The following is a 115,343-nucleotide window of genomic DNA, read 5'->3' on the forward strand; positions in this document are numbered from 1 at the left end:
CTTTCGTCAATCGATAAGCTTTAAAATCTGTCATCATCTACATTCCTTCCAACAATTTAATCTTCATGGTTTTGAGTTTAGACCCGGTGTTTCAGCTTGCTGAAACCAAGATGTTTCAGCTTGCTGAAACCAAGTTCGCTTAAGAAACACGTAGTGCACCAAGCGGCGCATCACGTGTTTACCACAAAATCAACATTTTCGTGCTCATAAATTTTCTTAAAATCCTTATTATCCTTTAAATTTGTATATAAATCTTCTGGTGAGAACCATAAATAATCATTTTCCAACTTATAGTCTGCCCCTTTATAATAAGACAACCAGACCAGTTTTGAACAGTAAATATACTCCCACGGATCCTCGAGTGACTGTGAAAGGGTATAGGAGAATACAGGTTTTTTCTCCCCCTTTTCAACCCTAGCTTTATATTCCTGTAAATATTCTTCAGCATACTGTGCAGCAGCTTTTCCTAACTTCGCTGATTTTGGACGAAATTGTGCATGCCTTGGGTGTTTTTCTAAAAACTGTTGAATGGAAGCCTTTCTGATTGCCGGGTCACCTCCTGGCGATTCAATTAACTGGTCATCAGAGACAACAATGGCAGAGTGGCCAATATAACCGGTTAAGGATTCGTTGACGTTGTCAGACGCAACTAAAATATCGCCCGATTTAAAATTGCGAGCCCTGCTGTGGGTTTGAACGAAAAACTGTTCAGCAATCGGTATAACATGCCCATACTGAAATAGGTGACCGACCACAACGATGTGATGAACCGGATAGTTTATTTGTAAATGAAAGCTATCTCCCTCATAATAAGTTGCCACTAACCGATGATCAAGGTAAACGGCACAGGAATGAAAAGCAAAGTTGGATATTCGCTTAATTTTTATCCAATCACTATTCTTTGTTACTTTAAAATGTTGCGACATTATATCACCGCCCAACACCAATGTATGCAACGAGATTAAACAGTGTTACATAACGGGGAACGGCACATGCTATAAAATTCTATTATCTACACATTTTCATTAAATTTATAGCCAGCTCCTCTAACGGTAACAATATAAGGAAACGTCGGATTCTTTTGGTGCAGCTTCTTTCGAAGGTTACTTATATGAACCATGACTGTACCCGTATCAACAAAGGTTTTTGTTCCCCAAACATGTTCATATAATTCATCCATCCTAAAGATTCTTCCTGGGAACCTGGCGAGCTGTGTTAAGAGCTTGAATTCTCGTGCGGATAAAATGACCAATTCGTCATTGATGTTAACTAGTTGCGAGGAAAGATCTATTACGAGGTCACCATGTTTAATTTGCTGACATAGTTGGTGGTGTTTTTGCCTCATGAGGTTACTTCGTCTTATGTGAGCATTAACCCGGGCTACTAATTCAATCGGGTTAAATGGTTTAGCTATATAGTCATCACTTCCTGCATTTAAGCCGATTACTTTATCTTCTGTATCTGATTTCGCACTAACAATAATAATTGGTATGTCTGTGTAATTTCTTAGTTGTTTGCATAGCTCTATTCCATCTATTTCAGGTAGGAGTACATCAGTAATTATTAAGTCAGGATTCTCTTCCAACACATGACCAACCGCACCACACCCCCCTTTTAAGCACTTTATTCGATAACCTTCCATTTCCAAATGATACCGAATCGATGCTCGTTCTTCCTCCTCTTGGTCCAAAATAACAACCTTAGGTGATAACAACCTAATACCCCTCCTTTTTAAGAAAAGCGCAGAGCGACTGCTCAGCCCCGACAGGCATAAGACAAGACCTGACGTGGCGCTCTTTGCCACAAAAGGAATTGACTTATGACCCGAGGGGCTAGGCGCTGAAGCTAGACAAATAGAAAAGCGCAGAGCGACTGCTCAGAAAAACCATATATTACCTCCATAGTAGCATAGACAGCTGGTAAATCAACCCAATTTATTTAATTTTCAGTTATTAAGAAATAGTAACAAAAAAGGCGTGTAAACTGATCATCGTTTACACGCCTTTTTATGAAAGTAAATCCGAGATACCCGCTTCCATCTCCGTTTATGCTTGACCTAATTGCTGCCCGTTAACCTTCTCTTTCTTCGCTAGCTTTACTAGTAGATAAGCAATTGGAGTGTCAATGATCGCAATCATAAATTTAACAACATATTGGGTGACAATCATACTAATCAAAACCGGTGTAGGTACCGTACCTGCGAAAGCGATAGCTATAAAAATAGTAGTATCTAACAACTGGCTAAGCATGGTAGATAGGTTGTTTCGTAGCCAAAGCTTTTTCTCCCCATGCTTTTCTTTTAGTCGATGAAAGATGATGACATCCACGTTTTGACTAACAAGATAGGCTAATAAACTAGCGAGCATTACTCGGAAACTACCACCTAGTATAGTAGCAAATGCCTCTTGATTTGCAAATATTGGTGCAGCCGGTAGCTCAATTGCTAGGTAAATAAATACAAGACCAATTACTTGGGTCAAGAATCCTGCCTGCACTGTTTTCCGTGCAGCATCTTTTCCATAAACCTCACCAATCACATCGGTAATCAAATAAGTAACTACATATGCAATTACAGCTGCAGGTAAAATAAAGTTACCAACACTAATAAGCTTTACCCCTAATATATTGGACAATATTAATAAGCCCACAAACAATGAATGAAGATAAATATACATATGTTACCCCTCCCTTTATTTTAATGTCCAAATGGGAGGTACTTCAGCAAACCCTCAATTAGCGATTATCAATCTTTTCAGGATACATATCGTGATTCATCATACGGTGATCTGCCATTTGTTCATATTTCGTTCCTGGTTTCCCATAATTACAATATGGATCGATGGAAATACCACCTCTTGGTGTGAATTTCCCCCACACTTCAATATAGCGAGGATTCATCAAATCGATAAGGTCATTCATAATGATATTCATGCTGTCCTCATGGAAATCACCATGGTTACGAAAACTAAACAAATAAAGCTTCAGAGATTTACTTTCTACCATTCTTTCATCCGGAATATATCTAATATAAACCGTCCCAAAATCGGGCTGACCTGTTTTAGGACACAGCGTTGTAAATTCCGGACAATTGAATTTTACAAAATAATCTCTGTTTGGATGTTGATTGTCAAACGTTTCTAACACTTCTGGTGTATAGTCAAAAGAATATTTCGTGTTTTGGTTACCTAATAACGTTATATTTTGTAAGTCTCCATCTTTTCTGCCTGCCATGGTAAAACTCCTTTCTTGTATAAAAATAAAAGCCACGCCCCTAAGGGACATGGCTGATCACGTCATATGTCCTTAGTTTTTTATAGAGGGTTATTGCTAAGAACCTCTCCCGCTCGGAAACGGAATCTATCCATTTACTCGCCTAATTATATAGACGGCTACATCGATTGTCAATCTAACCTTTTTCCATACGGTTCTTTTCTCAAAGTTTCCGCTTCAATCAGTTTAGCTTAAAATACAATCGTTTTATTTTCGTGGACAATAATTCTATCTTGCAGGTGCCATTTAACCGCACGCGCCAACACGCTTCGTTCAATTGATTGACCGATTTTTCGCATATCCTCCGCATTATCACGATGGTTAACCCTGCTAATATCCTGTTCAATAATTGGCCCTTCATCTAAGTCATTGGTGACATAATGGGAAGTTGCACCAATCAATTTGACTCCACGTCGATATGCTCTTTCGTATGGATTTGCGCCAACAAAAGCAGGTAAAAACGAATGGTGGATATTAATAATTTTATTTTTAAATGTTTCAACGAAATGAGGCGTAAGGATTTGCATGTACCTTGCAAGTACAATTAAATCAATATCATGTGCTTTTAACAACTCAATTTGCTTCTGCTCGACTTCTTTACGAATATCTTTATTTGCCGGGATATAATGGAACGCGATGCCTAACGATTCAACCATCTCTCTTGACGTTTCATGGTTACTTACTACCATTGCAATATCTGCCATTAAGTCGCCACTTTGCCATTCCCATAACAGCTCTAAAAGTGCATGCGGCTCTTTGGAAACAAAGATAGCCATTTTCTTTATGTTATAAACATACATTAGTTTCCAATCCATCGAAAACTCGTTTGCAATCGCCTCAAAATCTTGTTCAATCTCATCAGCCTTTTGCTTCAAATCAGGGCATTCGAATTCGATTCGGATAAAAAACTCGCCACCCTCGGGATCTTGTGAATACTGACTCGAATCAATGATGTTCGCTCCATGTTCGAATAAAAATTGGGAGACTGATGCCACTATTCCTGGCCGGTCTGGACATTTTATTAATAGCCTAGCTTTATTTTCATTTTGCTGCTTATAGACATCTATCTTTTCTTGTATATAACTTTTCATGTTTATCCCTCTTATTCACAAATAGTTTCCGTACATCTTTCTCGCCTGTACGTGGAATAACCACCCCTATCTTCAACATAAGGATGGTCCCCAAGCCCAGCTAAGAAAAGCGCAAGTCGCCCCGAGCTAGACAGAAAGAATTAGCCGTTATTTTATTACTGTACTCAATTTAACGTACAGAATCAAGTTTGATACGGAAAAAAGATGTTATTAAGCGCTAAACACTTGATCCATGATCACTAAGAAATGGTCAACTTCCTCTTTCGTCGTTGTTAGTGGTGGTAAAATTCTAACAACATTCGGCCCTGCCACAACAATCAGTATCTGTTTTTCCCTTGCAGCGTGGATATAATCGATGGCATTCCCCTTAACAACCATACCGATCATCAATCCTTTGCCACGAACAGCCTCAATATCATCGTATTTTTCTACAAGCTTAGCTAAGCCTCCCATTAAGTAGGAGGACATCTCTTTTGCATTGTCTAAGACCGTTGATTCAACTAAATGGGTTAGCGTTGCTAAACCAGCAGTTGCAGCAACTGGATTACCACCAAAGGTACTACCGTGGGTACCTGGACTAAACGATTTTGCCACATACTCTTTAGCAAGCATTGCACCAATTGGAACACCTGAACCTAATCCTTTGGCAACGGTTATGATATCTGGCTCAATCTCATACTGTTGGTAGGCAAATAAAGCACCCGTTCGCCCCATTCCGGTTTGAATTTCATCAACGATTATCAAAATATCGTTAGCCTGACAAATACTAACTAGCTGGTTCAACCATTCTTTATCGGCAGGCACAACACCACCCTCACCTTGGACAAGCTCTAGCATGACAGCACACGTAGTCGGCTGAACAAGTTTTAATGCCTCGACGTCGTTGTAGGCTAAATAGCGAAAGCCTTCAAGTAACGGGGTAAATCCGTGTTGAATTTTCGCCTGTCCCGTTGCCGATAATGTCGCAAGGGTACGACCATGGAACGAATTAGTAAATGTGATAATTTCTTTCTTATGCTCCCCGTGATGGTCTGCTGCATATTTCCGCGCTAATTTGATTGCCGCTTCATTTGCTTCTGCACCGCTATTACAGAAAAAAACTTGGTCCCCGCAGCTATTTTCTACGAGCTTTTCGGCTAATTTTTCCTGGGCCGGGATGTGATATAGGTTTGAACAATGCCAAAGGTTGTTTAACTGGCTTTTTACTTGTTCATATACGACATCCGGAACGTGTCCCAAGTTACATGTCGCAAGCCCTGAGGTATAGTCTAAATATTTTACTTCATGATCATCCCATACATAGCTTCCTTTTCCTTTTGATAAGGTAATCGGAAACCGACTATAGGTTGACATGACAGGATCTACTTTTGTTGTTTGATTAGACATATGGCATCTCCTTCTCTAGCGAAATTCTCGTTCCAATTGTTTCGCCATTCATAAACTGAATCAGCCCATTTACTTCTAGGCCATTAACAATGGATACCTCAGGGACTCCTTGGACGAGCGCCTTTAAAGCAGATTCAACCTTTGGAATCATTCCACCGTAAATTACTTTATCTTCAATTAATTGCTCAATTTTTTCCTTGCCAACGTGGTGAAAAATGAGCTTCTCCCCATTTTGCTCCGTATAAATTCCAGGAATGTCACTGATAAAGCAAAGCTTTGCTGATAGTGCTTGGGCAATTGCTGAGGCAGCCATATCTGCATTAATATTAAACCGTTGTCCTTCTTCATCAATACCTACTGGTGAAATGACAGGGATGTAGCCTTGGTTAACAATTTCTTCGATAATTGGTGTTTTTACTTGTTTAACTTCTCCAACAAAGCCTAACTCACTTACTTTTGCTGGTGTGGCATGAAGCAAGCCACCATCAACACCACTAATACCATATGCCTTACCAGAAGCTTGTGTTAGATTACGGACAATTTGCTTATTCATTAAGCCACTAAGCGCCATTTCTACTACATCAAGCACTTCGTTGGTCGTGACACGAAGGCCATTGACGAACGACGTTTCCACACCCATGTTGTCTAATAGAGAAGAAATTAATGGACCACCACCGTGAACAATAATTGGCTTCCATTCACCACTCTCATGAATGTTGACAATATTTTGATAAAACGACTCTGGTAGTGCATCGAATACACTGCCACCACATTTAATTACGACATAATTCATCCCAAATCACCCTCCACTTAAGTACGATAGGAAGCATTAATTCTTACATAATCATAGGATAAGTCACAGCCCCACGCTGTTGCCTTTCCATTGCCATCACCGAGCGTGGCATAAATCACAATGGTATCTTTGAGTAAATATGCTTTTGCATCTTCTTCACTAAACGGAACGGGCATCCCATTTTCAACGACTGGGATCGTCCCAAGACCGATACTTACCTTGGTCGGGTCTAACTGTTGGCCACTATAGCCGATCGCTGTAATAATTCTTCCCCAGTTTGCATCTGCACCGTGAACCGCAGTTTTCACCAAGTTAGAAGAAATAATTGACTTACTAATCGCGCTTGCTGCCTCGTCCGTTACAGCACCACTCACTTGTACCTCAACAAGTTTACTAGCACCTTCCCCGTCACGGGCAATTTCTTTAGCAAGCATTTCACATACAAGTCCTAACCCTTCGATAAACACTTGCCACTCTGGGTGGCTCTCATTCAATGGTTGATTTTCCGCTTGGCCATTAGCCATTACTAATACCATATCATTGGTACTTGTATCACCATCAACCGTTATCATGTTAAATGACTTATTCGTGATTGTTTTTAGAGCTGTATGCAAAGACTGTGACTCAACTGCTGCGTCGGTTGTAATAAAGCTAAGCATCGTAGCCATATTTGGATGAATCATTCCAGATCCTTTTGCTGCTCCACCAATCGATACTGTTTTTCCATCGATCTCAAACTGGATAGCCATTCCCTTTTCCTTCGTGTCCGTAGTCAATATAGCTGTTTCAAACCGGGCCGGCCCTGCATTCTCTTCATCGTTAATGCTTGCAATTCCTTGGTTGATTTTTTCCATTGGTAACAACTCGCCAATTAGTCCTGTTGATGCAACAGCAGCATAATGTTCCTCAATCCCTAACACATTGGCAAAGTTTTGTCTCATCTCGTATGCGTCCTTAAGCCCTTGTTCACCGGTACATGCATTTGCAATACCCGAATTACAAACAATCGCTTGTAATTTGTTTTCTTTGGCAATACTTTCTTGGGTGACTTTTAGCGGAGCCGCTTGAAATAAGTTGGTTGTATAGACACCAGCTGCACTAGCTGGAACTTCTGAATAAACCCAGCCTAGGTCTAATTTACTTTTGCGAATACCACAATGCAGACCACCTGCCGTATAACCTTTTGGTGTCGTAATATTACCATTTGGTAATAGATATATTTTTTCTTGTAATGCTAGTTGATTCGATTCCATTGTTGCACTCTCCTTATGGATAAATAGGTAAATGGTCGATGCCTGTTTGCACGTCCCAACCGTATAGTAGATTCATATTTTGAATTGCCTGACCCGAGGCGCCTTTTACTAGATTATCAATTACAGAAATAACCGTAAGCTTTCCCGTTCTCTCGTCTGCGTAAATACCAATGTCACAGTAATTACTTCCATATACTTCTCGAGTTGATGGGATACTCCCGTCCGTCCTCACCCGTACAAATGGATGATTTTGATAAAAAGAATGATAGAAAGCGATGATTTCGTCTGTCTTTTTGAATTCGGTTAAATCTGCGTAAATCGTACTCATAATTCCCCTTGTCATTGGTACAAGGTGTGTCATAAATGTTATGGTTAAATCTTCACCTGATTCATTGCTTAAGATTTGCTCAATCTCTGGAATATGTTTATGTTGTCCTAGTTTATAGGCTTTAAGATTTTCATTCATCTCTGAATAATGGACATTGAGAGATAGACCTCTCCCTGCCCCTGACACCCCTGACTTTGCATCAATTAAAATCGACTTTGGATCAATCACTTGCTGTTTAAGTGCAGGTATTAACCCTAATAGTGTCGCAGTCGGGTAACAGCCAGGATTGGCAATTAAATTTGCTTGCTTTATTTGGTCTCCGTAAATCTCACTTAAGCCGTACACTGCTTTATCCACATATGCTTGCGGGGCAGGTGATGATTGATACCACCGCTCATAACTTTCGGGTGACTTTAGTCTAAAATCTCCTGAAAGATCTATACATTTAACACCTTTTTCAATTAACGATGGAATATATTCTTTACTCACGTTAGAAGGTGTGGCAAAAAACACTAAATCAATTGTTTTGCTAAGTTCCTCTACATCTAATGCTTCCATTGTCATTTCGATAACATCGGTTAAATGTGGGTACACGGCTGACAGCTTCGTCCCATTTTGAGAATGCGAGATTACTTTTGTTAACTCCACTTTGGGATGATTTTTTAAAAATCTAATTAATTCAATCGCACCATATCCAGTGCCACCGATAACTGCTATTTTCACGTTCTATTCACTCCTAAAGTTCTGGATCGATTGATTTATTATTATACTTGATTATGTATTTTTATACAACATCATTTTCAAAATTTTATAAAAAAATATCGATGAGATCAAAACGCGCCACTATCTATTGGACAAAGATATTCTTAACGTCACAAACTGCTATTTTCTGTTCATTAATCCTGAATAATAAATGCATAACATTGAATAATTATCCATAAGAAAAGCGCAAGTCGTGCCTTTGAAACAAGATATCGCGGCAACCTTGTTTAAAATTGTAAAAGAAAAAGCTTGTAAAGAAACAACGTTCTCTACAAGCCTGGTATTTTTCATCTTATTTTTTCGCAATGACTTTATTTTCTAATGTACCAATTCCTGCAATCTCTAATGTTACAACATCACCTTCTTCAAGAAATTGCGGCGATTCCATTCCAGCCGCTACCCCACCAGGAGTGCCTGTTAAAATGATATCACCTGGTTCGAGAGTAATTAGCTCTGAGATAAACTCAATTAGGAATGGGACATCAAAGATTAAGTGCTTTGTATTCGAGTTTTGTCGTACTTCACCATTTACAGAAGCTTTCACATCAATAGTAGACGGGTCGGGAATTTCCTTCGTTGTGACAATCCACGGCCCAATCGGTGTACTCCGGTCAAGTGACTTTCCTTGAAGCCATTGCGGTGTTCTTTTTTGTAAGTCACGCGCGGAAATATCGTTACCAATCGTATATCCAGCAACATAGTCAAGCGCCTCATCTCGCTTCACACCAGAAGCTTTTTTACCAATAACGACCGCAAACTCCACTTCGTAATCGAGTTTACTTGTTTTTGGTGATTTTTCAATTGCATCTTCTGGACCAATTAATGCATTGTTAAACTTCGAAAAGAGTACAGGGAAATCGGGAATCTCACTTTTCATTTCTAACACATGGTCCTTGTAGTTTGTCCCGATACAAATGATTTTTGACGGATTTGGAACAGGCGGTCCTAGCACAATATCTCTACGATTAAAGCTGGTAAGGCTTTCATTTTCTAACGCATAAGCATAGGCTTCTTCTGCACGATTGAGCGACAATTTTCCTAACGCAAAAAAATCATTAGGATTATCCGGTAATAAACCTAAGGCGGCATGCGCGCTATCTTCTTCATCTTTTGCAAGCAGCATTTGCTTATACACAGCTTGCAAGTCAAACACTTTATCATCTAGGACAAATCCAATTCGATATGGGCTAAATTCATTCCCCTTCGTTTTGTAACTAACAATTTTCAATGTAAAACAATCCCCTCTCCTATGTAATACTTGTATTGTACCACCTATCTGTTCACTTGGTCAGATAATTCACACAGTTTGGTGATTATTGTGTTTTAAGTTTGGTACTAAATCGGATGAGGGAGGGGCGGCAGACCGTTAGTCTAAGACTTAAGGTAAGAGTTTACTTGCAAGGGAGGCCAACTGTCCGCCTAGGTGAGCAAAGTATTTCCAGTACGTTAAAAACTCGGGGGAATTTGTCCTTTTCTTTTAAAACTTTATTTTACCGAAACATCAACTGTCGCACCGCGCTCAATTGTGTTTCCTACTGTACATGCTCGTTTCGCCAATTTAACTAATTTCTGTTTCACCTTGTCATCAACACTGCCGATGACGTCTACTTCAATTGTAAACTTTTCAATTCTGGACGGGCTATCCTCAGCCTTTTGCGGTTTGACTGAAATAGTGTACCTGTCAACGTCTAACTCATCTCTATTAATGAGTGCATCAAGTGAAAGAGCCATACATAAGCTTAGCGAGCTAGAGATTAGTTGAAACGGCGTTAAACCATTTTCGCTATCCTGTGATGTTACCCCATTAATGGTAAAACCTGCTTCATTTGATAGTTGAAAGTTACCCTGCTGTTCTCTAGTTAACGTTATCATCAAAAATTCGCCTCCTTGAGACATGACTACATTTACTTTTCCCGTTCCTAGCAGAAGTTACTCATCTTTTTTGGATCGCGTATGAAATCTAAAAGTTGCCACCTGCGCGTTTTTTATATAATCTCAACTGCTATGTTGATTTGCGCTCGGGGCAATCCAGTCTGAATTAGGCTTGGATTCGGACTCTGGTGACTGTTTTCCGCCTTTTCTTGTCCGAATTAAGCATGGATTCGGACTCTGGTGACTGTGTTTCGCCTTTTCCTGTCCGAATTAAGCATGGATTCGGACTCTGGTGACTGTTTTTCGCCTTTTCCTGTCCGAATTAGGCTTGCATTCGGACTCTGGTGACTGTTTTCCGCCTTTTCCTGTCCGAATTAGGCTTGCATTCGGACTCTGGTGACTGTGTTTCGCCTTTTCCTGTCCGAATTAAACATGCATTCGGATGCGGTTAAAGTAATTTTTCCTTATCCAATAGGTTTGAGCTCCAGGCATCTCATAAAAAAAGCAGAAGTCGCGCCTTGCGCTAGACAGCTCTTAGATTTTTTATACTCTCTTATCCTGCAAAAAAAAGAAGAGGGAACCCTCTCCTTGAGAAAAATTATAATACCTTACTTAAAAATGCCTTTGTCCGTTCATTTTGTGGATTATTGAATAATTGATTAGGCTCATTCTCTTCAACGATATAGCCCTCATCCATAAAGACAACACGGTCGCCAACCTCTCGAGCAAAGCCCATTTCATGCGTAACAACAACCATTGTCATTCCTTCTTTGGCCAGTTGCTTCATAACTTCAAGTACTTCTCCAACCATCTCTGGATCTAACGCTGACGTTGGTTCATCAAACAACATGATCTTCGGCTCCATCCCAAGCGCGCGCGCAATTGCAACCCGTTGCTTCTGTCCCCCCGATAACGAGTCAGGATAAACTTTAGCCTTTTCCGATAATCCAACCTTCTTTAACAGAGCATGTGCTTTTGCTTCGGCATCCGCCTTTTTCCATTTTCGCACAGTAATCATCGGTAAGGTTATATTATCCAAGACCGTTTTATGTGGAAATAAATTAAATTGTTGAAATACCATGCCAACTTCCGTGCGAATTTCATTGATATTAACCTTTTTATCCGTGATATCGACACCTTCTATTAACACATGGCCATCAGTAATTGATTCAATCCGGTTTAAACAACGTAAAAAAGTAGATTTCCCAGAACCAGATGGCCCAATCACAACAACAACTTCTTTAGGGTCAATTTCTACACTAATATCTTTAAGGACTTCAACATCCCCAAACGATTTCTTTAAATTTTTTACGGAAATCACTTTGTCGCCAACCTTCTTTCTAAGTAATTTAGTAAGTACGTTAGGCTCAACGTTAAGATAAAATAAATAAGTGCAACAGTTAAATAAGGTTCCCAAACACGATAATATTGACCCGTTGCTGCTCTACCCCAATATAATAGTTCTGGCGCAGCAATAATAGCTCCTAGTGATGAATCTTTTAACAGAACAATAAATTCATTTCCTAACGGCGGAATCATTCGCTTAAATGCTTGTGGTAAGATGATATACCACATTACCTGTAACTTATTCATCCCCAAGGAGTGGGCAGCTTCAGCCTGACCTTTGTCAATCGATTGAATTCCGGCACGAAATATTTCCGCAACGTAAGCTGCAGAATTTAGCGACAATGTCACGATGACAGAAGCAATAGGATTTACCGGAGACATAATCAAGGGCATAACAGCAAAATGGATTAAAAACAATTGAACGAGCAGTGGTGTTCCTCTAAAGAAATTAATATACCAAACAAACGGTAAACGTAGGATAAATAATGGCGACATCTTTCCAAGTGCAATAAATAAACCTAGGATACACCCGATCAATACACCCGCAAGCGACATTCCAATTGTCTTTAACATCCCCTGCATAAAGAAAGGAAAGTATTCTATTACTATTTTCATTCGAAAGTCAATACCGATATCTGCAAGCCTTTCTTGGATAAACATAAGAAAATCAATCATAAATTTACTCCTTTAAAGCATAGTCAAAAAGTTAACCATGGACTTCCTACTAATATTCTTAATCTACACTTTTTAGTCAGGATAATACCTACTTACGGAAAAAGAGCGTAACGGTAATCGTTACGCAACTTTTTTTTATTCTGTAGCATTTGTTAACGCATCAAGATTAGGTTCTTCACCAAACCATTCTTGATAAATTTCTGTGTATGTTCCGTTTTCAATCACAGTAGCTAATGCTGAACTAATCTCATCTACAATTTCACTATCTTTTGGAAACATAATGCCATAAAATTCTGATTCAAAGTTGTCTTCATCTGTTACTGTTTCAACTTTTGCATCTGGATTATTTTTCTTATATTCCGCTGCTACAACATTATCTGTAACAACCGCTTCGACGTCCCCATTTTGAAGTGCCATGAAGGCAAGCGCTGTTGTTTCATACTTGGAAATATTTTTGTTATTTTGTCCAACAATCTTTTCTGCAGCATCCGCGCCAGTTGTTCCTGTTTGAACACCGATTCTTTTGCCTTCTAAATCATTGGCATTCGTAATCCCTACGCCTTCATTGAAAACAATCATGTGTGTGGACTGGAAATATGGTACTGAGAAATCGTATGTTTCTTTTCGATCATCATTGATTGTAATACCAGAAATACCTAAGTCAACACTACCACTTCTTACTGATTCAAGCATAGGGTCCCAACCGAGATTTTTCAATTCATAGTCGTATCCAGCTTCTTCCATAACTGCCGCTAATAAATCAACGTCAAATCCAACAATTTCACCAGTTTCCATAAATTCAAATGGAGCAAAGGCAGCATCTGTACCAACTTGCAAAACTTTTTTCTCTTCATCGGCCTGCTCTGTAGCCTGACCGTCCGTTCCTTGTTCTGTTTCTGAAGAACCATTTGTATCTGACTCTGTCTCGTCAGTACTAGTCCCACATCCAGCTAGCGCAAGGATTCCTATTAGCAACAAGCTAACATATAAAAAGGGTAATTTTCTCATAAATATTCACTCCTGATTTTTTTTGAAAAATTCACAGCAATAAAATAATAACCTCTCAGCATTTAATTATCAACACTTTTAATTCAAAACTACTATTTAACCTTTGTTTTTAAAAAGTGAATGATTATACAGGCACAGCATGATTTTTCCTACTTTAACTAATCTTAATCTTAAAGTTAAATCAACAAATTGTCAAAAATTCGACAAAAGATTTGCCTGATACCCCTCTAGTAATTAATCACTAGTTGACATTAACGTCTTGTGAATCCATATTGCAGCTTGCATACCATCGCCCATCGCTATTGTAACCTGTTCAGAATGCGCAACAACGTCACCAGCTGCCCATACATTTTCGACACTGGTCATTTGGGTTCTAGGATTAACTAAAATATGTTTATTCCTATGAAGCTCCACCCCTAAGCTAGCAGCGAGCTCGGACTTAACTTCATTTCCACCAAATGCGATAAAGCTGTGATTGGCGTGTAGCTGTGAACCATCGTCCAATATCACACCATGAAACTGACCTTGATCAGCTAAGATATCTTTGATGTTTGCCTCATAATAGCTAATATTATGTTGTTTTAGTTTTGCTTGATGATTTGGTTCAAGTTTTTCTTCCCCATGATTTACGTAGAGAAGGTCATTACTAAAGTAGGTTAGCGTCAGTGCCATTCCTACCCCTGCCTTCCCTGATCCCATTACTATCGTCTTTTTCCCTTTGATTTCATGGCCATCACAATCCGGACAAATATAGACACTTTTGCCAAGGCAAGGATATAGCTTTGGAAAATGGGGGATATTGTCTTTGACACCTGTAGAAAAAAGCAATCGTTTTGCCTGATATATATTTCCATTATCGTCGCTAATTCGAAACTGATTCGCTTCCTTTTCCACCGTTTTTACGGATGCGTCATGAAATGCAACTCCTAAACTCTTTGCTTGGTCGGTACCAATATCCCTTAGATTTTGGCCACTTACCCCTTCTTTCCAACCTAACATGTTATGATAACACTGACATAGATTTGATCTCCCGTTTGATTTGGCATCGATGACAATGACATCATGGTTATATCTTCCAAGTTGAATAGCAGCTTGCAATCCAGCAATTCCACCACCAACAATTGCACAATCATAAATCAAAACAATCACTCCAACATAGATATACAGTACGTATCTATTGTTAGTTAATTATTCGTATTTATGTATCTAGAAATAAGAAAAGCGGAAGCGCCTTGCTAGACAGACATGCATAAGACAAGCCCTGACGTGGCAGTCTTTGCCACAGAATGGCTTGTCTTATAACCTCAGGCGGGCTAGGAAGCGGAGTAGACAATGAGAAAAGCGCAAGTCGCGCCTTGCCCAGCCTAACAGATTTGGGTTCCGTTTCAGTCATTCTGTCGATGATGATGCCCTTTATCGACAGATTTGGGTTCCGTTTCGGTCATTCTGTCGATGATGATGCCCTTTATCGACAGATTTGGGTTCTGTTTCGGTCATTCTGTCGATGATGACGCCCTTTATCGACAGATTTGGGTTCCGTTTCAGTCATTCTGTCGATGGTGACGCCCTTTATCGACAGATTTGGGTTCCGTTTCGGTTCGGGGACAGGCGCCCGTGGCTAGACAGCTCTTGGATCTTTTTAAACTTTCTTATCCTTAAAAAAAGACTACTCTCATTGAGATTAGTCTCTTTACAATTTATTTAGTATTTGGCATCCATATTTTAAAGTTTCCGCTTAGTGCTAACAAAGTAAAGAAGTATAAACAGTTGTCATAGTAGCGTCTATCACCAGTACGTACAGGTGTATTCCAAAATATATCGACACACTTTTTTGAAATTTCTCCTGTTGTTGCCAATGACGCCATGGCATTAGATGCAACTAGACCTACCGGATGGAGTGATTTTTCTTCAAACGGCTCACCTGAAATTTTATAGCGACGGTAATCTGCAGGATTTTTATCAACAAAAAAGCGTTGAATTTTTTCAGCAATTTCCACAGGACACTCTTCATCTCTAAACCATTCATAATCAAGTCCAATGTTACACGTTACTCGGTATGAATCACTAAAGAAATGGCCGTAACCTTTTTCATCATTTGGCGTTCCATCATAGTAGGCATATTCCGGCGCTAACCCTGTTTCAGGATGACAGGCAATTTTCAAATATTGCCTACTTGCACCTGCCGCTTCTTTCCAAAACTGTCTATCTTCTGGAACAGACCATAACGCAAATAGTTCATAGAAGTGTGGCAAATGGTAGGATGGATCTGAAAATTCAACATTAGGAACAAACTTAATCAACTTATTATCTCGATTCCACATTGGGTACCCATCACCGTTTTCTCCTTTGTGGATACATGTATGTAACAGCTCACGGGCATGTTCACTGTAATCAAACAGACCTTCACCATCACCCCAACGATGCGCAGCAAAAAATAATGCTAAAGCAAAATATTCTTCCCCGTCAGGTGCTGGTCCATAAGAACGTTTGGAACCATCTGTGTTACATGACCACGCAAAATAACCTGCATTTTCACCTTCTGTCATATACATATTCTTCATCGTCCATTTCCATAGGCGGTCAAATACATCTTTGTTATTCATTTGCACAGCCATCATCATCCCGTAGGACATTCCTTCTGTCCGAACATCTATATTACCGGTATCTAGCATATAGGCTTCATCTGTTCCTACCTCAAAATAGATTTGCGTTTCAGGATGTTTATCTGTGAATAATTGCTCCCATGCTTCTGCCAATCTTCTATTTATTTCTGTTTCGTCATAACCATACTCGTTTAACAAATTTCGATATTGTTTACTGTGCATTGCAGCTTCCACTTTGCTCATAATTAATGCCTCCTTTATAATCTCTAAAGTTTGGTTTTGCTTGAATTAAAGATTTGTTACCGTTCAAACCGGAACCAACTAAAATCAAAGTTACTTCCAGGTAAGAATACAAAGGTAACCTTTTGCATACCTGTTACTTTTTCTAAATCAAAAACTCTTTCTTCTATTTCATCGGAATAGTTAAATTCTACTATTTGTGTACTTTCGCCATCTTCATTTGCAAACTTGACATGAATCGTATTTTTATCAATCGGTGATTTACCATTAACAACTAGCTTTGTTGCTCCTTGATCGGTGAAGTCCATGTTTTCATATTCTAAGGAAACGTTATTTCCGATACCATTGACACTGTTTTCAGCTATTTCAAACGTATCGCCATAAATATAATCATTTTCGGTAGCCATGTTTTGCTCAAATGCCCTGTTTTTCTTTGCAAACGAGAACCCTTTGATATGAACCTTCTTGTTAAGCACAAAGCAAAGCGACGTGATGCCGTTAAGTCGTTTGTTCAATGGATAGGTTTCTTCTTGATAGACATTCCATTTGGACGGTTTTTGATAGATAACATCTGCGACAAGCTGACTGCCTTCTTCCGCAGGCATACCTTCCCAAATTTGAATTGGGTATTCTTCGCTTGATAAAGCAAAAACTGGTACAGTAATCGTGTCAGAGCCATAGTGGCCAAAATCAATGTCGCGGAATCCTACTTGTGTTTCCCCGTCTCTACTTGTCGCAACGCCTCTTTCATTTCCGTTTGTAACCTCACCCTTGCTATAGTCATAGAGTCCGGCAGAGATAAAACCGTATGGATCTTTATAAGCTGTTCCTAGACCTTCAGCCTTAAATTCCAACTCAGAAATAAGCTTAATTTTATCTGTGCCATTTTCACTCGTACAACGGACGCGGAAATCTCCGTCACCTAGTGCTGTTACCTTAGCTTCTAAGCCATTCGGTTCTATTTTCGAAATATTTGATTCAATCCCACCGTCAAGGACAACACTCCACTCCACATCATGGTAGGAAGCATCTTCCGGTAATAGTTTTGCCTGAACAACGATCTCTTTTAGTTCAGGGGTAAACACCTGCCCAGATTCACTGCTAATATCAACTCTACGAACGGGAACCTCATCTTCTGCTCCCATTACAATTGGCATGTCCTTACTTTTTGTATTCGTAGCAATTCCTGCTAAATTCTGATCCTCTGCCGGAAGCGATTCAAATTCTAACGTTTCACTTTCCAATCCTTTTGATGTGACCTCAATCTTTACCTGTCCTGGCTCTAACGTTGCACCAATAATCGCCATTAGCTTACCACTAAACAACCTTCTACTTTTTCCTTTGTACTGGTCGTAGTCGGTGCTATCTCCATTATCTAATCCAAGCAGACGTCCAGCACCAGTTACCTCAACATCGACGCGGTTTGTGGCATTTTCAACTGGGTTACCATCTTCGTCATCTACTGTAATTTCCACAAAAATTAAGTCTGTTCCATTGGCAGTAATTTTATCTCGGTCTGCATTCAACCTAACCTTTGTTGCATCACCAAAAGATTTTCTCACATCTGTTGCAATCACATTACCCGCTTCATCATAGGCGATTGCTTTCAGTTCTCCAGGTTGATACGGAACTTTCCACCAACCAACAAGGTCTTCGCCATGCTCATGATCAATATCAAAGGTTCCTACTGTTTCACCATTAAGCTGCAGCTCTATTTTAGGTGCATTTGACGCAACACGCACATCAATTATTTGTCCTTCGTTAAAATTCCAATACGGGAAAAGGTGAACCATTGGTTTTTCCTTATAATCCGTCCAACCTGCTTGGTAAATATAGTAAGAATCCTTTGGAAATGTTGCTGTATCAATCTGCCCGAGGTAAGCATTTTTCGTATGATATGGTGTCGGTTCACCAATATAGTCAAAACCAGTCCACAGGAATTGCCCCAAGGAAAACGGCGTGTCACGCTCAGCTATAATACAAGCTTCTGCCGACTTAGCGCCCCAACTTGTCGAACTATTTCCAAGCGCAGAACACTGTTCATCATCGTCAGCTAAAATTGATTTTTCAAACGGGAAATGATAGATTCCTCTACTTTGTACAACGGAAGCTGTTTCACTACCATAAATAATCCAGTCCGGATGCTCTTCGTGGTGCTTTTGGTAGTATTTTTCCGCATAATTGTAGCCAGCGACCTTTACAATGTCGGCACACTTTTGTGCATTTTCCCATGGCATGAAATTGGATCCAATCGTAATTCTCGCATTTTCCTTTGGATCATATTTTTGCACTTCTTCCATTAGTATTCTTGTTAACTCTTGGCCACGCTCATCGGCATGTGTATCATAGATTTCATTGCCAATGCTCCATAACAGTAAGCTCGGATGGTTTCTATCCCGTTTAACCCAGCTTTTCACATCAACAAGTGCCCAGTCTTTAAAAAACCTCGCATAATCATATGGTGTTTTTGACCTTTCCCACATATCAAACGCTTCCGTAACAACGAGCAGCCCCATCTCATCTGCCAAGTACATCAACTCTTTAGCTGGCATATTATGGGCCGTTCTGATTGCGTTAACTCCCATATCTTTTAAAATTTCAAATCGCCGTCTTAACGCATTTATATTAAAGGCAGCCCCCAATGCGCCGAGGTCATGGTGTTCACATACACCATTTAGTTTCATTCTTTTTCCATTTAAATGAAAGCCTTGATTCGGGTCGAGGTGAATCGTTCTAAAACCTATATTTTGAGTTACTGCTTCCATTACATGTTTATCCTGACCAACTAATAATTCGGTTTTTAGTTGATAAAGGTGTGGTTCGTCAACATCCCATAATAGTGGGTTCTCAACTAGTAACGTTTGTGCATTTTTTATTACAGCATTTGTCCCAGCATCGATTTGCTCTGCTGTTGATGACACTTCTTGCCCTTTATACAAAATGGTGTGTGAAAGCTGAACATCTTCCTCCATATTCAATTCTGTATCGATTTCCACCAGCCAGGCCTTATCTAATTGTTTCGTTGATACGTAAATTCCATCGGATACGATGTGATTTTTCGCTCTTGTTTTTAGCCATACATTACGATAAATCCCTGCACCTGAATACCACCTGCTATTTGGTGCTTGATGAACGACTTTAACAACAATTTCATTTTCTCCTTTGACAACGGCATCAGTAATATCATGTTCAAAGGAGGAATAACCGTTTTTCCATTCACCGATCAACTGAGCATTCACATATAATGTTGAGTCCATATAGACACCATCAAAAAAAAGGAGAATATGGTCAACTTCTTCCTCGCATGTAAATGTTTTACGATACCAGCCGATACTATTTTCATATAATTCTAATGTATTGTAGATTAACCAATCGTGTGGCAAGTCTACGGCTTCAAATGATAATTTCGTACTATCTGATGCTTCCAAGTCACTTTTAGCAAATTCCCATCGATCATTAAAAAGTATTTTCTTATTCACGTTGAAAAACTCACTTTCTCTGTTTTTTAGACTTTTACCGTAAACGTTGTCTTGACTTTTTCAAAGACGGGGCATATCTCAAAATAAAACTTATGGGCAGTTTACTTCCCTGTCCCTTCACTCATGAACTTAGGAGTAAACTACCCATACAAGAAGTTTGCTAGAAACACATCACATTAGGTCACTCTACCTCAATGTAATTTGCAATATTATGATAGGAAATATCTTTAACCATCCGACCTAACCTTTCGATGTTAGCTGGATATTCTCCGTTTTCCACCCACTTACCAATGATGTTACAAAGAATTCTTCTAAAGTACTCATGTCTCGTATATGAAAGAAGACTACGAGAATCTGTTAACATACCGACAAACCTAGATAATACACCAACATTTGCTAGTGTTTTGATTTGATCTTCCATCCCATCACGATGATCGTTAAACCACCAAGCAGTTCCGAACTGCATCTTCCCTGGAACTTCACCATCTTGGAAATTGCCAGCCAATGTTGCTAACATATAATTGTCACGTGGATTTAAGTTGTATAACACTGTTTTTGGAAGGCTATTTGACTTTTCTAATTCGTTAAGTAATTTTGAAAAATCATCTGCATACGTGAAGTCAGCAATCGAATCAAACCCTGTATTAGGTCCAATCTGATCGACCATTCTTGTGTTAGTACTTCTTAATCCACCAATATGAAACTGCATTGCCCAACCTTTTTCTGCATACAACTTTCCAAGATGAAGGAATACCGCTGTCTTAAATTGAACAGTTTCTTCATCAGAGATCTCCTCTTGCCTTAATGCTTTCTGAAAAATAGCTTCACACGTTTCTTCCCCAGCAAGTTGGAAAAAGGACGCATCAAGTCCGTGGTCTGAAAGCCTACAGCCAACTTCATGAAAATAATCAACTCGCTCTGACAGACCCTCTAAAAACTCCACAAACGTTGTAACATCTTTATCAGTAGCCGCCTCTAACTTTTCAATCCAATCTGGAAACGTAGCAACGTTAACGTTTAATGCACCATCCGGGCGGAAAGTCGGCAATACTTTTACGTCGAATGTATCATCTTCTTTTAACTGTAAATGGTATTCCATTGAATCAACAGGATCGTCTGTTGTACATAGTGCTCTTACATCAAATTGCTTAATAATCCCTCTAGCTGAAAAACCCGCTTGTTTTATTTTTTCATTCGTTTTATTCCAGATTGCTTCAGCTGTTTCTGGCGCCAGCTCTTCTTCAATTCCGAAACAACGCTTTAGCTCTAGGTGTGTCCAATGATAAAGTGGATTACCGATTAGCTCTGGTACAGTTTCTGCCCATTTCAAAAATTTCTCTTTTTCACTTTTTGAACCAGTCACGTATTCCTCTGCCACGCCGTTCGCTCTTAACACACGCCACTTATAATGATCTTCGCCTAACCATGCTTCCGTTATGGAGGAAAACCGTCTATCTTCAGCAATTTCTTTTGCTGTTAAATGACAGTGATAATCAAAAATTGGCATATCCTTTGCATAATCGTGATAGAGTTTTTTAGCAGTTTCTGTTTCTAATAGAAAATCATCATTTAAAAAGGCTTTCATATTATCCCTCTAGTCTCTAGAATGTTTAGTAGAATTGGATTGATCCTACATTGAACAATTAGTTGACATGCTTTATTATTTTTTTAAATCCTCTTGGTCAACATTAAATTCAATCAAATTGCCATCGGGATCGGCACAAAATAGTTGCGCAAATCCACTTTGACTATTTGGCTTTTCTACTATGTCAACATTCATCTTTTTCAGATAGTCTAACGTTTCGTAGTAATCTTTTACCCGAACTGCCATGTGGCCATCTTTCGTTTGAATTTCTTGACTGTTACGAAGTGTTTCAGACTCTTCAAAAACAATCAGGTGTAGCTGTTGGTCACCAACTTGATACCATGCTCCAGGGAAATCAAAATCTGGACGCTCAATTTCCGGAAATCCAAGTATCTCACCGTAAAAGTGCTTTGCTTTGGCTAGGTCCTTGATCGAAAGACTAACATGATGAAAACGCTCTAAATTAATCACATGACCACTCCTTAGTTTGAAGTTGTAACAGACGCATCCGCTGGCTCAACGTTGATCGCTTGGTTCTGTGCCTCAATACATAGTTCCGCTGCCCGAAACGCATGTTCTTGTGTCATTGCATTTTCGGTACCATTTAGGCAATCTAAAATAAATTGACCAAAGAACGGGTATCCAACATCCCCGGATATCTTATAGTGTTTTTCACCTTCCTGGTTAACTAAGTAGACATGGTTGGCTGAATTTTCACGAGCAATGTCAATGTACTTTCTAACCTCAATATAGCCTTCTGTACCAAGGATTGTTACCCGGCCATCTCCCCAAGTTCCAAGACCGTCTGGTGTAAACCAATCGACACGGAAGAAGAAGGTTGCGCCATTATCTGCGACAAGTGTTGCATCCCCGTAATCCTCAAATTTCGGATATTGTTTGTAATCATAGTTAGCTACTTTACTATGCAATACCTTGGCATCTTTTGCTCCTGCATAATATAAAAATTGTTCAATTTGGTGACTGCCGATATCACACAGAATTCCGCCGTAATATTCTGGGTCAAAAAACCAATCCGGACGGTTCTTTGCGTTGGCACGGTGGGGCCCAGTTCCCATGACTTGAACAACTCGACCAATCGCACCTTGTTCGACTAGTTGTCCTGCAAACACGGCACCTTCATTGTGAAGTCGCTCCCCGTAGTAGATTCCCCATTTCAGTCCGGTTTCCTCAACTTTTTCACGTGCTGCTTTTACTTGTTCTAACTTTGTAAAAGCTGGCTTATCTGCAAAATAATGTTTGCCACTATCTAATACACGAAGCCCTAAAGGCCCACGGTCACGAGGAATACTTGCACTAGCAACTAGGTTGATAGACGGGTCTTGTAAAATTCCCTCTTCAGAAGCAGCGATTGGAATACCATTATATTTGTCGCTAAATCCTTTCGCTTTTTCAGGATCAGGATCAAACACTGCCACTAGTTGGCCACCAGCTTCGATTAGTCCATTACACATTCCATAAATATGCCCATGATCAAGTCCAATTGCAGCAAACTTAAATTCCCCCTCGCTTACCACTTTGTTTGGCTTGCCTTCGGGAGCATAGTTCATCCCATCATTTCTACCCGCCATTAACGTTCATCCTCTCGATTAATTAATATTTAAGGCTTAATTATCAATATTTGTTGAAGTTAATTTTTTAGTTCGGTACTGCCCAACAGTATAAAAATCTTTATATGCCCATTTACTATTCGTTTGCTTCACTTTGGTAACGTACAAAAGTTTATGTGCTTAATAAGAAAAGGGATCAGGATTGTTTGGTAACGTATATGCATTTACGTTACCGAAACAAAGGAAAAAATAGATAAACGGTAATATATGTCAATTTATGTCACTGTTACTAAAAGAGGATGTTCAAAAAGTCCGGTAAAAAAGACACTTCTTTTCCGTTGCTCACGTATTAACTACATACGTTCCGCTACTCAAAGCTTCGCTGCCTTGAACTTCTCGGTCCTTTTTATCCTCCTTTTTGAACACGCACTAAAACGTAATTTTTTTATGTTCCCCGTATAAACTCCATCCATATCTAGTTGGTAAGATAAAATTTTTTGCGTGCCCAAAATAGACTAAATCCTTCTAATATAGACACGAAACATCTAAAGCTCCGTCAAGTTCCTCCGACGTTAATTTCCACCACTCGTTATTTCGCCACTTCCAAAGTTATCGATCGATGTTGTCTTTTCGTAGAAGTGTGTTGCATTTTTCAGAACGCCTTCTCGGGTATAAAAAGGACTTTCTTCTGTTAATGGAAGTTTTACAGTTTTGCCTAGACTAGAAGATTGATAGATTGCGGTAATTAACTCTAACGTTTTACGCCCCTGGATTCCGTCGATTAACACGTTACCATTGGTCTCAATCGCCGTTAAAACGTTATCAATTTGACCTGAATGCCCTTGGTACTTTAAGTCTTCCAACTGATCATAATAATGTTGAAGTTTATCCTCTAAATCTTTATCTTCTTTTGGAAAACCATTTTCCTGTGATTTGGAGGCCTTCAGCTTCCATGGTGCTGATACGCGTGCATTCTTCCCTTGAAAAATCAGTTGCTGTTCTTCGCCATGATGGACGACAGAGCTTGTTATTTGCGCTAGACTTCCATTGTCGTATTTCGCTATCGCAATTGAAATATCTTCAACCTCTGCATTGTCATGTGACGTGTTGCTTGATACCGCTGTTATCTCAGAAGGCATACCGTTCATCCATTGGAAAATGTCAATGTGATGTACTGCGTGATTTAATGTACAACCTCCACCTTCTTTTTCCCATGTACCGCGCCACCATAGGTCATAATAACTATGGCCACGCCACCAATAAGAGTCTACTTGTGTGTGAACGATTGGCCCCATTAGCTTCGTATCTAAAACTTGTTTCAGTTTCATCATTGGTGTGGTAAAACGGTTTTGAGCTACAACAGACAAGATTTTATTATTTTTCTTAGCCGCTGCATTCATCGCATCACATTCAGCTAGGGAGGAAGCCATTGGTTTTTCCACTAGTACGTTTGAACCTGCATGTAAAAAGTCGATGGATATTTCTGCATGGGTGTATGGTGGAGTACAAACAGAAACAAGGTCAATATCATTTCTGTTAAGTATGTCTTTGTGGTTATCATAGATGTCTGCTGTTAAATGAAATTGCTCCCTTAGTTTTTCCGCCTTTTCTGGAAAACCGTCACACATTGCGACAATTTGACATCTGTCTTGGAATTCTAAGTAGGATTTTATGTGTGCAGGAGCAATTGCACCAGCACCAATAATTGCGATTTTTAACATTTTAACTCTCCCCTTTATTGATTTAGTTCGGATGGACATCATACCCACCTACAAGTTCTTCGGATGTAACGTTACATACAGGCAACAAAATCACACGTTATTTATCTTGATCCTCATCGGGTTTATTTTCTTGTTTAACAAAGTTTTCTTTAATGTCCTCGAGAATAGCCCGGGAATTAAGCACAAGAAAGTAGCCTACTACGCTTGCGACAAAAAGGATCATGAAGTCGGAGATAATAAACATAAAAAACAACGTCATAACAATGATCCCGATATTTCCTGTTGTTATCTTTATTCTTGTAAAGCTATAGTACATCGACAGACGATAAATATCTCTTACACGAAATTTAAAATTAGCACTAATTAAAAATACATAATTTAAAATCGTAGCGAGTAGGATTAATACCACTAAAAAGATCCCGGCAAGCACTTGGTTCCTTGTTGTTGGCTCGACATTAAAATACTGAATGTCAACTACAAGAATAAAAATGACTAACAGCATCGGTAACCAAACTTTTAAACTATCACGGAAATTTAATCTGTATCCATAAAAAAAGTCTTTTGTTGGAGAAACTTCCTTTTCTCTTATTAGTTTTCCTAAAGTGTAGAATAGAGCTGCTACAGCTGGACCTGTTGGAATCAATGCTAAAAAGTAGATAACTGTATTGGAAAAACTTGGTATTAGAGTAAGAAAGAAAAATAAAAACAAAATATTACAAGCAACGAAGTAAACGTTTATTAGCGCAAGCCAATATATATTATTGGAAATAACACTTAATATTCCTTCTCCAAACTGTTTTCCGTTATCCATGATAATCCCATCCTTTTCAAATTATGTAAGTAGGTTTAAGCTATTACAATGATTTTATCATGAACAAATACAATAACAAGAAACTTATTGAAACCGATTACCAACCTTAATATTAATGCTGTCTATTACCATAGTAAAAAAGGTAAAGCTGCCTGCGATACACTGTTACAATGTATTATGCAGGCAGATTACCTCACCCTTTATGCTTTACTTATTTTTTATCCTGATATACTTTGTTTGCAAGATCAACAAATTTTTGCATACCTTTTTGTTCCAATTCCGCTACATAATCATCCCACTCAGATAGATCACGTTGACCTAAGATGAACTTAAGTGTATTTTGCTTAACATAGTCAACTAAAGGTGTACTCAATAATGTTGATTGCTCTAATTCCATTGCGTTAAACTTAATTGGCGGATCTGGAAGCAACGTTTCTTTTGTTTCCATCATGCCTTTTTGGAACTCAAGTTCTTCTTCACTCATCATAGACTGTAATAATTCAGTTGAGCCACCGTAAGAGAATACTCCACCAGAGAAACCATAATCTACGTTAAGTGCCTTCGTTCCATCTGGGTTTAGGCCAACATAATTTACGTCGTCAGCAAGCTGTCTTTTACCATTTTCGTCTTTCGTATAAGTTACGCCTTCTACACCCCATTTAGCAAACTCTTTACCTTCTGGGCTATACCATAACCAGTCGATGAATTGCATCATTGCTTCAAAGTTTGGATCATCTTTTGCTTTTGCAGAAATCATAATACCATTTTCAAGCTTTGATCCAGCCATAACTTGACCTGCAGGACCCCCTGGCATAAGGATTTTCTTCATCTTAGCTTCGCCTTCACCTAATTTTTCATCAAGGCCTTTTTGATAATCAATAACTGTTTGAGAGTTTGTATTGATTACAAATGATTGTTCTTTAAGAAGTTTTTGTACTGCTTGATCATCTTCTTGTGTCATACTTTCAGGATCAAGTAATCCTTTTTCAACAAGACCATTAAAGTATGTTACCATTTGTTTGTAACCATCTGTTGCTGGTGCAAAATAAAACTCATCTTTATCAAAATCAAATTTCAAACCGTTACCAAGTCCCCATCCAGCTCTAGTACCGAATGCAGTTGCAGCAATGTTTAGCGTACTATTGAACTCAAAACGATCTGAGAAAGGTGTACTATCTGGATAGGCTTCTTTCATTTTCTCTAAAACAACCTCTACTTCTTCCCAAGTAGTTGGTGCGTCAAGTCCTAGTTCTTCCAAAATATCTGTTCTCATTGCAAGTGTATAGTCTGGCCATACGTTCTCATGCATACCAGGTAGTAAATAGTATTTTCCGTCTTCTTGTCTTAATCCTTCTAAATAAGGCTCCATGTTATAGTCTTCGATTGTCTTTTTAAAGTTAGGCATAAGATCAATATAGTCACTTACAGGTAGGATAGCGCCTGATGACACGAATGGACCTTCTTGCCCTGGATATGTCTTAGGGATAATGTATGGTGCATCCCCAGTACTGATTAATAAGCTTCTCTTTTCTTCATAATCACTCATAGGAACTGAAGTAATATCAAAAGTAACGTTCGTTCTTTTTTCAATTTCTTCCAATAGTAACCAGTCATCTTTTAAAGGATAATTTGGGTGGTCACTGAAAAGCATTGAAAACTGAACTGGTTCTTTTGCTTTAAATTGTACACCTACATCATAATCTTCCATTGCTGCACCTGTTGCCTCTTCAGAATTAGAATCTGATCCTTTATTAGCCGAATCACTATCAGAGCCTGTTTCAGAATCACTACATGCAGCTAATACACCGAACATCATTAATAACGACATTACCATCAATAACTTTTTAAAGGATTTATTCACTTTTATTTCCCCCTCATATTTGTACTTAAGAAAAATTGTCCTTTGATTATCTCCGCCCGAGGATGAACCACCTCCTTAAAATCAACCTTGATGTGAAACGCTTACATTTACCTTTTAAATATTTGGCTTTCACCTGTGGTGAGAGCCTGAAATATTTAATTGTGTTTAACCTTTAACAGAGCCCAACATGACACCTGATACAAAGTATTTTTGGATGTAAGGGTATACACAAAGAATCGGTAATACGGTTAATACCATTGTTACAGATTTAATATTGGATGAAATCTGGTTTAGGTTATCTGCACTCGTAGCACCTGATGTTAATGAAGATTCTGCACCCTTAATCAAGTTTCTCAAATAAATGGATACCGGAAATAACTCTTTATCACTAAAGTAAAGGAATGCAGGAAACCACGAATTCCAATGTGTAACTGCATAAAATAATGTCATTGTTGCTAGAATTGGCTTAGATAACGGCAACACGATCTTCATCAGAATTCCGAATGTGTTTGAGCCATCCATAACAGCCGCTTCCTCTAGCTCATCTGGGATATTTTCGAAGAAGGTTTTCATAATTAATAAATTAAATACGCTGATTGCTGTCGGGATAACAATTGCCCACATGGTATTACCAAACCCTAATTTGTTGATTAACACGTAATTCGGTATTAACCCACCGTTAAAGAACATAGTGAATACAACAAACATTAATAAAAAGTTACGACCCTTCAAGCGTTTCTTCGCTAAAGGATACGCCATCAACGTTGATAGCACTAACGAAATAGCTGTACCTACAACCGTGTAAACGACTGTGTTTTTATAGTTAATCCAGAAAATACTATCAGACATAATTACCTTATATGTTTCAACATTGAACCCTTTTGGTATAAGACTTACTTCACCCGCTTTGATATACACTTCAGAACTAAATGATTGTGCTACAATACTTAAAAATGGGAAAAGTGTAAAATAGACAATCAGCAATAAAACAACAACGTTAAAAACTTTAAATAGTTTATACTGTGCAGATTCTTTCATCTCGCATCCTCCTTACCACAGACTGTTGTCGGTGATTCTTCTCGACATGTAATTCGCACCAAACACTAAGATTAGTCCAATGATGGATTCGAATAATCCAATCGCTGTACCGTAACTGAAGCTTGCTGACTGAATACCGATTCGGTACACATAGGTCGCAATGACATCTGCAGTTTCATAGGTTAATGGATTATATAGTAATAGAATCTTTTCAAATCCAACTTGCAAGAAGTTGCCGATATTTAAAATTAATAACACAACAATTGTTGGTAGAATTCCTGGTATCGTAATATGAAGTGTTTGCTTCCATCTGTTCGCACCGTCAATTCTCGCCGCTTCATAAAGTTCTTCATTAATTCCGGTTAAAGCAGCTAGGTAAAGAATAGCTCCCCAGCCTGTTGTCTGCCATAAATCAGACGTAATGAAAATTGTTCTAAACCACTCTGGCAGTTGAATAAAGGCATACCTTTCGCCAGTAAACATTTCAACAATGTTATTAATAGGACCATTAACTGCAACAACCTGCATAACCATACCAGCCACAACTACCATGGAAAAGAAGTGTGGTAAATAAGACACCGTTTGCACTAATCGTTTAAAACCTTTTCGCTTTACTTCGTTTAGTAATAACGCAAAAATAATTGGTGCTGGGAAAGTCAGTACTAATAACAAGAGTGCTAGAACCAACGTATTTTTCAGCACAAGATAAAACGTAGGGTCTTGCAAGAACATTTTGAAATAATAAAGCCCGACCCATTCTTCTCCTAGTATGCTTCCACCTGGTATGAACCTTCTAAAAGCGATGATGTTACCGAACATCGGTCCGTATTTAAAGATAAGAAAATAGAGAATTGGAATGACTAAGAGTGAATATAATTGCCAATCTTTCTTTATTAACTTCTTCGCCCTAACCCATCTAGTGTTGGGCTGAGGTACTTGGGTTTTCACATTTTTAGCTACTTGTTGTTCCACACTACGTTCCCCCTTTTAATACCAATGCCAAGACATTTTAATATTTTTGCTTGTCCATTTGAAAATTACACCTAAAATGAATCTCTAACTTTGATAACCTAATAGGCAAGCAATTCCCTACTGGCACCCAACCAGAAAAACGCTTTCAATTTTAAAATAAAACAAAGTACATCTCACATTAAGGCTTACCCAATAAAACTTATCGATGCAAGATGCCACTCATCGGAAAACGCTTTCAAATAGTGTAAAAATAATAAGTGATCCAGAGATTTCAAGTCCACCACTTTCTTTACGCCATTTTCATCCAGTTGAATAACCCATCTGTTTTAACACTCTAATCTAACTAGTATGTTAGTATAGTAATATGATAACCATGGTTGTAAAAAATGTCAACCGCATTCCTCAATTTAATTTCCAATTTATCTAGTTTTTTCTGTAACAAAAACGCGTATACGGCGCAAATCAATTACTATTAGAGATTCTATCCACCTATATTATTTTAATTTTTTAGATAATAATAGGTGAGAGAACCTAACATTCTCTCACCCGATTAGCAGTAGAAACATTTACACACCTGAGTACGCCATAAAACCGCCATCAACCGGTACACAAACGCCGGTAACGAATCCACTAGCTTCCGCGTCTACTAACCACAATAACGTTCCTAATAAGTCGTCTGGACTACCCAGCCGGTTCATAGGCGTTTGTGACAATATCTTTTCCGTCCTAGGTGTAGGTGAGCCGTCTTCTTTTGTGAGTAGAGAACGATTTTGATCTGTTAGGAAAAAGCCTGGAGCTATCGCATTAACTCTTAGTCCAGCATCCGCCATATGCACAGCCATCCACTGGGTAAAGTTGTTAATGGCTGCTTTAGCGGCACTATAGGCAGGCACCTTTGTCATTGGACTTGCTGCACTCATTGATGAAATGTTAATAATTGAACCTTTGGCGTCGAGCATTCGTTTAGCGAAAACTTGTGTCGGAATCAATGTTCCAATAAAATTAAGGTTGAAAACTGATTCGAAGCCCTCCGTTGTTAAATCAAAAAAAGACGTTACATCTGCATTATCCACATCTACTAGATTAAATGTTTCATTTGTCGTACTTCCCTTTGGATGATTACCGCCAGCTCCATTGATCAGTACATCTACGCGTCCATACGTATGAAATACTTCTTCTTCTGCCTTTATCACACTAGCACGATCTAATACATCACATTGGACAGGTAAAGCAGAACCACCGTCTGCCTTTATTTCTTCCGCAACACGAACAGCCTTCTCATATGTTCGGTTTAGTATTGCCACCTTCATCCCTTGTCTTGCTAATTCTTTCGCCATCGCACCACAAAGCACGCCACCACCACCTGTGACAACAGCTACTTTTTCGTTTAACCTAGCATTTAACGGTAACATATATTCACACCTTCCCCTTTCGTTCACAACCATTTACGTTTTTAATAAAGTACCTCATTAACCATTTCTTGTTCCCTTTGAATGTTTGCTCTTTCTAATGCATCCCATAATCCCCATAAATACATGATTCCTAAACCTCTGTCGTATAATCCATATCCTGGTCTACACACTTCATCCCAAATATGTCGACCATGGTCAGGACGAACGTAGCCGGTAAAGCCGATGTCATGGTAGGCTTTTACAATCTCGTATATGTCTAGTGAACCATCTTTGGTAAGATGGGATGTTTCAATGAAATCACCATTCTCGTAGCGTTTTAAGTTTCGAATATGCGCAAATGGAATACGATCAGCAAACTCTCGGATCATTGCAGCAATGTCATTTGCTTCATTCGCCCCAAGTGAACCGCTACATAACGTTACACCGTTATAAGGACTCTCAACTAACTGAAGCAGTCTCCTAATATTGTCTTGAGATGTAATTAAGCGTGGTAATCCAAAAATCGACCATGGTGGATCGTCCGGATGAATGGCCATCTTTATATCATTAACCTCTGCAACAGGGATAATCTGTTCTAAAAAGTATTGTAAATTGCCCCATAGATCCCGCGTTGAAACATCGCTATACGCTTCAAACAAATTCGTTAGTGATTTCAATCGTTCTGGCTCCCAACCAGGAATCGTAAAATCAGGATTGTTGGAAATTTCACTTACTAATTCTGCTGGTTCCAAATTCTCAACCTTTGCCTTCTCGTAAAACATTGCTGTCGAACCATCTTCCATTTCCTTAAATAAGTCAGTCCTAATCCAATCAAAGACAGGCATAAAGTTATAACAAATGACCTTTACGCCAACTTTTGAAAGGTTTTCTATTGTCTTTTTATAATTTTCAATATATTTATCCCTTGTCGGTAAACCTAGTTTAATGTCTTCGTGGACATTAACACTTTCAACGACATCAATTTGAAACCCGTATTCGTCTGCTTGTTTTTTTATTTCTAGAATTCTATCCAATGGCCATACTTCACCAACAGGAATATCATGCAGAGCCCAAACGATTCCTTCTACACCAGGGATTTGTTTGATATGTTGTAAACTTACATTGTCATTCCCATTACCAAACCACCGAAACACCATTCTCACTTTCATCCCACCCCCTATAGACTCACCCTAATAAATGGTTCTATTTTTTTCATCTGCAATACCTGACTTTCGGTAAAAGTAGGTATTCACTTGGTCCCGCCATTCTTTTGCATTAGCTAATTGCATCTTCAATCGATCTAGTACATTGTTAAAGCGAAACTCATCTATTTTATCCTCTAGCATCGTCCATTTCACGATTAGATTTTCCACCTGTTCTACCCCTTTAAAGTGGGTATTATAATAGTGCTGAATGACCGTTTCACCAGACTTTAATTTGTGCGTATACGGCACATGATGGAAGAACAGGAGCAACTCATCTGGACATTCTTCCAATGAGTTATACACTTTTTTATTTGGTGAAAAATATTGACCAGCATAGCCTGTTCCTGTTTCGATTGTTCGGTCGACACCAATTCCATTACGATCAGCAAAATGGTACGTTCCCCATCTCGAATATTCATATCCATCGACATTTGGCCCATAATGATGGTTCGGATTAACCATCCATCCAATTCCTAAAGGAGTCGTGTAATTTTCATAGATTTCCCGAGAATCTAACAACATCGATGTAATATTTTCTAACACCGTTGAATCAGATCCAAACGTGGCCAAAACCCATTCCCCGGCAATTTCTTCAGCCGTTAAATTAGGATTCCAAATGAGACGACCATACCCGTAAAGGTTAGCCTGTGCTAGCGTATTACCAGTCCAATTAATATCGTTTCCAATATTAGATACAGCTGCGATACCACTAAACTTGTAATCATATAATGACCCATCAACAATTGCTGTTACTGTCGATCCTTCCCCTTTTGCATACGTATCAAAATCTAACACTTCTTTCCACATCGGAATTAAGAAGGCTAAATCCTTTTGCTGCCCTAAATACTCCTGGGCAATTTGGAATTCAAGGATTTGATTCGTGTTCTCCATTGCACCAATCATTGGAGAAATGGGTTCTCTAACTTGGAAATCCATTGGTCCATTTTTCACTTGCAAAATAACATTATCGTGAAACTTTCCATCTAATGGCTTAAAGTGGTCATAAGCAGCGCGAGCACGATCTGTTGAACGGTCACGCCAATCTTGCATACAGTTATATACAAAACATCGCCAAACAACAATGCCATCAAAAGGTTGAAGCGCTTCTGCAAGCATGTTAGAACCATCAGCATGGTCTCTGTCATATGAGAATGGTCCAGGGCGATGTTCAGAATCCGCTTTCACAACAAACCCACCAAAGTCAGGAATATGAGCATATATTTCCTTCACTTTATCTTTCCACCACTTCTTCACATCCTGATCAAGCGGGTCAGCAGTTGTTAAATCACCTAATTCGATTGGACTTGCAAAGTTAATACTCAAAAAGGTTTTAATCCCGTAGCGACGGAAAGTATCAGCGATGTTAGCAACTTCAGGTAAAAGCTTGCTCGTAATTAGATTGGTTTCAACCTGCCATACATTTACGTTATTAATCGAAATAGCATTAATACCAACGGAGGATAGCAATCTTGCATAATCTTTGATTCGTTCTAGGTCGGTAGTAATTTGATTATTATCGAAAAATATCGAGTTTCCGGAGTATCCACGCTCCACACTGCCATCCATGTTATCCCACTGATTTAACATTCTAATTTGATTTCTTGGTGACTCGACAATAGTCAAATCGTTAATTGCTTCTCCAGTTTGGATCAGACGTAATAAATGGTGGGTTGCATAAAGTGTGCCTTTATCCGATTTCCCAACGAGTAAAAGGCAATCTCTTTTTCCATTGTTCACCGTTTGTAACAAGTAACCTTCTTCGTTTAATCGATCCATTATACTAGCATCCACACCGTAATCTGTTAAATTTATATCTTGATAAGTTCCTAATATAATAGAAGAATCTGGATCAGCATAGTTGGTAATCAGCGGTTCTTTGTCAAACATCGACGTAACCGCTTGAATTAGCTCTTGCAAAGCTGAATTCAGGATAACTGAGTCTCCAACGACAGCCAAATTTAAGCAAATTGAAGCGTATTCGTCATATTGTCGTCCGTCTTCGATTTTCTTATATTGGAGCCAGCATTGATAGGCTTCTTTCGCATTTAGTATCTCTAACACTTTACTACTCATTGCTTTAATCCCTCCATGATTAGTTACTACTGGCGCTCTCTTTGTTAGCGGTTACAATTAGTGCAATTTATAGAGTAGATCTAGATGCTACTCTATAAATTAACAGCACAGATGGAACCTATTTAAAGTATCCTGGGTAACGTAACTTGAGTTCGTCTTTTTCATAATTAACTAGATCAAGATGATCACTAATTTCTTTTGCTGCTGCATCGACATCTTTTAATTCTAAATACTCAAAAATTTTCTTGTGCTGGGATACAACACCATCCCAGTGTGTATTGGAAGCAAGTCTAAGTACCCGTAACCGGTCAAAATGGCTGTTCATTTGACGGATCATTTTCCATGTCCGAACTTTCTTACAACTTTCGAACATAATCCGGTGAAACTCTTCATCTAATTCAAACAAACGATGATGGGAGCCTTTTTCTAAGCAAAGCTCTTGCATGGCCAGATTACTTTCTAATAGAAATAATTGTTCTTGAGTACTATTTGCACAAAACTCTTCTACAATTGCTCTTTCAATTTTTTGTCTAACAAATCGACCTTCTTCAACTAATGCTAAGTCAATTTGCGAAACAATCGTTCCACTTTGCGGGAAAACACCGAGTAATTCCTCTTGTGCAAGTTTCAAAAACGCTTCACGCACCGGCGTTCTACTTACTTGTAACTGACTAGCTATTTCTTTCTCGGAGATTTTCGTACCAGGCTCTAAATCCCAATTTATTATCTTTTCTTTGATCGTTTCGTAAACAAAGTCTCTAGTTGAGCCGTTAATTCTTTTCGTTTCCGATGCAGAAATCTCCTCCACCTCGCCCTCTGTCAAAATACATACTAATCTTACACTTTAATTATACTAGTATGGTAGTTGTATATCTATTATATGGCCATTCCATGTACATTTCAATCATTAAGTTTAAGTTTTTAGGAGAAATTCCATTATCTTTTGATTTTTAGAAAAGCGCAAGTCGCACCTTGCCAACTTAAGACCTCGAGGGGGTAGGCGCCCGGAGCTAGACAGCTCTTGCATTTTTTATACTTTCTTATCTTTTTAGAAAAACTTGCCAGAATTTGCGCTTAATTTTACAATGAAACTAGGAAAACTACGACATAAAAATGGAGCGTTTAGTTAAATGGATATTCAAGAAGCGTATCAACAATTTGGGGTAACAGAAGATGCCACAGACGAAGCTATTGAACAACAGTATGAAAAATGGATCAAACGGCACCAAGCTAGTCAGTTGGACCAAAATCGAGATAGTCAGGTAGACATGGACGTCATCAACAAAGCGTATCAAACAATCAAACATAACCGTCAATTTGGGGATGAAACAAAGCCCAACTCTTCACCGTTCAAGGAAAAGCTTGAGCATTTTTTTACTTATTACAAGCTTCATACAATTGGTATTATCGTACTTATCGCCATTGTCATCGGAATTGTTCAAACCTTAGTGGATAATCAACAGCAGAAACAGGAATTAGCAAGCTTACCCCCTGCTAGTGTTAAGGTTATGTTCTTCGGTTCGTTTGTAACAGCCGACTTAACGAAACTTGATCAGACGGAAAAGCAACTAGCAGAAAATATTTTGGATAAGTTTCCTAATTGGCAACGAGTAGAAACAATTCTGAATTATTCACCTGTTGGGGTTAACAGTGAAACTGATATTGGAATGAAACAAAAAAGTGCCGCCGTTATAGCAACGGAAAAACCTGACATGTATATCATGGACCTTGAATACTTTAAGACCTATGTTACTAGTGGGATGTTTTACGCTTTAGATGACCTAAGCAATTCCATTAAAGACGACCAGCTATACGCTACTAAGGCAGAACTAGATGACGCTGAACATATTTATGGGGTTGAAATAACTGATGCGTCTGTATTTAACAAAATCCCTTACCGAGAAGAAACGAAGAAGATTGCAGCAATAAGAAAAGATGCAGCAAACAAAGAAAATGCCATGGAATTAATTTTAAAACTTTCAAGTACAGCGAAATAAGAAGATGTATTTCAGGGAAAAGCAGCGTACCAACCCAAGCAAATAGGGTTAGTGCGCTGCTTTTGTTAGAGTTCATGTGAAAATTATGCTGTATCATCTACCGAATGAATGTGTATGAAGTGGGCATAAAAGCATTGTTAACGGAGGATGTCTTCTCCTGTTTTTTCCGGGTTTACTTGTTGCCAGAATGGATAACCTTCCACATCCCCTTTTACCCCAAGGGCATAAGCACCGATTCGATTTCCAAACTGTACTGCTTTTTTGTAATCCCACTCTCTTATTAAACCTGACAAAAAGCCGGCAGCAAATCCATCACCTGCGCCAACCGTATCGATAATTGATTTCACTTCATATCCAGGTACATAGGCACTTTCATCCTTTGTTGCAAAATAAGCACCCTTCGCTCCAAGCTTAACAACGACTGCTTGAACCTTCCCCTTTAACAGTGCAGCTGCAATTTTTTCAGGTTCCGTTTCACCAGTTATTAATTCACCTTCTTCAATTCCAGGTAAAACAATATCTGATTGGAGTGCAATATCAAGTAACGTTTCCTTTGCCTCTTGTTTCGACCATAGCTTCAATCGAACATTAGGATCAAAGACAATCTTTGCTTCGCTTTGTCTTGCAAGCTTGATTGCGTGATAAATCGTTTCCTTACAACTCGCACTTAATGCTGGCGTTATCCCAGTTAAGTGGACAAACTTCGCCTGTTTAAAATAGGCTTGGTCAATATCCAAAGGCTTCATCTCACTTGCAGCTGAATGCTTTCGGTAATAATAAACTTTAGGATCTTGTCCTGGTTGACTTTCCTTAAAATAAACAGCAGTTGATGCTAGTTTAGCAAATGTTACCTGGGATGTATCGACACCTTCACCTCGAATAAAATTACGTATGTATAAACCAAATTCATCATCACCAAGTTTACTAATCCAGCCCACTTGATGCCCTAGCCTTGATAAGGCAATCGCTACATTTGATTCTGCGCCGCCGATTGTTTTATGAAAGCTATTAACAAAACGCAGTGGTCCGTCTGTATCAGGCGTCAACAAAATCATGCTTTCTCCTAACGTAACAACATCCATATTAGCACTCCTTGTATTTATATTTTATAAGAACACATTTTATAAGAACGCTTACAGAAAGATTACCACTTTTCATTATTCTTTTCATTAGTTTACATTTTTTTGATAAAGGCTGCCCGATATAATTCTGGCAGCCTTTTCGAGCAGTTAATTTTTTATAATAATATTGCGATTAAAAGCGGCAGTGTAACTATACTTGATATCGTACTGATCAAGGTTGCACTGGAAACAAATGCCGGCTTGACGTTAAATTGAAGGGCGTACATGGTTGTATTCGCCGCTGTTGGCATTGCCGCCATTAGGATTAATATATCCTTTAGCATGTCATCGACTGGTAAAAATAGCGTGATGACGTATGCCATAACTGGTGCAATTACTAAACGAATCGCAAGTGCACTTGATAATTTGCCAGTTTCTAATTTTCCAAGTTGAATGGATGCAAGCTGCATACCAAGTACAATCATGACTGTTGGAATGGTTGCATCTGAAACCATATTCACAGCTGTCATTATGTCACTAGACAGATTCACTTGGACTAAGTTAAAGATAACACCTAAAAGAGCACCATATACAACAGGGAACTTAACAACTTCTTTTAACGGATTCACTTTTTGATTATGTTCACCCGTACTTCCTTGGGCTGCAACGAAAATCCCAACCGTACACATGATTAACTGTTGTAGCACCATTAAAATAACAGCATAATGAAAGCCAACTTCCCCAAACACCAACAATACTAATGGTGTTCCGTAGTTTCCATTATTCATAAAGGAAGAAGCTAGTATTAAGCCGCTTCTTTCGGAGATATCCCAATGGGTTAGCCTACTAACGATATAGCAAAGTGCAATCGACCCTGCACATAGTAGAAGGAGAAATGCGCCCAAATAGACATATTCCATATTTAAACTGTTTTGATAAAAGGTTCGAAACGCTAAAACAGGGGACATAAGGTAGAGGGCCATTGTCGAAATCGGCTTTACCTCTATGTGTAGTGCCTTTTTGCCAATGTAACCAATAGCAAAAATACCAAAAATAGGAATGAGTACAGTAATAAAGTTCATAAAAATCACCTGTTTTCGATTATACGCCTACCACCCTAATAAATCTATAGGTATTTACTTATTTTTCACCTGATGAGTAAAGTGACTGGCCGCGCTATATACGCTTCCATTTCGATTTTCGAATCATTTGATTAATTACCTCTGAAAAGACTAGTCCAATTGCAATTGCTCCTGAAATTAAAAAAGCTTTTGCGGCATACTGAACAGCAGTACTGTAATCATTTTCAACAAAATTGCGCATCGCATCATAGGCTAGTCCACCTGGCACAAGTGGAATAATTCCTGATACATTAAAAATAATGATTGGCGTCCGGTACATTTTTGCAAAGAGTTGGCTTAATATAGCGATAACAACTGATGCAAGTACTGTTGCAGGCACAGCATCAACACCATAATAAACGAGCATATAGTAGATGATCCAACCTAACATCCCAACAACTCCAGCTTGAATCAGCGTCTTTTTTGGTGCATTAAACAAAACACCAAATCCCGCAGCAGCAAAGAAACTAGTTAACAATTGTTCAATAACCATACAAACCTCCATTTTTTTCTATCTTAGAAAAGTACCAGTGTTTTGATTCGCATTAGATGGATACTGTGCAACAACCTTTGACATAAGATCCAGTGTTAATCAACCGCTCCGGAAATACACTTGCTTTCCATGGGTGGCTGATGAGCCTCATCGAGCTAAAGGGTGCCACTATCGACACTTTTGAGTTCGGATTTGGTAAAAGTGTTGACGATTGACCTGATTGTCGACAGATTTGAGTTCAAATTAATAAAATCTGTCGATGGTGGACCTGGTTATCGACACATTTGAGGTCAAATTAATAAAATGTGTCGATGATGGACCTGGTTATCGACACATTTGAGTTCGGATTAATAAAATGTGTCGATAGTGACCCTGGTTATCGACACATTTGAGGTCGGATTAATAAAATGTGTCGATAGTGACCCTAATTATCGACACATTTGAGGTCAAATTAACAAAATGTGTTGATGAGGCCCTCAATTATCGACACATTTGAGGTCGGATTAACAAAATGTGTCGATAGTGACCCTGGTTATCGACACATTTGAGGTCGGATTAATAAAATGTGTCGATAGTGACCCTAATTATCGACAGATTTGAGGTCAAATTAACAAAATGTGTCGATAGTGACCCTGGTTATCGACACATTTGAGGTCGGATTAATAAAATGTGTCGATAGTGACCCTAATTATCGACACATTTGAGGTCAAATTAACAAAATGTGTTGATGAGGCCCTCAATTATCGACACATTTGAGGTCGGATTAACAAAATGTGTCGATGAGGCCGGCCCCCAATCACTGATAAGCGACTGCCTGGAGCGCAAATCAACCCTAATCAACCCTAACAAGTTAGTGCGCATTATATAATGAATGTGCATCTGTAGAAACTAGACTTTTGTTAAGACATTAGTGAAATGACAACTGCTATACCGGCTCCGATTGCAAATGCGGTTAAGAAGGCTTCTGCACCTTTGGATAAACCAGACACTAAATGACCTGCCATTAAATCTCTGACTGCATTGGTGATTAACAAGCCAGGCACGAGTGGCATGACAGATCCGATAATCATTTTATCCAACTCGATTCCGAAGCCGGTTAGAACGAAAAGATAGGCAAGAAGTCCAATGATAGCAGATGATAAAAATTCGGCGAAGAATCTAATTTCAACAATCCGGTGAAAGTAAACTACCGAGCCGTAGCCTATTCCCCCGGCAAAAACGGATGGAAAGAAATCAAACCATGTTCCATTAAACATGATCGTGAAACAACCACTGGCGACTGAAGCAGCCATAATACGCTTGGAAATAGAGTAGACATGTGTTCCTTGCTTTATTTTCTCAAGACACGCATGTGCCCGGGCCACAGTTAATTCTCCACTACTAATTTTCCGTGAAATGCTATTTACTTGCGTTACTTTATGCAAGTCTGTGGAACGTTCCATGATGCGGATGAAATTACTTGGCTCCGATTCATTAATGGAAAATAAGATTCCGGTTGGAGTTACATAGCTTTGTGCGTTCATCACCCCAAACGAAGAAGCAATCCGTAGCATTGTATCTTCCACCCGGTATGTCTCTGCCCCACTTTCCAACATAATCTTACCCGCGAGCATACAAACTTTAATTAATAATTGTTCGTTATATAGATTGTCTTTAATCATTGTTTGTATCTCCTACCTAAGTTTATTTTCCATATGGTAACAGGTGATAAATGGTAATACAAATACTTCCTAAAAGGGCAAGGATTCCCATCCACATGTACAAGTAGGCTGCACCCATCGTATCAATTAATTCACCGCCAACAAGTGAGCCAATAATTCCAGATATTCCAAAAAAGACTGTCACAAATACGAGGTGCCCGGTAGATTGAAGGATTTTTGGAATTAACCTCGTCACATATTGAAACGCAGTTAAATAAAAGACACCAAACGTTAACCCATGTAAAAATTGAAGGCCAACGATGTAAGCTGGATGGTCAATTGCTGCAAACAAGAACCACCGAATACTGTATAAGAGACCAGCAGCTATGATGAAAATAAGCGGATGGAATTTCCGAAACCAAAGACCTGCAAAGGCAAAGACAAGCGCTTCACTAGCAACACCGACGAACCAAGATATCCCGATTAGTCGCTCACTACCACCTAACTGACTTATATATATACCGATAAAGCTATCATTTGCTCGGTGGGTTATCGTTATCAACATAACGAGCAAGAGAAAGATAGTGAATGGACGATTTTTAAATAACTGGTTGACATCACTTAATTGAAGCTTGTTCGTACTAACTTTCACATCTGTAAGGTTAAAACAGACAATGAGTGCAAGTATGCCTAAGGCAAGGTATGGCCAGAACAGGAAGTCTACCCCGATTGCCGACAAAATCTCCCCGACAACTAAAGACGATGTGGCGAAACCGATTGACCCCCACATTCGAATCGTCCCAAATGAAATACCTAATTCATCTGCTCTTCGTTGCGAAAGACTATCACCTAAAGCACCGATTGGAGCTACAAAAAAATAAAACAGTGCCCCAAATACCAATAGTAAGGGCAATGTACTCATATGTAAGAAAATAGCACTAGTGATAAGTAAGCCAATCACACAAATGATTAAAATCTTCTTAACGGTTTGGTACTTGTCACTCATGTAGCCCCAGGTTGGCTGTGAGATTATTGATGCAAGTGGACCAATTGCAAGCACCCATCCTATTTCCGTACCTGTTAAACCTCTATTCTGTAATAACAATGGTAAAAAACTAACAATAATTGTGTTGGCACCGTGGAAACTAAACAAGAGCATTTTCAACGGCACAATTGATTCGTTGTTTGACACAGAAGCCCTCTCCCCCATTTTTAACTTATCTTCATATTATACGACTTCACATAAAAGAACAAAAAAGAGGAGGCACAGAGTAGACGTCGCTTATTTTACATAATATCCAGAGCAGCCGATCCTTATATCCTTACGGGTAAGCCAAATAAATTGTAAGCCGGACTATTTTATTTATACATCAATTTTTTTTGATTAATAGTTGCCAACCCGTATTCCTTGTAGTACAATTAAATCAAATATTTTTGATGTAAGGATATGATCTATTAATGAAGGAATTTACTATCATTGACCAGACACCAACTACCCCTTCAAAGGCATTTGCCATCTATGAAAAGAAATTTAAAGCTCTAGCTGATAAGAAACGGTTAGAAATTATGAATATTGTTTGTCAACGAGGTTCTGTCTGCGTATGTGATTTAACCGAAATCATTGACATGTCTCAGTCCAAGTTGTCGTATCACTTAAAGATATTATTTGATGCGAAGCTATTGATCAAAGAAAATCGTGGGACATGGAGCTACTACCAGCTGAATGAAAGAGAAGTAAATCATTTATTATCTGAAGAGCTATGTTGTTTATTTCGACCTTCGGGGAGATAACTTCCCACCTTTTGGATTTAACTTACTTAATTAATCAAAATTATTTGATTTAAGGAGGTGACAAAATGTTTAATTTTTTCATAAAGATCGTCAAGAGAGACAATGATTCTGACACTTGCTGCAATAATATCATTAAGGAGGAGTCCGATAAAGAAAGTGTATGCTGTGACGAAAATACACGCTGTTGCTAACACCAATAAAGGTCTATCCAAGCTTTGATCACTGTAAAAAAAGGCTGAGAAAACAAGATATAGTTTGCATGATTCTATAGCGAATCATTTCCACTTCTGTAGAGCCTCCACGGAACGATGAACGCTCGTAGAGGCCCACAGATGCATGCCCATTGAAAAAGCGTGGTTAATTCAATTAATCCATACACACAAGGTTCTCTAAAACACATTTTGTCCACGCCCGGGATTAACAGGCACTTCATCTTTACCCTGTTTTAAAGCAGGGTGACCTGTATCTTGTTCGTTTCCATCCAAAGGCATTGCCAAGACATCCATCATACTTACATATAAAATCATTGGAACGATAAGAAAACTAACGACGAATTTCTTCAACCTAAACCACCTCTTATAAAGGATCCTCTCTTTTACTATGTACGAAAAATGGCAGGTTATTCTCAAGGCTTTGAAACAGTTGTTAATTGGAAAGCAGGCCTAATTTCACCAATTTTCTCTTGACGAGCATTTAGCACTGGAGCGTAGTGATAATCATTAAGTTTGCTTCGTGTGTCCACGTTACCAATCTGAAGCTGTTCGATGATTTCCATAGCAGCTACGTTTGTTGCACGCTCATTTCCATCCTCAACCTTTAATGCAGCACCAATCCCTGTTTCCCGGTCGCCAAAACAATAGATCCCTTCCGCCCCGACTTTAGCAACAATTCTCCCTTTAAATACCTTCATTAAGTCTGTATCAAATCGATCGGTGCCGGCAACCATTTCTGGATAGGTTACCATCGCATCCGCTATGGTGTTTAATGCCTCTTTTCTACCTGAGGAACCTCCGGGCCATGCGGTTGGCTTTGCAAGTCTTGCAAATGCTGTTGCTAAATGACCTAATGGAAGACGATGGACCGGCACACCACATCCATCGACGGACGTTCGAATTTTTGCCCGTTGATAACTACTAACATCGGCAATGACGTCAATAATATGTTGCTGATAAGGATGGTCAACATCCCGGTAGTTGGTTAGTTCATACCCAAACTTTAGTGCGCCTGCCAACATTCCAGAGTGCTTACCAGAGCAATTACTATAAAGGGAAGTTAACTCACCACCGCTCCGAAGTAACTGTTCATAGCTTTTCATATCCCTTGGTATATGTGTCCCACATTGGAGATGTTCCTCCGTTAAGCCTATTTTATTAAGTACCTGTTCAACCATCTCGCGGTGAATCGCTTCCCCATTATGACTCGCACAAAACAGGGCAAGTTCCTTTTTCGTCAATTGATATGCGGCCATTGCCCCTGATTCGATTACTGGAATTGCTTGAAATGGCTTCATCGATGAACGGGCAAATGTTAGACGATTTGAATCTCCATAGTAATGAAGAAGGTCGCCATTCGTATTGCAAACTGCTACGTGAACTTGATGACTACTTTCAAGTAACTCCCCGCGATATACTTCAATACCACTCAAATCAACCTACTCCCCTTTCTTACAAAAATAGCAACATCCCGGTCGTGTCAAATGTTAAGCGTGGTGCAATATCAAGGAAATAAATACGCCGATTGCGGTAATAAACCCAACACTTGGACCACCCTCTTTATATGCTTCTGGCATCATCGTGGATGCAACCATGGAAATAATGGCACCTCCAACAAACGCACTCATCATCGCCTTTACCGTATCTGAAGCTGATTCCAATAATACTCCCATCCAAGAACTTATGCTAGAAAAAAAGACAACTAATACCCAAAGAAAAATAATTTTCTTTTTCGAATAACCATTTTTTTGCATACCTACTGTACTAGATATCCCCTCAGGAATGTTACTAATAAAAATTGAGATAACAAGTGCTAAACTAACCTTTCCACCACCAATTAAACTCATGCCAATCATTGCCGACTCTGGCAAAGTATCCATGATTGTACCAATAAATATTCCTAATCCTGAATTTGACTTCCCTTCTGAAGAGGTTTGTTTCCGATCAGACTCCTTCCGTTGATGGCCCCCACCATTGGAAACAAGGATATCTAATATTGTAAAGACTAGTGCCCCACCCAAAAAGCCAATAGCAATTTGAACGAAACCACTTATCTCAACTGCTTCACCCAACAATTCATACGCAGTCGCACCAATAAGTGCTCCTGTACCAAGCGCCGCAATAAATCCGATGATGCGATTTGGTATAGAAAACAGTAAAACGACTAAAGCACCTGCAAGGGTTGCTGATGCTGCGATTGTACCCCACATGATTGCATTCCACATCGCTCTTAGCTGCCTCCTTATCTAAACGGTTAGTTTTAAGATTCCTCAAAAGGGCAGAATATTATACTGTCAGGTATTACTAATGGGATCTCCCGTCTTGGTTAGCCTAAGCAAGATTAAGTAAAAGGCATGAAATAGTGTGAACTATTTCATGCCTTTTTTCTTTTTGAAAGATAAGAAAGTATAAAAAGATCCAAAAGCTGTCTCGCTCCGGGCGCTTTGCTTATTTAATTGATTTGATCCAAAACAGCTTTTACCAATGGATGATTAGCGGCTAAACCTGATACTTCCTCCAGAGTTGCTTGATAGCCTTGTTCAGCAACCTTTTGCTGTAATAAAACTGCTTCCTCATCAGCTTCATTTTGATAAACTAAAGTAGCAGCTATCGCTTTGACTAACGAACGTGGAGTTTCATTAAACAACTCAACATATAGACTAGCAGGGCGAATGAGTCGGTCATTTGGCCCTAACTTACGGATCGGTCCGCGTCCCACACGTGTCACTTCATCAGAAATATATGGATTTGAAAATCTTGTCACAATTTTATCGATGTATGCTAGATGCTCCTCCTTATTAAACTGATAAAGCTCGATTAACACCTTGCCCGATTCTCGTAATGCACCAGCGACAATCGAAGCAACCTCTTGTTCGTCTATCGCCTCTTTTATCGTGTCATACCCTAAAGCTTTTCCAACATAGGCACAAACAGCATGACCAGTATTAACTGTGAATAATTTGCGCTCGATAAATGGCAACAAATCTGGTACATAGGTGACACCTTCTACCGGTGGCTTTTCACCTTTTATATCTTTTTCTTCCACCACCCATTCAAAATAAGGCTCTACTGATACCGTTAGTAATTCTCGATTTGTTTGGTTAGGTACAATTCGGTCAACAGCTGCATTTGGAAAACTAATTAACGCCAAAAAGGCCTCTTTATCACTCGAACCTATTTTTTCAGCAACCTTTTCTTTCAATAATGATGAGCCACCAATCATATTTTCACATGCAATCACAACTAGTGGTTGTTTGTTCTCTTTTAACCTCTCTGTTAACCCTGCCGCCAATGTCTCTGCGATCATTGGTAAAATTGATGGACCTACGGCAGTTGTAACGATATCTGCTTTGGCAATTTGCTGGATTATTTCTTCACGCTGGGTAGAGCTATTGTAGCCAGAAATATTCTCGACAATTTGTTCAGCTTTTTCTTCAGCAGCTAGAACAACCTTATATTTCTTCTTCTGATTGATTGCGTCAATTACAGTTTGATTCACGTCTACAAAAGCGGTATGATACCCAGATTGATAAAGTAAGGAGCCAATAAACCCACGGCCAATATTTCCCGCTCCGAAATGTACGGCTAACATTTAGTTCACCTCATTAAAAATGGATAAAATCTCATCTTTTGATTGTGCTTGGACGAGCTTCTCAATATTTGCTTCCTCTGAACAAACAATAGCAATTTTAGATAGTATCTCTAAATGTTCATTTCCTTTTCCGGCAATTCCGATCAAAATTTTAACCGTATTGCCATTAAAATCAACACCCTCAGGGGTAATAACAACAGATAACCCGGTTTCCTTTACTGCCTGCTTTGCATCTTCTGTGCCGTGCGGGATTGCGACATTATTACCAATATACGTTGATGTAACTTTTTCTCTTTCTAACATTTTATCTACATAAGTTGGCTCGACGTATCCATTATCAACAAGAATCCCGCCCGTACAACGAATTGCTTCCTCCTTGTTATCTAATGCTGCATGTAAGACGATGTTTTCTTTTGCTAAAATTTGCTTTGTCATAGTTGATCACTCCTAATAGATATCTTTTTATTAATAAATTCATTAAGTTCGCCGGATAAAAACTGACTAATTTTCGTTTCATCCTTTGACCCAAAAATGGTCGTACTTAGTTGATCTTTAATCATCAAACCACTAATGAAGCTTAATATTTCAAGGCTAGCTTCCGACGTTTCAAGTGGTGCAAGCATCAATAAAATTGTTTCCACCTGCATCTCGTTCCCGTCCATCCCAGTGACAGTAAAGGCCTTTGGTAACGTGGCTACGGTAAAACTCACCCGCCGGGCCGTTTCACTACGGGTATGGTATAGAACAAGCGAGGTATTCGGAATACCGACTCCACCAAGCTTTTCCCTTGCCAAAATAGCTTGTATGACAGTTGCTGCCGAATTTAGCGTTTGATCTTTTTCAAGCGCTAAGCACACCTGTTCTAGTGCTTCTGCCATTGATTCTGCTTCCTTTATGACCTGTACTTGAAAATGAAGCAATAACTCCAACGTAACCTTAGAATACTCTTGCATCAGTTGCAGGCGGGAAATAACCGCTTCCTCTCCTACCCGGTTTTCACCGATCGATTTATCGCGTTTATTTTTTTCTGGTCGATGCCTGATTTTCATTAAGCGAAGATGCTTTTTAATTTTCTCTACTTCTGGGTTCGTTAACATTGGCGATGCAAGTACGTACTTCACGTCAACATCCTTTAACGCAACAGTCGAAACGATTAAATCGTAATTAGCTAAATCGATCGTATTCATTTCAAACAAGGACCTATTATCGACATGTTTTATTTCAGGAATCTGTTGCAAAAGCCTTGATGCAAGTATCTTAGAAGTCCCAATTCCACTAGAACATATGACTAATGCTCTGATGTCTGTTTCAGAGTCTTGCCGTAATATGCTTGAGGCAAAATGTAAAACAAGATAACCAATTTCTTCATCTGGAAATTTCGTCTCAGGAAAAACCTTTTTGACTCCATCCTCCACCAACGAAAATAATCCCTGGTAATCTTCTTTTATTTCCTTTAACAGAGGATTTTTGATGCTCATTCCTTGTTGAAGTCTGTAGATGGTAGGCTTTAGATGGGCGACTAAATCGTTCAACAATGCCGGATGGTCATCGAGCTCTTCACTGATATTTGCTCCGACATGACTAATTAATTCTTTTGCCTTATATGCTACATTTAGTGATGACTCTTCAAGCAGATAGTCATGGTCGTAACGAAGCTTCGCCCCCATTAAATGCATCGTAATATAACCTATTTCATCATCCGGGATTTTCATTTGCAACGCTTGTTCTAAGTTATAAATAAGCTCTCGAGCAATGTCATATTCTTTCGTTTCTTGTAAATCATGCAAATAGTTTGGGTCAAATTGAATGTTTTCTCCTTTGTTCAGACGTTCAATTGCAAGTGCGAGATGAACAACTAAACCGATATGGGAGCTATCTGCAAGCTCATACGGCAATTTCTTACTAACTTTCTCAACGCTTTTCTCGATAATGATTAACCTGTTTCGGTCAACAATACCCAAGAGTCTGTTAGAAATTGTGTCGAGCTGTTGTTTTGATTTTTTCTCAATATTTTCTTTTAATAGGTGGATAAAATCGTATTCGTCCATATGTTGGGAGATTAAATAGCTCAATGCTGCACGTTTATTTTTTTCTTTACCAACGACTTTAACACCATAGCCACGTTTTCGAACTAATTCTAAGTCAAATTCAGAAAACTGCTCTTCCATTCTATCTAAATCATTACTTACCGTTGCGATTGTCACTTGCAGTTCGTTGGCAAGCGTAAATAACTTCATTGGCTCATTGCTTTCGAGTAAAGTAGAAACGATGATTGCTTGTCGCTCTTCGGGTGTATAGTCTGTATGTTCTACGGTAAAAAGGGCTAATTCGAGTTGATGCTTTTGTTCCTCATCACCTATTAACTGGATACCAACACCAGATTTTTTGTTTAAACCAAGTTGATATTTCGCCAATATATCCTCGACACTTTTTAAATCACGGTGGACGGTTCTTGTACTTACCTCAAGACTATCAGCAATTTCTTTAATGGTTACCTCTTCCTTACTTTCTAAAAGAAATTCGATAATCTTTCGTTCTCGACCTGATATATACACGTTACACCTCCCAACCGAATCCATGTTAACTTTTTCATTAGTGACAAAATCTATGCTATACCATGATAATAAACCCTTAACCAATAGATAAACAATCGATTCTATTACTAAATCCGTCACAACCATTGTTGCCATCATTTAATAAGTCCGACAAACAGGCATAAGAAAAGCGCAGGGCGCCTTGTCACCCCCGACAAGCATAAGCAGAAAATCTATGTGTCGCTCTTTGACACAAAGATTTTCTGCTTAAGACCTCGAGGGGGTAGGCGCCCGGAGCTAGACAGTTCTTGCATTTTTTATACTTTCTTATCTTTTAAGATAAGACGTGGCGTTCTTTGCCACAGAAGGGATTGATTTATGACCCGAGGGGCTAGGAAGCAAGTAGGTAGTTTTGCCACCCATGCTTTTTGTATATAATGGACGTTAACTTGTTAGGGTTGATTTGCGCTCCAGGCAGTCTCTTTCCGCGGGGTGGGCGGTGAGCCTCCTCGACAAATTTTATTAATTTGAACTCTATTCTGTCGATGATTGGGGACTTCATCGACACTTTTTATTAATCTGAACTCTATTCTGTCGATGATTGGGGGCTTCATCGACAGATTTTATTAATCTGAACTCTATTCTGTCGATGATTGGGGGCTTCATCGACAGATTTTATTAATCTGAACTCTATTCTGTCGATAATCAGGTCAATCATCAACAGATTTTATTAATCTGAACTCTATTCTGCGATAATCAGGTCAATCATCGACAGATTTTATTAATCTGAACTCTATTCTGTCGATAATCAGGTCAATCATCGATACTTTTAGCTCCAGTTGAAGGTTTCGTATTTACGATTTTAAACGATTAACTAATTCTTCGTATTTAGGACTACCCAGGAAATTGTCTACGGAAATATGCTCAGCATTCGGTAACTTTGCTTTCGCACGGTCTGTTAAATCTTTATGTGTAATGACTAAATCCGCATCATTTGGTAGCTGATTGATTGCTGTATTAATTACTTCAATATCAATTCCTGCCTTTTTAAATTTATCCCGTAATAAAGATGCCCCCATCGCGCTTGATCCCATACCAGCATCACAGGCAAACACAACTTTATTTACCTCATCAGCAGGAACTTGATTAACTTCTTCTGTCTTTTTGTTTAAGTTGTCTGAAACAGAACTCTTCTTGCCTTTTAACGATTCCATTTTACTAGTTGCTTCAGACAGATTTTCTTCCTCATCTTGAGATTTTGACGTTTTCAAAATTAAAGATGCAATTAAGAATGAAACAGCTGTTGCCACAAGAACACCTAATAATACGCCAACATAATTACCTTTTGGAGTCATTGCAAGTAAAGCAAAAATACTTCCAGGTGATGGAGTCGCCACTAATCCCGTGTTAAAAATTGAGAAGGTGAATACACCACTCACACCGCCACCAATTGCAGCTAGAATAAGCATTGGCTTCATTAGGATGTAAGGGAAATAAATTTCATGAATACCACCTAAAAAGTGAATAATAGCTGCACCTGGCGCAGAACTCTTTGACATGCCTTTTCCAAATAACATAAATGCTAACAAGATACCAAGTCCTGGTCCAGGGTTAGTTTCAATTAGGAAAAGAATTGACTTACCCGTTTCTGAAGCCTGTTCTACTCCAAGTGGACTGAAGATACCATGATTTATCGCATTGTTTAAAAATAAAACCTTTGCTGGTTCAACGATAATACTTGCTAACGGAAGGAGTCCAGCATTTACAATCGCTTCTACTCCTGATGCTAAAACATTGTTTAAACCCGCAACAATTGGGCCAATAATTTTATATGCAACTAATGCTAAACCACCTGCTAAAATCCCTGCAGAGAAGTTATTGTAAAGCATTTCAAAGCCCTGACGAACACGATGTTGGAATACACCATCCAATTTTTTAATTAAATAACCACCAAGCGGTCCCATCATCATAGCACCTAGGAACATCGGTATGTCGGTTCCTACAATTACACCCATAGTTACAGTTGCACCAACGACACCACCACGGATGTCATACACTAATCGACCCCCGGTAAAACCAATAAGAAGTGGTAATAAATAAGTGATCATTGGGCCAACTAGTTCAGCAAAACCTTCATTCGGGATCCACCCTGTTGGAATAAATAATGCTGTTATCAAACCCCAAGCAATAAAAGCAGCGATGTTTGGCATAATCATGCCACTGAGATAGCTACCGAAATGTTGTATCTTTGCACGTAATCCAGTTTGAGCCATTTGAATTACTCCTTTCAAAAATGTAATTGAAATAATTTATATAATTCCTTGACTACATCATAAAGCGGTTACAGGATTGATTCAATGTTTAGTAAAAGTGCTTTTGTCAATAGTATTAGTGACATGTTTTTATTTTCAATAATTAATTGTCAAAGACTATCCATATTATTACTGTAAAAGGGCGATTTGATTTATACTAGGATGGGCGATAAGTAGGAGGTTAAAAAATGGATAAGTATAAAACAATCATGGACTTACAACAAGCCATGGACAACGAAGAAATAACAGCCAAGGAATTATCAATGTATTATTTACAAAGAATCGCGAACTATGACAAAAGCGGGCCAATCATTAACTCTGTCATAGAAATAAACCCTGAAGCACTTCACATTGCTGAAGCATTAGATATGGAGCGAAAGCGGATTGGCAAACGAGGACCACTTCACGGCATTCCAATATTAATAAAAGATAATATTGATACTGCGGATAAAATGCATACGAGCGCAGGTTCATTGGCGTTAGCAAACCACTATGCAACAAAGGATTCGTTTGTAGTAAAAAAACTACGCGAAGCTGGTGCTGTAATTTTGGGCAAAACGAATTTAACTGAATGGGCAAATTTTATGACAGAAGGGATGCCTAACGGTTATAGCTCGAGAGGTGGACAGGTGTTAAATCCATACGGACCAGGTGTATTCGATGTTGGTGGGTCAAGTTCTGGCTCGTCAGCAGCAGTTGCGTCAGACTTTGCGACTGGGGCAATAGGTACCGAAACAAGTGGTTCTATCCTAAGTCCTGCGAGTAGCAACTCACTGGTCGGGATTAAGCCAACCGTTGGATTAATTAGTAGGACTGGTATTATTCCTATTTCGAATAGTCAAGATACCGCTGGTCCTATTACAACGAATGTTACCGATGCGGCTATCCTGCTCGGGGCTTTAACAGGGGTTGATAACGAAGACTCTGCAACTAACCTTAGCATTGGCACTAGCTTAACCGATTACACGATGTATTTAAATAAACAGCGGCTTTCCGATGTGAGAATCGGAATCGATAAAAGCTATTTTGCAGAGCTTTCGGCTGATGAGCAGCTTGTCGTAAACCAGGCAATTTCTGATTTACAAGCACATGGGGCAACGATTATTGATACGATCACAGTTGGTGAGGAGCCTGCTGATTTTAACGTCCTTTTCCATGAGTTTAAAAGCGGGGTTAACGCCTATCTAGCAGGAGCAAGTGACATCGAGGTCCGGTCTTTACGTGACGTGATTGCCTACAATAAGCTACATCCTGCACAGGCGTTACGATATGGGCAAGTCTTGTTAGAGGAATCCGATCAAAAAAGTGGAACATTAACAGAGCCTGAATACATTTTCGCACGGCTTGAAGACATTAAAAAGTGTCAAGCAGAGGGCATTGACTTCGTAATGAAGCAACATCAGTTAGACGCGTTACTGTTTGCTAACAACTACGGCGCAGGCATTGCTGCAAAAGCCGGCTATCCTTCGATCACAGTGCCCGCTGGTTATACAGAGGCAGGACTTCCTGTTGGTATTACTTTTACAGGAACTGCATTTACGGAACCAATACTTATTGAGCTTGCCTATAGTTATGAGCAAGCAACAAACCATAGGGAAGAACCAAATTTTAAGCAATAAGAATCTACTTAGGTTACTGGTAATCACCTAAAGCAGGAAAACAGTCAGAACCGATCATTGGGTTCCTGACTGTTTTTATATCGAACACTTGTATAGCTTCCCTTTATTTTCTCTCTTATTAGAAATGTATCATATAAATAGAGATAGTCGCCATGACCTTGTTAGATTTTTTACCAAGAATTGTTGTACTTAACTAACCTTTTAACAAGACATAGTTCTCCGTACTAACTTTAATATTATTAACTCGTTTGTTTAAACAATTCTTTTTCACCCCACTTACCAAAACGATAATAGCCAAAAGCGAATGAACTACTAATGACAAAGCTTGTTCCCATTCCTAAGGCAATTCCTTTACTACCGAACCAGTCTGAGAACAAATAAGTGAGCGGATACCTTAGCACCCAAAAAGAAATGATGTTTAACACAAGCACTTGATACATCGCACCGGACGCACGGACTACACCATTTAAGATAAAATTTAGTCCTAAAAATGGGTAAAAGAACGCAACAATCATTAAATACTCCGCACCAAATTGAATAGCCTCTCTATCATCAATGAATAACTGAACACCAAACTCGGCAAAGAAGAAGATAAGTAAAGCTAAGAAAAGCATGACTACAAGATTATAGAGTGCACCGTACCAAGATATTTTCTTCACTCTGTCCCATTTTCCGACCCCGATATTTTGCCCTGCCATACTATTTACTGTAGTTCCAAGCGCTTGAGCCGGAAGCATAAATAAACTGTCAAGACGTTGAGCAGCACTGAACCCAGCCACAACACTTTCTCCATGCGAGGTTACGACACTCATAATCGCAGCAGAACCAACAGAGATGACGGACATCTGCAGCCCCGAAGGAATTCCTAGATAAAGAATCAGTTTCATTTCCTCCCACTCTGGTATGAATGGGGTTGAAAAAGGAATAAGCTGTTTTTTTAAGACGTATATAATTCCATAGATAAACGCTGCTCCTTGTGAAATAATCGTTGAGAATGCAGCACCGTTTACTCCTAGGTTAAAAACGGAAATAAAGACGGGATCTAGAATGACATTTAAAACAACAGCAATTGTTACAATAGTTAATGGCGTCCGACTATCACCAACTGCGCGTAACACGGTTCCGATAAAGTTATATCCTAGCAAAAAGAAAATGCCAGAAGCATTAATTTTTAAATAAGCTTCGGCTGCTGCCATCATCGATGTTGGAGTACCAAGCAATGTTAAGATTGGACCAGCAAGCAAAAAGCCAATAATACCGAGGACCAGTGCCATTACAAACAACGTCACTACGAAGGCATTTAAATAACGGACAAGGCCTGCTTCATCCTTTTGCCCCTTTTTTTGTGATAACACGGTTAACGTTGTGTTATTAATCCCAATAATGAAAGATAAAATAGTGAAGATGACAGTGGAAGAGACAGCAACTGCTCCGAGTGCATTTGCTCCTAACAAATTACCAACCCATAGACTGTCCGTAAATTGGTAGGATACCTGGAGCAATTGGGTCAACAAGATTGGAGTTGAAAAAGCAAAGATTTGCTGCAGTATATTTCCACTCGTAAAATCGTGCTGTTTTTTCATCAACAAAACTCCCTTAACCTAGCATTCCTTTCCCCATTCTATCACTTAAGAGAAAGGCGATATATTAATCCGACTCGGAAGGAAGCTATTTCGGATGAACGAGCGCAATATCTATGATTATTGGAATATATGGCTTATCTGGGCATACTATTTTATAAGATTTGAACGAAAGGAATTGTGAGACATGCCATTAATCAAGTACCGTTTTATTTCCATTATTTTAGGCATTGTTAGTTTATTGTTTATTTCGTTCTTTTTACAGGCACAAATGAACATCCCAATCTACATTGCTATCCCTCTAGTCGCAACCGCCTTCTTTGTTGCAAGTAAAAGAACAACAAACAGACCTGGCGGAGATGCTAGTGGTTTCTCTCATACAAATGGACAGTCCGATGAGGTTGATTCAGAATAGTAGATTACTAACAAAACTAGACAATTTCCGCCATCATTCCCCAAATCCATCACGAATTGCACGATAGACGGAATATTCCCCGATTATTTCCCCGGAAATAATACAGCGAATTTCGATTATTTCCCCGGAAATAATACAGCAAATTTCGACTATTTCCCCTACTAATTTACATCACTTCCCAAGATAAATGGCATTAAATCTATTTGCCATCTCGATGTCTAAGTCCGTTATCCCCTTTGCCCGCCATGAAGATAGTTTTACAGTAACTCTTTTGTATTCAATTGTAATAAAGGGATGGTGATTCATCTCTTCTGCATACTTTGCAATTTCTTGGACAAAATTGACCCCAGTCAAATATTCCTTAAACCGATAGTTTCCTTCTATCCACTTGTTATCGACCCGTTTCCAATTGACTAAGTTAGCTAATTCCTCACTAATTCGTTGATTAGATAATCACTCCAACCCAAGATTCCTCCTTTTTCCTTATCTAATGTTAACACTAAACCGATGTGTCCCGTTTGTCCATTCACAAATTTGTTGAAATTTCATATAATTTATTGTTTGCGCAAGCGAAAAAACGGTAATACTTACAATATCAATTTATGAATAAATCTGTTTAGATATATCTATTTCAATTAAAAAAGGAGGGGTATTTAATGGCCTACTTACGACAAGCGGTTGAGCGTCAAAAGGAATGGTTAATTAACCAATTGATTCAAGACCAAGCCACTTCAAATACTAAGGACGAACTAGGTAATAAAACATTAAACGAGTTACTCGACGAATATGACCAATTTCTCATTACCAACAAACGAAGCAAAAATAACACATTACGATTCACCAGATCGATCAGCATAAATGCGAAAAAAGAAGCCTAAACTACGATTTAGAAAAGCGCAAGTCGCGCCTTCGAAACAAGAAAACCACTTGTTTTTGCGATGTCTATTCTTAGAAGTGTTCCTTGGTGCCCACCCCGACAAGCTTAAGCAGAAAAAAGACGACTTCATTCAACTATTTGAATGAAGTCGTCTTTTTTGTAAGGTAAGAAAGTAAAAAAGTCCAAGCGTGGATGACATCCAGCGACAGCCACGTCCAGCTTCATAAAATCAAAAAATGCGTTGCTGTAACCGGAAGCAGACGACTTTTTCTTCTGTCATTGCCTCGATGGCTGTACGAACACCTTCCCTCCCAAGTCCAGAGCCTTTTACACCACCGAATGGCATGGCGTCAATCCGATAATCACTGCTATCATTAACCATTACACCGCCTACGTGCAAGTGTTGGATGGCAAAATGGGCATAATTAATATTTGAAGTAAAGATCCCAGCTTGCAAGCCATAGTTAACGGCATTTGACTTTTGCACGGCCTCAAATATATCTTCAACTGGATAAAGGAGAACGACAGGGCCAAATACTTCCTCATAGGCAATTTTAGCTGTTGCCGGAACATCTGTTAGCACTGTAGGGGCATAAAACGCGCCATCCCTAGTTCCACCTGCTTGAATAACAGCTCCACTGTCAACAGCTTCATTGACCCAATCATCGATACGTTTTGCTTCCTTAACATCAATTAATGGGCCAACATCCGTTAATTCGTTTAATTTTTCCCCAACTCTTAATTCTTCTGTTCGTTCGACAAACGCTTGTAAAAATTGCTCGTAAATCCCTTTTTGAATATATACCCGCTGTACACCAATACAGTTTTGACCAACAGCTGAGAATGCACCTGACACACAGGCTTTGACCGCATCATGTAAATCCGCATCATCTAACACAATGACTGGGGAATTAGAGCCTAACTCCATATTGATTTTTTTAATACCGGCTTGATCAGCAATTCGCTTTCCGGCATTTAAGCCCCCAGTAAACGAAATCATCTGCACAAGCGGATGGGAAACTAATGGCTCGCCAAGTTCACGTCCTGAGCCAGTTAGAACCGATAATAGGCCTGCTGGTAAGCCAGATTCAACAAATGCTTCTGCTAATAGAAGAGCGGAAAGCGGCGTTACGGAAGCTGGTTTAACAATAATAGCATTACCAGCGGCTATCGCTGGCCCAACTTTATGGGCAACTAAGTTAAGTGGATCATTAAATGGTGTAATTGCACCTACTACACCAACCGGAAAGCGGTAACTATAGCCGACTCGATTCTCACTTCCCTCATTTTGGTCAAAATTAATTGTTTCACCAGTAATCCTTCTTGCTTCCTCGGCACTAATTTGAATCGTTTGAATCGCTCGCTTCACTTCTGCTCGGGCTTCATTAATCGTTTTACTACCTTCTAAAGCAATCGTTTCGGCAAAACGCTCCTTATCCTTTTCGATATAATCGGCTACTCGATTTAAAACACGAATCCGCTCGTGTGTAGACCACGATTTTCCTGAGTGATACGCCTCATTTGCTTTTTCAATTGCAAATAACATATCGCCTTTCGTTGCTTTTGGAACTCTTGCAATTATTTGGTTGTTTTCGGGATTCACTACATCAAATGTTCTTTCTGCATCAATCCATTGACCTGCAAGTAACATTTTTTCATTCTTTACTTGTAGTTGCATCCAATCACGCTCCTTATCTATTCGTTGGGGCGCTTTGTCTTTGATAGTTGATAATATCGATTAGTAGTGAATATCCTGTTTCTATTAGTCCCGCTCCCGCACCGGTTAACATAATCGGTCCTGCTAAGTCACACTCGTAAACGATGGCATTGGTCGCACCGTTAATACTTGCTAACGGGTCATCTGCATCGAGTAATTCTGGCTTCACAGTCGCTTTCACCTGTCCATTTTCTTTCGTAATCCGACCGAGCAACTTCCACTTCTTATTGGCACTTTTGGCTTCTTCTATTTTTTCAACTGTCATATTGGTGATACCCTCACAATAAATGTCGTCTGAGGCTATTTTAGTATCCATTAAATAGTTTGCTAGAATGGCTGTTTTATATCTAGCATCATAGCCTTCCACGTCACTGGTTGGGTCTGCTTCTGCATAGCCTAACTCTTGAGCTTTTTGCAGGGCCTCCTCATATGACTTCCCTTTTTCCATTTCAGTTAGGATATAATTGGTTGTTCCATTTAAAATCCCCTTAATTTCTGTAATATCATTTCCGGCAAGAGATGTTACCGGCATTCTTAAAGCAGGAGTCCCACTCATCACAGTTCCTTCAAAGCCCCAAAACACATTATTTCTTTCTGCTAGACTAGCAAGTTCACGGTAGGAAAGGGCTACAGGTCCCTTATTCGTCGTTACAACACTTTTCCCGTGTTCAAATGCTGTTCGAATATGGTCAATTGCTGGTTGACCTGTTTTCACATCGGTAAAAGTCACTTCGACGATCATGTCTGCATTCGATTGTTTAATCGTCGTTAAACTATCCCACCCTTTCATTAATCCCGCTTGGTCTGGATAATTTTCGACACTTCCTGTTTCCTTAACGACGTTTAACAATTCATTAATGTCTAATCCTTCTGGGTGGTAGACAGCACCTTTCATAACATCTGATACTGCGACAACAATCGGGTCTAACCCATAGTCATCCTTTAGTTTATTTCTTTGTTCTGCAAATAATTTTGCCAGTGCCTGACCTACTCCACCAAAACCGATAAATGCTATTTTCATCAGCAACGTTCACCTCCAAGAGTTTTAACCTTGCTTAAGCAACCGGTGCGTGCTTGCTGTTAAGAGAGACACCCCAATTGGCAATGCATCCTCATTAATTTGAAAGGTTGATGTGTGCAAGCTACCTGATGTATCGCCGTTTGATGCACATCCAAGGAAAAACATCGCCCCTTTGACTTGTTTCGTTATATGGCCAAAATCCTCTCCGCCCATTCCATATGGCTCCTCATAAATCGGCATATTCGGATAAATGGACGTGGCAATTTCGCGAAAAATATCAATAACCTCCTCGTCATTATCTAGTGCAGGCTCTCCGTGTTCAATCGATAGCTGGTATTTTCCTCCCATCGATTCAGTAACTTTAGCGATTGATTCGAGCTCTTCGATTAAGCGACGTCTCATTACGTCAGTATAAGAGCGCATCGTACCTTTGATTGTTACGCTTTTTGGAATCACGTTAGCCGTATGGCCGGCATGAATTTCACCAACACTAATCGTACCAACGTCAAGCGGATTGATTTTTCTACTAATTACACTGTACAAACCTTGTAATACGTATGACGTAATCCAAATTGGGTCTGTACCTTGATGCGGGTAGCCACCGTGTCCCCCAGTACCGATAATTTCCAGCTCGAAATTATCAATATTTGCCATGCTAGGGCCTTTATTAATTTGTAATTCTCCTGTATTACGCCATGGACATACATGCAAAGCGATGGCTGCATCTAAATCATTAATTGCTCCAGAGCGCAGTAAATAGGGTGCGCCAGTGAGCCCGTGTTCGTCAGCAGCCTCTTCGGCAGGCTGAAAAATCAACTTAACCGTACCATTAACCTTGCCTTGTCGATAATCTTCAGCTAATAGCTTTGCGACACCAAGCACCATCGTAATATGGGCGTCATGTCCACAAGCATGCATGACACCAGGATGTTCTGATTGATATTCAACACCTGTTTGTTCTTGGATTGGTAGTGCATCCATATCGGCACGAACGCCAATGACTGGCCCCTCACCACCTGAAAGAGTTGCAACAATCCCATAACCCGCTACACCTGTCTGTATAGCAAAAACTTCTTCTTGCTCTAACACATTGATAATAAATTCACTCGTTTTCCTTTCTTCAAAGCTAAGCTCAGGAAAACGGTGGAGGTGACGGCGCCAATCAATTAATTGGGCCTTAATAAATTCCGCCCGTTTCGTGATTTCCCAATTTCCTGTTTGCACCTTTCTCCCTCCCCTCTAATCGCATCTGCTTTTCTTTGTCTAGCTTCTGCGCCTAACCCCTCGAGGTCTTAAGTGAAGCATCTTTGTGGCAAAGTACACCACATAGATGCTTCACTTAAGCTTTTCGGGGCTTGACAGTCGCCTCCGCTTTTCTTTGTCTAGCTTCTGCGCCTAGCCCATCTGCTTTTCTATCCTTCCAATGATTTAAATGCTTGGTCTAGGTCGGCGATTAAGTCTTCGATGTCTTCGATTCCGGCGCTGTAGCGGATTAAGCCTTCTGGAATTCCCATCGCCGCTCGTTCTTCTGGTGTACATTCAACGTGACTTGTTGTTCGTGATGGACCTACAACGGTTTCGACAGACCCTAAGTTAGCTGCTTTATTTGCATATTGTAGCTTTGGCAATAGATGACGCAGGGTGTCTACCCCACCTTTTACTGCAAAACTGAGCATGCCGCCAAAATTCTTCATTTGTTTTTTCGCAATGTCATGACCGGGATGGTCCTCTAACCCTGGATAGAAAACAGATTCGACAACATCCTGCTTTTGCAGGAATTTAGCAATTTCCATCGCATTCTCTGACTGCTTATCAATTCTAAGCTTTAACGTCTTCATCCCGCGCAATAATAAATATGCTGCCATCGGATCAAGTGTTGCCCCGTTAATTTCACGATAGTGATAAATTTTATCGACAAGCTCTTTACTACCACACACTGAACCGCCAAGCGCATCTGCATGGCCACCTAGAAACTTTGTTGCACTGTGGATAACCAGGTCTGCACCTAATTGTAATGGATTTTGATTAATTGGAGTTGCAAAGGTGTTATCCACAATTACAATGGCACCTGCTTTTTTACCCGCTTTCGCCATTCGTTCGATGTCCGTAATTTTAACAGTCGGATTCGTTGGGCTTTCTAAATAAAGCACTTTACACCCTTTGGCAACTTCCTTTTCAATTGCTTCATGGTCACCTGTATCACAAAGCTCTACATCGATATTTTGCTTCGGTAAAAATTCAGTAAATATTTTATTCGTCCCGCCGTATGTGTCTTTAATGGATACAACTCTATCGCCTGGAAAAAGAAAAGTACCAAGTGTGTTACTAATGGCAGCCATTCCTGTTGAAAAGCTAGTTGCTGCTTCTGCACCTTCTAGTATTCTTATTTTTTCTTCAAACGCTTGAACAGTAGGGTTCGTATTCCGACCATAAATATGTCCTGACCTTTTACCAATAGCGACATCATACCACTCATCCATATCATCATACCCAAATGATACACTGTGAACAACAGGTACCTGTGTAGCACCAAACGCTAGTGAATCTTTCTCGCCTGCCCAAATGGCGCGTGTACTCATCTTCGGTTCTCTCATCCTAATTCCTCCTTCAGTTTTATCGGAAATTAGTTTTACATAAGCTTCTATAATAGGGGAGATCTAGCTAATTATTCCCCCATGTTGGTTACGTTGAAAGGGATCTTTAATAATTAAATCTCTCGGAAAATTAGTAAACGCCTCGCAGCCATTTTCTGTTATGCGGAACGATTCGCTTATTTCGATACCATAGTTATCAAACCATAACGCCGGGATTAAATGAAACGTCATGTTAGGTTGTAGGACGGTTTGGTCTCCCATCCGAATGCTTGCGGTATGCTCACCCCAATCCGGTGGGTAGTTTAATCCAACGGAATAACCTAAACGTGCTTCTTTTTGAATCCCATGCTTTTTCAAACTATTGCGAAAGGCCGCTTCTAGATCATTACAAGTGATACCTGGCCTTGCCGTATCTAACACTTCATTAAGTCCCTCGACAACAATTGGCGTGATCTCTTGCAATTTTCTTGAAGGTTTTCCAATCGATACTGTCCGCGCTAAAGGAACGTGGTACCGTTTATAACAGCCCGCCAATTCTACAATAACCGCTTCACCTTCCTTAAACTTTCTTTCTGACCACGTTAAATGTGGTGCAGACGAATTTTCACCAGAAGGTAACAGTGGAACGATTGCCGGATAATCACCTCCATAATCCGCGGTACCTGTTACCAGTTGATAATAAATCGCTGCAGCAGCATCACATTCTCTCACACCAGCGTGAATTGTTTCTGTTCCTTTATACATCGCTTGTTCTGCAATCTTGGCCGCTCGCTTCATATAGTCAATCTCTTGGTCTGATTTTACGAGTCGAACATAATTGACAAGCAGGTCTGCATCTTTAAATGTCGCATTTGGTAAACTTTGCTTTAATCGTTCAAATGCTTTTGCAGTAAAATAATAGTTATCCATCTCGACACCGATATATCTATTACCTTGACCGATTTGTTTTAAGATTTCCCCAATAAAGTCCATAGGGTGATACACCGATGACTGGACATAATAATCCGGATAAGGAATGATGTTTTCTTCATAGAGCCATGTCGTTTTCTTCGCACCACTGGCATCTTGATACCGCCCCATCCAAATTGGTTGGTCTTCGTCAATAATGATGATTAACATTTGGTGAACGTAAAATGACCAGGCATCGTATCCCGATAAATAGTTCATGTTTGCAGGGTCCGTTACGAGTAAGACATCAATACCACTTTCAGCCATTCGTTGCTTCGTCTTACTAAGACGATTTTGATATTCGATCATATCAAAGGAAAGCATCTGCCTTCCCCCTTTCCACCTTTAACATTTTTTGATCGCTTGTTACTTCTATCCTATTAAATTTTGTATCTATGTGTAATATCAAAAGTGTATGAACTTTTGTGTAATCGCTTTATACACTTTTTTCGCATTTTTAATTAAATTCCGTTATTTAGGCGTAACATGTAGATAAAACACTTGTTTACTACCGTTTAATCGCAAATATGTAACAAGAGGACAGATTCATCAAAATATTTATGTTCTTACAGGGCTTTACCACGTACTAGGGGGTTATTAAACATAGGAGAATAGAAAAGAAGTTATCTTGGACAGAAAGCTTGTCCCGAATTGAAGCGCGATTAGGACTAAAGGCTCCCAAGTCCCATCAGAAAGCAGTGGACAAAAAGTGACATACACAGTTACGTCGTAGTCTAGGTCGACCACGACTAACATGCAGCTGTCCTTTAATGGATATTTTTTAATTGCCAAAGCCGGACGCTAAGCTCGAGCAAAAACCAATCATCTGAATCAACTAATGATAGCTTGGTTAATGATTCAATATTCCTTAATCGGTGTAACAACGACTGGCGGTGCAGATTAAGCGCACGAGCGGCTTGGCTGACATTCCCTTTAAATTTGTTATAAATTAAAAAGGTATAAATTAGATCGGTTTGTCTTTTTCGATCATACTCGATCAGAGGGTCTAATGTATCGTTGACAATCTGGTCAATTTCAGGCTCCTTAGACAACGCCATTAACAAACGATTAACCTTAGTGTTACTAAAAAAGGTGCGTTCGCCACGCCCATTCTGTTGGACCCCGATTTCCAAGGCAGTTTTTGCTTCCTGGTACCCTTCAAAAAAACGATTGTCGTCACTTTTTGGTGTACTTATTCCCCATGACAAAGTTGTTCCGTCTAGTAATTCACTTAGCCGTCTACTGATTGTGTCGAGAAACTGGTTAGCTGTTTCCATATACGGATGATGATCTGCTTCGACGTAGATAATCACTTGCCCATTATCAAAGGTAGTCATCGTTAGACGTTCTAAAAGTTTTCCGGCATACATAATTTCTTTTTGAATGTAGTAATTGTCACTTTGTAAGGATGAATTGCTCGGTTTATCCTCCTTATCCATCGCGCTCGCTTGATCAGAAGTGACATCGCCTACAATACACACATAATCATGCTCGAGGTCATAACCAAGTAATTTAGCTTTTGATAATGACTGATCATTGACCGGAAGCTCTTGTTTTGCTAAAGTCAGCACAAAATTGTCTTTTAACTTTACTTCCGTTAATTCAATTGCGTTTTCTTTTACGAAATACAGCGCACAGGCTGTTAGTGCATGCTCCAATACATTCATCACAAACCACGTTAATTGGTCCTGATTAGCTGGTTGACAGACAAGGTATCCTTGAACTTTATGATTGTTGAAGATGTTTAGCTGATAGAAGGTTTGTTTATTGAGATGGTACGCTTCCATATGATAATAGATTGGATGCTCACTAAATGAAGGATGACTAGTAGATTGCTGCTTTATCGTTTTTTTTTGCGTAGGATACACTTGCAAGTCTTCCGATTTTATTCGTTGATTAGCACGAGTGACACCAGATTCATCGATAATCGCTAATGGAATTTGGATTGTGTGATATAGCACACGTGCAATTTCCTTTAATCCCTTGTCTTGTAACACACAATTAATCAATCTTCTTCTTGCTTCATCTGCGTGTTGTCGCTCTTGTTGTCGGTCTTGAGTAATTTTTTCCATGACTGTTTGAAGAATGTCAGCAAACCTTACTTCCCAAGGGATATCCATAATAATCAAGTGATTTTCCTCTGCAATCTTAAGCACCTGTTCAGGTATACCGAACACATAACGACCAGTTGCTATACCGAGTATGGAAGCTCCTGATTGAACAATATCCCGCACGTAGGCTTCTAATTGCTCATGATCATTTTCACAACCCATTCCAGTTGTTAAAACAAATTCATTTTTACGAACAAAATTTTCAACAGGTAATTCGATCACAGATATCCATTCAACCGACGTGTTTTGTAATAAATATTCCCCTGCTTTAATTTTGGCAGTTTTCAAGATGGACAGGTTGACAATATCAAAAGCATTTAACCCCAAAGACCTCACCTCTTCGCTTAAAACTAGTCACAAACCACATCGCCGCTCGGGTACACATTGTTCTGTTCTGCCGATAAAGCAACTGGTGTCACTTTACTTTCAGATTAGCAAATGACAGCCAAACCTTTAAATCATCCACCAACAACTCTGAACAAGTTGACTTGTTCCATTTAAGAAAATTACCTATACATGATAACCAGTCAGTCACCTAATAAAGGTATAATAAATATCATGATTTCCTTAATGATAGCTATGCGAAGTATGAGGTAATTATACTATTCTTTTTGAATACCAAAGCGCGCATTAATCTCACCACGTAACAGTTCTCGTCGATGCTTCTTCTCGTCTTTTCGTTTATCTTTCAACATCTCTTGTCTTATTTCGTATGTTTGAACGCCTTCTTCTCGTTTATTTGCTATTTCGATAAGCTGCTCAACATCCATAAATGAATATTTTCGATTTCCTTTTGCCGAACGTTCCGGAAAAATGAGTTTTCGCTCTTCATAATATCTGATTTGTCTTTCCGTTAAACCCGTTAGTTCACTTACCACACCTATCGTTATAACCTTTCTTTCTTTATACGAAGGGTTACTAGCCATACGATGATCCTCCCCATTCTTATGCATCCTCTAAGCTCACTATTTTGCTATATTATACATGGAAAAATCAGTTAATTATAGGAGTATGTCAGATTATCTAACAACATAAATTGACCCGAAACAAGAAAACCACTTGTTTCGGCGATGTGGGTTCTTTGGTAGTGTTCCTTAACCCTAGACAGCTCTCGGATTTTTTATATTTTCTTATCTTTTGAAAATATACGTTAACAAACCTTACAAAAAAGGTGAAATCACCTTTCACACCTACTATACTACTGGTTAAAAGGAGTGATACGATGTCTTACCTCAGAAAGGCAGTCGAGCAACAAAAAAGAGTGTTTATCAACCAACTGATAAAAGCTGGTGTTTATCAATCTACTGATAACCAGCTATATACAAAATCAGTTTCGGAACTAATGGCTGAATGCAGAAAAATTCAAGAAGTAAAAGAAAAGCCGGTCCTATAACTATCTCTATCACGCCCACTTCTATTTGATGACGGGAATTTCACCTCGAAAACCAGAAACTTATCACACATCCTTATAAAATCGAATAAGCTGTATCGATTCCTTTTATGAGGTGATACAGCTATGAAACTACCAGAGATTTTATCCGGCCCACTTGTTCGGAGAGTGGAACCTTCCCAAATAAATCTTTGGCTAGCAACTAGCAAGACTTTTAAACTAGAGGCAGAGATTCTTATTGTCGAGGAAGACGAAGACACCTTTCAGTACACTAGCTTCAAAACAAAGACATCGGTGGAGTCGGTCAAACTTGGAGCAAACCTCTACATCCACTTATTAACAATTTACCCGGTTGACGATAAATTTCCTGTAAATCAATTACTTGCATATAATATCTTTTTCATTGGCCAAAAGAAAAAAAGTGATTTAGCAAGCTTTGACCTATTATCCACATCCAATCCACACGCTATTGTTTACCCTGGCTTAGAATATCCAACCTTTTTTATTAACGACCAGGAGGAAACCGAGCTACTTTACGGCTCATGCCGAAAACCACATAGCAGTGGCTATGATGCATTAGCTGGTGCTGATGCAGCGCTTGAGGAAAAATATAGTAATTTACAAAAACGACCAAGCTCCCTATTTTTAGTTGGCGACCAAATTTATGCAGACGATGTTGCCCACCCACTAAGTCTTTTTATATATAAACTTGGTCGAGCCTTAATGGGGAAAAAAGAACCCCTTCACCACTTAGATAGCCGCTTGATGAAAGAACCATTTCGAACGGCCAGGAAACAGATCAATGGTAGACAATTTATGATGAAAAGCTTTGCCAAATTCACTTCAACCAATGCAAGCAACCATTTGATTGAATTCGGCGAGTATGCTGCGATGTATTTACTAACTTTCGGACCCGAGCTTTGGGACTTAGCTGAAAAACACGGTGTCTTTCGTCCGTTTCATGAGGTAATAAAAAGCGATAATTTTTATTTTTACTTCACCGAAGAACAAGAAAAAGAGTATGAAAAAGAAAAAAATAAGCAAGAGGCTATCTATCAAGAACAACTAAAAAACGTTTATACGTTTAAACAAAATCTTTTCCGCGTTCGGCGCTTACTCGCAAATACGCCAACCTATATGATTTTTGATGACCATGACATTACTGATGATTGGAACTTAACAATTGATTGGAAAAAAGACGTAAGAAATTCACCATTAGGTAGGCATGTGATTGCAAACGGCTTAGCTGCCTATTGGGCATTTCAAGGGTTAGGGAACGAACCCGAGATGTTTGATTCTTCATTTAAACAGACAATAACCACTCATTTAACTAGCTTATCTGTGACTAACAAAAGCTATGAGCGCTGGATAGAGATGCTTTGGGAATTTAATGATTGGCAATTTGTTGCTCCAACAAGCCCAATAGCCCTATTTTTAGATACACGGACGATGCGCGCCTATGACCCTGAACCAAAGCCAACAAAAGTAGGAGCAATCATCGAGGAAAATATTCGTCCACCGCAACTAATTAATGCCCACGGCTTTAAAAAAGCAAAGCAGGCACTGATAAAAAGTGGTTGGAAAAAGCATTCGCCCCTGACAATTATTTCAGCGACACCATTATACGGCATTGAATTAATTGAAACGTTCTTACACAACTACATCTATCCACTGAGAATTGTTGGTCTTTCTGTTCAAACAATGCTCGACTTTGAGGCTTGGAAGTACAACAGTAAAGGGGTTCATGCCTTTCACAATTTCTTGTTCGACATAGACCCAAGCGTTTGTTATATCTTATCTGGTGATGTTCATTATGCATCCTCGGTCACATCTGACATCACAAATCAAGCTGGTGAGCAAATAAAGATTTATCAATTTACTAGTAGTCCTTTGCACAACGAAAGCTTTCACGGCATTTGGGGTACACTGATGAAGAAAATCACAAAACTAAACGCTGCCAAACGAAAACAAACTATTCACCGTTATTGTGATTCGAACTGGAAGTTAAAGGTTACTGATTCAACTAATCGTTGTCCAGAAAAATTTTATTGGCGAGAGGAAATTAATTACCAGATCATGAACAACGGGGCAATGGTTAAAACAGATAACAATGTTGGGCAACTTCATCTTGGTGATCAATCTGTCCAAAATGCGCTACTAACCTACTATGGTGTGCATCACCACGTAACCTACTACCCAAAGCTTTCATTATTTAATAAAAAGAAGTGAGCCAAATCAGCGGCTCACTTCTTTCTTTTTATTTACTATTGAACGTGCTTGTGTAGGGATTTTCTGCTTAAGAACTCCTGGTGATTACGCCCCCTCTTAAAAGAAGTCTAAAAACCTTATTACCGCTGGCCCTAACAGAACAATAAAAATACAAGGGAAAATAAACATAATTAACGGAAACAACATTTTGATTGGCGCCTTCATCGCAGCTTCCTCTGCGCGCTGCTTTCTTCGTTGCCTTATTTCATTGGACTGGACGCGCATTACCTGAACCATCCCGATACCGAGTTGCTCCGCCTGAATAATACTCCCAATCAAGGACCTAATATCATCTAGTACTAAGCGATCCTTCACACCTGTAAGTGCTGCTCTTCTCGTTTTCCCTAAGCGCATTTCCTCCAAACAACGCTGAAACTCCTTAGAAAGGACGCCATCTTTTTTAGCGACTACCTTACTCAATGCCCCGTCAAACCCCAGCCCCGCCTCGATACTAACAGTAACAAGGTCTAAAAAATCAGGCAACTCCTTTAATACCTTCCTATTGCGCTCTTTAATCTTCCCATTTAAATAAAAAAGCGGTAAAAAACGCGCAAGGATCATACTAAAAATGACAAAAATGATTGTTAACCCAATTGGAAATTGGCCGATAAATCCTAAACCAAACATCCCGAGCGGTAATACAATAAAAAGCAGTAGCTGGACCATTCGGAATTCGACCGGAGTCATCCCGAGCGGATTACCTGCTTGCAGTAATTTCAACTCGATAGCTGCTTTTTGTTCACTTGACAGGTGCTGTTGGTAATTTTTTCGAATCCTTTTCGATAACGGTTGGATGACCCGCTTTGAAAAGGGTTGCTTTTCCGGTTCTAATTCATTGCTAAGATTTCCCTCTGCTTGGAGAACAGACATAACCCTATTTTGAATTCTTTTGCGCTTTTCTACCGCACCAACAAACAACCCGAAGCAAAATAAAAGTAATGTTAAACTATATAACAAAACAATCATCGCTTTACACCTCAATCTTCGTGATCTTATGAATAAATAGAAACCCAAGTCCACTAGAAATGGATGCAACCACTACCATTACAATACCAACCGGATTTTTGAACAATCCACCAATGTACTCTGGTTCAATTACAAATAACAACAACCCTAAAACGACGGGCAACAAACCTACAACAGCACCAGACAACCGACCTTGTGCCGTGAGTGTACTGATTTGTCCTTGGATTTTAATCCGGTCTCTGATAGTCTCGACAATTTTATCTAAAATCGTTGCTAAATTACCACCCAATTGACGCTGAATAATAATGGCCTGAATCATTAAGTCTAAATCGTCACTCGGCATCCGTTCTTTCCACCTGTTCAGCGCATCCTCTACACTTGCACCATATTGCATTTCCCGTAATACATTTTCAATCTCTTCCTTCATCGGCGAAGCGGCCTCTTCCGCAACAGACTTTAGCCCCTGTTGAAAACTAAACCCGGCACGAAGACCACCAATCAGTGCAGAAATCATTTCTGGAAGGGCATCATTAAACGCGTTTAGTTGGTCCTTTTGCTTCTTGACTAGAAACAATTTTGGAAGGTAGAAACCAATTAGGGAACCAATGAGCGCCATCAATAAATTATCTGTAACTAAAAAAATGACACCAGCAAAAAGCAACGTTGTAATCCACTGGAACATAACATACTCTTCTGGTTTTAACGGAAGCCCTGCCCTACTTAACATTAATTCTAGTTTTGTGTTTTTATCTTTCGTTAATATCTTTTGGCGGATTTGCTTTTTTGCTAGACTAAATTGCAACTTCGATTTTTTCTTTTGCTTTCCCACATGAAGTACATCATCCACATCCTTTAGATACCTATCCACGCGTCGATCAATTGACGACGTCCTTTTTAACAAAAGCATGGTAAACAGCGCATAAAAGAAAAGGAAGACGGACAGAAGAAACAAGATGATGATTAATCCTTTCATTGTCCCCACTCTCCGTCTCTAAAAAATACATTGCCAGGAAGCTCAATCCCTGAGCTTTGCAGTTGTTCATAAAATTTCGGTCGAACACCAGTTGGGACTAATGACCCAATCACTTTACCTTGCTCATCAAGACCATTTTGTTCAAAAGTAAAAATATCCTGTAATACAATAACATCGCCTTCTAGCCCTTGAACCTCGGTTATACTAACAATTTTCCGCGAACCATCTTTGAGCCGAGATTGTTGAATAATTAAGTCGATGGCTCCTGATATTTGTTCTCGTATTGCTTTTACCGGAAGCTCTACCCCAGCAAGCAGAACCATCGTTTCAAGTCTTGCAATCATGTCTCTTGGACTATTCGAGTGACCAGTTGCAAGCGAGCCATCATGACCCGTGTTCATTGCTTGTAACATATCTAGCGCTTCCGCTCCACGGACCTCACCAATTACCACACGGTCAGGTCGCATCCGCAATGAATTTCGGACTAAATCGCGAATCGTTATCGCACCCTTGCCTTCTATGTTAGGTGGCCTTGATTCCAGTGAGACAACGTGCTCTTGGCCTAGCTGTAGCTCGGCTGCATCCTCAATTGTGACAATCCGTTCATCATTTGGAATAAAATTAGATAGTACGTTTAATGTCGTTGTTTTACCAGAGCCAGTTCCACCACTAACAAAAATATTCAGTCTTGCTTTAACACAGGCATCTAAGAAAATTGCCATTTTGTCAGTCAAAGTACCAAACGATACTAAATCACTAATTCCAAATGGATCCTTGGCGAATTTACGTATCGTTATCGTCGGCCCATTTAACGCTAAAGGTGGAATAATTGCATTCACCCGCGATCCATCTGGTAAGCGCGCGTCAACCATCGGACTACTTTCGTCAATCCTTCTGCCAATCGGGGCAACAATCTTTTCAATAACAGCCATCACATGCTCATTATCACGGAATGTGACATCGGTTAAAATAATTTTCCCTTTGCGTTCACAGTAAACATGGGTCGGTCCGTTCACCATCACCTCTGTTACATCCTCATCAAGTAACAACGGATTAATAGGACCGAAGCCCGTCAAATCATTAATCATTTCTTCGACAACTTTTTTCCGGTCCACAGAACGAAACGAGTCATCTTCTTTCATTAACTCCATCGCCATTTGGTCGATGTCTGGAATGAGTTCCTCGACATCTTGCCCCTCTTTAATCTCTTGTAATATGTTTTTATGGAGGAGCTCTTTAAACGCTAGCTGCTTATCATTTCTTTTTTTCGGTACCACAGACTTAGTTACTGTTTCTTGTTTACTAGTTGCTACCTGTTCTTTTTGTTCATGATTATCTTTTGAAGGAGGACCAATGACTGCTTGAACCTGCTCTGTCATTGATTGGTCGGTTTTACTTTTAATTCTACTAAGTAAACTCATGACCCTCTCACCCCTTTTCTTCGTGGCGATAGAAGGCCAGTTAGAATGGAGGTTTTCCCGTTTGAGCTAACCGTTTGTTGCTTCTGTTTACCAATAATTCCCTCAGCCATTTTGAACATAGCTTTAGATAAATCACATTTTGATTGGCTAATAACAAACGGAATCCCTAAATTCAACGATTGCGCGGCAATTTTAAAATTGTTTGGAATGAAAAATGCATCCTCTTCCCCAAGCATCTCCGGGACATCATTAGCCGCAATCAGGCTTTCCATCGTAAATCGGTTCACGACAAGGCGTACTTTATCTTTGATCCCTAATTGCCTGAGTGTTTCCATCATCAGTTTTGTATTTTTCAATGCAGTCATTTCAAGATTAGTAATTAACAAGATTTCATCAGCTTCTTCTAGCAATTCAATCGACTGCTCTTGTATCCCTATACCGTGGTCAATGATGATGTAGTCTTGTCCATTTTTCAATAGATTGATTGTCTTTATTAAAGCTTCACTTGTAACTAAATCGGCATATTCCGGACGCTCTGGCCCAGCAAGAATCTTTACCCCTGTACGATGAGCAGTTAAGTAGTCAGAAATAGCGTGTTGATCAATTTGATTGATTTCCTCCATGACATTCTTAAGCGTGAAAGTAGGCTTCACATCCATTGCAAGTGCAACATCACCAAATTGGAAGTCTCCATCAACGACCACAACATCCAATTTATTTTTGTTAAGGGCAACAGCAAGATTAACAGATAGTAATGTTTTACCAATTCCGCCTTTAGCACTACAGACGGAGATAACCTTTCCTTTCACCCGTTGTTCTTGATTAGTTGCCATGTTGGATCTCCTTTCTTTCACTCATTCTTACGGAATAAGACTCGAGTTTAGTGTTAAGTGTATCGTTCCCTTTTCAGACGCTTCGACTAATTTCCTAGCATCATCTGGGATAAGCTCCAATGTGACCGAGCTATATTCTACATAGGTATCGTCCGGTTGTGGTGTAGTAATTTTCCTACCTACTGCAAGTACTCTTACGTTTGTGAGTATTTGTTTCGTTTTGATTGATTCATCCTTTAGCGTTTCTGTAAAAAGGACGTCGACCGTGTCTTCTGGCTCAATCAAGTTAGTGACTGATTGAACGATATTAACACCAATGGAAACGGCACGGTATCCCTCTTTTATCTTCCGAGAAACGACTTGAGCCTCTTCCTCTTCCGCTTTAAGACGATGAGCTAAGATCACTTCTCCCTGGTCAATCTTGGTAGTAGCAAATTTGCCATCAATCTCTTCTAGTGATGTGACTGTTTTCGGATGAATATCTTCTTTTACCATCTTTTTCACTTCAACCATCTCTCGGGTGATTCGTTGATTTTCTGAAATGACATCCTTGGCAACGATGACATCTGCCATGACAGGCCCCGTTTGACCTTTTACATCAGTTTGCTGCATATAGTTAATCAATAAAAAGGTAGTGATTGTCGCCATCACTAACGATAATAAAAAAACAACTTTAGACCTCACTGTGATCACCTACTCTGTTAACCGAACACTGTACGCGCCGCGGTCTACTCCCGCCGCATCTTCATAGCCCGTACCAGTTCGTTTGATAAACATGCCTGTTATTGCTGTATCTGTAGCACTCATCCGCTCTAAAATATAAAAGTATGCAAAGCCAGTAATCTCCACTTGCATTAACTGATTGACGTCTTGATTGTATGGTTTATAAACTGGTACGAGCAAAATCCGGTCACAATCCCGGGCATTAACATCGCTGCAGCTATCTACTAGCTCATCAATAACACTTCTTGTTTTACCCGCAATATTACCTGTTTGGGTGTCAACGACGTCACCTACTTGTAATTCATTTTGAAATCCACTGCGCAAGTTTTCTTCATACGTTCTAGCACCCGGATCCTCTAAGGCCAGTACACCAAAATTCCCTGTATTAACATCGGAACTATCTACCTTAAGTTGATAAGAAACGCCATATTCTAGTGGCACCGATTGATCAATTCCTAGTGGCGCTGCACCACGCGCACGTCCCATGACACCTAATCGTGCAACCGCCCGTGCCGAAACATCAACCGCATCCAAGCCAAAAACCCGTGAAAATTCAAGTGGTACCGGTTTCGTCAACCCGACCTCGACACGATTATTTAATACAACTTGATCATCGGCAACGACTTGATAATCGTTCGTTAATGATTGCCGTTCATTTTGATAGTCTAGGATATCGTAGACTATGGAGTCGATCAACGTTTTATCGCCACTTGTTAACTCCTGTGCCCCAGATAATGCAGCAGCATTTGCAACCTTTTGCAAATGCGCTTTCGTCATATATAATTTACCTCCGTCAATAATGAAACCAGCCATTGTAAGTAAACTCATGAATGAAATAGAAACTAACACTAACACATTCCCATTTTCTTTTTTTAAAAGTTCCTTTATTTTTTGGTACATCTGTCTCCCTCATTCAATTCGAATCGTAGAATTAACGCTTAACAAGATTTGCTCTGGCAGAACGTTACGAACAACAGGGATGACTGGTATGATAGGATAGGTCAAGGTAATCGTTACATAGTCACCAGAATCGCGCTCCCCCTCAGGTAGTGAAAGAGACACATCCAGTTGTGTTGTGTCTCCAGCGGTAAATTGATTTTTTGCAAATTCGATTATTTCCGCATCACTCTTACCGAAACTACTAATCCGGGCCGTTTCTTGTGCGGTAAAATGTAGGGATGCATAGGAATAAATGATTCGCCCGATGTCGAAGATCCCAACAAGAAGAACTAACAAGATAGGTAAAACTAACGCTAATTCTACCACCGCTTGCCCTTTTTCTTCTTTTACCATAATGGGCTAGCTCCGTTCATATAAAACGAGAATAATGCTGCAAAAGCAATAGCTACACCATAGGGATATGTTCCTTTTAAGCTTTCTTCACTAACTGTCATTTTCATTCCATATTTGATGCCGCATAAGGAGTAGATCATATATTTGATTCGGTTGCATGCACCTTTTCGAAAGGTAATTAAAACAAGACCAATCACCCCACCAATCAGTGCCATATAGATAGCAGTAACTAGGACAAACGACACCCCTTTGATTGCACCAATTAGCGCTAATAGTTTTACATCTCCAGCACCCATACCGCCCATCAAATATGGAATTAAAAGAAGGGCAAACCCTACGACAAAGCCTAACAAACTACTAGTAAGTCCGGAAAGTCCATCTATAATTATATGAAAAAGAAGGGCAAGGATAAATGATGGGAAAATCACTTTATTGTATATTTTTCTAGATTTGAGATCTGTAATCACACAGATAGATAGAATGATAAACAATAGTGTGTTTAGAATCATTTGCCTGCCCCTCCTTTCTCCTGTCAGATATTAAACACCACTTGGGTTTTGTAATTTATCAACTACTGATTGGAACTTAGCAATTATTGTGTCACCAAGCGTAAGCAGAATAGCGACAACTCCTACGGCAATAACCCCTAACACTAACGCATATTCTGTCATACCTTGTCCTTCTTCTTCGATAAATAAAGCTTTTAATTTGTTTACCATAATAAAAATCGCTCCCTTTTTAATTAAATGTAATGGTGTTTCCAACAGTTGTTTCCGTTTGTTTCGTTACCCCAGCAGGAAGTTCAATAACAGAATGAACTGCTTGATAGGCTTTGCCAACCTTATTTGGCTTAATTGCTTCATCGATTGCGACGACTTCTAACCGTTCATTCACGTATAAAATGTCGATGGCATAGTTCATAAAAAACGTGTGTACGGACCGGCAGGGTATAATGTGTAAGCCAGAGCCTGAATCGAACGTTTTCGTAAACATAAGTCCTTTTAATCGTTGAAAAAATGAGTCCGCTACTCTTACATCACTTGCAATAATTTTTCCGTTACTCAGGTTGACTAATTCCAGCAAGCACACCTCCTCCATAAGAAAAGCGCAGGGCGCCCGGAGCTAGACAGCTCTTGGATCTTTTTATCCCATAATAAATACCCCGCCTTCACCGAAAGCGGGGTTACTTTATGCTTATTCTATAAAAAATCAGTATTATGTATAGTCTACGTCTGAAGTCTTTTTTATAGAAAAACATGTCCCTGATCTTTCGGTAACTGGCTAGCATAGTGCGAATTACACTGAAGCCCCTATAGCTTTGCGTCACTGGCTTTCACCAGGTTTGCCTTTATCGAGAATCAGATGATATCCGACTGATCTCTTGGAACAATCATAAGCTAGTTCAAAGGAACCGAACATCCATCGATTCTACTAAAAATTTTGACGAGTCTGGAGGAGTATTGTGAAATTTTAGATAAAACCTTGCTATTTCGCGACTATTTTCCTAGTAAATGGCTGGATTAATTACATTTCATTTCCATTAACTTGAAATAAAACAGCAACATTAGACTAGACATAAAATTAAATGTTTTTCGAATACACAGTTAAACCGATTACTTCTACGCATATTGTAATAAAAACGTATCAAGCATCTAATCCAAAAGGCGCAAATGTTTCCAAATTGAAACAAATCATTTAGTCCTAGTACGGTTATTTCTGATATAGTTACTAAAGAAGGGAGCTGATCTACATGAAAATGACAATAACACAACCTGCAGCAAAATGGTTCGTCGATGAATTATCATTAAACGAGGGAGATTATGTTCGCTTTCTTGTCAGGTATGGTGGCCATGGCGGCATTCACAAAGGTTTCTCCTTAGCTATTTCTAACGATAAACCAAATGATCCCGCCATCCACACAGAAGCACTAGGCATTACCTTTTATGTCGAAAATTCAGATATTTGGTACTTTGATGATAAAGATTTTCATATCAAATATAGTCGTAAATATGACGAAATAGAATATATCGTAGGAAACTAAGAAAAGCGGGAGCGCCTTGGTTACCCCCGACAAGCTTAAGCAGAAAATCTATGTGGCGCTCTTTGCCACAAAGATTTTCTGCTTAAGACCTCGAGGGGGCTAGGCGCCCGGAGCTAGACAAGAAGAAAAGCGGAAGCGCCTTGGTTACCCCCGACAAGCTTAAGCAGAAAATCTATGTGGCGTTCTTTGCCACAAAGATTTTCCGCTTAAGACCTCGAGGGGGCTAGGCGCCCGGAGCTAGACAAGAAGAAAAGCGGAAGCGCCTGGTTAGACTAAGGCAGGCATAAGACAAGACCTGACGTGGCGGGCTTTGCCACAGAAGGGATTGACGACTTATGACCTCAGGCGGGCTAGACTGATCCTGGTTTTTTCTATCTTTCTTATCTAGCAAAAAAAGACCGAATCCAAATGATCCGGTCTTTTTTTGTTATGATATCTGTTTCTGAATTTCTATCCAATTCATTTGCTTATTTCAAGCTAATTATTGCGCTTGCTTTTTTGCTAGTTACGTCTATTGTTTGGCCAGGTATGCCGAAGTATGGTGTGCCATCATTATTCCAGAATAAACGCTGAACACGGGCATGACGGTTATGGTCATATAACGGATTACCTTCAACTTCTTTATATGGACGTGCATGATAGACAAGTAAATCATTACCGTCTTCATCAACAGAAAAACTGTTGTGACCCGGACCATATTCACTTGTCTCTTCACTTGATACAAACACAGGCTCTGGATTTTTCGTCCATGATTCTGGACTTAATAAATCGCTATTTTCATCAGCAAATAACAATCCCATTGCATAACGGTCATCGGTTGCTGCACCAGAGTAAGCAATAAACACCTTGCCATTGCGGTGCAGGAAGGCTGGCCCTTCATTTACATAAAACCCCGCTTGCTCCCATTCGTATTCAGGCGTTGATAGAAAAACCTGCTCCTTAATTGTCCACGGATTTTCCATTTCTGCTATATACATGTTTGAGATCGTGTCATTCTCTACCTTCTGCGCCCAAACAAGATAACGCTTCCCTTTATGCTCAAACGTTGTTGCATCTAAAGAAAAGCTTTGGAATTCAGTATTTATTTGCCCCTTTTCTTCCCACTTTGCCTGTAGTGGATTTTCTCCATCTGCCTCTAACACATATGGACGAATTGCCCATACATCATCCTTATCACCTGCAGCAAAATAGATATACCATTTCCCATCAATAAAATGAAGTTCTGGTGCCCATATATGCTCTGACATTATCCCGCTCCCATGCTTTTCCCACACAACCGTCTCTGGTGCATCGATTAATCCTTCAATTGTTGTTGACCGGCGGAGAACAATTCGGTCATAAAGTGGATAAGATCCAGTGAAATAATAATAGCCATCAGAATGTTTATATAAATAAGGATCTGCCCTTTGTTCAATTAATGGCTTTGGGTATGTCTTATGTTGTAATTCACCTTCAACAGTAATTGTTCCACTAGTAGCAAGCTTTGACTGATCAAGATCATCCCATGCTACGTTAAATGTTGCTACAACCCCATTATCAAGGATTGCCTCCACTTTTTTAGGAAGCTCTGGTTGTTGTCCAACCGATGTCGTTACTTCTACTTGTTTAATATCTTGTACTTTCATCCAAGCCTCTTCCTCTCCGCAAAATCAATTTTTTATGATTTGATTATACCAGAAAATTGTACTTACAAGTAGTTATTATTTCACTCTGTATTAATGAGTTATCCTAACAACTAATTCAATCCACTATACAGCCACCAGGCTAAACACCTTTCTTTTAAAAAAAGGTTAAACAGTTGTCAGATAGACCTGTTAACCTTTTTCACGGGCTATACAAACTATAATTGTTCTTTCCCTTTTCTTTCACTTGATACATCGCTTTGTCTGCATGCTTCATTAACGTGATGCCATTATCAGAATCAATCGGATAAATCGATATTCCAATACTTGGCGAGATATTACACTGTTTGCCTTTAAAGGTAAAAGGCATTTCAAACAATTCTAAAATCTCCTCTCCAAGTGTTGCACTTTCTTCTAAGTTACGAATCTTCGGGACTAAAATAGTAAACTCGTCGCCACCTAATCTTGCAACAGTTGCCCTTTGTGCAAGCGATTGTTTAATTCTGTCCGCTACTGCTACCAATAAGCCATCACCAGCATCATGCCCAAACGTATCATTTATCTCTTTAAATCCATCGAGATCAATAAAATATAAAGCAAGCATATGGTCATGCTTTTCCGCAAGCTTAATGGATTCATTGAGAACTTTATTAAAGTAATGTCTATTTAATAACCCTGTCAACGCATCGTGATAAGCTAAGTATTCAATCCGTTTTTCATTTTGTTTATTTGACGTAATATCTTTCCCTATCGCATATATGCCACTAACCCCATCCTCTGTAATGATTGGAATAAACGTTATATCCATCCAAACCGAATCATCACCATCGTCCGTTGCCATTTCGACTTGGAAATGACTAGGGTCACCGCTGATCACCTTTTCCAAGTGGCTTTGAAATTCATCGATATTCTCATCCTGAAGCAATGTGAAAATAGATGACCCGATCAACTTATCTCTCGGTATCCTTGTCAGTCTGATACAGGCTTCATTGGCAGTGACAAAATTACCATTTAGATCGAATGAGCATACAGCATCCGGATGATATTTAAACAATGATTTGTAGCGATACCTATTCGTTTCATGTTCAATTGCCTTCTCTGATACACGTTTTAGTAGACGATTATTTTCTACAATGACAAGGATTTGTCTAACAATGATTAACACAATCGAAATACTCGAACCTATTAAAATTGCATTCAGTCGGAAACTCTCCGCGAGTTGAAAACCAAGTAAGATTAAAACACTCGTATAAGTGATGATCAATTTACTGTATTTTATTTTTGGGATGTTCCTTACTTTCACACCTCTCGCTTTAATGAGTGCTTGATCTTTAGCTTGTGTGGCAGCTCCATATCCCATTAGTAGAAAAGCAGTAGCATAAATTGGTTCGATATAGCCAACAGGCATAGTGCTTTCGATAAATTGTAAATAACTATAAAGGGAATCGGCAATAACATATAATAATAGACTAACAGTTATAATGATGTAGGTGTTTTTCCGCTTTGGTTGGTCGACACCAAATAATAAACCAATGAAAATTAACAATAGTGAAAGGTCTGCGACTGGATAACCGATAGCATAAAATAAAAACGGCCAGACAAGGTCGCCCCCGCCAAGATAATTCCGAATTAAGTAATACCAACTAAATGTTGTTGCAACAGTCATGACAATAGCTACATTGAACAAATTGCTCCATGCAAATAAAGGGAGCCTTTCTTTGAAAATCAAGAAAAGGGAAGCTGAAAAATAAAAACCAATCTGGAGAATGTAAAATATATCGGGAATCCCAGGGAATGGTGCTTCTTTCTCAAGTAAGCTTTCCTGATACGTTAAAATAACCTCAGCAATAAAATAACTGAAGCTTCCTAATGCCAAAAGGAACCAAAACACTTTATCTAATGCGATGCTTTTCTTGGAACCATAGATAAATAGAATGGTTCCAAGCAGTGGGGCAAGAGTTGATAAAACATGACTTAATGCTAGGCTTCCAGGCCAAAAGATAACGATATAGTAATAAAAAACAATGTATATTCCGACAAAGAAAAGCATTAGTCGTTTGATATGTTGCTCCAACCCAATCCCCCCACTTCTTGCACTCTTGGTATATTTATGATAGATAGTAGTATTTTACCACCAACATAGCTATTTTTACCACATAAAGCGAAGCCTAATACAAGGAAATTAGGTCAATTTTCTAAAAGATTCATATTTTATGCATGTTTTGACATAGTTGGGCTCAGTCTGCCATAGTAGAAGAATTCACGGCTAATCTGATTTAATAGGGTGTTCTGGTCGACGGCAAAAACCTTCAATTATCCTATTCGTTGTTAAAAAGTCTTCGGAAGTAGGCTTTTCGATATTCGGTTGGGGTGACCTTCTCGTACTTTTTAAACAACCGCATAAAGTACTTTTCATCCTTAATTCCTACACGATAAGCAATTTCTTTTATTCCTTCTTCAGAACTAGTAAGAAGGTCCTTGGCCTTTGTCAGCTTAAGCCGATGAATATACTCACGGATATTCATGTTCGTTTTTTCTTTAAAGAAACGGGATAAATAGTCCCGATTATAATTGAAATAGTTTGCAACAGCTGTCACCGTTATGTCCTCTAATGCATGAATCCGGATCCATTCCTCAACCAACGAAATGCGACGGTCGTTCAATGATGATCTGTTCTCCGCTGAAACTGATTCCAATGTTTGCTCAGACAGTTCAATCATCAGTAATGTCATAAAGTAGTCAACAGCACTTTTGTTATAACTATTGGAATAAGCAAAATCCAAAAGCTGGTTGGCGATAATATTGATTCTCTCTATTTTTTTAGGTTTTGAATAATCTGGTACTAACGCGTGTGATTGCTTCGTCCCTGTATAGGAGGTAGTCCGAATTTTCAGTAGGGTTTGATGAAATGCCTTTTCATCCAAAAGCGGACCACCGAGCAGGTCTTTAAAATGAAACCAGTAAAAAGAGATTCCTTTCGCACATTCCTTGTAACCAGATAGTTCCTGGTTCGGTAATAAAAGTAATACCTCCCCTGGCTTTACTTGGTACTTTTGTCCACCTTGTTCAATATACAGAACTTCTTTGACACCAATAATAAGTTCATAGCTATCGTTATTTCTTTCCATGTGGGTCCATCGTTGTTCGGACACAAATTGACCTGCAGAGACAAATTCTACCGGTCTGTTTGTATCCAATAAAAGATAATGATTCACCGTAGACATCCCTTCACAAAATAAGTAAGTTTTGTCCACCTATTATATAATTTAACTACCGACAAGTAAATGTTACCATGCTATGATTTAACTATCTTTTTTAAAATAAATTGTAGAGGTGATTATTATTGAAAACGAATACAAGTAAAAACCTTGCAAACGTTACTGTACAGGATTCGTTTTGGAATCAACAACTAGAAGTCGTTCAACGTGAAGTTATTCCCTACCAGTGGAAAGCATTAAACGATGAGTTACCAGATACAGAACCAAGTCATGCCATCGAAAACTTCCGCATTGCAGCCGGTGAATCTGATGGCGAATATTACGGGATGGTTTTCCAAGATAGTGACGTCGCAAAATGGCTAGAAGCCGTGGCCTATAGCCTGCATGTAACACCAGATGAAACGTTAGAAAAGACTGCAGATGAGCTAATCGATTTGTTAGGAAGGGCACAACAGAATGATGGTTACCTGAACACCTACTATACGATTAAAGAACCAGGCAAACGCTGGACAAATGTCCGTGATAATCATGAATTGTATTGTGCAGGACATTTAATCGAGGCTGCTGTTGCCTATTATGAAGCAACTGGGAAGCGTAAGTTTGTCGATATCATGGCTCGTTATGCAGATTATATCAATACGGTATTTGGTGATGGGCCTGGACAAATTCAAGGCTATCCAGGTCACCAGGAAATCGAACTAGCATTAGTCAAGTTTTATCATGTTACAGGCAAAGAGGACTATTTGAGGCTTAGCAAATATTTTATTGACAAACGTGGAAAACAACCCCACTTTTATGAAATAGAAAAGGAAAGGCGCGGCGACTCGAAGCCATTTTGGTGGAATGATGATCCGGGATACAGTCAAGCACACCTGCCTGTTCGCGAGCAAACAAAAGCTGTCGGTCACTCCGTACGAGCTTTATACATGTACACAGCAATTGCCGATTTAGCAAAAGAAACAGGCGATGATTCTTTAAGAGAAACAAGTGAGACGCTATGGAATAACGTGACCCGAAAGCAAATGTATGTAACTGCTGGACTTGGCTCTGGGGAGTTCGGGGAAGCCTTTACGTTCGACTACGATTTACCAAATGATACATCCTATACGGAAACGTGTGCATCGATTGCCTTAGTTTTCTGGGCAGACCGGATGTTAAAGTTAGCTAAAAAGGGTGAATATGCGGACGTCTTAGAACGAGCGTTATATAACGGAACAATTAGTGGGATGAATTTAGACGGGAAGAAATTTTTCTACGTTAACCCATTGGAAGTTTCCCAGGCTGCAAGCAGAAGACATGACCACAAACATGTTAAACCAGTACGACAAGGCTGGTTTGGTTGTGCGTGCTGTCCACCAAACCTGGCACGGATGATTACTTCGCTAAACCGTTACTTATATACAGAGGATATTGATACATTATATGTCCACCAGTACACCGGTAGTAAAGGTTCGTTCACATTGAACGGGGAAGCTGTCACAGTGCGCCAAGAAACGAATTATCCATGGGAAGGTAATGTAGCGCTTCACGTGAATGTTGACCAACCAACAAATTTCAAGCTTGCCATCCGCGTTCCTGGATGGTGCCAAGATGCAAAAGTTACGATAAACGGGGAAGCTATCTCGATTGTAGATGATATTGTTGATGGTTATGTATACATCGACCGCGAGTGGAAGGACAGTGACCTGGTTAACCTAGTATTTCCGATGGAGGTTCAACGAATTCATGCGAATCCTCATGTTAGGGAAACAGCTGGTCAAGTAGCCTTACAACGTGGTCCTGTTGTGTATTGCTTAGAGCAAGTCGATAACGGGGAAAACCTGCACAACATTTTCCTGCCGAGCGAAGGAAAACTTGAAGCAGCATTTGAACAAGAGTTACTGAATGGTGTCGTTACGATTTCTGGTGAGGCTTTGCGTATTGTTGAAACGACATGGTCAGATGACAGCTTATATGCACCAGTAACTTATCAAAAAACACCTGTCCAAATCAAGGCCGTTCCATATTTTGCTTGGTGTAACCGAGAGCCCGGTGAGATGCGCGTCTGGCTGAATGAAACGAAATAATCTGTGATACTAATTAGGCTGTCAATCGTATTTTGACAGCCTTTTTATAAGCGCTTTTCCACTTTAACATTCGTGTCTACAATCCTTCTTTATTATCCTCGATAATGTTTTATCTTTACATTGCAAATCCTCTTGTAGCTATCTTTTTGATTTTTACATAGAAAACGTAACATTAAGACATGCTAAATGAAGGAATAAAAGTTTAGTTAAGACGCGAACGGGTATTGTTACCTTTAGAAAAGGAGAGATTTAATAAATGAACCAAGGATCAACCGTTTATTACGTTTCACTTGTCATATTGTCTTTGCTTGTTCTTTCTGGTGTGTTTTTACCCGAGGCATTAGAAAGAATCACAGCAAATATTCAATCATTTATTACAACTTCGTTTGGTTGGTATTATTTAATACTTGTTACGTTCATTGTTGTCGTCTGTTTATATTTCCTCTTTAGTCCGTTAGGCAAAATAAAACTTGGAAAACCAGACGACAAGCCAGAATTTTCAAGACCAACTTGGCTTGCGATGTTATTCAGCGCAGGAATGGGGATTGGCTTAGTCTTTTATGGATCTGCTGAGCCGATTAGTCACTATGCAATTAGTTCACCCACTGGGGAAGTTGGTACCAATCAAGGAATTAAAGATGCATTACGGTATACCTTTTTCCATTGGGGTATCCATGCATGGGCAATTTATGGCATTGTTGCTTTAGTTATTGCTTACTTTAACTTCAGACACGATGAACCCGGGCTAATTAGTAGTACACTGCGCCCAATCTTAGGTAATCGTGTTGACGGAGCACTAGGGAAAACAGTCGATGTAATTGCTGTTATCGCAACCGTAATGGGGGTTGCAACTACACTTGGTTTTGGTGCTGTTCAAATCAATGGTGGATTGTCTTACCTATTTGGTCTTCCATCAAACATTTTTATCCAATTTATCATCATAGCAATTGTAACTGTGCTATTTATGATTTCAGCGTGGTCAGGCCTTAGTAAAGGCATTAAATATTTGAGTAATGCGAATATGGGGCTTGCAGCACTGTTGTTTTTGCTAATGTTTATCTTTGGTCCTACACTATTTATTTTAAACTTGTTCACTGATACAATTGGAAGTTATCTACAAAACTTTTTAAAGATGAGCTTCCGAATTGCACCGTTAAATGAAGAAACGCGTGGATGGATTAACGGCTGGACTATTTTTTATTGGGCATGGTGGATTGCCTGGTCCCCGTTTGTCGGTATATTCATTGCTCGTGTATCAAGGGGTAGAACAATTCGAGAGTTTGTCGTTAGCGTTCTTCTTGTCCCATCATTGATTGGGTTCTTATGGTTCTCGACGTTCGGTGGCTCAGCAATCATGCTTGAACACAATAATATCGCCAAAATTTCTGAACTTGCGACAGAAGAATCCTTATTTGGTGTGTTTGCGAATTACCCAATTGGCATGTTCGCTTCACTTGTCGCTATTACCTTGATTGGTACGTTCTTTATCACATCTGCAGATTCGGGTACGTATGTATTAGGGATGATGACAACAAACGGCTCCCATTCTCCAGGTGCAAAGATTAAAATCACTTGGGGTGTCATGCTCGCAGCAATTGCCCTAGTATTACTATATACCGGTGGCCTTCAAGCACTACAAAACACAATGATAATCGCCGCCCTCCCATTCTCGATCATTATGGCGTTGATGAGTATAAGCTTAATAAAATCACTACAAAAAGAAGCAAAACAATTAAATTTAAAAAAAGGAAGGAAGTAAAGAAGAAAAGCGCAGGCGCCTGTTTAGCCCTGACAAGCGTAAGACAAGCCTCGTAATGGCGGTCTTTGCCATGTAGAGGATTGACTTACGACTCGAAGGGCTAGGCGCCGGAGCTAGACAATAAAAAAAAGCGTAGGCGCCTTGGTCAGCCCCGACAAGCATTCCTAAAGAAAAGCTGGCATACCTACTCAGTAGTAGGCATGCCAGCTTTTTCCTTTACCTCTGACACTATTTTAATTTTTCAACAAACTTACTTATCCGCTTCATCGATTCATCTAATTGCTTTAACGACGTTGCGTACGAGCAGCGAATATAGCCTTCCCCACTTTGACCAAACACATTTCCCGGGACGACAGCAACCCGTTCTTTTTGGAGCAGTTGTTCAGCAAACGACTCTGAGGACAATCCCGTCTTTTTTATCGACGGAAACACATAAAATGCTCCACCCGGATTATGACAATCAAGTCCCATTTCATTAAACGCTTTGACAACGAGGTTTCTTCGTTGTTGGTAACTCATTTTCATTTTTTGGACACTATTGCCACCATTTCGCAATGCTTCCAAAGCTCCGTGCTGGGCCATCGTCGGCGCACACATAATCGTATATTGATGAATTTTAGTCATTGCTTGTAAAATTTCAACTGGCCCTGCTGCATACCCTAAACGCCAGCCAGTCATCGCAAACGCCTTAGAAAAACCTGAAATTAATATCGTCCGCTCACTCATTCCAGGAAGCGATGCGATACTTATTGCACGTTCATCATAGGCCAATTCCGCATAAATCTCATCAGATATGACGAGTAAATCATGTTTCTTTATGACAGCTGCGATTTTTTCAAGCTCAGCCTTTGATAAAACGGTACCAGTAGGATTGTTTGGACTACAAAGCATGATAGCTTTTGTTTTATCAGTTATCGCCTGCTCAATTTGCTCTGGTCGCACTTTAAATTCATTGTCAGGGTCCGTATCAATAATTACCGGCGCACCACCAGCTAATGTCACTGACGGCGCGTACGAAACAAAGCTAGGAGTTACGACAATGACTTCTTCACCCGGATTAAGAATTGCTCGTAACGCAAGATCAATAGCCTGACTCGCACCAACGGTAACAATTAATTGATTTTCCGGATTATAGCTAACATTGAAATTTTGCTCTAAATACTTACTGATTTCCACTCTCAGTTCCAATAACCCAGCATTAGCTGTATAAGCGGTGTATCCTTGCTCTAGCGAATGATAGCTAGCTTCAATTACGTTCCATGGTGTGACAAAATCAGGTTCACCGACACCTAATGAGATAACATTGTCCATTTTTGATGCTAAGTCGAAAAAACGACGAATTCCTGATGGCTTAAGACTGTCAACCGTTTTTGCTAAATAAGAGGTTTGCTTCATCATTATGGTGACACCATAATCCGTTTATCATCTTCATCGTCATTAAAAATGATGCCATCGTGTTTATATTTTTTTAAGACAAAATGAGTCGTTGTAGACAATACCATATCTAACGTCGATAGCTTTTCAGAAACAAACCGACTAATTTCCATCATCGTTTTACCTTCAATCGATACAGACAGATCATATGCACCGGACATTAAATAAACAGCCTTTACTTCTGGGAATCGGTAAATTCGCTCTGCTACTTTATCAAAACCAACGCCTCTTGCCGGGGTAACCTTCACATCAATCATCGCTGTTACACCTTCATATTCTAATACCTTCGACCAGTTTACGATTGCTGAATATCCTAAGATAGCATTTTCCTTTTCGAGCTTCTCAATAATTTGCTGTGTTTCAGCAACAGACAAATCAACCATTTTAGCAATCGTTTCAATATCTAAACGCGCATTTTCCTCGAGTAACTGAAGAACTTCTCTTTCTTTCTGTTCCAACACATCCACCTACTTTTCGGTAAAAATAAATATACAGATTTATTTAGACAATTTTTATCTTATGTTACTACAAACGACAGGGAAGATAAAGGGGAACTTCCGCTTGTGGCCGTTAACCGACACACCTTTTTATGCATATGGTAGAAATATATCCAACATGTAAGGAGCTTTTTTATGTCGATAACCTATACGCAATTACTTGCCCGACTTGGAATTAACGGCGCACATCCCGGAAGTTTGGCAATGACAAAGAAAATGTTAGCAGGAATTACAATTCGACCAACAACAAAAATCGTTGATGTTGGTTGTGGTACAGGACAAACCGTTGCCTATCTAGTGCAAACATATCCTTGTCACGTAACTGGCCTTGATTGTAACCAGTCAATGGTCGATAAAGCGAAGAAAAGGATGATAGCCCACAACTTATCCGCCAATATTTTATTAGGTGAGGCAGAAAACCTACCCTTTGATGATCAGTCCCAAGATATTCTTTTATCAGAATCGGTAACATCATTTACTAACATTGATGAAACCTTAAGCGAATATAGCAGGGTTTTAAAGCCGAACGGATTGTTAATTATGAATGAGATGACTAATAGTGGCCATCTCCAGCAAGCAGAAAAAGATGAACTTATCAACTATTATGAAGTTACTGCTATTTTGACGAGAACCCAATGGCAACAGAAGTTGAGCGATCATCATTTTTTAATCAATTATCAAGAAAAAGTCAATCCACATATGGGCTCACCGATTGACCTTACATCAAAGGCATTGCTTGATGAATCTCTCGTTAAAAAGTTAACGGAGCACTATTATTTAACCGAAAAATACGCAAATCGCCTTTCATCCACCTTATTTATTTGTACGAAACAAGGAGGTCCCTTAAATGACCATCATCCCAACAAGTAACTGGCTAAACGATTATTTGACGATGAAAAATACCAGTGACCGGGAACTAATCCCACGCGTCCACGCTGAGTGCTTGTGTGGACCGCTAGAGGCGTATTTTCCAGATGCAACGTTACAGGACATTCATATACATTTAGTCGATCATGGTCTATTTTGGCCACACCCAACGGATGATAAACAAATTGAGACATTTATCGCTCGTAATTATACGTCTATCGTTAGGAAAATATTAGAAAAATTAACACAGCATTGGGATGGACCTGATGTACCTGTGTTTATCTTTCCATCTAACGAAAAGAACCGCTTATTGAGTGAGCACTTTGAAGGGGTATCCGGAGTTAGTCACCCAGGTAAATTATTTTTTTTTCTTCCAAACAATGTTTCATTAAAAAAACTTCACGCGCTCGTCATTCACGAATACAGTCATATTTGTCGGCTTGATAAACTTGGAAAAAAGGAAGAAGACTTAACACTCCTAGATGCGATTGTCTTAGAGGGATTAGCTGAGAATGCGGTACGTACTTTGCTCGGTAATGAATATGTTGGCAGTTGGGCAAAGCATCCTTCCAAACAAGAAGTCGAGCTTTTCTTTAGAAAATGGATAAAACCTTGCCTCGACTTGAAAAAGACAGACCCACTCCATGACCAAATTATGTATGGGGATGGCCATTTCCCAAAATGGCTAGGATATAAAGTCGGATATCAGCTTATCGCTTCCTGCTTAGAGCATCCGGAATTACAATTAAAACAGATGCATTCGCTTTCTTCTTTACAGCTGTTAGATTATTCAATGTTTGCATCGTAGTTATTAGCAAAAAACGAAAATGTGCTAACGTCATTGGACATGTATCCACCACAAATACCCCTCCCTTTCATACGATGGTAATAAGTCCACGATGAAAGGAGATTATTCATGTCAAAATATTACGGTGTATGTCAAAAGCATATTGGACGCCCGGTTCGAATTAGAACAAGAGACGGTAGAGTCCACGCTGGTATCATTAAGCGCGTAAGCCCGTCACACGTATTTCTCGAACCAATTCCTAAAGGTTTAGGTGGACACGGCTACGGCTATCGTCGCCCCTATGGTTATGGTAGTTATGGTGGCTATGGTGGTTATGGTGGCTATGGTGGTTACGGTAATTGGGGCATTGCCCTTGGTACCATCGCAGCATTGGCCTTTCTTCCATTCTTTTTCTGGTAAAACATTAACACGGGATTCCGAGACACTCGGGAATCCCGTTATTTTTTTCCTAACGTAACTAGCAATAGACCACCTGACCACGAGACTAGTGACACAAAAAAATGCAAGGCCTGCCCCCTTTCGCTAATAAGATGCCCTTTTTATTCATCTGAACCGACATATCTTTAGAAAAATAAAATGAAACAACCACTAAAAGAGCAGTGTAGATTTTAAGTGTATATTTTTAAGTTTTATAATATAATGCAAGCAGGTTTCACATTTATAAAAAGATGCCTAACCAACTTGAAAAACGGGTGATACTTTGAATACTTACCTATACTTAACAATGTTTACTAACTTTACGAGGGAACTCTATTATCAAGGCTTGCCATTTTTATTTTTTCTAGGATTGATTCTACTTGGCAGATGGCTTGTTTTAAGTTTTTTTAAACGGATAAGTAACCGGGGGAAATCGTTCTTCTCTGAAAATGAGACACCAATTCGTTATTTTATCAACTGGATTACGACCTACGGAATCCTAGTTTTTATCCTATTCTATTTTTCAAGCTCGACTTGGATGTTCCAGGAAATTACCTCCGTTGGAAAGGTAAAAATATCTGCTTTCCTCATAATTATTGCAATCCTAATTATTTCTTTTGCTAACCGGGCATCGAAAATGATTACCAAGCATTTATTACCTCGCGCTTATCAGCGTTACCAATTAGACCGCGGTGTACAGTTTACCTTTAATCGCATCTTTCACTACACGGTCATGATTGTTGCGTTTGTCGTCAGCTTAACAACTGTCGGAATCGACCTTAGTGCACTAACTGTCTTTGCTGGTGTGATCGGTGTTGGTATTGGTTTCGGTATGCAAAATATTACATCCAATTTTATTTCAGGAATCATTCTGTTGTTTGAACGCCCGATTAAGGTTGGTGACCGAGTGATTGTTAATGGAATCATTGGGGATATTGAAAAGATAAATATGCGGGCGACAATCATTCGGACAATTGATAACGAGCATATTATTGTGCCGAATTCTTACTTTTTAGAAGAACATGTTGTCAACAGGTCCTATAGTGACCCAACGTTACGATTACGTATCCCGATTGGCGTTGCCTATGGGTCAGATGTGGAAAAGGTCAGAGAGCTACTCCTCCAAGTTGCACGTGACGAAATGAAAGCATCAGACGTCGTATTAGCAGACCCTGAGCCCTTTGTGCATTTTAAGGCATTTGGTGCATCATCCTTAGACTTTGAACTTTTCATCTGGATATCTAGTCCAAACCACGTGATTGCCACAAAAAGCAGTATCAATTTCCGCATTAATAAAATATTAAAAGAACATAATATCGAAATCCCATTCCCACAGCTTGACTTACACATAAAAAGCTAGACACAGAGAATGGTTCTTTTCTTCCTTTTTCAATAAAACAAACGGCTTGGATCTGTGTCTCGTATCCAAGCCGTTTGTTTTTTTAATCTAATAGATCTTTTTCAATATGGCCATCGTGTTCTTTTAATATCGACAATGCCTGCATTAAATCCTGCTCATCAACTTCAAATTCTAATACTTGAGTTCGATTATTTTCCCCTGTTGGTTCGTCTAGATCTACTTGTCCATTTATTGCAGCAAACATCCCGTTACTTGCACCTGTCGCATTTCCAGTCGTATTAACGCCAGCAATCGGGACAACAAAGTGCTGTTCATAGCCTTCTGGAATCGCGTCCTTTGTCACATGCTTCACCTTAAGGGTGCGCAGGTCTGCGTTTACAGATTCGACATCATTTTCAGTAGCAAAATATGCTCGTACAGTTTTTGACATGTTAGCACTCCTTTCAATTTTTTCCTATATATAATTTACCCAGACAAGCCAATAGTAAACAGGAGAATATGTTAAAAACGATGATAGGTTACCCCGAGGGGCTAGGCGCTGGAGCTAGACGTGGTAAAATAGAGTTATCTTATTTCTAGGAGGCACGCCGATGAAGGGTTTTTCGAAACAAGAAAGTAGCTGGATGCTGTATGATTGGGCAAATTCTGCTTATACACTCATTATTACAACTGCTGTCTTTCCTTTATACTACAAAGCTGCTGCAACGAATGCTGGTATAAGTGGAGCGGATTCTACGGCTTATTTAGGCTATACAATTGCAATTTTTACCTTTATTTTGGCAATACTTGGACCTGTTTTAGGGACGATTGCAGACTACCAGGGGTTTAAAAAGAAGTTTTTCGCTTTCTTTTTCACACTTGGTGTTAGCGCTACCGTTCTACTTGCTTTTATTCCTGGTGATAACTGGTTGCTCCTGCTTTTTTGCTACACACTTGCTGCATTAGGCGCGACTGGAGCAAACATTTTCTATGATGCCTTTTTAGTCGACATTACCGAAGAGAAGCGGATGAACCGCGTTTCTGCACGTGGCTTTGGATTAGGCTATATCGGAAGTACGATTCCATTTTTGCTTAGTATTGCAATCATTGTCCTTGCCCAACAAGAAATGATTGGTCTTTCCGCAGCTAGTGCCAGTCGGATTGCCTTCCTTATTACAGCAATCTGGTGGGGGATATTTTCTATCCCTATGTTTAAACACGTTCACCAAATTCATTATATCGAACGTGAACCAAAGCCTATTCAAGCTAGTTTTATTCGATTGGCAAAGACGTTTAAAGACATCAGACAATACAAGGCTGTCTTCCTATTTCTCATTGCCTACTTCTTCTACATTGATGGTGTTGGTACTGTTATTTCCATGTCAACGGCTTATGGAACAGACCTTGGGATAAGCTCCACCAATCTGTTAATCATACTATTTGCTACCCAAGTTGTTGCAGCACCATTTGCACTTGTATACGGCAGATTATCAGATCGTTTTACCGGTAAAACGATGCTTTATGTAGGAATTGGAGTTTACATCATTGTGTGCATCTACGCCTTTTTCCTAGAATCAGTGCTAGACTTTTGGATACTAGCAATGCTTGTTGCTACATCACAAGGAGGGATTCAGGCATTAAGTCGATCCTACTTTGCTAAACTTATTCCGAAAAATCACGCCAACGAATTTTTCGGATTTTACAACATTTTCGGAAAATTCGCATCAGTAATGGGGCCTCTTTTACTTGGTGCAACAGCACAGCTCACCGGAAAATCAAATATGGGCGTCTTTAGCCTAGTTATATTATTTCTTATCGGGATGATTGTGTTACGATTCGTACCCATACCAAAAACAGAAGTTCAATAAGAAACACCCATGATTTTATACTCGCTCGGGCGTTTTTATCGTTTTTCACTACCGTTAAAATTAATAAATGCTATCCTTTTTTCATCCTTGATGGTGGCTGCAGAAAGCCGTGGTGGTTTCTTGTCTTTTAAGAAAAGCGAAAGTTCCTTGGTGCTAGACTAAAGCAGGCAGAAGACGTGACGTGGTGTTCTTTAGTGGTTGGGGAAGCCTTCTTTAACTGTATACATTCCTTTCTACCAAGAAAAAACTATTTACATTACTATTTTTAGTTGTATGATAGAGAGTAATGGGGGGATGTGGGTTGATTATAAGGGATGCGTCTAGGCACGACTTAGGTGCTATTTTAGAAATTTATAATCAAGGCATCGAGGACCGGATCGCTACTTTAGAGACCGATCTACAAGATATGGCCTATATGGAAAATTGGTATGCGAACAAGAATGACAGATATACCGTCCTCGTTGCAGAACTTAATAACCAAGTTGTTGGCTGGGCATCAATTAGCCCTTACAATTTAAGAACTGCCTACAATGGGGTTGGTGAAATTTCCATTTACATCCACCGGAATTTCCGCGGCGAAGGTATTGGAAAGCTCTTATTAATCGAATTAGAAAAAAGAGCTAAACAAAACCAGTTCCATAAACTTGTTTTGTTTACGTTTTCGCTCAACTTGCTTGGACAAGGTTTATACCGCGCCATGGGCTACCGAGAAGTCGGAATTTTCATCAATCAAGGCTTTCTTGATGGAGAATTCGTTGACATCATGGCCATGGAGAAATTATTACATGAAAATTTATAAGCTATCCTTAGGAAGTTTTTATCCTAAGGTTTTTCTTTTTTAAAGACATAAAATTGCCCAACATTTATTATATGCATTAATTGTTTTTTAAAATCTAATCCCCCTTTCGGCAAGGGGGATTACTTTATTTTTTTCCTTCCTGTTCCTTCAACGCTCGGTTAAGCCGGCTTAACCTTCGCAAATCAGCTTTTCTAATCGGTAATGGTTCCTTTTTCAATAATTTCACCAAGGCAAACATGAGTAGGATAATCAGTACGGTGAATGGAAGGGCAGCAATAAGCGACGCTGTTTGTAAGGCGTCTAATCCACCTGCATACAATAACACACCCGCAATTGCCGACATCAGTACACCCCACACATATTTCGCAGATCGTGGTGGATGGGTGCTACCCCTTGTCGTCATACTGGATAAAATATAGGTAGCAGAATCAGCAGACGTAACAAGAAAAGTAAATATTAATAAGATGGATAGAATCGACATAATTGGCGTGAACGGTAAATAATTAAACAACTGGAACAAGGCAGATGTTAAATCCTCATTAACTGCTTCAGCAATATTTGTTCCCTTGTTCAAATCACTCCAAAGTGCCGTACCACCAAATGTTGCAATCCACAAGCAGGCAATCAACGGTGGAATTACCATCACACCCATGATAAATTCACGGATTGTTCTTCCTCTTGATACCCGTGCCACAAATGCACCAACAAACGGAGACCACGCAATCGCCCATGCCCAGTAAAAGATCGTCCAATCTCGTACCCACGTTCCACCCTTATATGGTTGGAGCCGCAAGCTATATCCAACGAAATTAACAATATAGTCCCCAATCGATAAGGTGAACGTTTCAAGGATAAAAACAGTTGGGCCTGCAAAAAAGACGTACAGTAACAACCCTAATGCTAAACCAAGATTTAGATTACTTAAGTATTTTATCCCTTTATCTAAACCAGTTGTTGATGATAGCATGTAAGCTATAAAAATAACGACGATAATAATTAACTGAACGGCTATCGAATTTTCTGTTCCCATGACAAAATTTAAGCCACCATTCATTTGTAACACACCGAGTCCTAGCGATGTTGCAATCCCCAACACAGTTGCAATGACAGATAAGGAATCAATTGAATTTTTGACAATTGGATTGTTACCAGTAACAGGTTCAAGTGCTGTTGAGACAAGTCCATTCTTTTTCTTTCTAAATTGAAGAAAACCTATGACAAGACCAACAATGGCAAAAACAGACCATTGACTCACGCCCCAGTGGAAAAAAGCATAGCCCATTGCTACACGAGCTGCTTCCTCTGTTTGGCCTTCCAAATCACCAAATGGCGTAGAGAAGAAGTGACTCATTGGCTCAGCAACACCCCAGAAGACTAGTCCTGCACCAAAGCCCGCGGAAAAAAGCATGCCTATCCAGGTAAAGAAGGAAAACTCTGGCCTTTCATTCTCTCCCCCAAGACGAATAGCTCCATACTTACTAATCGCAAGGAAAACTAAGAAGAGAATTAACGCAAACACAGAAAACAAATAAAACCAACCAAAGTTAACAGTAGTAAAATTAAACAGTCGACCTGCCACTTCGCCGAATCGATTTGGAATAAGCGCACCTACAATAACTAGGAATAAGATAACAAAAGCCGATATAGAAAACACGGGATTTTTCCACACATTTTTATCCATCATCAATCCCCCTCGTTTTAAGTTTATAGTCGCTGTTATTGTTACCATTAACTGAGGAATTATCACGTAATTTGGAATCAGAAAAGGACACTAAAAAACAAAAGCGCTAGTCGCGCCTTGGTAGACTAAGGAAGGCATAAAAAAAACGCTTAGATTAGTCATCTAAAGCGTTTTGTTAGTCAACTTCGGTATTTAAAATGAACCATCATAGAAAACTCTGCTTAGTTTTTTATGATTAGATCCTTTAGTTGGTCACGATTATGAATCATATCTTCAAGCGTATAGGAATCAAGGACAGCTAAATATGCTTGCAATGCTTCATATAGCACACCCTTCAACCGGCAAGCTGGACTAATTTTACAAGTATTATTTTCCTGATCAAAGCATTCGACTAAGTTAATCGGACTTTCCGTATGGCGAACAACATGGCCAACGTTGATCTCTTTTGGTTCCTTTGCTAATCTTATTCCACCGTTACGACCTCTCGTTGTCGTAATCAGACCGGCTTTCCCCAATTCATGAACGACCTTGCTAAGATGATTGTTGGAAATGTTATAAAAATCAGATATTTCCTTAATACTAGACTGCTCACTGTTCGGCCGTATTCCTAGATAGATTAAGGCACGCAACGTGTAGTCAGTATAGGCCGTTAACTGCATAAACTCCCCCCCTATATCGATTTCTTTTACAGCTATTATACCACTTATAGGTCATTTTTCGATAATCATCCAGGCTTGGTCCAAATGTGAACAATTTATTAAAGATGTATTTCAAATATTGCTTTTACCCCTCCAAAACCCTACAATAAAAGATGTATTTTAAATATATATTTAAAGGTTTAAAACGTTTTAAAACTATAAAGGGAGTTGTCTATCTTGAGTACTACTATGTTAGATCAAAAAACGATTGATACGGTGAAGGCTACTGTACCAGTTCTTGAAAAACACGGCGAAGCAATCACAAAACGTTTTTATCAAATGATGTTTGACAACCATCCGGAATTATTAAATATCTTTAACCACGCAAATCAAAAGCAAGGGAAACAACAGCGCGCCCTAGCGAATACGGTCTATGCTGCTGCAAAATATATTGACAACCTAGAGGCAATTTTACCTGTCGTTAAACAAATTGCCCACAAGCACCGGAGCTTACAAATTAAACCAGAACATTACCCAATCGTTGGGGAACATTTGCTTTTAGCAATTAAAGATGTCCTTGGTGATGCTGCAACAGACGATATTATTGAAGCTTGGGGCAATGCTTATCAAGTCATTGCCGATGTGTTCATTCAAGTGGAACATGAGATGTACGAGGAAGCAGCAGCGAAAAAAGGCGGCTGGGATGGTTTCCGCGAGTTCGTTGTTGATAAAAAGGTCAAAGAAAGTGAAGTGATTACTTCCTTTTATTTAAAACCAAAGGATGGCGGCCCCTTGTCTAGTTTCAAAGCAGGACAATATGTGAGCATCCGGGTAAACATTCCTGGTGAAAAAAATACCCACATTCGTCAATATAGTTTATCTGATTCTCCCGGTAAAGACTATTATCGTATTAGTGTAAAACGTGAAGCAACTAATGAATTACCTGATGGAAAGGTGTCTAACTATCTTCATGATACGATTAACCCTGGTGATGCTCTAGAGCTAACCGCACCTGCAGGGGTTTTCGTTTTGGATACGACGACAGAAGAAGCAGTCGTGTTAATTAGTGGTGGTGTTGGGTTAACGCCAATGATCAATATGCTTAACACCGTTGCAGAAAAACAACCTAACCGTAAAGTAACTTTTATTCATGCTGCAATCAACAGTACAACACATGCGATGCATGACCATGTTAAAGAGCTTGCCCAAACGAGCAATACCGTTGATTACTACCTGGTATATGAAAAACCAACTGATGCAGATCGCGCCGCACAACGATTTGATAAAGAAGGCTATATCGATTTACCATGGCTAAAGAGCGTCATAGATGATAACAATGCAGTCTTTTATTTCTGTGGACCTACGCCATTCATGCGTGCCATAAATCAAGCATTAACAGCATGGGGCGTACCCGAAGATAAAATCAACTTTGAATTCTTTGGCCCTGCTGATCAGCTGTAAGAGGTTAATCCCCCGAGGGTTTACGGGGGATTTTTTTACAACTTAGTGGGTAACCCCTGCTGTGGCAAGGCATTGGGGCTTGATTCGGACTCTATTAACCTGATTTGCTCTTCCTCTGTCCGAATTGTGGCTTGATTCGGACTCCATTAACCTGATTTTCTCTTCCTCTGTCCGAACTGTGGCTTGATTCAGACTCTATTAACTGGATTTTTGCTTTCTCTGTCCGAATTGCGGCTTGATTCGGACTCTATTTACCTGATTTTCTCTTTCTCTGTCCAAATTGGGGCTTGATTCGGACTCCATTAACCTGATTTTCTCTTCCTCTGTCCGAATTGACGCACCATTCGGACTCCATTAACCTGATTTTTGCTTTCTCTGTCCGAATTGGGGGTTGATTCGGACTCTATTAACTGGATTTTTGCTTCCTCTGTCCGAATTCCGGCTTTATTCGGACTCCACTAACCTGATTTTCTCTTTCTCTGTCCGAATTGTGGCTTGATTCAGACTCTATTAACTGGATTTTTGCTTTCTCTGTCCGAATTGCGGCTTGATTCGGACTCTATTTACCTGATTTTCTCTTTCTCTGTCCGAATTGGGGCTTGATTCGGACTCTATTAACTGGATTTTTACTTTCTCTGTCCGAATTGACGCACCATTCGGACTCCATTAACCTGATTTTCTCTTCCTCTGTCCGAATTGTGGCTTTATTCGGACTCCACTCACCTGATTTTTGCTTTCTCTGTCCGAATTCCGGCTTGATTCGGACTCTATTAACCTGATTTTCTCTTCCTCTGTCCGAACTGACGCACCATTCGGACTCCATTAACCTGATTCTCACTTTCCCTGTCCGAATAAGGCCAAATTCAATTCAAACGACGAAACCAATGAGACTAATGTTCTACTATTACTGCTCTATTACCAAGCTAATGAATAGACCTCTCCTCCCCCTTGTAGTACATTAAATAGGAATCTATCACTGGAGGGGTTTTGAAATGGAGTATCGTCGTCTTGGTAATACTGGACTCAAGGTTAGTGAAATTAGTCTTGGTAGTTGGCTCACTTACGGTGGGTATGTTGAGGAACAAAAAGCTGTTGCATCAATTGATAAAGCATACGAATTAGGGATTAATTTTTTCGATACCGCAAACGTTTACATGAGAGGCGAAGCAGAGAAAGTTGTTGGAAAAACGTTACGCAAGTATCCAAGAAGCTCTTATGTATTAGCGACAAAAGTTTTTGGTAAAATGGGAGACGGCCCAAATGATCAAGGTCTTTCCCGCAAGCACATTACCGAACAATGTGACGCAAGCTTACAACGGTTAGGATTAGATTATGTCGATATTTACTACTGTCATCGTTATCATCAAGATACTCCATTAGAAGAAACGTTACGTGCACTCGATGACTTAGTCCGTCAAGGAAAAATACTTTATGTCGGTATCAGTGAATGGACCGCACAGCAAATAACTGATGCAATTCACCTTGCAGATAAAAAACTACTTGATAGAATCGTAGTTAACCAACCAAACTATAGCATGCTTCAACGTTATATTGAAAAGGAAGTTATGCCTGTTAGTGAAAAACACGGAATTGGCCAAGTCGTCTTCTCTCCACTTGCACAAGGCGTACTGACAGGAAAATATAAAAAAAGTGAGGCCGTTCCTGAAGATAGTCGTGCTGCTCAAAAAGATTTGAATATGTCACGAGTCTTATCAGAGGAAAACCTCGATAAAGTAGAACAATTAAAGGGTATTGCGAAAGAGGAGAATCTATCGTTAGCACAACTAGCGATTGCATGGATTCTGCGTCAACCAAATGTAGCAAGTGCATTAGTTGGGGCTAGCCGTCCAGAGCAATTAGAAGAAAATACAAAGGCTTCTGGCGTCAAGCTCTCCGGTGAGACGTTAGAAAGAATTGAAGGAATTTTAGGATAATAGTATCGGTGGTGCCGTTCTTACCTGCACCACCGATATTTTACGTAGTTACCTTTACCTGCTTGATTTCTTCTTTTACCCGGCGCTGGATGATGCGTAATCTAATTAGAAAACCAATTGCCGCTCCTGTTAGCCCCAAGCTTATCCCGACCCAAAATCCAATCGGACCAAGCTCGGTAAATGCAGCTAACGTATAGCCAGATGGCATCCCAATGATCCAGTAAGCGATGAATGAGATAATAAACGGGAGCTGTACATCCTTGTATCCACGCAGTACCCCTTGCAAGCTAACCTGCGCTGCATCAGACAGCTGATAGATGATGGCAACGATAAAGATTTGACTTGCCACTGCAACAACAGCTGGGTCTTCGGTATAGAAATAAGCAATCTGTTCCCGGAAAAAGAACAAGAACACGGCACCAATAGCTAAAAATGCGATTGCACCAACTACACCAATTAAGCTGTATTGCTTTGCTGCTGCAAGCTTTTTTCCACCAACGGAATAGCCAACAACAATCGTCAATGCCATCGCAATGCTTAGCGGTATCATAAATATTAACGAAGTGAAGCTTAGCACAATTTGATTAGCTGCAATTGTTACCGTCGTAAACATCACACCTATCAATAACGAGACAACGGAAAAAATACTTGCTTCAAAAAAGATCGATAGTCCAATCGGAATACCCATCGCTAGCTGTTCCTTAAATGCACGCAAAGACGGCTTAAACCACTTCACGAACAAACGATACTTCCGAACCACTTCTAGCCGGAATGTCATCCATATACTTAAAAAAAGAATGATCCAGTACGTCAAGGCTGTTGCATATCCAGCCCCAATCCCACCTAATGCCGGCAAGCCAAAGTTTCCGAAAATAAAGCCATAGTTTAACACGACATTAAACGGAACAGCAGCAACCGTAATGACCATCGTTATCGTTGTATATCCTTGCCCATCAAAAAAATTACGGAGCACATTCGACAAGAACAACGGAATAATCCCAATCGACAATCCGACTAAATAGTGGAACGCAATCCGATGAACAGCTCGGTCTAAATCCATCAACGTTAAAATTGGATCAAGTAAAAAAATTCCCGCCACAAACACGACAACACCAAGCGCTATCGATAAATAGATTGACTGTGTTACCGCATGGGAGATCTTACTCCGCTCATTACTGCCGACTAACTGGGCAACAATTGGAGTAACAGCTAATAAAATACCATTAATCCCAGTGAATACCGGTAACCATAGATTTGCACCGATAGCCACACCAGCCAAATCGTTCGTTCCCACTCGCCCTGACATGAGTGTGTCGACCAAGTTCATCGCAAAGAGACTAACCTGGGTCACCATGATTGGCCATAGAATGGAAATAAACAGGGTAATCTTCTGTTTTAATGTTTCTGCATGATACATGTTTACACCTATATTTCTAATTATTTTTCAAAAATCAATTCAATAAAATGGGTCACTATTTTCGCAGTTAAACCCCAAATTACTTTATCATCATAGACATAAAAAAGCTCTTCTAACGACCTCGCCCGCCATTTGTAATTTTCACCACCAATAATTAAGTCATAAGGAAAGTCCTCTGCTGGTTGCAAATCCAAATGAACATAGTGAACACTAGGCTTTGTTTCCTTGAAAAAGGATAGCGGCACAAGAAATGTTTCCTCTACTTCTGCTGGATTAGGATGAAGTCGACTAGCAGCGTCGAGAATGCCGACGTAGGGGTAAACAATCATACCGAATGGCGAAACGATATAATCCAACGGGTGTACACCTGTAATATCCTTCTCGTTTACGCCAAGTTCCTCGACCGTTTCGCGAATCGCAGCCTCTTTTTCACCAGAGTCTTTGGCATCTATTTTACCTCCAGGAAAAGAAGTCTCACCCGGCTGCCGTCTCATCTGATGGGACCGTACTTCAAATAACACGTGGAGTTCATCATCTTTTTCAACTAGCGGAACGAGGACTGCATATGTTGCAAACTGACGACTCCCTAAAATGGTCGGTGTATGTGATTTCACTTTATTTAAAATAGCTTTCGGGTCCATCCATTCACCTCAACTTCCCTTCTGTTTTGTAGACATTATAGCACGGTATCATACGAACAAGTAGACAGCTCTCGAATGCTTTCTGCTAAAAAAGCACTTGTGAAGCTTGCTCACAAATGCTTTTGATTGTTATTTGAAATTTTCATAGATAGAGAACATTGGTAGCATGGCAGCCATCACAATCAGACCAACTATTCCACCAAGCACACCGATCATCAGCGGTTCGAGAATGGTACTAAGTCGCGCAGACATCTCTTCCACATCATCCTCATAAAAATCAGCTATTTTCTCAAGCATCGTATCTAACTGCCCGGTTTCTTCGCCAATCCGAATCATGTGTGTGATAATTTTCGGGAACACCCAGCTTTCTGCTAAAGGCGTAGACAGGCTTTCTCCACTACGGAGGGAATCCTTTGCATCGTCTAACACCTTCGCAATTACTTCATTTCCTGCTACTTCTGAGCTCATTGTTAGTGTTTGCAAAACTGGAACAGAGCTTGCAAATAACGATGCCATCGTCCGCGATACACGCGCTAAAATCGTCTTTTGCATTAACGGACCAAATACCGGAATCTTTAGTGCAATTAAATCTAACGTATACCTACCTTTTGGATTACGCCGAGTTGCAATAAATCCGGTAACGATCAGGACGGTTAGTAACACTAAAATGTACCACTTTTCAATCAGAAAATCAGAAATGGCCATGACGATTTTCGTAGGGACAGGTATTTCACCACCAACATTAAGCAGGTTATCGAGCATCGTCGGCAACACTTTTGTTAAAAGAATAATAACAACAATAACTGCAACAATCGATACGGCAATCGGATAAACCATTGCCGATTTCACCTTCTCTTTGACACGGTGACTTTTCTCATAAAAGGTCGCCAACCGGTTCATCACATTTTCCATATCGCCACTCGTTTCCCCAGCGAGCACCATGTTAATAAAAATTTTATCAAAAATCTTCGGGAACTGGGCACAAGATTGTGAGAAGGATGTTCCCGAGCGAACGTCTTGATAAATTGTCTTTAGTGCATCCTTAAATGGTTTGGATGAAACTTGATCAGACAGTAAAGAGATGGCATCAACAATTGGTGTACCGGCATTTAACAGTGTGGCTAGCTGCCGGCAGAAAACAACAAAGTCCTGGTTTTTGACTGGCGGGCCAATAGTTATATTGATTTCAGTATTCAGCCCTGTCGCTTTCATTTCTTTTAATTCAGAAATGTATAGGCCTTTTCGTTTCAACTGCTCGGTAGCCTGTGCCTGGGTAACTGCTGTTAGCTTCCCTTTTAACTCCTTGCCAGACCTCGCGTCTAGCCCCTTGTACTTAAACTCCACGCCTATCCCCCCTTACCTACTCATGAATGTCCCAAAATGGCACATATTCACTTGCTGTTTGTCTAGTAATGACGCCATTTTCAACAAGCTCTCTGACAGACATTGCCATCGTCTGCATCCCACTTGATTTACTAGTTTCCAAGACTGATTGTATTTGGTGGACCTTGTTTGAACGAATTAGGTTTGCAATCGCATGGTTGTTCACCATTATCTCTAAAGCAGATCTTCGCCCGTTTTGCTCAGCAACCGGAATTAACGTTTGAGATACTACTCCGACAAGTGTTCCAGCAAGCTGGGTCCTGATCTGCTGTTGTTGCTCCGCTGAGAAAACGTCAATCACCCTGTCGATTGTTTGTGCTGCACCAGTCGTATGTAATGTTGCTAGGACAAGGTGCCCTGTTTCGGCAGCGGTTAAGGCAGTTTGAATCGTATCTAAGTCACGCATCTCCCCGACAAGAATGACATCAGGGTCTTGACGTAAAGCTGCCCTTAGTCCGACCGCGAAAGACTCGGAATCAACGCCAATTTCCCGCTGATTAATGATACTATTTTTATGGTCATGTAAATATTCAATTGGATCCTCTAGTGTTAGGATGTGCTTGCTCATGTTCTTATTTATATAATCAACAATCGATGCTAGTGTGGTTGATTTACCCGAACCAGTTGGACCAGTGACAAGCAAAATTCCTTTAGTCATCTGTGAAAATTGTTTAATGATTGGCGGTAAATGTAAATCTTCAAAATTCGGAATGACACTGTTAATCACACGACTGACGATAACAAAGGCACCACGCTGTCGAAACACGTTGACACGGAACCGGCATACGTCTGACAAAGCATAAGAGAAGTCGATTTCACCAGTTTGGTCAAAATATTGTTGCTGTTCCGTCGTTAAAATTTCTCTTGCCATTCTTTCTGTGTCAGCACCAGTCAGCACGTTGTTGCCGACACGCTTAAGCTTCCCATTGATCCGAACAATTGGCGCAATGCCTGGTGTCACGTGTAAGTCAGATGCCTTATTTTGATAAGCAAACATTAATAACTTTTCAATATCCATCAAAAAAATCCCCCTGCGACTATTCGACCGTTACCCGGTAAACTTCCTCAAGCGTCGTCATGCCCTGTGACACTTTACTTAGACCGTCTTCAAACATTGGTATAAAACCTTTACCCGTTACATATTTCCGGTACTCAGAATCCTGCAATTTTTGCGTTATCATATGTCGTAATTCATCATCAATCAATAATGTCTCATGGATCGCCATCCGCCCGCGATATCCAGAGTTGTTACACGCTGAACAGCCGCGCCCTTTTCTCATATCGTTCGTACCCAACCCTTTTGAATAAAATAATTGCTTCTCATCTTCGGTTGGTTGATACGGCTCTGCACATGTTTTACACACGCGTCGTACAAGTCGCTGTGCCACGACACCAACAACTGCTGAAGACACAAGGAACGGCTCAATCCCCATGTCAATTAATCGACTAACGGCACTGACCGAGTCATTCGTATGCAGTGTACTTAACACGAGGTGCCCGGTTAATGCGGCACGAAGGGAAATCTCGGCCGTTTCGGTATCGCGAATTTCCCCGAGCATGATGATGTCCGGGTCTTGTCGTAATATCGAACGAAGACCAGCAGCAAACGTCATCCCAATATTCGAACGAACTTGGACTTGGTTGATTCCTTTAATTTGATACTCGACCGGATCTTCAACGGTAATGATGTTTACATCTTCTGTATTTAATTTTTGCAGCGCCGTATATAGTGTCGTTGATTTACCACTACCAGTCGGGCCAGTAACCAATATAATTCCATATGCATTACTAATCATCTTACGGAAATTCGCTTCATTCCGCTCAGAAAAGCCTAATTTCTCAACCCCAAGTGACACACTACCTGTATCAAGGAGACGCATAACGACCTTTTCACCAAACACAGTCGGCAGGATGGAGACACGGAGGTCGAAACTTTTCATATCGACATCCATCTTGAAGCGTCCATCTTGCGGAAGACGCTTTTCAGCGATATTTAACTTCGACATAATTTTAATTCTTGAAACAAGTACATTATTCATGTTTTTCGGCAGGGAACGTTCGGTTCGTAACACACCATCGACACGAAACCGAATCAATGTTTCGGTTTCGTGGGGATCAATATGTACGTCACTTGCGTTTACTTGGGCAGCTTGTGCTAATAACTGATTCACCATTTTAGCAACAGGTGATTCGTCGTTTTGCTGTGCCTCTAAAAACCCTTCATCATCTTCATTAAGCGGCATGTCTTCAAGCATTTTATCGATCGACTTTTGCATGCCATAGTATCGATTAATCGTTACTTGCATCTCTTGCTTTTTCGCGATGACTGGTTCAATTTGAAAGCCAGTACTTAAGCGCAAATCATCTATTGCAAAATAGTCGAGTGGATCGACCATCGCTACAAGCAAACGGTCACCGATCTTCTTCAGTGGTAACACCTGATATTTCCGAGCGATTTCTTCACTAATAATATTAATTAATTTCCGGTCAATATCGTATTCATATAAGTTGACTTTATCTAATCCGAGTTGAAGTTCCAGCAAGTGAATAATCGTGTCTTCTTCAACAATATTCATTTCGACTAATTGGTCCCCGAGTCGTAGTCCCGATCGTTTCTGTTCTAGTAGCGCGTCCATTAGCTGTTCTTCGGTGATCACATTGGCTTCAACAAGTAAATCTCCAATTCGTTTCCGCTTCTGAATCATGTGCGACTCTCCCTTTATTCTCGTCTGTCTATTCATTGCTAAGCATATTCCCATTTAGGTTCAGTGTAAAGTCAATTAGTAAGCCATCCACATCCCAAAGCTTCGCAACGCTTGGTTCTTTTTGGTGACTCGCTAACACACTCTCTACCTGATTTAAAATAGCAATTGTGTTGTTCAGTTGGACCTTTCGTTGATTATCATCAGCCATATTACTTATTGATTGGATGACGGCATCTTCATAGTTATTCATGGTAGTAACTACTTGATTGAATTGTTGCTCGGTTAATTTTAAGTCGTTAGCTGCTATACCTTTTGTCGTAACCTTTGCTACTGCTTCTAGTGTATCTTGGGCAACCGGTAGCAACCACTCTTTTTCTTCCTCGGTTAAGTTAATCTTCAGTGGCATAATGTACGTATCGATGCCAAATTCATTAATCTTAATCGCCTTTTTGGCAGCAGATGGAATATCATAGCTCACCGAGGAAAAAATGAGACTAATCGAGCTATCTGATACACGAGGATCTAATCCACGCGATTTAATATAGTCGACTTGGTTTAATAGATAATAATCATTCGTATAGGCACCTGTTTGGACAAAATAGAATCCTTGGCCTTCTCCCTCAACCGGTGGCGTATCGGTGGTAACACGAATCGAAGACCCATCCATGACAATCTCTGTTTCATAACGCTTTACTGCTTGTTCTTCGTCTGGTTCTTTGACCTCACCGGCATCTGGAGTATCAGGTTCAGGGTCCACTACTAATTCTGGCTCACGATTTGGTTCTGGTTCGCTAGCTAGTTCGCCTAGCTCATAGTCATTTCCAGCAGCAACGAATGGTGCAAAGCTGTCTGAATAAAAGACGCGCGCAGAAATCGAAGCTGACATGTCCGCTCCTTTTTCCCCGCCAGAATAGCTATAGCTTTGGACATGGACGACCCGTGGTAGGTTTTCAAGTCCTTCAATAAATCGATTAATTTCTGCTTCTTTCCCGTTCACACTTAGCTGGACATCGAGGTAGTTTACTTTCACCTTCACGTCCTTGAACTTTGCTTCGATTAATTTAAAAATCGGTTCAGGAAATACAGCATTCCACTCTGCAGTGCTTAGTTCTTTTTCCTCTTCCGCCGCTTCTGTCACTTGGCCAACTTTCCCTTTTCCGACTGGTAAGTTGCCAAACGAAATGCTGTTAATTAAGACACCCGTGTTCTTTTCTGTTTTCTCCAAATCAACAATGACTTGTTCCACATTTGGTCGAACCGGAATCCCCTTTAGCAACGTATCCTTCTCTTCATCGGTTAGTTGCTGCGGTGTTAGGTCAGCTAACAGCTTTTGATAGTCAGCTACAGCTGTTTCGACTTGCTTAAGTTCCGTTTCCTTTTGCTTTTCTTCGGCAACAACTGGTCGAATCATTACCCAATAAAAAATACCAATTGCGACAAGCAGTAAGACGCTTACGGTTAAAATAATTTGTTGGATGGCGTTATTGTTTTGATTCATTTGCTTCGCCACCTTCCACCACCGTCTTGACATTCATTTGTACGTTCGTTAAATAGTTTTCACCTTGTTCATTTGTTGAAATCGCTGTAACTTGGGCTTCCGTCGTAAAGTCAGCAAATAACAGTCGATTTAAGTATGTTGCTGCATCTTGTTTGGACGGAAAGTCAACAGTCATCGTCAGTGCACCGGTGTTTTGATAATTATAGGATTGAACATCGACACCTTTAGGAAATAATTGAAAGACACTGTTTTTCAACTCAATCGTTCCTATGTATGTTTGGTTTAATAACGAGTTGACATATTTGTACTCATCTACAAAGTTATATTCCGTTACGCCGCTTGTTTTTGTTTGATATTCTGCTAGTAAATTGTCCCTAAGTTCTGTTTGCGTAACAATTGTATCACCCAATTCGGCGACATTATTTTTCGCATCCAAATAATAGACGACAGATAGTCCTGCCATCGTAAATACAGCTACTGCCAGTACTATGAATAGTGGTAGCCTACTTACGGTAATTCGTCTCGACTGCGGTAACAAGTCAATACTTACATTCACTACAATCTCTCCTAACTAGCTTGTCTGTCGGTATTATTTTTTCCATTTCTTCTTTGCTGTGTCATTACCTTTTAATGCAAGGCCGATCGCCACACTAGCTGTATTTAACATCGATGTCTTAGTGAAATCATCAGCTAGGATCGGTGTGAAATCTATCTCAGCAACTGTGACATCGAGTCTGTTGGATAATAGGTTGATAGACTTCTTCGCATGTTTACCTGTGACAATGATTCGCTTTAACTCATCGTTATCCCTACTGAGTGAGTATTGATAAAAGTTCTGTGCCTTCTCAATTTCACGAACAACCGCATCGACGTATTGTTCGGTCTCTTCATCGACAGCAACATCCTCAACCGTTGCCGCAACCTCAACATTGTCTTCCACTAAACCATCATTGAAAGAAAGAACGTCATCCTCTAAAACAGTTGTACGACCGATCTTTTCTGTAATTGAAATCGACATTGTCCGAGAAAATGCAATTGTTCCTTGCGTGAAAATATGAATATCAATCGCTTCATCAGATAAATCAACGACCATCTCCGTTTCGATTAACCATTCTTTATTCGTAAATGAAATGAGACGCTGTAACGCTAACGCCCTAATTTCCGCTGTCAACGGCTTGAACCCCGCCATCGTTGTCGTTTCAAGGAAATCTTGGGATAGCGGTTTAGATGTAGCGAAGAACAGGATATCGCTTTTTTTATCCTTGGTCTCCTCTGGCGATTCCATCTGTTCTTCACTATCTTCCTGGTCGAAATCATTGATAGTTAGTTCCTCAAAATCAACATCATTTTGTTTGCCTGGTTCTTCAACAGTACCAATCTTTACAAAATCGTAAGTTGATTGTTCAAATGGTAGGTGTATACTTTCACCAATCTGGTAATTAATTAATTTTGCAAGCTCTGGCTCATTTAAATTTGGTAAAGTAGTAATTCGCCGCACTAAGATATTCTGCGTTGGAAAGGCTAGATGTACTTTTTTTATGTCCTTAGTAAACTTACTTTTTAGAATTGATGATGTTAATTTTCTATCTTTTATTCTACCATTTCCGATAACATTCTCAGTAGTTTCAACTAGATCTATATCAAGAAGTGACAGCTGCTTATTTTTAATATCAACTGTTGCACTCGAAATATATTTTTCGCGAATATCTATTCCGGAATATTCATTTCTTTTTGAAGCCATTTTCTCACTCCTCTGTTTAATTTGGCTTGGTTGAGAAGTCAATCGTGTCCGAATCAAACTTATATATGTACGTTTTGTTACTATCTTCATCTTTCTCGCAAGCCTCGGGTAATAATGAACAATTAATCCCTCTTTCCTCACCAGTTACACTATAAGTATTTGTATTGGCATAGTACTCTTCAGTTATCAGTCCACCATTAATAACCAAATTAGAATTGGCACCACTTTCAAATTTCTGCGCTATTAATACTCCTTCAATTATTAATTCCGAAACACCACCAGAACCACCAATCAGAACATTTTTCACAAATACGACAGTATCCGATGGTATTTCTAAAATCAGTGGGCCTTCACCGCTTTTTCCATCATAGGATATTTCTTCAAGCCTAATAATTTTACTTGGAACTTCATTAAAGTCGTATGGAATGTCGGATTTTCCTATTGACGGGTAGAAATTGCCTTCATCGTCTTTCCAATTTGACCAGTCTATATTATATTTTTCAAGTATTGAATTATAAATTTCCTGTGTCAATTGACTACTATTCACGTTAACATTCACCGTATTGTTTTCTTTTGCATAAAAAGACTCATAATACTTTAGAGCATCTCCACCTGAGAACGGAGTAGGATAAATACTAAAGTTGAGTATCCGACTTACAGTAGATTTATCGTGTTCAAGAGTTGAATTATCATATTTTGAATCTAATGTAACCTTAACTTCGGGTGGGGTGGTAGCATCTGTTGGTTCCAAGTTTATAGTATCTAGGTCATGATCCACTTCAATGTCAACTGCTAAATCCTTTCCGCCTATCTCCTTATACGTTCTTTGGTTAAAATTTTTTAAATATTCAAATATACCATCGTCATACGCTTTCATCTCTGCCAGAACTATTTCTATAGCACCCTCAGCCCGGTAGAACTCTTCTTGAGCCTTTTTATTTGTCGTCACTTTTTCTAATCCATACGTTGTTGACTTGAGTGTGACCGTTGCGATAATACTAAGAAAAAGAATTATAAAAAGAATGATAAGTAATGCAGCGCCAGACTGATTTCGTGTAACTTTTAAAAGAATACTCTTCATACCCTCACCCCTAGTAAAAGTCATCATATGTCCTTACTCTATTGTTAAAATCATTCGTAACATTGGTTGATACCTCATATTGATTGTTTTTATCTTTCAGTACTAACTTTATTTTGACTTCACTTCCGGTTGTAACGTCAAATTGATCAATATTATCCGATAATATGTTTCCACCAGGCTCTAGCTTCAATTGTTTATACTGATAAGATAGTTTTTCTACTCCATTTTTGTCCCTAACAATAATCTTATCGTCCGTTATATCACTTTCGTCTAGGCTAACTATTTCTAATGTACCACCATCTCTTACAATGTTTGATATTTGTTCCATGATAAATCTTGCTTCTCGTTGCAATTCGTTTTCTACTGCTACAGCTCGCTCCATTTTCATTGAATACGAAGAAATACGGAATACGACCGTTGAAATTACTACCATAATAACAATAACTACCAATAATTCTATCAAGGTAAAGCCTCGCTCGTTTCTCCCGGTCACTTTTTCACCACCGTTACTAATTCTAAAGTATTTATTTGCTTATCGATTGGTACAATGTCTGCCTTAATTTCATAGAATTCTAAACTAGATGGTGTCGTTGTATAGGTTGGTGTGGAAGCAGTTATCGTCGCTACAGCGTCATATGTAATATCTGGGTCTTCTTCCGTTACACACCCCTGATCATTTAAACAATAATATGTTGTTGGAGAGGTACCATCTACATATCCTTCTACTCGAATTCGTTCCATTATTTCCTGTCCAAAATACGCCAGTTGGGTATCCTTTCCTTGCTCCACAGTTCTGGTAAATGTACCTGTTAAAATAACAAATAACGGGACAATAATGAGACCAACAATAACTATTGAAATAAGTAACTCAACCAAAGTCATTCCTTTTTCATTTCTCACATGATTCAACCCCTACATTATGAATCCTAAATACCATTCCCATATTTGATTACCGTATAAATAAGCAACTAACGTGCCAATAAGAATAAAAGGGCCAAAAGCAATCGGCTCTTTTCGCTTCACTAATCCAGTTGATATGAACACTATTCCAATTACTGCCCCGAACAAGGAAGCAAGTACTAAACTCATTATAGTTTGTATAGGCCCTAAGGCTAAGCCAATGGCTGCATATAGTTTAATATCGCCGCCACCCATACCACCTTTACTAACAATCGCAATTAGCAGCAGTAAACCAAAGCCCACTGCTCCACCTAACAAATAGAAAAGGAACGGTTGACCACCAATAAACATACGGATGATCAACAGTAGGACAATGCTTGGAAGAGTAATCACATCTAAGATCAACTTTTCCCGAATATCAGTTAAAACCGCTAAAACTAGGGTAATAGATAAAATGAATGCGGGTAATAATTCTGGAGTGAGACCAATTGTCTTATAAACAATGAAAATAGTTACAGCTGTTAAACCTTCCCCAACAGGGTATAGATATGAAATTTTCACTCGACAATAACGACAACGGCCTCCTAACAATATGTAACTAAAGAGAGGTATTAGGTCTAGTGCACCAAGGCGATGTTTACAATTAGGACAATGGGATGGTGGATATGAAATAGATTCCTTTTTTAATAGTCGGATTGCAACGACGTTGAAGAAACTTCCAAATGTTAGGGCAAGGATTATTACTATGATATCTATGGCTAGCATTGGTGAGCGCCCCTTTATTTTATTTAAAAAATTTTAATCTTAGAATATGTGTTTTACAGGTAAAAGACTTAAGTAATATTATACTTGGAAACTTAGGCCTTTTCATTAAATTATAATCTTCAGTCATATTAAAAAAGGGTAAAAATAAAGCTGCCGCGGTCTTGAAAGACGCGACAGCACGTAAAATAGATATGGTATTACAGGTTTACTTTAAACAAGAGGACTTAACATCGCCATCGGATGTACTCGTATATGAAAAGGTTGCTGTTGCACTATCAGCACAATCTGGCATTTCTTGTAGATAATCTGGAACTATTAAACCATCATTTACAACTGCAGGTGATTTAGTATCATCTATAGGAAATTCTCCTTCAACCGCATAATACCTATTAACAGCATCTTGAACTATAGATAAATTCTGTTTATCCGTATTTTCTTCAGCCTTATCTCTCTGCCCCATCACCATCGGGAACGCAATTGCCGCAATAATACCTAAAATAACAATAACAACTAATAGTTCGATCAACGTTAAACCGCGTTGATTTTTGACGTGCTTTTTAACTGACTTCATTCTTGAATTTTCCCCCTTGTTTTTAAATAATTAAAATTTATTTCAAGAGCGCAACTCTTAAAATCGGCAACAAAAAAACCTTAACAGAATCCATCTCGAATTCAAGATGTTGTAAGGTCGGTTGCGCCACTAGCTCGATGTGACTCAGGCGCCCAAATAAAAGTCACATTTCTTCGCTCCCTATATTCATTTGATTAAACATTCGTTCCAACTATGTATTGTTTTTTAAAACTTCCTAAATGTGGTATTTCTATTGGAATCATCTAATAACTCTCGGATGTGTAGGTGGTTGAATTAGAGTGTATCTTAGGTGGATTAAGAAGATAATAGATAATGAACACCATTCTAGGTATTCTCTCCTAATTAACTGAGAAAATTTTAGTATTTAGTTTTGCTATAAGTATATTACACTAATTTTTGGTAGATTAAAAGATAAATTTTCTCAAGTTTTACATATTTTTTTATTATTCTGAAATGTGCGTTTTTTCGACAAATACTGCTTGACTGACTCCTCCATGATCCCTTTATCATAGAAGGAGTCATGCTTTTAGTTCGGCATGGACGATTAATCTGTCTGTTGCTTCTTTGATCGGGGTACAGGTTATTAAGGTCAGGACTTTTTTATCACCAATTGGGTTTAAAACGGAAATATCTTCTGGTTTTACTATCTTTATCTTGAACACAACGTACGTGTATTCTTTGCCTTTTGTCTTAATTTTAATTTCATCGCCGACTTCCACTTCATTTAGTCGATTAAATTGACGACCATAAGTCCAGCTACGATGTGCAGCTACTGCTGAATTACCTACCTGACCTAGGGACGCCGTACCTTTTAAATGACCTGCTCCCTTATCTAAATTTTTCAAACTAGCGCCTTCAAGAATCGGCAGCTCAACATTGATCTTGTCGATGGTTATAACACCTAGAAGGTTTTCTAACTCTGCCTCAGGTTTAGAGTTAGACTCAGACTGTTCCTCTACTTCCTGACTAGGCTCACTTTGATCTGCTTCTTCTTCATTACTTTCCTCTGCGGAAACTCTACGGTTAAATACTTCGTTGAGCTCTTTATAGCTTTTTGTTGTTTCATTTGAACTGGCGCCTTCTTGATCGATTTGTTCGAACGCTTCTAATAGTTGTTTTTCATCGGAAACACTGGAATAATAATTATATGCTGGATAGGCCATTACAATCACACCAGCTAAAATAAAAAGAATGGCTAATTTTTTCATCATTTATCTTCCCCTCACAGCCTAATAACCAAATTTTTCAATTTATTAAGTTAATTTAATAATATATTTGTTTATTATTATTGGTAATTTCATTATAATATAGATAGATATATCATCCTAGGTTTTTCTTACCATAAAGGGGAGGTGTAACTTACTAACTATGCAGCTTACATCAAACCACCACGACCTGACACAAATTCCATTATTCGCACGAGGGAAGCATTGATGTATAACCATTAATTGGACACTTTGGTTATATGGAGCTAGTAGTGTAACCGGCCCTCTTAGATGATTTAATCTCTAAGAGGAGGAAATTGATTGAAAAAGTTTTACACAAGAACGAGATTAGCGCTCGTTATTATCACATTTGTATTTGGTTTGTTTAGTAATTCAGCTGTATTCGCAGCACAAGAAACATCAAATGACGAGGTAGGCTGTACGTTACCTAACACTCCAGACAATTTCAAAGCCTATGAATGTGGAAAAGTTGATAATGCGGTAAAGATGAAAAGTGGTCTGAAAATTGCTGGGCCGTTATCTATTGATATTACCTTTTCCCAAACAGAAAATGAAAACACTAGTTTTGACTGGAAGTTGCAATCGGAATCCTATATCATTTATGGGATCGCGGTAAAAGGTGGAACTGGTTATGAGGAATACCGTTTTTCTAACGGTGTTACTTCAGGAAGTGGATTAACAGCCCCAAATAATAAAGGCATAAGTCACATTGTATTTTATTATGGACTGAAAGAGACTACGGACACAGAAGAACCTACTGAACCAGAACAACCTACCGAGCCGGAAGAACCTACTGAACCAGAACAACCTACCGAGCCGGAAGAGCCTACTGAGCCAGAACAACCTACCGAGCCGGAAGAGCCTACTGAGCCAGAACAGCCTACCGAGCCGGAAGAACCTACTGAGCCAGAACAACCTACCGAGCCGGAAGAACCTACTGAGCCAGAACAACCTACCGAGCCGGAAGAACCTACTGAGCCAGAACAACCTACCGAGCCGGAAGAACCTACTGAGCCAGAACAACCTACCGAGCCGGAAGAGCCTGCTGAACCAGAACAACCTACCGAGCCGGAAGAGCCTACTGAACCAGAACAACCTACCGAGCCGGAAGAGCCTACTGAGCCAGAACAACCTACTGAACCAAAAGTGCCTACCGAGCCGGAAGAGCCTACTGAACCAGAACAACCTACCGAGCCGGAAGAACCTACTGAACCAGAAGTGCCTATCGAGCCGGAAGAGCCTACTGAACCAGAACAACCTACCGAGCCGGAAGAACCTACTGAACCAGAAGTGCCTACCGAGCCGGAAGAGCCTGAAGAGCCAGAAGAACCTACTACTGATCGAGAAGAGCCAGCTGAAACAGATGATGGTGAAATACTTGATGACATCGTAGAAAACCAAACTCCTCAAGGTGCTCCTATTATTCCTAGTCAGCCAGAAACATCTGATCAAGCTGATGGAAACGATGAGGATCAAAGCACTAATCAAGAAGATGCGGAAGAATTCATTGAATTTGAAGAGGAAGAGAACGAAACACCACTTGGTGCACCGGTACCGGTTATTGACGATGAACCTAAAGTTAACGATGACGAACAAGTAATTATTGAGCCAGAAGAAACACCGTTAGCTGGTGCATTAACTGAATTACCGCAAACAGGTGACAAAAGTAATTTACCCTATTACCTATTTGGTCTATTACTAATTACAATTGGTGTCGTTCTAAACAGAAAAACCAAAAAAGCTAAATAAGAAAAGCTCAAGGCGGTCTTTGCGACAAAAGGGATTGACTCTAGGTAAAAGAGGATGATTAACTCATCCTCTTTTTCTATGTTTCCAACAAAAATTTTTGATTTATTTTACGACTAAACTATTGCCTAATTTTAAATATAATGGTAATATTTACTCATCAAGTTAATAAACTAGTACTTAGGTAACTTTTTACCGATAACGGCAAACCTATTGAAAGATAGGGACGCAAAGTCATAGGGCCTTCTCACTAATGAATGGCAGCCTGACCACCGAAGAAAGAGTTTTTTTGTATCTTCTTTTAGATGTCGAAATATTCAAAAAAATAATAACCGGAAGTCATCCAACTTCCAAACGATAACGGCAAACCTATTGAAAGATAGGGACGCAAAGCTAAAGGGCCTTCTCGATCCATGAAAGGCAGCCTGGCTACCGAAAGGGGAGTTTTTGTATGTTCAAATTTGTTAAACGTTTCATTCCAGCTGTATTAGCAACATCACTAGTCTTTGGCAGTTTTTCGACTGTACAAGCCCAAGCAACAACAACTACCGATACCCAACTAACAAAAGGGGTCTATACAGTCAGCAGTGAGGTTGCAAATAAAAGTGATAAACTACTAGTCGAAAAAGATGGTGTACGATACATTTATAATCTTACAGGAAAGACAAATGTACCTTTGCAATTAGGCAATGGTAATTATTCCGTCAAAGTTTTAGAGAAAATCGATGGCAATAGATACAAAGTCGTTTCCAAGAAAACACTTGCTGTTAAACTTGAAAATGCTCAAGCACCTTTTCTAAATTCGGTTCAGAATGTTAACTGGAACGATCAAATGGAGCCAATTGTTTTAGCCAAAAAGCTTACAAAAGGTTTAAAAACAGACAAACAAAAAGTAACAGCTATCTATAATTACATCGTAAACAACGTTAAATATGATTATGAAAAAGCAAAAACGATTAAAGCAGGATATATCCCTAACATCAGTGATACATACAAAACAAACAAAGCAATATGCTATGACTATGCTAGTATGTTTGCAGCGATGGCCCGCAGCTTAGGAATTCCAACTAAATTGATTGCAGGTGAAAGCAAACTTGTTACTGTCTACCATGCCTGGAACGAGGTTTACTTAGATGGTGAATGGAAAATAATCGATACTACCGTCGATTCCGTCTACAAAGATGCAAAAGTTAAAACAACAATGTTCAAAAACAAAGAAGACTACACACCACAAAAAGTTTATTAAATAAAAAAAAGCACGAAACTCGGATAAACCAAGACCCCTTACTGACAAGGGGTCTTTCTTATAAGATAAGAAAGTAAGAAAACAAGGCAACCAGCCCTTATTCGCGGAGGTTGCCTTGT

At 39.5% G+C, this 115,343-nt stretch carries 102 protein-coding genes, 1 pseudogene and 6 riboswitches (1 of these 109 only partly in view); of the genes and pseudogenes, 20 read left to right on the plus strand and 83 right to left on the minus strand.

From position 1 onward, the window contains the following. The 30 genes from NC799_RS08100 to NC799_RS08245 form a co-directional block, all read right to left on the minus strand. A protein-coding gene (locus tag NC799_RS08100) for an NADPH:quinone oxidoreductase family protein (RefSeq protein WP_272446082.1) crosses the window boundary here: on the minus strand, nt 1-34 show its 5' portion. 959 nt of this gene lie to the left of the window's left edge; only the first 34 of its 993 coding nucleotides appear in the window; its start codon is at nt 32-34; its stop codon lies off the left edge, out of view. Nucleotides 35-170: 136 nt separating this feature from the next. Then, a complete protein-coding gene (locus NC799_RS08105; protein ID WP_272445916.1) occupies nt 171-926 on the minus strand; it encodes a C40 family peptidase in 756 nt (251 codons plus the stop codon). An 86-nt stretch (nt 927-1,012) separates the two neighbouring features. Further along, nucleotides 1,013-1,714, minus strand: a complete 702-nt coding sequence (locus tag NC799_RS08110) for a response regulator transcription factor (RefSeq protein ID WP_272445917.1) — start codon at nt 1,712-1,714, stop codon at nt 1,013-1,015. 331 nt (nt 1,715-2,045) lie between these two features. Next, nucleotides 2,046-2,675 (minus strand): queuosine precursor transporter, encoded by a 630-nt coding sequence (locus NC799_RS08115; RefSeq protein ID WP_272445918.1) that lies wholly within the window; start codon nt 2,673-2,675, stop codon nt 2,046-2,048. Between the two features lie 58 nt (nt 2,676-2,733). Beyond that, the gene (gene queF, locus NC799_RS08120; RefSeq protein ID WP_272445919.1) at nt 2,734-3,231 is read right to left on the minus strand and encodes a preQ(1) synthase; all 498 of its coding nucleotides are present in this window, start codon (nt 3,229-3,231) and stop codon (nt 2,734-2,736) included. 66 nt (nt 3,232-3,297) lie between these two features. Then, a riboswitch (PreQ1 riboswitch) is annotated at nt 3,298-3,344 on the minus strand. A gap of 117 nt (nt 3,345-3,461) precedes the next feature. Next, nucleotides 3,462-4,361 (minus strand): formyltetrahydrofolate deformylase, encoded by a 900-nt coding sequence (purU, locus tag NC799_RS08125; RefSeq protein ID WP_272445920.1) that lies wholly within the window; start codon nt 4,359-4,361, stop codon nt 3,462-3,464. Nucleotides 4,362-4,571: 210 nt separating this feature from the next. After that, a complete protein-coding gene (locus NC799_RS08130) occupies nt 4,572-5,747 on the minus strand; it encodes an acetylornithine transaminase (protein ID WP_272445921.1) in 1,176 nt (391 codons plus the stop codon). Continuing rightward, entirely contained in the window at nt 5,740-6,540 is an 801-nt protein-coding gene (gene argB / locus NC799_RS08135; protein ID WP_272445922.1) for an acetylglutamate kinase, read from the minus strand. Before argB ends, NC799_RS08130 begins: the two co-directional genes overlap by 8 nt. A 17-nt stretch (nt 6,541-6,557) precedes the next feature. Then, nucleotides 6,558-7,793 carry a bifunctional ornithine acetyltransferase/N-acetylglutamate synthase gene (gene argJ / locus NC799_RS08140; protein WP_272445923.1) on the minus strand — a complete coding sequence of 412 codons (1,236 nt, stop codon included), beginning with the start codon at nt 7,791-7,793 and terminating at the stop codon, nt 6,558-6,560. A 13-nt stretch (nt 7,794-7,806) separates the two neighbouring features. After that, a complete protein-coding gene (gene argC, locus NC799_RS08145; protein ID WP_272445924.1) occupies nt 7,807-8,844 on the minus strand; it encodes an N-acetyl-gamma-glutamyl-phosphate reductase in 1,038 nt (345 codons plus the stop codon). A 331-nt stretch (nt 8,845-9,175) separates the two neighbouring features. After that, nucleotides 9,176-10,111, minus strand: coding sequence for a fumarylacetoacetate hydrolase family protein (locus tag NC799_RS08150; RefSeq protein WP_272445925.1), 936 nt, complete (start codon nt 10,109-10,111; stop codon nt 9,176-9,178). Nucleotides 10,112-10,368: 257 nt separating this feature from the next. Then, entirely contained in the window at nt 10,369-10,755 is a 387-nt protein-coding gene (locus NC799_RS08155) for an OsmC family protein (protein ID WP_272446083.1), read from the minus strand. A gap of 598 nt (nt 10,756-11,353) precedes the next feature. Beyond that, nucleotides 11,354-12,076 carry an amino acid ABC transporter ATP-binding protein gene (locus tag NC799_RS08160; protein ID WP_272445926.1) on the minus strand — a complete coding sequence of 241 codons (723 nt, stop codon included), beginning with the start codon at nt 12,074-12,076 and terminating at the stop codon, nt 11,354-11,356. Further along, the gene (locus NC799_RS08165) at nt 12,073-12,729 is read right to left on the minus strand and encodes an amino acid ABC transporter permease (RefSeq protein WP_272446084.1); all 657 of its coding nucleotides are present in this window, start codon (nt 12,727-12,729) and stop codon (nt 12,073-12,075) included. Before NC799_RS08165 ends, NC799_RS08160 begins: the two co-directional genes overlap by 4 nt. Nucleotides 12,730-12,912: 183 nt before the next feature. Further along, nucleotides 12,913-13,785, minus strand: coding sequence for a basic amino acid ABC transporter substrate-binding protein (locus NC799_RS08170; protein WP_272445927.1), 873 nt, complete (start codon nt 13,783-13,785; stop codon nt 12,913-12,915). A gap of 234 nt (nt 13,786-14,019) precedes the next feature. After that, nucleotides 14,020-14,925, minus strand: coding sequence for an NAD(P)/FAD-dependent oxidoreductase (locus tag NC799_RS08175; RefSeq protein ID WP_272445928.1), 906 nt, complete (start codon nt 14,923-14,925; stop codon nt 14,020-14,022). Between the two features lie 557 nt (nt 14,926-15,482). Continuing rightward, nucleotides 15,483-16,631: a glycosyl hydrolase family 8 gene (locus tag NC799_RS08180; RefSeq protein ID WP_272445929.1), complete on the minus strand. Its 1,149-nt coding sequence runs from the start codon at nt 16,629-16,631 to the stop codon at nt 15,483-15,485. A 56-nt stretch (nt 16,632-16,687) separates the two neighbouring features. Beyond that, nucleotides 16,688-20,107: a glycoside hydrolase family 2 TIM barrel-domain containing protein gene (locus NC799_RS08185; RefSeq protein ID WP_272445930.1), complete on the minus strand. Its 3,420-nt coding sequence runs from the start codon at nt 20,105-20,107 to the stop codon at nt 16,688-16,690. Between the two features lie 181 nt (nt 20,108-20,288). After that, on the minus strand, nt 20,289-21,692 hold the full coding sequence (uxaC, locus tag NC799_RS08190) for a glucuronate isomerase (protein ID WP_272445931.1): 1,404 nt from the start codon (nt 21,690-21,692) through the stop codon (nt 20,289-20,291). Nucleotides 21,693-21,767: 75 nt separating this feature from the next. Next, nucleotides 21,768-22,163 (minus strand): VOC family protein, encoded by a 396-nt coding sequence (locus NC799_RS08195; protein ID WP_272445932.1) that lies wholly within the window; start codon nt 22,161-22,163, stop codon nt 21,768-21,770. 11 nt (nt 22,164-22,174) lie between these two features. Continuing rightward, nucleotides 22,175-23,281 (minus strand): Gfo/Idh/MocA family protein, encoded by a 1,107-nt coding sequence (locus NC799_RS08200; RefSeq protein ID WP_272445933.1) that lies wholly within the window; start codon nt 23,279-23,281, stop codon nt 22,175-22,177. A 551-nt stretch (nt 23,282-23,832) separates the two neighbouring features. Continuing rightward, the gene (locus NC799_RS08205) at nt 23,833-24,981 is read right to left on the minus strand and encodes a Gfo/Idh/MocA family protein (RefSeq protein WP_272445934.1); all 1,149 of its coding nucleotides are present in this window, start codon (nt 24,979-24,981) and stop codon (nt 23,833-23,835) included. A 97-nt stretch (nt 24,982-25,078) separates the two neighbouring features. After that, nucleotides 25,079-25,792, minus strand: a complete 714-nt coding sequence (locus NC799_RS08210; RefSeq protein WP_272445935.1) for a YesL family protein — start codon at nt 25,790-25,792, stop codon at nt 25,079-25,081. A gap of 211 nt (nt 25,793-26,003) precedes the next feature. Next, entirely contained in the window at nt 26,004-27,653 is a 1,650-nt protein-coding gene (locus NC799_RS08215; RefSeq protein WP_272445936.1) for an ABC transporter substrate-binding protein, read from the minus strand. Nucleotides 27,654-27,818: 165 nt separating this feature from the next. Then, nucleotides 27,819-28,691 carry a carbohydrate ABC transporter permease gene (locus NC799_RS08220; RefSeq protein ID WP_272445937.1) on the minus strand — a complete coding sequence of 291 codons (873 nt, stop codon included), beginning with the start codon at nt 28,689-28,691 and terminating at the stop codon, nt 27,819-27,821. Nucleotides 28,692-28,703: 12 nt separating this feature from the next. Further along, nucleotides 28,704-29,639, minus strand: coding sequence for an ABC transporter permease (locus NC799_RS08225; protein WP_272446085.1), 936 nt, complete (start codon nt 29,637-29,639; stop codon nt 28,704-28,706). A gap of 590 nt (nt 29,640-30,229) precedes the next feature. Then, the gene (locus NC799_RS08230) at nt 30,230-31,075 is read right to left on the minus strand and encodes an SDR family oxidoreductase (protein WP_272445938.1); all 846 of its coding nucleotides are present in this window, start codon (nt 31,073-31,075) and stop codon (nt 30,230-30,232) included. Nucleotides 31,076-31,116: 41 nt separating this feature from the next. Continuing rightward, nucleotides 31,117-32,217, minus strand: a complete 1,101-nt coding sequence (gene uxuA / locus NC799_RS08235; protein ID WP_272445939.1) for a mannonate dehydratase — start codon at nt 32,215-32,217, stop codon at nt 31,117-31,119. 27 nt (nt 32,218-32,244) lie between these two features. Beyond that, complete coding sequence (locus tag NC799_RS08240; protein WP_272445940.1) at nt 32,245-34,332, minus strand: alpha-glucuronidase family glycosyl hydrolase; 2,088 nt, start codon at nt 34,330-34,332, stop codon at nt 32,245-32,247. Between the two features lie 118 nt (nt 34,333-34,450). Then, complete coding sequence (locus NC799_RS08245; protein WP_417006673.1) at nt 34,451-35,140, minus strand: GntR family transcriptional regulator; 690 nt, start codon at nt 35,138-35,140, stop codon at nt 34,451-34,453. A gap of 322 nt (nt 35,141-35,462) precedes the next feature. On the opposite strand from NC799_RS08245, the gene NC799_RS08250 reads away from it, so the two are divergent. Next, nucleotides 35,463-36,329, plus strand: coding sequence for a J domain-containing protein (locus tag NC799_RS08250; RefSeq protein ID WP_272445941.1), 867 nt, complete (start codon nt 35,463-35,465; stop codon nt 36,327-36,329). Between the two features lie 137 nt (nt 36,330-36,466). Here NC799_RS08250 and NC799_RS08255 read toward each other — a convergent pair whose 3' ends face one another. From NC799_RS08255 to NC799_RS08275, 5 genes are all read right to left on the minus strand, one after another. After that, nucleotides 36,467-37,411 carry a sugar kinase gene (locus NC799_RS08255; RefSeq protein ID WP_272445942.1) on the minus strand — a complete coding sequence of 315 codons (945 nt, stop codon included), beginning with the start codon at nt 37,409-37,411 and terminating at the stop codon, nt 36,467-36,469. A gap of 155 nt (nt 37,412-37,566) precedes the next feature. Beyond that, nucleotides 37,567-38,472: an AEC family transporter gene (locus tag NC799_RS08260; RefSeq protein ID WP_272445943.1), complete on the minus strand. Its 906-nt coding sequence runs from the start codon at nt 38,470-38,472 to the stop codon at nt 37,567-37,569. 94 nt (nt 38,473-38,566) lie between these two features. Further along, nucleotides 38,567-39,004 (minus strand): threonine/serine exporter family protein, encoded by a 438-nt coding sequence (locus NC799_RS08265; protein WP_272445944.1) that lies wholly within the window; start codon nt 39,002-39,004, stop codon nt 38,567-38,569. A gap of 899 nt (nt 39,005-39,903) precedes the next feature. Continuing rightward, a complete protein-coding gene (locus NC799_RS08270) occupies nt 39,904-40,665 on the minus strand; it encodes a threonine/serine exporter family protein (RefSeq protein WP_272445945.1) in 762 nt (253 codons plus the stop codon). Between the two features lie 22 nt (nt 40,666-40,687). Continuing rightward, a complete protein-coding gene (locus NC799_RS08275) occupies nt 40,688-41,836 on the minus strand; it encodes an MFS transporter (RefSeq protein WP_272445946.1) in 1,149 nt (382 codons plus the stop codon). A gap of 266 nt (nt 41,837-42,102) precedes the next feature. Here NC799_RS08275 and NC799_RS08280 point away from each other — a divergent pair, with 266 nt between their 5' ends. After that, the gene (locus tag NC799_RS08280) at nt 42,103-42,435 is read left to right on the plus strand and encodes an ArsR/SmtB family transcription factor (protein WP_272445947.1); all 333 of its coding nucleotides are present in this window, start codon (nt 42,103-42,105) and stop codon (nt 42,433-42,435) included. A gap of 389 nt (nt 42,436-42,824) precedes the next feature. Here the strand turns inward: NC799_RS08280 and NC799_RS08285 are convergent, their stop codons facing one another. The 7 genes from NC799_RS08285 to NC799_RS08315 all read right to left on the minus strand — a co-directional run bounded on the left by NC799_RS08285 (nt 42,825) and on the right by NC799_RS08315 (nt 51,046). Beyond that, nucleotides 42,825-42,998, minus strand: a complete 174-nt coding sequence (locus NC799_RS08285) for a hypothetical protein (protein ID WP_272445948.1) — start codon at nt 42,996-42,998, stop codon at nt 42,825-42,827. A gap of 62 nt (nt 42,999-43,060) precedes the next feature. Continuing rightward, on the minus strand, nt 43,061-44,080 hold the full coding sequence (locus NC799_RS08290; RefSeq protein ID WP_272445949.1) for an asparaginase: 1,020 nt from the start codon (nt 44,078-44,080) through the stop codon (nt 43,061-43,063). A gap of 54 nt (nt 44,081-44,134) precedes the next feature. Beyond that, a complete protein-coding gene (locus NC799_RS08295; RefSeq protein ID WP_272445950.1) occupies nt 44,135-44,872 on the minus strand; it encodes a ZIP family metal transporter in 738 nt (245 codons plus the stop codon). A 227-nt stretch (nt 44,873-45,099) separates the two neighbouring features. After that, nucleotides 45,100-46,239 carry a mannitol-1-phosphate 5-dehydrogenase gene (locus tag NC799_RS08300; RefSeq protein ID WP_272445951.1) on the minus strand — a complete coding sequence of 380 codons (1,140 nt, stop codon included), beginning with the start codon at nt 46,237-46,239 and terminating at the stop codon, nt 45,100-45,102. Further along, on the minus strand, nt 46,240-46,674 hold the full coding sequence (locus tag NC799_RS08305; protein WP_272445952.1) for a PTS mannitol transporter subunit IIA: 435 nt from the start codon (nt 46,672-46,674) through the stop codon (nt 46,240-46,242). Continuing rightward, a complete protein-coding gene (locus NC799_RS08310; protein WP_272445953.1) occupies nt 46,671-48,794 on the minus strand; it encodes a BglG family transcription antiterminator in 2,124 nt (707 codons plus the stop codon). The genes NC799_RS08305 and NC799_RS08310 overlap by 4 nt, the downstream gene beginning before the upstream one ends. 833 nt (nt 48,795-49,627) lie before the next feature. Next, nucleotides 49,628-51,046: a PTS mannitol transporter subunit IIBC gene (locus tag NC799_RS08315; RefSeq protein ID WP_272445954.1), complete on the minus strand. Its 1,419-nt coding sequence runs from the start codon at nt 51,044-51,046 to the stop codon at nt 49,628-49,630. Between the two features lie 227 nt (nt 51,047-51,273). On the opposite strand from NC799_RS08315, the gene NC799_RS08320 reads away from it, so the two are divergent. Next, complete coding sequence (locus tag NC799_RS08320; protein ID WP_272445955.1) at nt 51,274-52,704, plus strand: amidase family protein; 1,431 nt, start codon at nt 51,274-51,276, stop codon at nt 52,702-52,704. Nucleotides 52,705-52,943: 239 nt separating this feature from the next. On the opposite strand, the gene NC799_RS08325 is transcribed toward NC799_RS08320, so the two are convergent. Beyond that, the gene (locus NC799_RS08325) at nt 52,944-54,287 is read right to left on the minus strand and encodes an MATE family efflux transporter (protein WP_272445956.1); all 1,344 of its coding nucleotides are present in this window, start codon (nt 54,285-54,287) and stop codon (nt 52,944-52,946) included. Nucleotides 54,288-54,471: 184 nt separating this feature from the next. On the opposite strand from NC799_RS08325, the gene NC799_RS08330 reads away from it, so the two are divergent. Further along, nucleotides 54,472-54,699 (plus strand): hypothetical protein, encoded by a 228-nt coding sequence (locus NC799_RS08330; RefSeq protein WP_272445957.1) that lies wholly within the window; start codon nt 54,472-54,474, stop codon nt 54,697-54,699. A gap of 171 nt (nt 54,700-54,870) precedes the next feature. Here NC799_RS08330 and NC799_RS08335 read toward each other — a convergent pair. Then, nucleotides 54,871-55,140, minus strand: a pseudogene (locus NC799_RS08335) (4a-hydroxytetrahydrobiopterin dehydratase); the annotation flags it as partial. Nucleotides 55,141-55,355: 215 nt separating this feature from the next. Here NC799_RS08335 and NC799_RS08340 point away from each other — a divergent pair. Beyond that, entirely contained in the window at nt 55,356-55,577 is a 222-nt protein-coding gene (locus NC799_RS08340) for a hypothetical protein (RefSeq protein ID WP_272445958.1), read from the plus strand. A 228-nt stretch (nt 55,578-55,805) separates the two neighbouring features. On the opposite strand, the gene NC799_RS08345 is transcribed toward NC799_RS08340, so the two are convergent. The 7 genes from NC799_RS08345 to NC799_RS08375 form a co-directional block, all read right to left on the minus strand. Beyond that, on the minus strand, nt 55,806-57,254 hold the full coding sequence (locus NC799_RS08345; protein ID WP_272445959.1) for an aldehyde dehydrogenase family protein: 1,449 nt from the start codon (nt 57,252-57,254) through the stop codon (nt 55,806-55,808). A 13-nt stretch (nt 57,255-57,267) separates the two neighbouring features. Continuing rightward, complete coding sequence (locus NC799_RS08350; RefSeq protein WP_272445960.1) at nt 57,268-58,320, minus strand: homoserine dehydrogenase; 1,053 nt, start codon at nt 58,318-58,320, stop codon at nt 57,268-57,270. A gap of 18 nt (nt 58,321-58,338) precedes the next feature. Further along, nucleotides 58,339-59,538, minus strand: coding sequence for a M20 metallopeptidase family protein (locus tag NC799_RS08355; RefSeq protein ID WP_272445961.1), 1,200 nt, complete (start codon nt 59,536-59,538; stop codon nt 58,339-58,341). 188 nt (nt 59,539-59,726) lie between these two features. Then, nucleotides 59,727-60,908 (minus strand): cystathionine gamma-synthase family protein, encoded by a 1,182-nt coding sequence (locus NC799_RS08360; protein WP_272445962.1) that lies wholly within the window; start codon nt 60,906-60,908, stop codon nt 59,727-59,729. Between the two features lie 63 nt (nt 60,909-60,971). Next, nucleotides 60,972-62,180 (minus strand): M24 family metallopeptidase, encoded by a 1,209-nt coding sequence (locus tag NC799_RS08365; protein ID WP_272445963.1) that lies wholly within the window; start codon nt 62,178-62,180, stop codon nt 60,972-60,974. 443 nt (nt 62,181-62,623) lie between these two features. Next, the gene (locus tag NC799_RS08370) at nt 62,624-64,294 is read right to left on the minus strand and encodes a PucR family transcriptional regulator (protein WP_272445965.1); all 1,671 of its coding nucleotides are present in this window, start codon (nt 64,292-64,294) and stop codon (nt 62,624-62,626) included. Between the two features lie 275 nt (nt 64,295-64,569). Continuing rightward, nucleotides 64,570-64,893, minus strand: coding sequence for a MerR family transcriptional regulator (locus NC799_RS08375; protein WP_272445966.1), 324 nt, complete (start codon nt 64,891-64,893; stop codon nt 64,570-64,572). 296 nt (nt 64,894-65,189) lie between these two features. Between NC799_RS08375 and NC799_RS08380 the strand changes: the two genes are divergently transcribed. Further along, nucleotides 65,190-65,360, plus strand: coding sequence for a Fur-regulated basic protein FbpA (locus NC799_RS08380; RefSeq protein ID WP_272445967.1), 171 nt, complete (start codon nt 65,190-65,192; stop codon nt 65,358-65,360). A gap of 123 nt (nt 65,361-65,483) precedes the next feature. After that, nucleotides 65,484-67,586 carry a metallophosphoesterase family protein gene (locus NC799_RS08385; RefSeq protein WP_272445968.1) on the plus strand — a complete coding sequence of 701 codons (2,103 nt, stop codon included), beginning with the start codon at nt 65,484-65,486 and terminating at the stop codon, nt 67,584-67,586. Nucleotides 67,587-67,682: 96 nt separating this feature from the next. On the opposite strand, the gene NC799_RS08390 is transcribed toward NC799_RS08385, so the two are convergent. From NC799_RS08390 to NC799_RS08435, 10 genes are read right to left on the minus strand one after another with little or no spacing between them, the layout of a single operon-like run. After that, on the minus strand, nt 67,683-68,591 hold the full coding sequence (locus NC799_RS08390; protein ID WP_272445969.1) for a type II secretion system F family protein: 909 nt from the start codon (nt 68,589-68,591) through the stop codon (nt 67,683-67,685). 4 nt (nt 68,592-68,595) lie between these two features. After that, nucleotides 68,596-69,564, minus strand: coding sequence for a type II secretion system F family protein (locus NC799_RS08395; RefSeq protein ID WP_272445970.1), 969 nt, complete (start codon nt 69,562-69,564; stop codon nt 68,596-68,598). Beyond that, nucleotides 69,561-70,985, minus strand: coding sequence for a CpaF family protein (locus NC799_RS08400; protein WP_272445971.1), 1,425 nt, complete (start codon nt 70,983-70,985; stop codon nt 69,561-69,563). Before NC799_RS08400 ends, NC799_RS08395 begins: the two co-directional genes overlap by 4 nt. Next, complete coding sequence (locus NC799_RS08405; protein WP_272445972.1) at nt 70,982-71,818, minus strand: AAA family ATPase; 837 nt, start codon at nt 71,816-71,818, stop codon at nt 70,982-70,984. The genes NC799_RS08400 and NC799_RS08405 overlap by 4 nt, the downstream gene beginning before the upstream one ends. 27 nt (nt 71,819-71,845) lie before the next feature. Further along, nucleotides 71,846-72,502, minus strand: coding sequence for a Flp pilus assembly protein CpaB (cpaB, locus tag NC799_RS08410; protein ID WP_272445973.1), 657 nt, complete (start codon nt 72,500-72,502; stop codon nt 71,846-71,848). A 9-nt stretch (nt 72,503-72,511) separates the two neighbouring features. Continuing rightward, nucleotides 72,512-73,441, minus strand: coding sequence for a pilus assembly protein TadG-related protein (locus NC799_RS08415; RefSeq protein ID WP_272445974.1), 930 nt, complete (start codon nt 73,439-73,441; stop codon nt 72,512-72,514). A gap of 9 nt (nt 73,442-73,450) precedes the next feature. Continuing rightward, nucleotides 73,451-73,834: a TadE/TadG family type IV pilus assembly protein gene (locus NC799_RS08420; RefSeq protein WP_272445975.1), complete on the minus strand. Its 384-nt coding sequence runs from the start codon at nt 73,832-73,834 to the stop codon at nt 73,451-73,453. Continuing rightward, nucleotides 73,828-74,343, minus strand: a complete 516-nt coding sequence (locus tag NC799_RS08425; protein WP_272445976.1) for an A24 family peptidase — start codon at nt 74,341-74,343, stop codon at nt 73,828-73,830. Before NC799_RS08425 ends, NC799_RS08420 begins: the two co-directional genes overlap by 7 nt. A gap of 30 nt (nt 74,344-74,373) precedes the next feature. Further along, nucleotides 74,374-74,553, minus strand: a complete 180-nt coding sequence (locus NC799_RS08430) for a Flp family type IVb pilin (RefSeq protein WP_272445977.1) — start codon at nt 74,551-74,553, stop codon at nt 74,374-74,376. A 19-nt stretch (nt 74,554-74,572) separates the two neighbouring features. Beyond that, a complete protein-coding gene (locus tag NC799_RS08435; RefSeq protein ID WP_272445978.1) occupies nt 74,573-74,917 on the minus strand; it encodes a DUF192 domain-containing protein in 345 nt (114 codons plus the stop codon). A 186-nt stretch (nt 74,918-75,103) separates the two neighbouring features. Further along, a riboswitch (cyclic di-GMP riboswitch) is annotated at nt 75,104-75,191 on the minus strand. 393 nt (nt 75,192-75,584) lie between these two features. Here NC799_RS08435 and NC799_RS08440 point away from each other — a divergent pair. Beyond that, nucleotides 75,585-75,875, plus strand: coding sequence for a HesB/YadR/YfhF family protein (locus NC799_RS08440; RefSeq protein ID WP_272445980.1), 291 nt, complete (start codon nt 75,585-75,587; stop codon nt 75,873-75,875). 467 nt (nt 75,876-76,342) lie between these two features. On the opposite strand, the gene NC799_RS08445 is transcribed toward NC799_RS08440, so the two are convergent. The 3 genes from NC799_RS08445 to NC799_RS08455 form a co-directional block, all read right to left on the minus strand. Further along, nucleotides 76,343-77,500: a family 43 glycosylhydrolase gene (locus NC799_RS08445; RefSeq protein WP_272445982.1), complete on the minus strand. Its 1,158-nt coding sequence runs from the start codon at nt 77,498-77,500 to the stop codon at nt 76,343-76,345. Nucleotides 77,501-77,699: 199 nt separating this feature from the next. After that, nucleotides 77,700-79,571 carry a sensor domain-containing diguanylate cyclase gene (locus NC799_RS08450; protein WP_272445984.1) on the minus strand — a complete coding sequence of 624 codons (1,872 nt, stop codon included), beginning with the start codon at nt 79,569-79,571 and terminating at the stop codon, nt 77,700-77,702. A gap of 244 nt (nt 79,572-79,815) precedes the next feature. Continuing rightward, nucleotides 79,816-80,712 (minus strand): AraC family transcriptional regulator, encoded by an 897-nt coding sequence (locus NC799_RS08455; protein WP_272445985.1) that lies wholly within the window; start codon nt 80,710-80,712, stop codon nt 79,816-79,818. A 128-nt stretch (nt 80,713-80,840) separates the two neighbouring features. Between NC799_RS08455 and NC799_RS08460 the strand changes: the two genes are divergently transcribed. Next, complete coding sequence (locus NC799_RS08460) at nt 80,841-82,781, plus strand: glycoside hydrolase family 127 protein (RefSeq protein ID WP_272445987.1); 1,941 nt, start codon at nt 80,841-80,843, stop codon at nt 82,779-82,781. Nucleotides 82,782-83,037: 256 nt separating this feature from the next. Then, nucleotides 83,038-84,540: a glycine betaine uptake BCCT transporter gene (locus NC799_RS08465; protein ID WP_272445989.1), complete on the plus strand. Its 1,503-nt coding sequence runs from the start codon at nt 83,038-83,040 to the stop codon at nt 84,538-84,540. Nucleotides 84,541-84,768: 228 nt separating this feature from the next. Here the strand turns inward: NC799_RS08465 and NC799_RS08470 are convergent, their stop codons facing one another. Both NC799_RS08470 and NC799_RS08475 read right to left on the minus strand, forming a co-directional pair. Continuing rightward, on the minus strand, nt 84,769-85,938 hold the full coding sequence (locus NC799_RS08470; protein ID WP_417006674.1) for an aminotransferase: 1,170 nt from the start codon (nt 85,936-85,938) through the stop codon (nt 84,769-84,771). After that, nucleotides 85,938-86,432, minus strand: a complete 495-nt coding sequence (locus NC799_RS08475) for an Lrp/AsnC family transcriptional regulator (RefSeq protein WP_272445991.1) — start codon at nt 86,430-86,432, stop codon at nt 85,938-85,940. The genes NC799_RS08470 and NC799_RS08475 overlap by 1 nt, the downstream gene beginning before the upstream one ends. 174 nt (nt 86,433-86,606) lie before the next feature. Between NC799_RS08475 and NC799_RS08480 the strand changes: the two genes are divergently transcribed. From NC799_RS08480 to NC799_RS08495, 4 genes are all read left to right on the plus strand, one after another. Continuing rightward, nucleotides 86,607-87,341 (plus strand): class I SAM-dependent methyltransferase, encoded by a 735-nt coding sequence (locus NC799_RS08480; protein ID WP_272445993.1) that lies wholly within the window; start codon nt 86,607-86,609, stop codon nt 87,339-87,341. Next, entirely contained in the window at nt 87,319-88,146 is an 828-nt protein-coding gene (locus NC799_RS08485; RefSeq protein WP_272445995.1) for a DUF2268 domain-containing putative Zn-dependent protease, read from the plus strand. Before NC799_RS08480 ends, NC799_RS08485 begins: the two co-directional genes overlap by 23 nt. 108 nt (nt 88,147-88,254) lie before the next feature. Then, nucleotides 88,255-88,545, plus strand: coding sequence for an LSm family protein (locus tag NC799_RS08490; RefSeq protein WP_272445997.1), 291 nt, complete (start codon nt 88,255-88,257; stop codon nt 88,543-88,545). A 301-nt stretch (nt 88,546-88,846) separates the two neighbouring features. Next, nucleotides 88,847-89,923 (plus strand): mechanosensitive ion channel family protein, encoded by a 1,077-nt coding sequence (locus tag NC799_RS08495; protein ID WP_272445999.1) that lies wholly within the window; start codon nt 88,847-88,849, stop codon nt 89,921-89,923. An 82-nt stretch (nt 89,924-90,005) separates the two neighbouring features. Here the strand turns inward: NC799_RS08495 and NC799_RS08500 are convergent, their stop codons facing one another. Further along, nucleotides 90,006-90,353, minus strand: a complete 348-nt coding sequence (locus NC799_RS08500) for a hypothetical protein (protein WP_272446003.1) — start codon at nt 90,351-90,353, stop codon at nt 90,006-90,008. 160 nt (nt 90,354-90,513) lie between these two features. On the opposite strand from NC799_RS08500, the gene NC799_RS08505 reads away from it, so the two are divergent. Together NC799_RS08505 and NC799_RS08510 are read left to right on the plus strand one after the other, a co-directional pair. Next, nucleotides 90,514-91,770, plus strand: coding sequence for an MFS transporter (locus tag NC799_RS08505; protein ID WP_272446005.1), 1,257 nt, complete (start codon nt 90,514-90,516; stop codon nt 91,768-91,770). Between the two features lie 301 nt (nt 91,771-92,071). After that, the gene (locus tag NC799_RS08510) at nt 92,072-92,569 is read left to right on the plus strand and encodes an arsinothricin resistance N-acetyltransferase ArsN1 family A (protein WP_272446007.1); all 498 of its coding nucleotides are present in this window, start codon (nt 92,072-92,074) and stop codon (nt 92,567-92,569) included. A gap of 124 nt (nt 92,570-92,693) precedes the next feature. Here NC799_RS08510 and NC799_RS08515 read toward each other — a convergent pair whose 3' ends face one another. Together NC799_RS08515 and NC799_RS08520 are read right to left on the minus strand one after the other, a co-directional pair. Then, on the minus strand, nt 92,694-94,250 hold the full coding sequence (locus NC799_RS08515) for a BCCT family transporter (protein ID WP_272446009.1): 1,557 nt from the start codon (nt 94,248-94,250) through the stop codon (nt 92,694-92,696). 221 nt (nt 94,251-94,471) lie between these two features. After that, complete coding sequence (locus NC799_RS08520) at nt 94,472-94,909, minus strand: Rrf2 family transcriptional regulator (RefSeq protein ID WP_272446011.1); 438 nt, start codon at nt 94,907-94,909, stop codon at nt 94,472-94,474. A gap of 228 nt (nt 94,910-95,137) precedes the next feature. On the opposite strand from NC799_RS08520, the gene hmpA reads away from it, so the two are divergent. Both hmpA and NC799_RS08530 read left to right on the plus strand, forming a co-directional pair. Then, nucleotides 95,138-96,349, plus strand: a complete 1,212-nt coding sequence (gene hmpA, locus NC799_RS08525; RefSeq protein ID WP_272446089.1) for an NO-inducible flavohemoprotein — start codon at nt 95,138-95,140, stop codon at nt 96,347-96,349. Between the two features lie 992 nt (nt 96,350-97,341). Next, nucleotides 97,342-98,283: an aldo/keto reductase family protein gene (locus NC799_RS08530; protein WP_272446012.1), complete on the plus strand. Its 942-nt coding sequence runs from the start codon at nt 97,342-97,344 to the stop codon at nt 98,281-98,283. Nucleotides 98,284-98,323: 40 nt separating this feature from the next. Here NC799_RS08530 and NC799_RS08535 read toward each other — a convergent pair whose 3' ends face one another. From NC799_RS08535 to NC799_RS08600, 14 genes are all read right to left on the minus strand, one after another. Beyond that, entirely contained in the window at nt 98,324-99,700 is a 1,377-nt protein-coding gene (locus tag NC799_RS08535) for an MATE family efflux transporter (RefSeq protein ID WP_272446013.1), read from the minus strand. 20 nt (nt 99,701-99,720) lie between these two features. Then, a complete protein-coding gene (locus NC799_RS08540; protein WP_272446015.1) occupies nt 99,721-100,341 on the minus strand; it encodes an NUDIX hydrolase in 621 nt (206 codons plus the stop codon). A 129-nt stretch (nt 100,342-100,470) separates the two neighbouring features. Then, nucleotides 100,471-101,685, minus strand: a complete 1,215-nt coding sequence (locus NC799_RS08545) for a type II secretion system F family protein (RefSeq protein WP_272446016.1) — start codon at nt 101,683-101,685, stop codon at nt 100,471-100,473. A 16-nt stretch (nt 101,686-101,701) separates the two neighbouring features. Next, on the minus strand, nt 101,702-102,742 hold the full coding sequence (locus NC799_RS08550) for a type IV pilus twitching motility protein PilT (RefSeq protein ID WP_272446017.1): 1,041 nt from the start codon (nt 102,740-102,742) through the stop codon (nt 101,702-101,704). A 19-nt stretch (nt 102,743-102,761) separates the two neighbouring features. Then, complete coding sequence (locus tag NC799_RS08555) at nt 102,762-104,429, minus strand: GspE/PulE family protein (RefSeq protein WP_272446018.1); 1,668 nt, start codon at nt 104,427-104,429, stop codon at nt 102,762-102,764. 28 nt (nt 104,430-104,457) lie between these two features. Beyond that, nucleotides 104,458-105,927 (minus strand): hypothetical protein, encoded by a 1,470-nt coding sequence (locus NC799_RS08560; protein WP_272446020.1) that lies wholly within the window; start codon nt 105,925-105,927, stop codon nt 104,458-104,460. Beyond that, nucleotides 105,911-106,483: a hypothetical protein gene (locus NC799_RS08565; protein ID WP_272446021.1), complete on the minus strand. Its 573-nt coding sequence runs from the start codon at nt 106,481-106,483 to the stop codon at nt 105,911-105,913. Before NC799_RS08565 ends, NC799_RS08560 begins: the two co-directional genes overlap by 17 nt. A gap of 33 nt (nt 106,484-106,516) precedes the next feature. Then, a complete protein-coding gene (gene pilM / locus NC799_RS08570) occupies nt 106,517-107,668 on the minus strand; it encodes a type IV pilus biogenesis protein PilM (RefSeq protein WP_272446024.1) in 1,152 nt (383 codons plus the stop codon). A gap of 16 nt (nt 107,669-107,684) precedes the next feature. Further along, nucleotides 107,685-108,749 (minus strand): hypothetical protein, encoded by a 1,065-nt coding sequence (locus NC799_RS08575; protein ID WP_272446025.1) that lies wholly within the window; start codon nt 108,747-108,749, stop codon nt 107,685-107,687. Between the two features lie 10 nt (nt 108,750-108,759). After that, on the minus strand, nt 108,760-109,242 hold the full coding sequence (locus tag NC799_RS08580) for a prepilin-type N-terminal cleavage/methylation domain-containing protein (protein ID WP_272446026.1): 483 nt from the start codon (nt 109,240-109,242) through the stop codon (nt 108,760-108,762). Continuing rightward, the gene (locus NC799_RS08585) at nt 109,239-109,649 is read right to left on the minus strand and encodes a type IV pilus modification PilV family protein (RefSeq protein WP_272446027.1); all 411 of its coding nucleotides are present in this window, start codon (nt 109,647-109,649) and stop codon (nt 109,239-109,241) included. The genes NC799_RS08580 and NC799_RS08585 overlap by 4 nt, the downstream gene beginning before the upstream one ends. A 12-nt stretch (nt 109,650-109,661) precedes the next feature. Then, nucleotides 109,662-110,414, minus strand: a complete 753-nt coding sequence (locus NC799_RS08590) for a prepilin peptidase (RefSeq protein WP_272446028.1) — start codon at nt 110,412-110,414, stop codon at nt 109,662-109,664. A 205-nt stretch (nt 110,415-110,619) separates the two neighbouring features. Then, nucleotides 110,620-110,985, minus strand: a complete 366-nt coding sequence (locus NC799_RS08595) for a type II secretion system protein (protein WP_272446029.1) — start codon at nt 110,983-110,985, stop codon at nt 110,620-110,622. Nucleotides 110,986-111,091: 106 nt separating this feature from the next. Beyond that, nucleotides 111,092-111,175: riboswitch (cyclic di-GMP riboswitch) on the minus strand. A gap of 349 nt (nt 111,176-111,524) precedes the next feature. Next, the gene (locus tag NC799_RS08600; protein WP_272446030.1) at nt 111,525-112,217 is read right to left on the minus strand and encodes a class D sortase; all 693 of its coding nucleotides are present in this window, start codon (nt 112,215-112,217) and stop codon (nt 111,525-111,527) included. A gap of 203 nt (nt 112,218-112,420) precedes the next feature. Continuing rightward, a riboswitch (cyclic di-GMP riboswitch) is annotated at nt 112,421-112,504 on the plus strand. 28 nt (nt 112,505-112,532) lie between these two features. Here NC799_RS08600 and NC799_RS08605 point away from each other — a divergent pair. Beyond that, complete coding sequence (locus NC799_RS08605; protein ID WP_272446031.1) at nt 112,533-113,981, plus strand: LPXTG cell wall anchor domain-containing protein; 1,449 nt, start codon at nt 112,533-112,535, stop codon at nt 113,979-113,981. Nucleotides 113,982-114,171: 190 nt separating this feature from the next. Beyond that, a riboswitch (cyclic di-GMP riboswitch) is annotated at nt 114,172-114,255 on the plus strand. 75 nt (nt 114,256-114,330) lie between these two features. Further along, nucleotides 114,331-114,415, plus strand: a riboswitch (cyclic di-GMP riboswitch). Between the two features lie 14 nt (nt 114,416-114,429). After that, nucleotides 114,430-115,224 (plus strand): transglutaminase-like domain-containing protein, encoded by a 795-nt coding sequence (locus tag NC799_RS08610; protein ID WP_272446032.1) that lies wholly within the window; start codon nt 114,430-114,432, stop codon nt 115,222-115,224. The last annotated feature ends 119 nt before the right edge of the window (nt 115,225-115,343 follow it).

Source organism: Aquibacillus salsiterrae (genome assembly GCF_028416595.1).
GTDB classification, from domain to species: Bacteria; Bacillota; Bacilli; order Bacillales; family Amphibacillaceae; genus Aquibacillus_A; species Aquibacillus_A salsiterrae.

Coding starts and splice junctions, on each gene's coding strand:
- NC799_RS08385 (WP_272445968.1), top strand. CDS start 65,484: ATGAAACTACCAGAGATTTTATCCGGCCCACTTGTTCGGAGAGTGGAA.
- NC799_RS08155 (WP_272446083.1), bottom strand. CDS start 10,755: ATGATAACGTTAACTAGAGAACAGCAGGGTAACTTTCAACTATCAAAT.
- NC799_RS08180 (WP_272445929.1), bottom strand. CDS start 16,631: ATGAGCAAAGTGGAAGCTGCAATGCACAGTAAACAATATCGAAATTTG.
- NC799_RS08265 (WP_272445944.1), bottom strand. CDS start 39,004: ATGGTTATTGAACAATTGTTAACTAGTTTCTTTGCTGCTGCGGGATTT.
- NC799_RS08465 (WP_272445989.1), top strand. CDS start 83,038: ATGAACCAAGGATCAACCGTTTATTACGTTTCACTTGTCATATTGTCT.
- NC799_RS08425 (WP_272445976.1), bottom strand. CDS start 74,343: ATGATTCTAAACACACTATTGTTTATCATTCTATCTATCTGTGTGATT.
- NC799_RS08485 (WP_272445995.1), top strand. CDS start 87,319: ATGACCATCATCCCAACAAGTAACTGGCTAAACGATTATTTGACGATG.
- NC799_RS08390 (WP_272445969.1), bottom strand. CDS start 68,591: ATGATTGTTTTGTTATATAGTTTAACATTACTTTTATTTTGCTTCGGG.
- NC799_RS08130 (WP_272445921.1), bottom strand. CDS start 5,747: ATGTCTAATCAAACAACAAAAGTAGATCCTGTCATGTCAACCTATAGT.
- NC799_RS08610 (WP_272446032.1), top strand. CDS start 114,430: ATGTTCAAATTTGTTAAACGTTTCATTCCAGCTGTATTAGCAACATCA.
- pilM (WP_272446024.1), bottom strand. CDS start 107,668: ATGGCTTCAAAAAGAAATGAATATTCCGGAATAGATATTCGCGAAAAA.
- NC799_RS08255 (WP_272445942.1), bottom strand. CDS start 37,411: ATGGATGTTGTTACGTTAGGAGAAAGCATGATTTTGTTGACGCCTGAT.
- NC799_RS08520 (WP_272446011.1), bottom strand. CDS start 94,909: ATGCAGTTAACGGCCTATACTGACTACACGTTGCGTGCCTTAATCTAT.
- NC799_RS08595 (WP_272446029.1), bottom strand. CDS start 110,985: ATGAAGTCAGTTAAAAAGCACGTCAAAAATCAACGCGGTTTAACGTTG.
- NC799_RS08315 (WP_272445954.1), bottom strand. CDS start 51,046: ATGGCTCAAACTGGATTACGTGCAAAGATACAACATTTCGGTAGCTAT.
- NC799_RS08415 (WP_272445974.1), bottom strand. CDS start 73,441: ATGTACCAAAAAATAAAGGAACTTTTAAAAAAAGAAAATGGGAATGTG.
- NC799_RS08270 (WP_272445945.1), bottom strand. CDS start 40,665: ATGATTAAAGACAATCTATATAACGAACAATTATTAATTAAAGTTTGT.
- NC799_RS08345 (WP_272445959.1), bottom strand. CDS start 57,254: ATGCAACTACAAGTAAAGAATGAAAAAATGTTACTTGCAGGTCAATGG.
- NC799_RS08430 (WP_272445977.1), bottom strand. CDS start 74,553: ATGGTAAACAAATTAAAAGCTTTATTTATCGAAGAAGAAGGACAAGGT.
- NC799_RS08220 (WP_272445937.1), bottom strand. CDS start 28,691: ATGAAAGAATCTGCACAGTATAAACTATTTAAAGTTTTTAACGTTGTT.
- NC799_RS08300 (WP_272445951.1), bottom strand. CDS start 46,239: ATGTTAGCCGTACATTTCGGAGCGGGAAATATTGGCCGTGGGTTTATT.
- NC799_RS08260 (WP_272445943.1), bottom strand. CDS start 38,472: ATGAACTTTATTACTGTACTCATTCCTATTTTTGGTATTTTTGCTATT.
- NC799_RS08550 (WP_272446017.1), bottom strand. CDS start 102,742: ATGGATATTGAAAAGTTATTAATGTTTGCTTATCAAAATAAGGCATCT.
- NC799_RS08380 (WP_272445967.1), top strand. CDS start 65,190: ATGTCTTACCTCAGAAAGGCAGTCGAGCAACAAAAAAGAGTGTTTATC.
- NC799_RS08280 (WP_272445947.1), top strand. CDS start 42,103: ATGAAGGAATTTACTATCATTGACCAGACACCAACTACCCCTTCAAAG.
- NC799_RS08200 (WP_272445933.1), bottom strand. CDS start 23,281: ATGGCGGGTAGAAATGATGGGATGAACTATGCTCCCGAAGGCAAGCCA.
- NC799_RS08395 (WP_272445970.1), bottom strand. CDS start 69,564: ATGAAAGGATTAATCATCATCTTGTTTCTTCTGTCCGTCTTCCTTTTC.
- NC799_RS08600 (WP_272446030.1), bottom strand. CDS start 112,217: ATGATGAAAAAATTAGCCATTCTTTTTATTTTAGCTGGTGTGATTGTA.
- NC799_RS08405 (WP_272445972.1), bottom strand. CDS start 71,818: ATGGCAACTAATCAAGAACAACGGGTGAAAGGAAAGGTTATCTCCGTC.
- NC799_RS08325 (WP_272445956.1), bottom strand. CDS start 54,287: ATGAAAAAACAGCACGATTTTACGAGTGGAAATATACTGCAGCAAATC.
- NC799_RS08540 (WP_272446015.1), bottom strand. CDS start 100,341: ATGGACCCGAAAGCTATTTTAAATAAAGTGAAATCACATACACCGACC.
- NC799_RS08590 (WP_272446028.1), bottom strand. CDS start 110,414: ATGCTAGCCATAGATATCATAGTAATAATCCTTGCCCTAACATTTGGA.
- NC799_RS08560 (WP_272446020.1), bottom strand. CDS start 105,927: ATGAATCAAAACAATAACGCCATCCAACAAATTATTTTAACCGTAAGC.
- NC799_RS08305 (WP_272445952.1), bottom strand. CDS start 46,674: ATGACAAAGCAAATTTTAGCAAAAGAAAACATCGTCTTACATGCAGCA.
- NC799_RS08500 (WP_272446003.1), bottom strand. CDS start 90,353: ATGTCAAAAACTGTACGAGCATATTTTGCTACTGAAAATGATGTCGAA.
- NC799_RS08440 (WP_272445980.1), top strand. CDS start 75,585: ATGAAAATGACAATAACACAACCTGCAGCAAAATGGTTCGTCGATGAA.
- queF (WP_272445919.1), bottom strand. CDS start 3,231: ATGGCAGGCAGAAAAGATGGAGACTTACAAAATATAACGTTATTAGGT.
- NC799_RS08365 (WP_272445963.1), bottom strand. CDS start 62,180: ATGCTTTCCTTTGATATGATCGAATATCAAAATCGTCTTAGTAAGACG.
- NC799_RS08360 (WP_272445962.1), bottom strand. CDS start 60,908: ATGAGAGAACCGAAGATGAGTACACGCGCCATTTGGGCAGGCGAGAAA.
- NC799_RS08480 (WP_272445993.1), top strand. CDS start 86,607: ATGTCGATAACCTATACGCAATTACTTGCCCGACTTGGAATTAACGGC.
- purU (WP_272445920.1), bottom strand. CDS start 4,361: ATGAAAAGTTATATACAAGAAAAGATAGATGTCTATAAGCAGCAAAAT.
- NC799_RS08555 (WP_272446018.1), bottom strand. CDS start 104,429: ATGATTCAGAAGCGGAAACGAATTGGAGATTTACTTGTTGAAGCCAAT.
- NC799_RS08575 (WP_272446025.1), bottom strand. CDS start 108,749: ATGAAGAGTATTCTTTTAAAAGTTACACGAAATCAGTCTGGCGCTGCA.
- hmpA (WP_272446089.1), top strand. CDS start 95,138: ATGTTAGATCAAAAAACGATTGATACGGTGAAGGCTACTGTACCAGTT.
- NC799_RS08530 (WP_272446012.1), top strand. CDS start 97,342: ATGGAGTATCGTCGTCTTGGTAATACTGGACTCAAGGTTAGTGAAATT.
- NC799_RS08170 (WP_272445927.1), bottom strand. CDS start 13,785: ATGAGAAAATTACCCTTTTTATATGTTAGCTTGTTGCTAATAGGAATC.
- NC799_RS08240 (WP_272445940.1), bottom strand. CDS start 34,332: ATGAGTAGTAAAGTGTTAGAGATACTAAATGCGAAAGAAGCCTATCAA.
- NC799_RS08490 (WP_272445997.1), top strand. CDS start 88,255: ATGTCAAAATATTACGGTGTATGTCAAAAGCATATTGGACGCCCGGTT.
- uxaC (WP_272445931.1), bottom strand. CDS start 21,692: ATGAAAGCCTTTTTAAATGATGATTTTCTATTAGAAACAGAAACTGCT.
- argB (WP_272445922.1), bottom strand. CDS start 6,540: ATGAATTATGTCGTAATTAAATGTGGTGGCAGTGTATTCGATGCACTA.
- NC799_RS08445 (WP_272445982.1), bottom strand. CDS start 77,500: ATGAAAGTACAAGATATTAAACAAGTAGAAGTAACGACATCGGTTGGA.
- NC799_RS08375 (WP_272445966.1), bottom strand. CDS start 64,893: ATGGCTAGTAACCCTTCGTATAAAGAAAGAAAGGTTATAACGATAGGT.
- NC799_RS08400 (WP_272445971.1), bottom strand. CDS start 70,985: ATGAGTTTACTTAGTAGAATTAAAAGTAAAACCGACCAATCAATGACA.
- argJ (WP_272445923.1), bottom strand. CDS start 7,793: ATGGAATCGAATCAACTAGCATTACAAGAAAAAATATATCTATTACCA.
- NC799_RS08210 (WP_272445935.1), bottom strand. CDS start 25,792: ATGGATAACGGAAAACAGTTTGGAGAAGGAATATTAAGTGTTATTTCC.
- NC799_RS08470 (WP_417006674.1), bottom strand. CDS start 85,938: ATGATGAAGCAAACCTCTTATTTAGCAAAAACGGTTGACAGTCTTAAG.
- NC799_RS08205 (WP_272445934.1), bottom strand. CDS start 24,981: ATGTTAAAAATCGCAATTATTGGTGCTGGTGCAATTGCTCCTGCACAC.
- NC799_RS08340 (WP_272445958.1), top strand. CDS start 55,356: ATGGCCTACTTACGACAAGCGGTTGAGCGTCAAAAGGAATGGTTAATT.
- NC799_RS08505 (WP_272446005.1), top strand. CDS start 90,514: ATGAAGGGTTTTTCGAAACAAGAAAGTAGCTGGATGCTGTATGATTGG.
- NC799_RS08250 (WP_272445941.1), top strand. CDS start 35,463: ATGGATATTCAAGAAGCGTATCAACAATTTGGGGTAACAGAAGATGCC.
- NC799_RS08320 (WP_272445955.1), top strand. CDS start 51,274: ATGGATAAGTATAAAACAATCATGGACTTACAACAAGCCATGGACAAC.
- NC799_RS08295 (WP_272445950.1), bottom strand. CDS start 44,872: ATGTGGAATGCAATCATGTGGGGTACAATCGCAGCATCAGCAACCCTT.
- NC799_RS08105 (WP_272445916.1), bottom strand. CDS start 926: ATGTCGCAACATTTTAAAGTAACAAAGAATAGTGATTGGATAAAAATT.
- NC799_RS08420 (WP_272445975.1), bottom strand. CDS start 73,834: ATGGTAAAAGAAGAAAAAGGGCAAGCGGTGGTAGAATTAGCGTTAGTT.
- NC799_RS08535 (WP_272446013.1), bottom strand. CDS start 99,700: ATGTATCATGCAGAAACATTAAAACAGAAGATTACCCTGTTTATTTCC.
- NC799_RS08115 (WP_272445918.1), bottom strand. CDS start 2,675: ATGTATATTTATCTTCATTCATTGTTTGTGGGCTTATTAATATTGTCC.
- NC799_RS08330 (WP_272445957.1), top strand. CDS start 54,472: ATGCCATTAATCAAGTACCGTTTTATTTCCATTATTTTAGGCATTGTT.
- NC799_RS08230 (WP_272445938.1), bottom strand. CDS start 31,075: ATGTTACCGTTAAATGCTAGGTTAAACGAAAAAGTAGCTGTTGTCACA.
- NC799_RS08515 (WP_272446009.1), bottom strand. CDS start 94,250: ATGGATAAAAATGTGTGGAAAAATCCCGTGTTTTCTATATCGGCTTTT.